Here is a 115,343-nt window from a genome sequence, read left to right as displayed (position 1 = left end):
CACTGCACAATGCAGAGATTTTTTCGAGAACATTACTTGATAAAAGCGCGGTTGGTTCTTGTTCGTACTCTTCGATAACGGCATCATGCAATAGCTTTTTAAGCTCTTCAAAGGTACTTAAACTGGTTTGAACTTCTTCATGTTTGCTTGATAAATTAAACATAAAAACTCACTTAGCTACATATACAGCTTCATTTTTAACGCCTTTAACCACTTCGATTGTGCGACTGGTTTGTAAGCGTGAAAAGTTTTGCAAACGACCTTGTTCAATGTCATAAGCGCTATGCACAATAATTGAAACTTTGTCAGCGTTATCTATACCCGCCAACGAATAAACATCTTTTGGAAGTACCGCGAGGACTAATGAAACACCGCCTGTAGCAGAATTAGACTCTTTAGCTAAATTATCCATTACGCCACTTTTAGCAGCTTGCGATTTAGGACCTTTTGAAACACCAATAAGCTGTACATCACGGGCAACGGTTCTTACTAAGCGATTAGTTTTAGCGACTATGTCGAGTCGGTCACCTTTGTGTATGCGCGAAAGCGGAATATCCAAGGTGTTTAGTTTTAAAGTATATAAAACACGCCCTGCCGGTATGGCTTCTGATAAATTTTGGCTTTTCGCTCTGATAAAATCTGTGTCAAATAATGGTTGTTCAACCATTTTATTAGTTGCTAATTTTTGACCAATTAATGCACGTGGGTTTTGAACGCTCAGTGCAATATTTGAATAGTTACTTGGATCTATACTCTTTTGCTCAACATCGTGAACGGTTACTGTTTGACCGGCCGACATATTTTTGTTTACTACCCAAGCTGTTACGCTATTTTCATCGTTTACCTGTCTAATACCCAAAGCCGAAGCTAACATGCCAGAGGTGATGAGTAATGTGAGAGCCGCTGTGGTTGCGCCTTTGTTACTTTTACTTTTCATAATATTCCTCCGGAGTAACTTTCACTGCCACAATTTTGTGGCAGTGAGCCTTAAGCTTGGTATTCAAACCTGGTTACCTTGCGTTAGTTACCTTGTGAACCGCCTGCTGCTGTACGTGTTGCAGCATCGCCGCTTGGTGTTGCATTAACAAGTGCGGCACTTTCACTAAAGTCTGATGCAACAAAAGTGAATGAACTACCATCGCCTGCGTACACGTCAACTGAATCTACAAACCCAGAGCCAGACACTTCAGCTGTGCCTTCGGCGTTAATCATCCCGTCAAATACATAGCTTTGGTCAAGTGAGCCAATTGCTTCAGCTACATCTTCAAGCTCGCTGGTTACCGAGTCACGTAATGTAGATAAACCAATTACAAGTGCTGCTACCATTGATGTAGAAAGAATGATTAGCTCTGACGTTAGTACAAAACCTTTTTGCTTTTTGCCATTTAAGTTATGTTTAATAGTTTTCATAATCGTAGCCTTTAAATTAAGAGAGCTTATGCTCACTTTATATATAGCGAGGACCATGCCAATTGAAAATAGCTTTTAAATACAAGTTGTTATAGTTTTTATGTGTGTGTTTTTTAGCTTTTTTTATTTTTGATTTGCAAAATGCAAATCAATATTAAAATGAGACTTGTGAGATTACGTATAAAACGTAGGATGAGCGAAAGCTTTACTCCTATTTTTAATAAATAATAAAGTGGTTTTGGCTCCTTAATAATGCCAAATTGTAGGCATAAAAAAGGCCCTGAGGCCTTAAGAGTAGCAATTACCTAAAACGGAGAGTTTTCCGCGCCTAGCAAGTGCTTTTTGATGCGTGGGTTCTGCACGTAAAACTTGCTCATAGTAGCCACAGGCCAATAAATTATTAGTATTCGCTTCTTCAATTAACCCTTTATGGTAAAAATAGGCGGTGCTATTTAAACCAAACTTAACCGAAAGCTCTAAATAGTTTGAAGCTATAACGTAACTACCCTGAGTATAATGTATAGAGGCCATTTGTAGGTATGGTGAAGCATGTGTACTAAAAACATCAACGCCGTATTGAGCAATGCTTTTTGCTTTAGCTAAATTACCTTGCTCTATTGCTAACGTAACCCCTAAAGTAATTGCGTTTAATGGCGGGTTAGCTTTATTAAGTAGAGTGTTTATAACTTGTTGAGACTGATTAGCACGGCCACTTTTATAAAGTACATAGGCCGATATCGACAGTATTGCTGTGTTATCGGGGTGTTCAAGCATGAGCTGATTCACCTCATGGACTAAGTTCAAACAGTTACTTGCATTAATACCTTCGCACTTTAATGGTTGGGCATTTAATTGGTATTTTTTTACTATGTCACCCAACGCACTGTAAGGATTTACTGTTGGCTTGTAATCAATATGAGCGCAACCCGATAAAGTAAGCAGTAAAATAATATAAAATATTTTCATAGCCCTTGCTCCTGTATATAGCTAAGTACCTGGGTGTCTATATTTGCGTGTTCCCACGAACGTAATGTGTTAATTGGTTCACGCACTAGGTTTGGAGTTACAACAATTATAAGCTCGCGGTTGTTTTCACTTTTACTGGTTGTTTCGCTTAACTTTCCAAGCATACTATTGCCGTTGCCATCAGGTACAAAGTCGTGGCTTGCATTGTTATCAGTGCTAATTAAGCCACCAATGATAAGAGGCTGCCCATCTTTTAAACGCGTTGACGTTTGCATGCTGCGTGTATTAAATGCACTACTGTTTAAACTGCTGCCTGTGCTTTGTGCAATTTCGGCGGTTAACGTGGTATCGGGTAGTGAAATTACTGGGTTTAGATCAAGTGTGATTCTGTCTTTGTCGTCAACCATAGCGCGTACATTTAATTCAACTCCGAATGATTTAAATTCTGTGCCGCTAAACACCGACCCACTACTACCTTGCTGCCCGCTTGTAATTCCTGAAGGGCTATAACTTGTAGGTACGGGTACTTCTCCACCGACCTTAAATACGGCACTTTCACCAGCTAAAACCGTGATTGTAGGGCGAGAAAGCGTTCGAGAAATACCTTCTTGTTCAAGTAATGAAAACAACATATCAATGGCAAACTGTGAGGTAGAAAGCTGTAAGTTATTAGTTAATTGACCGCCAATTAATTGCAGCGCATTTTCTATTGTTGCAGAGCCTGATTCGCGTTCAGTCATACCGTCACGACCAAACAATCCCGCTTCTTTTTCATACCCATTAGAGAGCACGCTAATATCTGGGCGCCATTGCTTTAATCTACGTTGATTTACTTCGTATAATTGCACCGACACACGCACTTGAGGTAAATCTTCAACTTCAATGCTCGACAAAACTTTACCGCCAGCCACTGAAAGAAGCGTTGCTCTGGCAATATTAGAACTTACATTACTTAAGTTTAACCCTGAGGTAGCATCATTTATTAAACCACCTGACTCGTTGGCAAGCACTTCAATACCTGAACTTTTATCTTGCGTTGCGCCGCCCATTAAATTATTAGGGTCAAGAGGAGAACCCTGATTTTGTAATGCTTGCTCTGGTTCGAATAATTTATTAATTGTATTTAATAAGCGCACTAGCTCTATCTGATTTTTTACAGAGCCCGAGAGTAAAAACACATCGTTGTCGTCATTTGACAATTCATCAACCGAGATGCGCTTAATAGTTACTTTATCTGCACCCATTGATTTAATTACTTCGCTAATACGCTCTTCTTTTGGCTTGGGTGCTTGAGTTACTTTTATTAAATTAATAATAGCGACTTTACTCGAGTTTTGAGAGCTGCCGCCGTTTGCGTTACCTAAGCCTTGCAAGCGTTGAGCAAGTGAATTAAACATACCTTGGTTAGGATTTGAGGTAATAACGGGTTGTGATGCTTGTGAGCTACTGGCATAAAGGTAGTTTTTTGCAGCTTCATAAGCGGCATGACGATAATTTATAGTCGGTACTTCACCACGTAATACAACAGCATGGCGATCAGGCGCTATGGTTAGCTGCACGTCAGGATGAATATCGTTGAGGGCATTTTCAAGCACGCTGTAATCTTCGGTTACGCCAAGTAAAAATGTTTCAGAGCTTTTATCGTCGTACCATACCATCATCGATGTACGGCCCAACTTTTTAGCTAAAATTAGTAGCTCACGGCCATTAACCACGTTCACATCAAGTGTTGTTTCGTGGCCTAGTGCAATGCGAGAAATATCACGGGTAAACACAAAGCGAGTATGCGTCCATTTAACCAAGTGCGATACTTTTTGTACCCGCTCACCATTTGCATTTTCTATATAATCTAAATGACTTTCGCTGCCCATGGCGGTAAAAGATATTAGTAATAGTATAAAAATAAACTTTAACATAAGCTTTTCCCTCAATTTGCTTATTGAATAGGTAGCAAGTATGAGACCAAGGGTTTTTATTTTTATTATCAGTAGATTGAAGTTTATAAATGTGGTTTTTATTATTTTGATTCGCAAATTGCAAATCAACAATTCATGAAGAGATTAGCAAAGGAGTAAGAGCAGAGAGGTATGGCGCAAAGCGAGTAAAATAAGCTCTGCGCTAGTTTTAATTAATGCAAAGCGGCTGTAAACGGGATGCTTTCACAGATTTTTGCTTCAGCTATAAGTAGCTCTTCTAGGCGAACATCAACTTCTTCTTTTTCAAAGTATTCGTAAGCGAGTTCTACAAATAGGTTTTTATGTTTTTCTTCTGATTTGGCAATAGCAACGTAAAAGTCTTTTTCTTTACCCTCAGGAAGTGCTTGTGCAACTAAAGAAAAACGCTCGTGACCACGTGCCTCAATTACACCGCCAACCAGTAATCGGTCCATTAAAAAACCATCACGACCATGTCTAAATAGTGCACGTATTTGTTTTATGTACGGGTCTTTTTTGTCGTCACCTAAGTTTACATCGCGCTCTAAAAGCAATTTAAGTACTTGTTTAAAGTGTATTAATTCTTCTAGCGCTAAATCGGTCATAGCTTTTACTAATTTACGTTTGTCTGGATAATGCGAAAGCATAGACATAGCCATACCCGATGCTTTTTTTTCAGCAGCGGCATGATCTTGTAAAAAAGTATTAAAGTCAGCAAGGACAACTTCGGTCCATTCAAATGGGGTGTGGTATTTTAATTCAAACATGTTCTGTACAACTTAAATAATAATGCGGGGATTTTAACGTATTTGATTTAAAAAATCTTGTAAGGCAGTAATTTATCTATGCGCCCTTTAGCCGTAGACTCAACTTTTAACGGGTGTTTAATATCGTTCCATGCGGTGACTTTTCCGCCCATATTCATTTTTTCAAAATCAGTTTTATCACTTTCTAATCTTAAAAAATTACACAACTTTTTGTAACTATCAGGCTTTGCTATATCAATGGATAAAAAATCGTCGTCACGGTTATTAAAGTACGTTTGAGCATCATTAAAATGTGTTTCATAACAGTCTGCTAAGTAACTATCGTCGCTAATATTATCAAGCGAAAGCTCACTAAACGTATTTAAATAACAGCGTTTTATATGAATATTAAAGCCCCCGTCTGCACGGGTTAAATTAGTGTGCATACGCGTTAAAAGCTGTTTTATTGAAGGTAGCCATGCACTCAGTTCGCGTTCTAAATAAATAAACTTAGAGTCTGGATAATGAATATCAAGTGCTTTAAAGTCATTAAATATGGGAGTGTCGGCAATCGCGTTAGCATTTTCAAAACAAGCATTAGTATACGCGGTATGCGCCGTTGTAATGCCGAGCTCTAAAAATGCGTGGCACACACTCGTTGTGCCGGTACGCGGTAAACCTATTATAAATATTTTGCTCATTAGCTTTTCTTTAATTAGCCACGTGTTACTAGCAATAAAAAGGCGCTAACAATAATCACCAAAAATGTAGCAATAGTACCAATTTGGCGATATTTCAGACTTTTTTCTACTATGCCTAAATTTTGAAATACACGCCCTATTAATAACGCACCACCTAATATATGGCAGTAATGGCTAGCAAGTCCTTGGTACTCTGCCAAAAAGAGTAAAATTAAAGCAATTGGCACGTATTCCATAAAGTTAGCGTGGGCACGTACAGCACGTTGCAGCGTTGCGTTACCGTTATCACCAAGTGATATCTGCTCCGCGCGGCGCACTTTTATTACGTTAAAGCTCAAATAAATGTAAAAGAATGCAAGTAATGCAGCATAAGTTGAAATGATCACGGCGTTTTCCTGTTATTTTTATCGCATAAGCATGCGCTTTATTATTGTGGGCGTGATAATAACATATAAATTTGAGCAGCATTATCAGAAGTTTAATAAATGCCTATGCTAAGCTAGGGTATTAAGTAAGTAGAAATTACATAAGGATTTTATGTTTGTACCTCGCAAAGTAGCCGACAGTTACCGTGAAATGATTAACAGTATTGGCTTTTACCCTTCGATGCTTTCAGTGGGCTTTTTAGCATTTGCCATTATTACTATGTCGGTTGAATATTTAGCGCCTATTGAGCAGCTAAAATCGTTTATATCGGTTGTACTTGTTGATAGCGCTGAAAACGCACGTACTATTTTAAGCACCTTAGCGGGGAGTATTATTTCGCTTACCGTGTTTAGTTTTTCAATGGTAATGGTCGTTTTAAATTCGGCCAGTGCGAGTTTATCGCCCCGCGTAGTGCCTGGGCTTATTACGCGTAAATCACATCAAATGGTTTTGGGCTTTTATTTAGGCAGCATAATTTACTCCATTATTATGCTTATAAATATTAATAAACTTGAAGGTGGCAGTACGGCTATTCCTTCAATAGGTGTGTTGTTTGCACTTGTTTTTGGATTGATTTCATTAGGTTTATTTGTATTTTTTATACATTCAATCTCTCGTGCCATTCAGGTTGATAACGTATTAAATGGCTTGTTTAGCCAAACTAAAAACGAAATTAAAACAATAATACAAAGACAACAAGAGAACCCAGTTGAAGACTTTCCAGACTTTAGTAAGTGGCATTCGGTTAGCAGTAAAACAGAGGGATATTACAAAGGCGTCCAAACCGATAAGCTCAGTGCCATTTTGGCAGAGCAAGATATAAAGGTGTATATCTCTGTTAACCAAGGCTATTTTACAGTTAAAGGCTATCCGTTTTTAAAATGTAATAAAGACATATCAAACGATGAAGAGCTGATAAATAAAATTCTCGACTGCTTTATTTTTTATATAGAAGAGTACATTAGCGATCATTACCGTTATGGGTTAACGCAAATATCAGAAATTGCAGTTAAGGCAATGAGCCCGGGCATAAACGATCCAGGTACTGCGGTTAAATCAATTGATATGCTGAGTATTTTACTTATTCAACGGCTTTCAATTAACGATATTAACTACTCGTTTAAGCACAGTGATAATGGACCATTACTATACCTTCATGAAACAAGCTTTGATGAGTTATTACATGACAATTTTACACCGCTGCGTAATTACGCCAAAGGCGATGCATACGTAATGACAAATGTGCTTGAGGCATTTAAAAACATTTTGTTTATTGCCCATAAAGATACCGATGCACGAAACAGTTTATTTAATTACTTAAATGCGATTGTTGATGACATAAATGAACATGTAACTAATGAATACGACAGACGCGAAGTGACTAATATGCTCAACTCAATAGCGCGCATTAGCCAAGAGCAAGGTGAGAAGTTGGTGGCACGTTTTGAGCACCACCAAAAATAAATTTAATCTATGTAGTACACGGCATAGCTTGAAGCCGTTACTTTAATCTCTCCAGCATGGTAGGCATCAGGTACATAGTTACTTGGTGCGCTATCAGCCATCATTACTTTTTCTGCGCGCATATAAGGCTGCGACTGAACATTGAGTGGACTCAGTGATGCGCTGTACAATCCTTTTAAATCAACGCCATAATCTTCACTAAATTCTTTTGCTGCATCCCGTGCATCTTTAATTGCTAACTTTTGCGCTTTTTTGTGCAGCTCGTTGTAGTTACTTGCTAAAAATTGCGTTTGATTAATTTCGTTAATACCGTTGTTAACTAAGCTTTGTAGTAATTCAGGGTATTTATTTATATCGCTAAGTTTTACAGTTAATGTACGAGAAACCTTAAAGCCTTTAAATTCTTGATTACCGGTAGTGCGGTTATATTGGCTATCACGGTTTATTGAGATTTGCCCGGCGTTTATATCTCCCTCTTTAACACCAATTTCTTTTACGAGCTTAATTGCTTTAGCGATGGTCAAGTCGGTTTTATTTTTAGCAGCAATTAAGTCTTTATCAACTTCGGTAATACCTACGCTAAGCTGCACGTAATCTGGCATTGTGGTAAGAGTCGCTTCGCCCTTAACATAAATATGAGGAGCATCGGGAGTTGCAGCCGCCAGTGCATCAAAACTAAGTACGTTAAAAGCCAGTGCACTACCTAAAACAAGAGTCAGTGTTTTCATTAAGTCGATCCTTTAATTATGTAAAAGCAAGTAAACACCGTACGTGGTTAATTAAATATGAACAAGCACAAAAAACAGGCAATTGCCTGTTTTTTGTTAAGCATTGTAACTGTGCCTACAACGTTATTTATTTTTAATTACTTATAAACCTAATTAAACACTACAACGTTTATAGTTACGGTATTTTGGTAACCAGTAATTTTTGTCGATTGCTGCCCATAATGCGTCATCCGTAATCTCAAGAGCAACGCCCTCTTCGATTGCCTTTTTAGCGATGGCAAATGCAATACGTTTACTTAGCGTTTCAATTTCAGTCAAGGCTGGTAATAAACTACCTTTACCTGTGTTTGCACGCGGCGACGACTCTGCAAGCATTTCGCTAGATACACTTAACATTGCATCTGTAATGCGTGTCGCTTTAGCGGCAATAACCCCTAAACCAATACCCGGGAAAATATAACTGTTGTTACATTGTGGGATTGGGAACGTCTCGCCATTGTACTCAACAGGATCAAATGGGCTACCTGTGGCAACAAGTGCTTTACCGTCAGTCCACTTAATCACATCAGCAGGATGCGCTTCTACTTGCTTAGATGGATTACTTAATGGGAAAATAATTGGCTGTTCACAACCGGCATGCATAGCGCGTATTACTTGTTCTGTAAATAAGCCAGGTTGACCAGAAACACCAATTAGAATGTCAGGTTCAGCACAGTGCATAACATCAAGCAGTGATGCGTACTCGCCGCTGTATGTCCAATCACTTAACGAGCCTGTAGGTTGTGCAAGTGCTTGTTGGAAATCGCGTAAGCCTTCCATACCCTCACTAAGCAAACCAAAACGGTCAACCATAAATACTTGGCTACGCGCTTGTGCTTCTGAAATACCTTCAAAAACCATTTGGCTAATAATTTGCTCAGCAATACCACAACCAGCAGAGCCTGCACCCACAAAAACTACTTTTTGCTGGCTTAGGGTTGAATTTTTAACACGACACGCAGCAAGTAAAGAACCGACCGTTACAGCCGCAGTACCTTGAATGTCATCGTTAAAGCTACAAATTTCATTGCGGTAGCGCTTAAGTAATGGCATTGCATTTGGCTGTGCAAAATCTTCAAACTGAAGTAATACATTTGGCCAGCGACGTTTAACCGCTTTAATGAATAAATCTAAAAACTCATCGTATTCGTCTTGAGCAATTCGCTTATGGCGTGCGCCCATGTACATAGGATCGTTTAAAAGCTTTTCGTTATTAGTACCCACATCAAGCATTACAGGCAATGTGTATGCTGGGCTTATACCACCACACGCTGTGTAAAGTGACAATTTACCAATTGGAATACCCATGCCACCAATACCCTGATCGCCTAGGCCTAAAATACGCTCGCCATCGGTTACAACAATAACTTTTACTTTACCTTTGGTAGCGTTGCGTAAAATGTCGTCAATTTGGTAACGATCTTCATACGAAATAAATAAACCACGTGCGCTGCGGTAAATGTCTGAGAATTTTTCACAAGCATCGCCCACTGTCGGTGTGTAAATGATTGGCATCATTTCTTCAAGGTGGTCACGCACTAAACGGTAGTAAAGTGTTTCGTTGTTATCTTGAATCGCACGTAAGTAAATATGCTTATTAAGGTTGTCGGTAAAGCTAGAATACTGCTGATAACAGCGCTCAACTTGCTCTTCTATTGTTTCAAAGCGAGGAGGAAGTAAACCAGCAAGATTGAAATTTTCGCGTTCTTTTTTACTAAAGGCACTGCCTTTATTTAATAGCGGTGTTTCAATTAGGCCAGGGCCAGAATGATGAATATATAAGTAGTTAGGATCAGTATTAGTTGTCATATTTCCAGGCTTTAACGGAGTCTTAAGTTATGATCTGTCATTATCAGTGTTAAAGGTTTAATTGCAACGACAATTAAGCTAGTCAGACCATTGAGAGAAAATACATGCAGGCTTCACTGCCCGCATGTATATTATACATAATTTAAAATTGTATAGTGGCGTTATTATCAGTTAAATCAGATAACGCAATACCTTCACGGCGTGGATCAGCTCCGCCGTAAAGTTTGTCATTTTTAACTTCAACTGCGTGTAAGCCCGAGTTTAAGTCAATAATACGTACATTGTGGCCGCGTTTAGTAAGTGCAGGCGCAATGGCTTCAATGGCTGTGCCTTTTTCAAGGCTGGTGTAATCGTTACGATTTGTTGTACGCGGTAAGTTAATAGCGTCTTGCGCTGATAAATTCCAGTCAATAACACCCACAACAACTTGTGCAACGTAATCTATGATACGACTACCGCCAGGTGAGCCTACAATTAAACGTAAGCTGCCATCTTTATTAAATACCATTACCGGTGACATAGAGCTACGCGGGCGTTTACCAGCCTCTACACGGTTTGCTACAAGCTTACCGTTTTTACGTGGCGATAACGAAAAGTCAGTTAGTTGATTATTTAAAATAAAGCCATTAACCATAACCGTAGAGCCAAACGCCATTTCAATTGAACTAGTCATCGAAACGGCATTACCTTTACTATCTACAATAGAGACATGAGAAGTAGAAGGTAACTCGTATGAATCATCCATTGCATAACTTAGGTACCCTACTGGATTACCGGCTACGGCTTTTTGGTCTGTTTCGGTAATTAATTTAGCGCGTGAGGCAATATAATCTTTGTTTAATAGCTCTTTTGTAGGTACTTGGGTGAAATCGGGATCGCCCATGTACATATCGCGATCGGCAAATGCAATACGCGAAGCTTGGCTAAAGTAATGAATCGCCTTTTCGCCATTTGGTTTAAGGGCGCTCATATCTTTATGCTCAAGTAGGCCAAGCATTTGTAGCACAGCTACACCGCCACTACTTGGTGGCGCCATAGAACACACGTTATAAGCACGGTATTGTATACATACCGCATCGCGTTCTTTACTTTTGTAATCTGCTAAATCTTGCACACTTAATTTACCAGGGGCTATTTTAGAGTGCTGTACAGCATTAACCATTTGTTTAGCGTTTTCGCCTTTGTAAAATGCATCAATGCCCTGCTTTGCAATGTCTTTGTATAAATCAGCAAGCGGTTGATTCTTTTTAACACTACCTACTTCAATTAACTTACCATTTGGGTAAAAGTATTCGTTAATAATCGGCATACTCAATACACCAGGGTTTAATTGGTGTGCTAATAAGCCATGTAAACGCGGCGAAATTACAAAGCCTTGCTCTGCAAGTTCAATAGCCGGTTTAAAAAGCGCTTCCCATGGCAATGTACCGTATTGTTTATGCGCGCTTGCAAATGCGTGTAAAATACCAGGCACACCAACAGAGCGTCCGCCTACTACAGCTTCAATCCATTTAACGGCTTTACCGTGCTTATCTAAAAACAGCGTTTCGTCTGCATTTGCAGGTGCTGTTTCGCGGCCATCAAAACTAGTCAATTTATTGTTTGCTTTGTTGTAGTACATCATAAATGTACCACCGCCAATACCTGAGGATTGCGGTTCAACTAAAGTAAGCACTAGTTGAGTAGCAATCGCAGCATCTACGGCACTGCCGCCTTGGGCTAAAATTTGTTGACCGGCTTTTGAGGCATATGGATTTGCCGCAGCTACCATGTATTTATCACCTTGCACTACTTTTTTATGGATTAATCCGGTAGCAGCTTCAGGTTCGCGAGTTTCAATTTGAGTTGCTTGCTGTGCAAATGAAGGCAGTGATACTGCGCACAGTCCAATGGCAAATAATGAGTTAAGTTTAAAATGCATAAAAATACTAAAAACACTTAATTACGTAGTTGTATTTGGCATCTTAAAGTTAAACGGGCACAATATGCAAAAATTTTGACTAAAAAAATATAATAAAATGCTTAATTTACCTATTCAACCTCGTTATATATTACCGCCTATTATTTTGCTGCTTTTTAGTACCATTTTTGCTGCATTTGATTTAAATAGTTTACTTGAATTTAACCGAAGCCTAATTGATGATGGCGAACTGTGGCGAATCTTTTCTAGCCAATTTGTTCATGCTAATTGGGCTCATTTGGGACTAAATGCCAGTGGTGTTTTACTAATATGGTTACTACATGGCGAATACACATCACCTACTCGTTACGCCGTTAATATAAGTGCGCTGGCACTGTGGTGTGGACTTGGCGTGTATTGGTTTTGCCCAAGCATACATATTTATACCGGATTAAGTGCTCTGCTGCATGGCGTAATTATTTGGGGGGCAGTTAAAGATATAACTGTAGGGCTTAAGTCGGGGTATTTATTATTTATAGGCGTATGGATTAAAATAGCGTTTGAGCAATTTAGCGGCCCTAATGCTGATATAGGAAAGCTTATTAACTCCACTGTGGCTATTGATGCACATTTAATTGGTGTAATTGGCGGGACTCTGCTTGCCATACCACTGGTTATAGAGCTCTTTAAAAAGAAAAAATAAAGTTAGATTTTGTTCAACCCAATAAAAACGCCGCATTAGTTAACTAAACCAATGCGGCGTTTTTGTTTTTATAATTAAAGCTTAAAGCGTTTCTTTAAATAATTTATGAATACGGCGGTATTCGTCTAACCAGCTTGAAGGCTGTACAAAGCCATGCGGTTCAACAGGGAATATAGCTGTTTCAAAGTTTTGTTTTTCAAGCTCTATTAAGCGCTGTACTAAACGCACTGAGTCTTGAAAAAACACGTTATCGTCAACCATTGGGGCATTAATTAATAAACGTTTGTTTAAGCCCTCAGCGTAATAAATTGGCGAGCTGCGCTCATACGCAATCGGGTCAACATCAGGATGGTTTAATATATTAGCTGTATAACCTGTATTGTAATGTGCCCAATCGGTAACAGGTCTAAGTGCCGCACCCGATTGAAACAACTCAGGCGCGGTAAACAATGCCATAAAGGTCATAAAGCCGCCGTAAGAGCCACCATAAGTGCCGACTGCTTTGGTATCAACGTTGGCATTTTGCGCCATCCATTTAACGCCATCGGCTAAATCTTGTGTTTCAGGCGTTCCCATTTGACGATAAATTGCGGTGCGCCAATCACGCCCGTAACCTTTAGATGCGCGGTAATCCATATCCATTACTATGTAACCTTCATCAGCGAGCAATGAATGAAACATAAATTCACGAAAATAAACCGAAAATCCCATATGTGAGTTTTGTAAGTAACCCGCGCCGTGGTTAAAAATAACTGCTTTGCGATTTTTACCTACTTCACCTTCAACGTAATCAGCTGGGTAGTACACTTTTGCGTATATTGGTTGTTCGGTATGGCTCGATGGCACAGCAACAATTTTAGGTGCAGTTAGCTTTTTAGCTAAAAACTCATCCGACACTGTATGAGTTAATCGCGTTGCTTTTGTATTGGCTTGTGCGTCAGCTACATAAAGCTCATTAGGCATCGTAATTGTAGAGTGCTTAAGGAGTAACTTAGTTTCATCTGGGCTCAACGTGTAATCGGTCATGCCGTTTAAGTCAGTAACTTGCTCACTCTTACCAGTTTGCGGGTTAACGCGGTAAATTTCGTACAGACCTGGGTGTTCAACATTCGCTTTATAATAAATTGCGCTGTCGTCACTTGTAAGCGTTAAGTTAGAAACCTCAAATTGGCCTTGTGTTAGCGCGGTTGCACTACCATTAACTGGTTTTTTATAAAGCTGGCTGTAACCCGACTCTTCCGATAGGTAATAAAGCGTGTTCGAGTTATGTAACCACCCAAAGTCGTTAAACGCATAAGCAATCCATGCGTCGTCATGCAGGCGATGTTGCGACACAAGTTTGTTGTTTTTAAAATCTACAGTAGCAAGCCAACGGTCTTTGTTGTCCCATGCTTCGAGCATGATAGCCACTTGCGAGCCGTCATCGTTCCATACTATAGGGCTTTGCTCAAAACCCCAGTCCATAATAAGGTTAATACCACGAGGTGCCTTTTTAGACTTATATGCTTTACCATCACGTGCATAATTTTCTTTTTTAACTGCGGCTAAAACATCTTCGTCAAAGCCCGGTAAGGTATTAAAGCTAAGTGATGTTTGCTCTTTGTTAGTTAAATTGATGTAGACAAGCTTTGAGGTTTCTTGTTTAGCGTCGGCTACACGGCGGCGTGCTTTTTTAGGTTCTATAGTGGCGTCATTTGTAATGTAGTTAGGCATAATATCGCCATCACCACGCCAGTCTGTTTGCTTTTGTACAACGACTAACAGCGCATCACCATTTGGCGAAAGCTGCGCTTCTGCAACGGTATTTCCTTCGCCTAAGTAATAAGCTGTGTTAGCAATTGAATCGTTTTGTTCATTAATTTGCTCACTGCGTGCTTGCTTATCTTTTTTATTTTTTTGTTGAAGCGCCACAAATTTAATCAATTTATGCTGCTCTTTAGCAATATACGTGCTTGGCTCTTCAATACCTTTTGGCTCATCAGCAAGTTTTAAGTTAGCAAGCTCGCTCGTTAAGCCTGTTTTTAAATCAACTTTAAAAAATACATTGCCTTGGCGGTAAACTAAATCGCCATTATTTAAAAATTGTGGCTTTGACTCGCCCGCTGATGTAGCTGTAATTTGTTTAAGTTCGCCGGTTTTTAGGTTTTTAACAAATACATTGCCTTTAAATGTGTAGGCCGCCATTGTTTTATTTTTAGAATAAACGGCTTTATTTGAACCCACAGTATGAAGTTTATTAAGAGCTACTTGCTCTGCTGTTTGGCTAGTAACCGATTGGCTAAATAAATCGCGTAGTGTATTACCCTGCTCTTTTTGAGCATAAATAATAGTAGACGAATCGCTAGCCCAGTAAGCACCCTCTGGCTGATTACCCATCCAATCGGGATCGGCCATTGCTTGTTCTAGCGTTATTTTTTGTGAGCCGATATCTGCTGGCGTGTTTACAACCGCAGCAATTTTAGTTGCTGGTAAAGCACTTTGCTGTGTTAAAGAGGTGTTAGCGGTAGCGCTACAACCTGCAAGCATAACACTTGAGGCAACAGCTAAGGCCACTAACGTTTTAGATGAAGAAAAATTAAAAATCATAGTGCTTCTATACGGTTATTATAATTAAGCCGTATTTAAGCAGAAGCACTTAAGTTATTGCAATTTTTTAAGATAAATAGCCATTAAACAGGGTAAAGCTCAGTTTACTAGCGCTTCTCTTGTTAACAGGCGTTATTCAATTACCAAATCAAGCCAAACCATGCGGTGATCGCTCGATGCGTTTCTATCTTTAATTAAGCGATACTCACTACTCATTTTAGTAGGCCAAAACACACCACCGTCCTTAATTTTTAAACCATAGTTTGATGGTAAAACGTAATCAACACGGGCTTGCCAATTAGCACTGTAATTTTGTGCATATGGCACATCATATTGCTCTTTAGCACCTTCGCTTTTTGGAACAAAGCTTGCGTTGATAAGTGGGTTTTTAAGTAATTGGTCGGTGGTATTTGTACGGGCTTTGTCCCCCTCAGGGGCTGCATTTAAATCGCCTAAAATAACAAAACGAGAGTGAACTTTTAAACCGCCCTTTTCGCCTTTATCGTCATAAATATACTTAGCATTTGAAACGTAATCGGCAATTAATCTTACTTCATCGTGGTTACGCTTGCCGTTTCTATCCTCTTCACCGTCAAATACAGGCGGTGTTGGGTGAGATGCAATAACATGAATTGTTTTATCATTTATGCTGATAGGTAAATCCCAAAACGATTTAGAACTGAGTCTAAGTGCTTGCCATTCTTGTGCGTTATACCAGTTTTCACCTGTTTTAGGCATCACAGGCATTTGTGCATTTGGCATGTCTTTATATTTAAAGGTTTGAAGGGTTCTTACTTTATCAAAATTAATTGGGTATTTTGACAAAATAGCCATACCATAATGCCCTTCAAAAAAGCCAAAGCCTTGTGCATCGCCCATCACGCCATTTTTATTGCCATCGTTATCTAAATCAAACTCGGTAGCTAGGCCTGTATTTACTGGTGCAATATAAGAGTAAGGGTAGTTAATAGCGGCTTGTTTTTGCTGACCTACATTTAAATAATGCTGATTAAAGTATTCAATGCCTTGCTCTTTTGGGATGTAATCAAATTCGTTAAGTAAAATAATATCAGGGCGAACACGCTGAATAATTTCCGCTATGTTCTTAATTTGCTGGTGGTTAGCTTTAAGTGCATTAACTAAAGCATCACTTTTAACTTGCTCACCTTTAGGCGTGTGATTAGTTGCATCCATACTTACATTAAAAGTTGCAACACGAAGAGATTCCGATGCAAATGTATTTAAGCTAAATAATGCAGTAATGGCTAGCACACCAGATATTGTTTTTAGTTTCATTGTTTTACTTCACAAATTTAAAATTAGACTTTAACAGTATTACTTATTCAAAGCCCATTTTTATGACAAAAAAATACCGGCTTAAGCCGGTATTTATATAAAGGTATGATAACTATTCACTGAGCACTAAATTGGCAGCTGCTTTTAAAATACCAGGATAATCTTGCTCTGGTAGGTACTCTGTAAGTTCACCAAGTTTGTCCGCAAGCTCACTCATATTAACAGCTGATACATTAATATGGCCCATTTTACGACCTGGTTTTGCAGTTTTACCGTACCAATGGCTCGTTACATCAACTGTTTTTAATACTTCACTTGGAATACTTGGTTGGCCTAATACGTTTATCATCGCGGTAATGTGTTTAAGCTCTGTATTACCAAGCGGTAAGCCTGCAACAGCACGCATGTGGTTTTCAAACTGCGAGCAATGGCAACCTTGTTGCGTCCAGTGGCCAGAGTTATGTACGCGCGGTGCAATTTCGTTAACGAGTAACGTGCCTCTTACATCAAAAAACTCAATTGCTAATACGCCAACGTAGTTAAGCTCGTTTGCTATTTTTGTAAATGCATCGTTTGCTTGAGCTTCAACACTTTGATTATTTTTACCGGCAATAGAAAGCGTTAATACACCATTTGTGTGCTCGTTTTCTGTTAGCGGATAAATAGCAACATTACCGTGTTTGTCGCGCGCACCAATAATAGATACTTCACGATCAAACGGAATCATTTTTTCAGCAATAATTGTATGTGGCGCAAGCTCGGTGCCCGATGCAATAAAATCAGCCATTTGTGACCAAATCTCGTCTATTTGATCATCCGATTTTAAACGCCATTGGCCTTTTCCGTCGTAACCCGCTTGGCATGTTTTAATTACAAGTGGTTTACCTAGAGTTTTAACGGCAAGTTCTAAATGCGCTTTTTCAGTAATTAATTGGTACGGCGCACAAGTTACGTTTGTTTTATCAAGCAATGCCTTTTCAAGCGAGCGATCGCCACCGGTTTTAATAGCGGCTTTACCTGGGTAAAACTTATTACTGTTACAGCAAAGGGTTAAAACATCATCAGGAATGTGCTCAAACTCGGCAGTAATGGCATCAGCGTTTGATATTGCTTGCTCAAGCGACGTGTTATAAACCTCACCGGTTAGCGGGTGCATAATTTGTTTACTGCCTACATCGTACGCAACAACGTTTAAATTAAGCGGCGCTCCTGCAAGGCTCATCATACGTGCAAGTTGCCCTGCACCTAATATTAAAATATTCATCATTACTCTGCAGGGTTTGGATTAGCTAATATAGTGTCGGTTTGAGCTTTACGAAACGCTTCAATTTTTGCAAAAATTTCTGGATTTTGACATCCTAAAATTTGTGCAGCTAATAAACCCGCGTTTGCTGCGCCCGGCTCACCAATTGCAAGCGTACCTACTGCAACGCCTTTAGGCATTTGGCAAATAGATAAAAGTGAATCAACACCATTTAATGCTTTTGATTTTACAGGTACGCCAAGTACAGGAAGCGACGTAAAAGCAGCCGCCATACCAGGTAAATGCGCTGCGCCGCCAGCACCAGCAATAATAACTTTAATACCACGTTCTGCGGCTGAACTTGCGTAATCAGCAAGTAATTGAGGAGTGCGGTGTGCAGACACGACTTTGGTTTCGTACTTAATGCCAAAATGCTCTAGCATAAGTGCTGCATGTTCCATGGTTGGCCAATCTGATTTTGAACCCATAATAATGCCAACAGTCATAAATACTCCTCAGTAATGTATTTTGAAAATAGCGGACTTATGTCCGGTTTTAGGCGGGTATTATACCCAAACCAAGTTTAATTGCGACTCACAAAAACAAAAAAAGCCATGTTTAAACATGGCTTTTTAGAGTTAACGGGTAAATAGCTAATTAAGCTTCTTTACTCGCTAAGTATTCGGCGTAGTTGCCTCTAAAGTCGATAACTTTACCGTCTTTAATTTCCCAAATACGGGTTGCAACCGATGATACAAACTGACGGTCGTGGGAAACAAACATCAATGTACCCTCGTAAGCTTCAAGGGCTAAGTTAAGCGCTTCAATTGATTCCATATCCATGTGGTTAGTTGGCTCATCCATTAACAATATGTTTGGCTTATGCATCATAATTTTACCAAACAACATGCGGCCTTGCTCACCACCTGAAATTACTTTAACTGATTTTTTAATATCGTTTTGAGAGAATAACATACGGCCTAAGAAGCTACGAACCACTTGCTCGTCGTCGCCTTCTTGTTGCCATTGCTCCATCCACTGAAACAAGTTCATGTCGGTTGCAAACTCATCAGCGTGATCTTGCGCGTAGTAACCAATATTCGCGTTTTCTGAGAACTTAAACTCACCAGCTTTAGGTGCTAGGCGCCCTGCTAATGTATTAAGTAATGTTGTTTTACCAACACCATTTTCACCAATAATAGCAATACGTTCGCCAACTTCTACTAAACCTTCAAGTTCAGAAAACAACGTATTGTCGTCAAAACCTTGTGTTAAGTTTGTCATTTCAAGTGCGTTTCTGAATAACTGCTTTTCTTGATCAAAACGGATAAACGGCGTTTGGCGTGAAGATGCTTTAACTTCGTCTAATTGGATTTTGTCGATACGTTTAGCACGCGATGTTGCTTGCTTAGCTTTAGATGCATTAGCAGAGAAACGAGATACAAACTGTTGAAGTTCAGCAATTTGGTTTTTCTTTTTCGCGTTTTCGTTAAGTAATTGCTCACGTGCTTGCGTTGCTGCAAACATGTATTCGTCATAATTACCTGGGTAAATACGAAGCTCGCCGTAGTCAATGTCGGCCATGTGTGTACACACAGAGTTTAAAAAGTGACGGTCATGCGAGATGATTATCATGGTACAGTCGCGCTGATTTAACACGTCTTCTAACCACTTGATGGTGTAAATATCCAAGTTATTAGTAGGCTCATCAAGTAGCATAATGTCTGGGTCTGAAAATAATACCTGTGCAAGTAGCACGCGCAGCTTAAAACCCGGTGCAATTTCTGACATTGGGCCAAAGTGTTGGTCAGTGCCAATACCTACACCTAATAAAAGCTCACCTGCTTTAGATTCTGCAGAGTAACCATCCATTTCAGCAAATTCAGTTTCAAGATCGGCTACTTTCATACCGTCTTCTTCACTCATTTCAGGTAAAGAGTAAATACGGTCTCGTTCTTGTTTAATTTCCCACAACTCTTTGTGGCCCATAATCACGGTATCGATTACTGAGTATTCTTCGTAGGCAAACTGATCTTGGTTAAGTTTAGCAACGCGTTCGTTAGGATCAGTACTTACATTACCTGCAGACGCTTCGAGCTCACCACTTAAAATTTTCATAAATGTTGATTTACCACAACCATTTGCACCGATTAAACCGTAACGGTTACCATCGCCAAATTTTGCTGAGATATTTTCAAATAATGGTTTAGCACCAAATTGCATGGTGACATTAGCTGTACTAATAATAGCGCTACCCTCCAAAGGAGTAATGATGTATTTAAATTGCGCGCAGTTTAAACCAAAATGGCCTGTTTTTCTATGAAAGTTTAAAAGCAAACCACTGCGTTTTAGCCATTTATTATGGCTATGTAGTTAGTAGTAAAAATAACGGATTAGATTTAATGGTTTCGTTAATTTTTATTCAGCTTATTCTAATTAAAATCCATAAAGTATGTTTTATAAACGGGCATAAGAGATTAGAAATTACGATACAAATTAGAGTAAAAACACTTTTAACGTATTTGTGTGTCTACTTAACTCATTTTTGTTCACCCTATAATAATAAAAAGTTATATTTATGAAAATAAAGTACTTTTAGAGCTTTTACACTAGTTACTACTTTTTAACCAAGATGAAATTAATTCAAATTACTATTTTTATACATCGCTAATTTCTCATCCTATTTACCTATCAAATCATTAAAAACATAAACTTTTGCAACACCTGAAAAACAAAATTAACCTTTAGTGAATATCCGTTAAGTTTAACGATTAATTTTATTGAGTATTTTTCACTTTTGAGCCGTTTATTGCTTTGTTAGTCTTCGAATCTGAATTTTTACCTACGTAAAAAATTGACCAATTTACACAGGGCAACACACAAGATGAGCAAAAAATTAGCGACGCTTATTAGCGCAAGTATTGTATTCGCACCCGCTGTTTCGGCAGTTGAATTATACAAAGATGACAAAAATACTGTTGAAGTTGGTGGATATCTTGATGTGCGTGTAATTAATACACAAAACGAAACCGAAGTTGTTAACGGTACCTCGCGCATTAACTTTGGATTTACCCGAAAGCTTAAGAAAGACTGGACCGCACTCGCACTCGTAGAATGGGGTGTAAACCCTGTTGGCAGCAGCGATATTATTTATAACAATCGTTTTGAGTCTATCCAGGATGAGTTTTTATACAACCGTTTAGGTTACGCAGGGCTTTCGCACGAAAAATATGGCCAACTTACCATTGGTAAACAATGGGGTGCATGGTACGACGTAGTTTACGGCACAAATAATAGCTTTGTATGGGATGGCAATGCGGCTGGTGTTTACACCTATAACAAAGACGATGGCGCTGTTAATGGCACTGGCCGTGGAGATAAATTAGTGCAGTACCGCAATAGCTATAACGATTTTAGTTTTGCAGTACAAGCGCAGCTTAAAAACAGCGAATTTTATACCTGTGACGTCACCGACATTTCAGAAGAAGAATGTGAAGCACTTTGGAACTCTGGCGATAGTGCAGCCCAAGAAGTTGAATTTAATTACACATTTGGTGCGTCTGTAACTTATACCCCAACTGACATGCTAACACTTACAGCAGGTGTTAACCGTGGTGAGTTTGATTTAACGTTTGGCGATGGTTCTACTCGCAATGTTGAAGATTTAATTTATGGTGCAGGTATTATGTGGGGCAACATTGATGAGCCCGGCCTATACGTTGCAGCCAACGTAAATAAAAACAAAAACCACGACACAGATAACATCGGTCGCTTAATTAAAGACGCAATCGGTGTAGAAACATTTGCATCTTACCGCTTTGATAACGATTTTCGCCCTTTTATTGCCTACAACGTGTTTGATGCCGGTGATGATTACGTAATTCAGCCAAACTTTAACGCCGACCCAGACGATGTATTTAAGCGTCAGTTTGCTGTTATTGGCCTTCATTACCTAATTGACGAAGCTACTATTGCCTACATAGAAGCGCGTAAGGACTTTAGTGACTTCGAAAGTGATAACGACGATCAACAAGCACAAATGGAGCAGTCGGAAGACGACGGTATAGCATTTGGTTTTAGATATAAGTTCTAAATATAAGCTCTAAATATAAGTTTAAAAACGACTACAACTTCCCTAAGCACAACCCTTTTAGCCCTTTTGACTTTTTTAATTGGGCTTTTTTATTCCGCCATACTTTTTTTAATACTTGGTTTTGCATTTAAGGCTATTTCAACAAATGCATTAACAGCCGCATTGGTATCTGCTTTTTTAAATTGTAATAGCACCGGAATTTGCGTAAATACATCGCTCAATTTTATAAAATGGCACCCTTTACTATACAATTTACGTACGCAATAAGGCGCAATTGCCACACCAAGGCCTGCAGCCACTTCGGTAACTAATGTTTGCATATGTCGAGGTTGGCTAATAATGTTCGGTGAAAAACGAGCTTGTTTGCATTGCAAAATGGTTTCATCAAAAAGACCAAGTGCTTCCTCTCTATTAAAAATGATAAATGGCTCATTTTTTAGTTTAACTAAATCAATGTTTTTATAATTTGCCAGCGCATGGTTTTGATTAACTATGGCCACTAATGAATCTACATAAATAGTATGACTTACAAATTCATCATTAATCGAATCAGGTAAAGGCCGTGAAAAACCCACATCAATTAAATCATTTTTAAACGCATGTATCTGCTCAGTTGCGGTCATTTCAAACAATGTAACGTGCACGCTTGGGTATTGCTGTTTGTATTCTCGAACCAGTGCTGCCATAAAGGCTAAACATGCCGAGCTTAAGTGCGCAATATTAAGTGTACCTACCTGCCCGTTGTGGGCACGTTTAACCTGAGTTTTAGCTTTGTCAGCTAGAGCCAAAATAGCGCGTGCATCTTTTAATAGCTGCTCACCCGCTTGAGTTATTGCAACATCGCGTGAATTTCTTATAAACAGCACAACATCAAGCTCGCTTTCGAGCTGTGCAATATGCCTACTTATTGCAGGTTGCACGGTGTGTAGCTCTTTGGCCGCTTCTGAAAAACTCTGATGCTTAGCCACGCTGACAAAACTTTTTAATGTTTTAATATCCATTACGCACCTTAAATACATTTTTTGTATAGATTCTATAAAATAATGTCATTTTTGTTATAGGTAAAGAACTCATACCATAGCGGCATGAGTTAACAACACTAGACAGCTATGACCAAACCCAAACAAAATCAGTCATTAAGTCGATTTATTTTATTACTAATGACCACTGCAATTGCCGCAACAGCAGCAAACTTATACTACAACCAGCCTATTTTACCGCTTATAGCGAACGAATTTAATTTAACTGATTCACAGCTTGGGAGTATTCCCGCGCTTACACAAATTGGTTACGCGTTTGCGTTATCATTTATTTCTCCTTTGGGTGACTCGATTGCTCGCAGGCGTTTAATTACTATTTTGTCGAGCTTATTAGTAGTGGCTTGTAGTGCAGCAATGCTTGCACCTAACTTACCTTTATTACTTATATCGGTATTTTTAATTGGTGTAAGCGCCAATATAACCCAGCAATTAATACCCTTTGCAGCATCGCTTGTATCGAGCGAGCAAAAAGGTGCCACGTTAGGCACATTAATGATGGGCTTAACTATCGGTATTTTACTTTCAAGAACGTTAAGTGGATTTGTAGGTGAGCAATTTGGTTGGCGAAGTGTATTTTTAATGTCGGCAGTACTCGCAGCATTATTTGGTATATTACTGCGCGTGTTTTTACCTAGCAATAAGCCACACACTAATTTGCGTTATTGGCCTCTCATTAAAAGTACGTTGGCGTTGTTTATTAAACATAAATCACTGCAGCATTTTACACTTTCGGGCGCATTTTGGTTTGCATCATTTAATGTGCTTTGGGCAACACTTGCAATTTATGTTAGTGATGAGCCATTTAACTACAACGCTCAACAAGCTGGTTTATTTGGTGTAATAGCATTGGCTGGCGTAATAGGCGCTAAGTCATCGGGTAAATGGGTCAGCAAACTAGGGTCTAAAGCTCTAATTATGATTGCACTTACGCTTGCGGCAATCGGCTTTGCTATTACAGGTTTGTTTAATGGCAGTTTAGCGTCGTTGGTTATTGGTATTATTTTAATCGACTTTGCCATATTTAGTGCGCAAGTGGCTAACCAAGTGCGTATTTTTAGTATAGATCCAAGCGCACAAAGCAGAATAAACGGCATTTATATGCTCGGTTATTACATAGGCGGAGCCGTTGGCTCTGCAGCAGGTGTAAAAGCATTTGATTTATACAAATGGGATGGCGTAATTGCCATAAGTATTATTTTTATAGTTATTAGCGGGATTTTTAATGCCCTTGCTAAAAAAGCTTAATTTTTACATTAATTGGAGAAACGATGAATTCACTCAAAGCGGCCGGTAGCTTTACGTTGTTATGTATAGCCAGCTTAACCATTATGGTTGGCACTCTTTTAGCGCCAGGCTTAGTTAGCATTTCAAACGGTTTAGGTATAACTAATAACACTGTACTTTTAATTACATTACCTTCTTTAGGTGCTGTTGTATTTGCGCCAATTGCCGGTCGGTTAATAGATAAATATGGCGCGTATAAACTTTTAATAATTGGATTATTTTTATATGGCTTTGTAGGTGCCAGCGGCTATTTTTTATATGGTCCAACACTTGTATTTATTAACCGATTTATTCTTGGTGGTGTAACGGCCATAGTGATGGCTGGCTGCACTGTATTAATTTCTATTTGGTACAAAGGTGAAGCTCGCTTAGGCATGATAGCCAAACAAGGCATGGCAATAGAACTTGGCGGAGTAATATTTTTATTTTTAGGTGGTTATTTAGCTTCACTGTTTTGGGGTTTACCGCTCGCGCTTTATTTAATTGCCTGGGTATTTTTAGCCATGCTTTTATTGTTTGTGCCAAGTAAAAACTCACTGGTTAGTAATAACGATGAAGCGCCAGAACATCTACACCAAAAAGCTAACAATGGCCTCTCGTTAAAAAGCGTTTATGTAATTTCAACACTTGCGATGATCATATTTTTTACATCAACCGTTTTACTGCCCATTACAATGAACCAGCAAAACTTTAACGAGTCACAAATAGGCCAACTACTCGCATTTATATCTTTAGTGGCTGTAGTTACTGCAGGCTTTATGCCTAAAATAACAAAGAAATTTGGTGAGCCTAAGGTGTTAGCATTAGCCTTTTTAGCCTTTGCTTTATCGTATATTTGTTTTACACAAGCAAGCACCCTACTTTTAGTTTTAGGCGCAATATTAATAGGTATAGGATTTGGTTTTAGTATTCCGCTTTTAAACCATATGACGGTAGAGCTCAGCGATGTGAAAGTACGCGGCCGTAACTTATCGTACTTTACGATGGCTGTATTCTCGGGTCAGTTTTTTACCTCATTTATGGAATATATACCTGGTGGTGAGAAAAACGTATTTATAATTTGTAGCGTTTCAGCATTTATAATTGCACTGGTATTGTTTTTTAAACCGACCAAAGCAAAGTAGTCGTAACTTACAAAAGAGCATTTTTATAAATGCTCTTTTTTTATCTAAACCTCCCGCTTTATTTGCACTACTTTCCTGATTACTTTTTTCTAATTTTACTCTATTGCTAAGTTTAGCATTATAATAACATTTAGTATGATGTGTTCTTTCTGTAAAGCCACCAGCTAACTTATATTAATTGCATTAAGAGTATATAAAGATGGTGAAACTATATTGAAATTGCAAAGTGCTTGCACTGATTATTGCTGATCACAAAGGCGTAAGGCTAATTAAAAGCAGTAACAAATAGGTGTGATATATGCTCATAGGTACTGCCTGTATTCTAACTCAACACCTACGCGCTGTATATAAACACAGTGCGCGTATTTACTGTGTAAAAATAAATTAAAACAACTCCCTTTGTAAGTCGTTAATAACATTAAACTAAGTAAAGTGCTATGAAGCTGATTCGTTATCATAAATAGTTAAAACACCGGTAGCTGTATATGCATACAGCTACCGATTAAACCTATCTAACCTACTTTTTAATAAACTTACTAAAACCAGCTAATGCCTTTGATACACTCAGTGTTGGATTATCTGAATGCTCAGCACCTTTGTTTATAGCACTTTGCCACACAAGGTTATTGTTAGGGTTGGCTGTTAAAACGGCCTCTAAATTACTAAACGATTTTAACATTAGCGGATGCTCTGCCCCGCCCACCGAAAGATATAAATAAGTAGACGACTTAACTTTGTTATCTTGAGCACTTAAAAACGCTTCTAAATTATTAACTACGGTCATATCGTCATACCAAGCCGCAGGGCTAAAAGCAAAATAGCCATTAAACAATTCAGGCTTTGTATGCAGCGTATACAGTACAAAGCTACCACCTGCCGAAAAACCACTTAAAACACGGTTATTACTAAGCTTATATTTTGCTGATAGATAAGGGAGTAACTCAGTTTCAATAAACGCTAAAAACTTGTCGGCTTCACCATTTGGTTCAATAAGTGTTTCATGCTCTGGACGCGCTTGTGTATTTACATCTTGGCGGGCATAAGGAGGTACTAAATCGCGATTACGTGTATCTGTAAAAAACAAATTAGGAATAGACACTAATATAGCCTTATCCCCTTTTTCGCTCTTAGCTTGTTTTGTAAGTGCTTTATCCCATGTATCTAAATTAAAGTTACCATCGGTTTTAATAATTAACGGATACGCTTTTTTAGGATTATAATTAGCGGGCAATCTTATAAACACTTTGCGCGACTCATTAAGCACGCTTGAGTTAATTGTTACATCTGTATAGGCCGATACATAATGGTTGTAATAGCGTATGGCTAAAATACCAATAGCAAAAATGACTACGGCTAAACTTAAATTAATAATATAGTGTTTTGTTATTTTTATTGCCATACGGCATTCCTTTCAATGTTTAGGAGTTATTTAATCGAGCTTAACCCATTGCTTTATTTCCAGCGCGGTCATAATAAGCTCAACCGAAAATGCGGCTAAAATCATGCCCATCACTCGCGTTAAAATAGACGCGCCGCCAGTACCAATTAGCTTAATAATTTTACCCGAAAGCAGCAACAGTATTAAGGTAATACCCAACACACCAAGTGTAACAAGCGCTGTGCCTATTTGAGTAGTAATTGGGTGTATGTGGTTATCGGTAAGTAGTATTACCGCCAAAATAGCGCCAGGAGTCGCCGTTGCAGGTATAGCAAGCGGAAACACGGCTATATCGTGAGCGGGGTCTTGTTTGGCTTTGTTAGAATCGTTTCCAAAAATCATTTGCAGGCCAAATAAAAACAATATAATTCCGCCCCCTAACTGAAACGACACCAACCTAATTCCCATCGCATTAAGTATTAGTTGCCCTATTAAAATAGAACCCAGTAATACGCCCCCGGCATAAAGTACCGTTTTAAATGCAGTTTTACGACGTTGTTGATCAGTTAAATGAGAAGTAAGCGCAGCAAACAGCGCCATTGTGCCTATAGGGTCAATGGTCGCCCAAATTACAAGCGCATCTTGAGAGAGTTTTTCTAGCATATAAAATCCTTGTTAAGCGTAAATGTTTAATAAAACACGGGTAACAAATTCATTTGCTTACGCTTAACTATAATAGAAAGCCGCTATTTTTTGTATTTTATTTACTGAGCTTTAAGGATTGAGGATTGAGGATTGAAAAAAGGTAAGCACTTATAATTGCCGTCTTGAGTTAAAGTGATTTATGCCAAATAGAATTTTCTCTTAAACTAAAGCCCAGTTTCATAAGTAAATTATGGGAACGTGCATTATGTGCACTCACCTCAGCAGACAAATGTTTAAGCGAAATATGCTTAACTAGAGTTTCAATAAAACCGGTCACCACTTCAAACATTACGCCCTTATCCCAAAAGTCAGGATGCAGCTCAAATCCTATAAACGCACTACTTTTACACGGGGTTAAATTATAAAGCCCACAAGTACCCATTAACTTTCCAGATATATTATGTTCAATTGCAACTCGAATTACTTCACCTTCGTAATATGCACTAATATCATCTTGTATTAATTGTTTGATTTGCGTTTTGCTAAGTGGTGTTTCGTAGTCGTTAAATTCTGACACGTGCGGGTGATTTAAAATATTAAATAAACACGCTGCGTGTTTGTGGGTAACTAAACGCAGCGTAACGCGCTCAAGCTTTGTGGTGTTAAACATTTTATTTAAGTGGTTAGTTAAATTAGCTCTTTATGGGCACGCATTATTAACTTACCATACCCTATTAACAAGCATTATCTTTAAAGCAAAAAGAGTAAGAGAACGTAATGAGTGACGATTTTAAAGTAATACAACCCACTACCACAGTATATTGCCCAAAGCGCGGCGAAGGCTGGACCTTAACAGGCATTACTAATATTAACGAGTTTACCTCAGTAATGTTTGACGGCACACGCTATACGCTTCCAGCACGCGAAATAGTAGAAGAACTTCTTCCTAACCAATTAGCGCGTGAGCAAAATAGCTAACCAAACACATACACAGTAAAAAGGCTGCAATTTTGCAGCCTACTATCTAATTAACGAGTTAAAATGCATCGTCTTCGCTGTAAACATTAACGTTTAGCTCGTCATCATTTTCAAATACCACAAACGAAATAGGCTTACAGCATACTTGGCAGTCTTCTATGTATTGCTCATCAATATCTGCTGCATCAAGTAATACTTCTATACTTTCTCCACAATAAGGGCAGCTTATTGATGTTTCTGTTAACTGGTTCATTTATCACCTGCTAATTTATATCACGAATGTTGTCACTTTAATGAACACGTAAGCATAATTCAACACCCCATTAAATAACGCATACTTGGCTAACCCAATTAAACCGTGCTACTAACTTAAATAGTGATCTTGTTACTCGCCTTATCCCTATAAAACTTGTCAAAGCACAATATTTTTCACCATAGATAAGTTGGCCAGCCCTCTACAATGAAATTGTATTAGCACTTAGCGGGTCTAACTTTATAAGTATTTATAAACTCACAGTACAGATGGATAATTTTATGAAAAAATCACTTACGCTTGCATTAACATCTGCCGTTATTTTGTTTAGTACATTTTCCCATGCAGCTAAAACCGAAAAAGCCGTTCTAGCTGGAGGTTGTTTTTGGTGTATGGAAAGTGACTTTGAAAAGCTAGAAGGCGTAACCGATGTAATATCGGGCTTTACTGGCGGTAAACTTAAAAACCCAACATACAATGGTAATCATAAAGGCCATTACGAGGCGGTAGAAATTACTTACGATCCGGCCATAGTAAGCTATCAAGGTATACTTGATCATTACTGGGTAAATATTGATCCCTTTGATGCCAAAGGCCAATTTTGTGATAAAGGCCCTAGTTACTTAAGCGCTATATTTGTACAAAACGACGAACAACGTAAATTAGCCGAAAAAACAAAAGCTGCAGTAGTTGCCGAGTTCCCTAATCAAACTGTGGTTACACCTATACTAAACGCAAGCACCTTTTACCCTATAAAAGGGAGGGAAAGCTTTCATCAAGATTATTACAAAAACAATCCAATCCGATACAACACTTATCGTTGGCGTTGTGGTCGTGACAGCCGCCTAGAAGAAATTTGGGGCGACAGAGCAACCCATTAATCGCGTTTAATCAGGTAATCCACTGTAAAATATTAAAAGGCTGATTTAATTATCAGCTTTTTAATATTTTAGTTATTGCGAGATTCTTTAATAAATCGATATCTAAATTCAGATAAGTAACCAACAATGCTAACAAGCAAAGCTGAATTAAAATCACCTCTCACAAGCTGTGTCCAAACATTTCCCTCTCCATTAAAGCTAATGTAAATAACCATAATAAAAGCAACAAACGCTGAAACTTGATACATCCAAGAATATTCACCAAAAAATTTCTGTGTCACACTTTTTTCTTTTAATTTATCTTCCACAATTAATCTCCATTTTATATTGCTATTAAATCCTAGCTATAACATAGGCAAAATAAGGAATTTATAATAAAGGTTTATTTATACACCGTCTATTTCATAAAGCCTTTGTTATTAAGCTAAATGCTTGAATAGCAAATAGGATACGTGGTACTTCGCTTTAAGTGGACAGTATTGCTTGACTAAAGATACTCAGTTTTAGGATTCATTATCAATAAATAGTATATTCTGTTTCCTAAAGCAGGCTGTTTATCTACTAAATCAAATACAATAAATTGCACTCCTAGATTGATATAAACAAAATTTAACAGCTGGAGTTACACAAAATGTTTGCCAACCAATTACAACTAGCGCGTGCTCTAGAGTTACCAACACGACAAGCCATGCTTTACCGTGAACCAGCAGTACAAAACTTTTGGATAAGCAACACTGACCTAATTGCAAACGCGTGGAGCGAATGGGAAGCAACATTAATAGATAGCTCAACGTTTACGCTAGACGACACACTACTTGATAAAAACATACGTGAAGCAGTAAAGCAAGCATGGGAAGATCCATCAAAAGAGCTAGCCGTAAAAGCGTTATTACACGAAGTAGCGCCTAATGTGTTTCAATTTCAATTTTTTGATCCTGAGCGCCTAGCAGTATTACGAGGATATTTAGAACAAGTATGGAATTCGCAAATTCCTATGCGCCCGCCATACGGCATAGTGTTAAATCGCCGTGGTGCCATGCTTGATAGCCGATCAGAAGGTTATTTAGCCGCGCCAAGCTTTCAGGCATTTTATAACGAAATACTAAACACTTATATGCGCCCTATTTCACGTATGCTGTTCCCGGAAGTTATGGGGTTTGATACACAAACATTTGGCTTTTCAATTTATTATGAGCCAAATACAGATTCGTCAATTCGCCCACATACCGACGCATCAGCTGTAACGCTTAACATTAACTTAAATTTACCAGGCGAAGAGTTTACAGGGTCACAAGTGGACTTTTATCACCCGTACACAGGTGACATTAAATCACTTACCTTTAAGCCTGGTACTGCCATGTTACATCGAGGCAATATTGCACACGCAGCCAAGCCTATTACCAGTGGCGAGCGAACTAACTTTGTATTGTGGTTGTATGGGGAGCGCGGTCGATTACCAGCACAAGGTGCTCCACGCATTCCTGTTGATGCTAAACAGCGCTGGACTAACCCAAACAAACCAAATGATGGCTATGCACCATTTTAAATAATCGCTTTTAAAGTTTTAAATACAAATGGCTGCCTAATTTAAGCAGCCTTATAAAAATAAAGCTCATCCAGTAACCAACACGTTTTAAGTTTAGTAATATTAAAAAAACCGCCCTATTCATAATCTATATTGTCGCCACTTATAACAATAGATAACACAAATTTTCCGCCTTGCTTTTCTTATGTCCCAGTACTTCGCTTAACAAAGTACAAAATTTAGGAGGATGTCATGTTTTTTTGTATTTAATTGATAAGCCACTGTAATGCTTAAGTTGGTAATTTAATAAATTGTGCTATCTTTTTACTATCTACATTATAAAAATACGAGCTAACATGTTGTTCCGAGGTACAATTGCCATAGCAATATTGGCAATTTCTGCTGCTAATAAAACCTATGCAAACGACATAGATGTACAATTTAGTGGTTTTGCATCCTTAACACTCAGCTACACGGACGATTCAGATATTGGCTTTGCATCGAGTTATTCAAATGTGAACGAATCTGGTTTTTCAGCAACGCGTGATTCAATTTTAGGTGGTCAGGCTAATATATCACTAGCCAAAAATTGGGACTCTGTAGTTCAACTAGTAATACAAGATCATGCCTTTAAAAGCTTTGATAATTTTTTAGAACTCGCCTTTGTACGCTATCGCCCATCACGTAACTGGGCCATCCGCGCAGGTAGGTTAAACAGCGACCTTTACTTACTGTCTGAGTACCCTTACGTTGGATACGCTTACTTATGGGTGCGCCCGCCTCATTCGTATTACTCATTTGCAAACATTGCAGGTAATTTTGATGGAATAGACGTTGAATACAGTAAAGCCATTAACGATGGCTTCTTACGCTTAAAACTCGCTTATGGTAGCTCCACAGCAAAGATACAAGCCTATAATGACGACTTTTTTATTGATTTTGATAACTTAACAACCCTTAGTGCAACCTACTCTTTAGATGCATGGACAATGCGTTTTTCGTTATCAAGGTCAAACTTTGGCGATTATAAACTAACCGCGTTGGACGAATTTATAACCGCACTCGATTTAGTACCACAAAGTGTATGGCCGCAAGCACAAAGTATATCTAACAAATTTAACACCAAAGGCAACAGCATAGAATACGCAGCCTTTGGCGTTACTTACGATAATAATAATTGGCTTATTCAATCTGAGTTAGGTATTTCAGAATCCGATTGGATAATAGCTCCATCTGTATTTAGCACTTATATTAGTGCGGGCTACAGAGTAGATGATGCAATATTTTACACAGGCTTTACGGCAGCTAAAAATCGCCATGATGTAGTTGAAGTAAACAGCCCTATTTTCCCACCAGGTACTCCTGAGCAGTTTTCAGTACCCATACAACAACTCGCGGTTGCCACTCAATCTTCAGTTCAAATTACAAATGTTCACCAGCACTCTATTAACGTAGGCGTAAAATGGCATTTTTCGGATCGTTTAGTATTTAAAGCGCAGTTAGACCGCTTTGATATAAAGCCTCAAGGCGCTGGCTTATGGAGTCTTAGCAACCCTTCAGATGTTGATGAGGGCCACAAAGTACATATACTTAGTCTAAATGCTAGTATGGTGTTTTAATGATGAGCCCTCGTAACTTTTTTATAACTGCATTGCTGCCCTTGTGCCTGCTTTTTATGAGCTTTTATGCTAAATCTACAGAGTTTGTTGTAGTGGTAAATAAAAGCAATGCGATTAACGCATTATCAAAACGAGAAATTATTGATATTTACATGGGTAGGTATTTAACTTTTCCTGATGGTGAAACGTCAAAGCCACTCGATTTGCCCGCTCAATCAGCATTAAAAAACGATTTTTACTTAAAACTGGTCAATAAAGACGAGCAAAAAATAAATGCGTATTGGGCCAGGTTGTTATTTTCTGGCCGTGCAAAGCCCCCTACACCTTCGGCATCCGTTGAAGATGCAATAAATAAAATTGCAGCATCACAATTTGCTATTGGCTACATTCCGCTATCGCAAGTTACAGATGCAGTAAAAGTGGTATACACATTTGATTAAAATTATTAGCCAAAAACTCTACATACGCGTTGCTATAGCAATTGCGTTAGTTGCTATTGTTGTATCTTTAGTATCGTCAATGCTGTCGTATTATTCAGGCTTTAAAGAAAAGAAAAACACCAACTACTTACTCGTACAACAGTTAGCGCAAACAATGGAAAAAACAGCCGCTATTGCCGCTTACTTAAATGACAAAGAATTAAGCCAAGAAATTATTAACGGCCTACTCAGTAACGACTTAGTGCAAGGTGCAAGCCTAGAAGGAGAAGTAAACCCTAAAGGAGAGATGGATTTATTTATTACAAGTGGCTCCACTAACAAAAAAAATGAAGCTGTTTTAATTAAATTAGTTCACCCTTTTATAGAAGACACTTTTATAGGTGTACTCGCCATATACCCAGACGATAATTTTATTGAACAACAAACACAGTCAGCGCTTATAAAAGAATTTATCTTAATGCTGATTCAATCCATTGTTATCGCATTTTTTGTATCGCTGGTAGTTCAGCGCTGGCTTACACAGCCAATTCAAAACCTAACCGACAGCTTTGCTAAAATAAATCCAAGCGAGCCAGAAACCCTTAAAATGCTAACCTTCAAGCAAGGCAAGCGGGACGAAATAAGCCGTTTAACCCAAGGTATAAATGCCTTAATGCACGAGCTACATTTAACTATTAGTAATGAGCAAACACTGCGTAAAAAAACTCAAGAGCTAGAAGCTAAATTTAGACTTATTTTTGAACAAGCCAGCGCAGGTATTTGTTTACTAGATGACAAAAACATTATCACCACCTTTAACCCTGCATTTAAGCATTACTTTACCGTACCTGGTGAAGAAGAATTACCAACCTTGCATTTTCCTGAGTTACTTAGCAATGTAGACGAATTACAAAGCCTACTGGCAGATATTCGCTCTGCTAAAAACCCACCACAAACCACCTTAGATGTAGAGTGTAAAGTTGGCTATAAAACGGTGTGGTTTCATTGCTTATTTGTAAGATTAACAGACCAAAGAGATACCAAACGAAACCCCAAACAAGAACAGCTAGTAGAAGTAATTTTACACGATGTAACCGAGCGCGCAGAACGCGAACAGCAAACCCGCTTTGAAGCCGATCACGACCCACTCACTGGCTTATTAAACCGACGCGCCGGTGAAAAACGCCTTAAAAAAGCACTACGTGAATGTATTAAACATAATGAACATTTAGTGCTTATGATGATTGATTTAGATAAGTTTAAACCCATTAACGACACCTACGGACACGAAGCCGGCGACAAAGTGCTAATTGAAATAGCGCACAGATTTAAAACACTTTTTCACGAAAAAAACGATATGTGTATCCGCCTAGGCGGTGACGAATTTATTGTTGCGCAGCAAATTAATACCTACGATAAAACGGCAACACAACAAAAAGCGAACGCCTTACTCAATGAGTTACAACAGCAGGTTAGTATTTCAAACACAAAAACATGCGCAGTAGGTGCAAGCATAGGAATTGCAATAGCCCCATATGATGGCAATGAACTACATCAATTAATGCACAACGGTGATAAAACTCTTTATCACGTAAAAGAAACAGGCCGAGGGAAAGTTGCCTTTTATGACGATATAAAAAATTAGATGGCGTGAATTAGTAACTACATAGTAAATGCTATAATGTTTTTATGGCTTTCAAATAGTCTTTATTATAAAAGTACGCTGCTAAACCAAAGTAAATAACAGGACCAAAATAAGCGATTGGGAAGTGAGCATAAATACTAAGATAGATAATCGATAAAATAAAAAACAGACTCATGCTAAAGCAAACCACTGCCAAAAGCCTGCCTAACCAACATATAGATTGGGCTGCAATATTTAAAACAAACAAGCTAATAGCACCAAGTATTACATACACTAAAGTGTTTAAATCTTCCCCATGCGCTAAACCATCTTCGGTATAGTACATCATGTAATGAGCAAGCGGAGTCAGTGCTAATAAAGCCCAGAAACCATAACTGCTCCAAGTTGATGAGACAAAATAGTTACTACCAATGTCAGGCGCAGGAAACGATGCTTTATATCTATTTTGGTTCATGTGGATTCCAGTTAAGCCGTTTTATATAAGTTGATAGCTAGGCTTTTATTTAAAACACAAAAGGCCAATAGACAATAAAAACTGTCCGTATTATTGATTTTTATAAAAAAATTACAACTTGATTGCTCTACTAACCACAAAACAGAATAACAATTGTACTATTAGCAATTAATCAAAGTAATAAAAAATCTAATTAAAAAGAATATTGAACAATAAACTTTTCAATTGATAGAATGCCCTACTTTTTCCCATAAAGAGATACAATGGCAAACTTCAATACTCATCTTAATACTGCCGTAATCATCACAGGCTTAGCCTCAGCCACCTTATTATCTGCAGGACATATTGAATTAAAGGGCGCGCTCTGGTTATGGTTTTTAGGCTCAATCGGCGGCTTATTACCCGACATAGATTCAGATAACTCAACATCACTCGATACTATTTTTAACTTATTCGCACTCAGCGCTGTATTACTGGTACTGCATTACATAACCACCGAGCTCATTATTGAAATTAGCTTTATCGAGTTAATCGTAGTGCCGTTATTGGTTTACGGATTTATGAAATACATTATTAGACCCATTTTTGAATGGATCACAGTACACAGAGGTAGTTGCCACTCTTTACTATTTATACTGTTATGCGCGCTATTAACAACTCAAGTAACATGGAAACTAAATGACCAATCAACCACACAAGCAGCCGTTTTTGCCTGGTTAACGGGTGGGTTTATTTTACTAGGCGGGTTAATTCATTTATTGCTGGATGAAATTTACAGTGTAGATTTAAGCAATGTCACCATTAAACGCTCTTTCGGAACAGCTTTAAAAATAGCCGACTTCGATAACAAATTAATTACGCTAGCATCAGTTATTGCCATTGCAGGTTTAATCTATGTTGCCCCTCCCACAGAACAAACTATTACAGCGTTAAGTGACTGGTCTCAATTTAGGCTTTTATCTTAATGAAGGCGATTTAAGCCCTTTTATAGACTTGCCCTACTAAAGTAAGTGACTTTTGCAAAGTCGCTTATCCCCATTGCTAGAATGAATGCAAAATACCCTCTTAGTAATTTAAAAGTTTATGCACAAAGAGGGTAAGAGGCGCTGCGCTTTTAGAGGTTTACCAGCTTAAATCAATGCGACTTTGCTCGTTTAAGTTTAATTAAAAGCGCAAGTTTTAGCCTTTTTGTAATTAATTATTATTTTTATTGGTTTTAGTGAAATTTTTAAATCGCTTTGCCTGTCTTATAGTTTCAATATTTATATAAAAGTTTCAACGGTTTGATGTGTGCAAAACTACTGCATCTTTTAAAAGCGTTAAATATAAAATTATAAGAGGTCCATAATGGAATTTACACATAAACGCACCACCCTAATTACAGCATCGTTATTGTTGGTATTGGCGATATCACAGGGTATTTATTCAGCCCTTTACAGTGCTGAAATTAGTTTTTCAAGGCAGGTTGCTTGGGGACTAGAAGCACTGGTATTTACTTTACTTGTTGCCTTTGCAGGCACGGCTATGGTGCAAGCAAAAAACGCTCAACTAGGCTGGTCGGCTATCGCGTTTAGTGCAGTACTTAACATAGTGCAGGTAAGCGTTGGACTTACTTTGTTTTCTACATTTGGTAAAGTTGCAGGCACAGTAGAAGGTGCACAACCTTTAATTGGTGGCGTGGTTTCTTTGTCATTCATGATTTACTACGCAGCTAAGTTATTATTAGGATTAGCAGCACTTGTTTTTGGCCTGTCTTTTCTAGCTAAAGGCGGCAAAGCAATTGGCGGACTTACAGCCTTAGCTGGCGGAGTTGCAATGCTTGCCAATGGTATTTTAATTACCTTTGGCCGTGATGGATTTCTTCCATCAGCAGTTGCTGGCGCTTCAGGCATGATTGCAACGTTACTTTTAGCAATATGTTTAATAAGCCTTTACCGTAAAGCAGACTAAGGCTTAATACCTTACGAGTAAGGAACTCATTTAAATAAATTATAAACATCGGCGTGTATTAGAGATGCTAATTCGCCGATGTTTTGCGTTTAATGTATACGCTTAGCGCATCCCTAGTTTGTTCCCTCTTAGTAATCTAAAGTTAATTCACAAAGAGGCTATGAGGCGCTTCGCTTTTAGAGGACGAAAATAGCTAATATCAAAAGCTTTTAACCAATTGATGTATGAAGTCAGGACTTTACCCCATTCATTTAAAGCTCTTGCTATGCGTTTCTAGACAGTGTTCAACATACTCTAAAGTTGCAAACTTATCGTAACGACCACCAGGGTTCCAATTTTCAAAAATATCAGCACCAGCTAATATATCTATATCATTAAATTTACTGATAAGCGGAGTACTATTTTCTCCGAAAATTGGTATTGTAAAACCATCAAATTGATCACAAGTTAAATCATAAGTTAACTTGTCAACTTGCACCCAATAATGTCGATCGTCATTTGGATGATCGTAGCCCTCAACAACAACTACTTTAGACTCGGGATACCGCTGGCTTACAATATGAGCAAAAAACCTAGAAGAACCTTCACAGCTTGCAGTTGGAAACTGAAATGAGCCCATAAATAAAGGAAGTTTCTCTTCAGTACCTTGCTCATATATCAAACGAAGTTTTCTTGCTAAATCATCAATTTCACTTTTCATTGAAACTCCATATTATCCAGAAATCATAAACGCATAAGGCGAGCAATTTTCCCACAAGACCAATCCACGACTAAACTAGACAGCCACTTTAATTGAACAAACAAAACTATGCTAAAAAACCATACCAAACCAGACAGCCACCTTAACTATACCAAACCATACCAAACCAGACAGCCACCTTAATTGAACAAGCAGAACTATGCCAAAAAATTCGCTCTTCAGGTTAAGAATTTATCTTTTATTGCTGGGTCACTTTTATTTCATCCGTTAAATAAGTCATTAGCCCTATTAAACCTAAATTACACACATGAAAATAACTGCATAATGCAGTTATGATTTATTACTGAATAGCTTTACTGAGTAGCTTAAGTTTTATGCGAGTAACTTTTCGCAATTACTAATATTTGATCGCCGTTTACGCTTTAAATGTTCACAGTAACTTGCTTGTGAATTGGGTCTTCCTACCGCACCATGAAATACGCGCGTAAATTGCGTAGTGAGTTTTAACCAGTTCTCTGGGGATATATTAAGCCTTTCTAACAAAGGAAGGTTCATATTATCAATATGCCCGCGTTTATCCTCTCGTATTATTCGCCCTGTTAGCTCAACAAGTTCAAGGTACGATTTAAGCTCAAACGGCAGCCCTTTTGGCATAATCTGACGTGGCATACCAGCAAAACGTAGTAACTGTTTTGGTTGTTTACCTTCTGCTGCGCATGTTAAACGCTTTTGTACACTGGTATGGTCTGACTCTTCTGGTGTGTTAGCCATTTTAGCTCTAATGGGATTTAAATCCACATAGGCCATACAAGCTGCAAGTGCTGCTTCATCTAATAATGCTTGAGACGTAAAGCGCCCTTCCCAAAACCTACCTGTGCAGTTGTCTTCTTCATTTGCTCTGCGGGCAATATCTTCATTTAATAGCCGCATAAACCAGCTGATACTTGATAAGCGTTCGCGGTATTGTTTAACCGTTTGGTTGAAAAACATGAGCTCAACTTTACTTAACTTTTTACCTCGTACATATTTCTGTGTTAACACTGTGCCTTTACAGAGTTTATGCCAGCGAATAACAATCGCTTTATCATTCAGCCTGTTTGCTTGATTATCATCAACATACAGGACTAAGTGAGTATGGTTACTCATAACAGCATAAGCACATACATCAATACAAAATACCTTAGCTAATTCAAGCAGTTTATCTTCAACCCAGCCTCTGCGGTGCTCGTAAGACTTGCCTGTAAAGTGGTCTTCGCCACATAAAAATGCACGACGCACGCAACGCGAAATACAGTGGTAGTATTTTGTATCAACCAAACTTATTTGACGCTTTCTTGCAATTGCCATAAGAAACCCTGATCGTTTTTTGCACTAACTAAAACGGAGTCCTAAATTTTGAAAAGAGCAAAATTTAGAATGGGTGTCACTGTTAATCTTTCTGCACCACTTCACTTATCTTGTTATTTTTTCTAATAACGAAGTTAAAGGTTTACTCCATTCACCTCTTTTAACAGAAGAAGAGTTTTTTAGAAAATTTCTGTGTCTTTCTAGCTGAGATTCTAGTGCAAAAAACCAACGTTTATCGTTAGGATATACTGCAAGTATTTCCTCAAAAGAAAATAACATACTTGAAACAAACCACTTATATTGTTCATACCTAACGTCAACGTTATCACTTTTTTCATTAATTCCTTTTGCATAATAAGGATTATCAAAACATAACTTTAGGTAGCCATTATAAGTAGTGTGAGCAGTAACCATTTTGTTATTTTTATTTGATGATTTTATTTGAAAGATAATAAAAAAAACAGCTATTAATGCGGTAATACTTGAAGAAATAGTAGCCACCTGTGACATAGCGTTTAAATCAATATTCATTTTTTTCCTTTATTACGTGAATAGCCGGCAGGTGCTGCCTTTATTTCCGGGTGTTTACTTATTTTTCTTGTAAATGCGGCTAAGTCAACATCAGCTGTACTTATTGCAATTTGGCTAACACCATGAGTATGTGAGATTAATTTTTTATGTTGCTCCTTATATGGGGCTTGAATACTAGAGCCACCAAATTGTCCAGTATTTGAAAGAACTATATGTTGAAACATATGCCATTGTAGTGAAGATGCCATATTATTAAATGTATTTACGTCCTTATTAAATGCCGAAATAATAAACATATCTGTTTTATTACGTAAATCAGAAGCTATATTAATATCTGTTGCATCAAAGCAAACTGATCCTGATATTGCAAAGGGTCCATCTTTATATCCATGTATTTCTATTATGTGTTGACATGGCCTGAAACTAATTATACCAGCCTCAATTTCAAACGGAGTTAAATTATGTTTGCCTTGATCTCTTATTTTCCAACTTAGGCGATCATCATTAAAGGTAGGTACAATCCAACGAGCTTTATTTACAAGTTTATCCTCTTCATTTAAAAAAACAAAACCGGCAAAAATTATTGAATTAGTTCTAAAAGCTAATGCTTTTAATATATCTTCATCATCTTTATGAACCGTGACTTCAGAGAATACAATTAAATCAGCTTGAGCTAAAACTTTACCTTGATTCTCTGTTTCAGACTTAGCTGAAAGTGTTTTTTCAATGATATTACAGATTGATAAGAGATGTTCCCTCATTTCAATTCTAATTTTTGGTCTTTCTAATAAAACATCTGTGATGTGAAAGTCTTCATACCTAGGAAGTAACTGTTGAACCGTAACAACTCGAAATTTTCCAGATCTAAGATTTGGTCTGTGTACTTTAGTTCTAACAGAAGGCATTTTTGAATTTCGACAAATATCTAGATTAAGTTCAATAATCCTATTTTCAATCACTTCCGATAAAATAGAAAAATCTTCTATTTGAAGGATTTTTTTATCATCAACATTAGTAGATGCAAAACCAGGCCATTGAAGCCCATGTCTGATAATTTCAGTAAACCAGTCACTTATAGTTGCATAAGTACCAACTATAGACTCTGGAGTATGGAGCATTCCCACCCTTCGCTTATGCCAATTTGATATAATACCGATATTCTTATTTTCTTTAAAATCAAAATCTTTTCTACACGTGTAATCTAAATTTGCTGATGCGGCTGAACGAATGATACTAAATAACCAATAAAACTTTTCTGATGATGAAATTGTATTTAACTCATTATTATCAGCTCTTAACCATTCAGGGCTTTTATATCGAGGATCAACTACACCATTAAAATCAAAATTACAGGTTAGTGCTTCTGTCCAGTACCATAAATCTTCCCACTTTCTTGATTTACTAATCGTAAGTTTTATTTCATGAGGGGATGGTAAACTATCAAATTTTCCAGCTTCGCAAGCTTTAATTAGCCCAAGCATTAGTCTTAATAAAGCTGTTTCATGTTTAAAGGGATTCTCTCTTAATCCATATAGTGATGACAAAAAATGTTCTTTATTATTTGTTTCTAATGCTACTGTCGGTATTGCCCACTTTAAATTACTAACAAATTCGTCATTAGATTTAAGAAGATTTTCCCATACATATTTCCAGAACTCCCCTCCCTCTAAGGCCACCTTTTCTAAAGAGTTAAGTTTATCCTTTTTTGAATACTTGTTTATATGTTCAACAAAAGAAACTGCGAAAATCTCATTTTTGTTACTAATTTGAGACGCTAGATAAAATAGGAAGTCTAACCGAGGATCATTGTTTGCTAATGTTCTTAACTGTAAAACTTGGTGTAAATAGCCATGTAAATTAGGAGCTAATTCAATCGAATCTAATTTTGCTGAATTACATACCGACGAGTTATAAATAGCTAACATATATGAAGCTGATTTAATTAAATAAGGCTGAATGTCTTCCCTATCTAACTCTAAAACCCTACGAGCGTATAAGGATAGCCTATCAAATAACTTTTCATAATGCGTGTCATTTTTATCTTTACTTTTCAAATCAGATAAACATCTAAAGATGTCAGATAATATAAACTGAGACACAAAAGAAACCTTTAGGGCAAGCTTTGGTTCTCCAGAAAGGTTTTGAATATTTAAATATATAGTGTCTATTATTGTTTGATTGAATTCTATATTCGGTGATATCTCAAATGCTTTTCTTAGTAGAACTAAACTTGACGGTTCTTTATACCAAGCTAAAAGAAGAGTTTTTGCGGAAAAATCAATATCATTATCTAATGTACTATTATCTGGTTCTATTAGTTTCTTATATTCTAAAGTACTCTTCAACCGGTAAGCTGAAAAACGCTTGATTGAGTCTGGCTTGATAAAGCTTTGTGTAACAAGCTGTTCAGGAAGTTCAGATAGGCTATCTTCTTGAATATTTATTAGCTCATGTAATGTAGGAATAAAGAGATCAATCGACTCCCTGTCAGGAATTGCTGAACAACCAATTTTAGATTCAACTTCAGTCATTCTGCTCTTAATATTCGATGAAGAATCTAATTGATTTAAGTTAAAAATTTTTGTTTTCTTTTCATTCAAGTTTAAAGTATTTTGAGATTGCTCTTTCAACAGTTCAAGAATAATACTGTGTATCTTAGCTTTTAAAATTTTTTTATCTATACTTGAAGACACTACAACACGAAGATCGTCCACATAACGGCAATAATCATGTATTTTCAAGTCGTCAAAAGTATTGTTTTTTATATTTTTAGAAACGCTTTCGTCAAAATCAATAAGGTATGCATTGGCAAACACTCCCGCAGAAGCCAAACCTTGAGGCAGACCCGTACCTTCAGTAATATCAAGCTGATTAATAATAGCTAATGACTTATCACTCCAATCCCATGATAATGATGCTCTTAATTTGCTCCAAAAACTCACATCACTTTTGTGCTGAGATTCTTCATCATATTTAATATTCAGAAGCTTTTGATGGGATAAAAAAATATTTTTTAATTTTGCAACTAAAATATCAGGGTCTATATCATTATAAAAATTTTCAATATCGAGAGAGATAATATAGACGTTATCCAAAGGGCTTACGTGGCTTTTGATTATCTTAGCAACCTCAACGGGTCTAGAGAGGAAGTTTTTATGGTCTACAAAATATTTTCTATAATATTCATTACTTCCCCAACGGAAGCGTCCAATTAAACCATTCCAATCACAAACTAATCTATTACCATAACTAAATATCTCTGATTCTCTTTGCTCTAAAACATTACGAGCTAGATCTGGGTCTTTTTGTCTTGTTTCAATACTGTCAGCTAAACACATCATATAAGATGTAAGAAGAGTTTGCTCTTTAATACTTATATCAGCAAGGCCACGTATATCAATGCTTGTTGTAGGTTTTAAATCACCTCCCCAACTCTTTGGGTTTGAGTTTGGTTTTGGGATAGGGATTATAGATAAGCTTTTATTACTATGTGAATGATTTTTCAATTCTGACGACCATGTACTAATCAATTCTTTAATGTTTGCGCATGTGTAGTCTAAAGATAAGAGATCTACATAAGAGTTTTTAGTTCTAACGTATTGTTGTGTTTTCTTCCATGCAAGAAGTAAAATATTTTCATCAGATACAAGAGAAAAATTAGGCTTTAGCGTATGATATTGATCTTTCAATAATCTCAAATTTACATCCAATATGTCGTTTAGGGTAAGAAACCATTCAAGGTAAATTAAACTATATTCGTTATTACATATCTTAACTTTTAGACTTAAAAGTTATATGACACATAACCTAAAACCTTGAATCTCTCTCACAAGGGTCACCATCTTTATCCCCATCCATTTTTGTATTAGGGCAGTTATTAATAAAAAATACGGCTTCGGCTCGCGAACTCATTTGAGTACAGTACTGCCTGCCATCACACGTAAAATTTTGCGTGCTTTTTGGAATAACGATTTTTGGAATAACTACTTTCGGATATTTTTCATCAAAAGTGGCTAAATCATCATTGGAGATAACGGGAGTTTGGCTGTTTGAACGAACACTGCTTAAATTATTTGTATTTGAGTGAGTGTTGTATTTATTAATCGCATAAAAACAAAGTGCACCAATAAGCGCTATTGAGGCAACTTTACCTAAAAAGCTACTGGCAAAATTAGATTTAGCAATGCGGTACGGCTGTTGTTTGTGTTTTTGGTAAGGTGCTTTAAGCTCTGCAACGCCTTCTATGCGGCAGTTGATTGCTTTGGTTTTACCGTCGGGCTGCGTAGCAACTTCAAAGTAAATGGTGTCGCCTACTTTGGGCTTGCGGCTCATATGTTTGAGCGCTGATATGTGTATAAACGTGTCGTGTTCTAGGGTGTCTGATTTAATAAAACCAAAACCCTTTTCGTCATTCCACGCTTTTAACAATCCTTTGTTCATGTATTTACCTGTGCTGATTAAGCTGCGATTACGCAAATTCCATTTAGTTAACACTTGTTATTATACGTTCCTAAATTAAAACCATGCAACCAATTATTCATATTGCGTTAATTTTCACGCTTTCGCTATTAAAGTTAGCTGAAAAATAAACGCGCTAAAAACAACTAAATCCAACCTGTTTTATTTATACTTTGCGGTCATATGTCCTTTAATTCACATGAATCATTGCGCACCCACTTATGAACTTAACAGCTTGTTTACACTGGTTTTTGTTATTAGTTATTTCTATCTGAATGATGCTTTTTTAGTATGATTTTTCATTCGTTATTTACTTAATTTATCTATACAATCCACACCTTATTTTTACGCACGAATTTCAAGTGATTATCTCATGCTATTAACGATTGTTTATATTATTGGTATTACCGCAGAAGCCATGACCGGCGCACTTAGCGCAGGACGAATGAAAATGGATTGGTTTGGCGTAGTGCTAGTAGCCAGCGCCACGGCAATTGGCGGTGGTAGCGTAAGAGATATATTACTAGGCAATTACCCGCTTACGTGGGTACAACACCCAGAGTATTTATTAATTACCTGTATTGCAGGTATTGTTACTACGTGGCTTGCTAAATGGGTAGTTAAATTTAAAGGCATTTTTATGCGCTTAGATGCGCTGGGTTTAGCTGCCTTTAGTATTATTGGCTGCCAAGTGGGGCTAAATATGGGGCTGCATTACGGTATTTGTGTAGTGGCTGCGGTTGTTACTGGCGTATTTGGTGGGTTACTGCGTGATTTAATATGCCGCCAAGCGCCGCTTGTATTACATAACGAGCTATACGCGAGTGTATCGTTACTTGTTGCCTGTTTATACTTAGCGCTACACCATTATAATATTGACGACAACATCAGCATTATTGCAAGCCTTGTTGCAGGCTACTTAATACGTATGGCATCAATACGCTTTAAATGGCGCTTACCTACCTTTAGTTTATTAGAGCAGCATGCTAAATAAAAATAAGCTTTAATACAAAGTAAGGCAGGTTATACCTGCCTTAGTTCATATAACTATTGGCGTATTAATTTAATGCCGCTTACATCGCTTAACGCGGTTTTTAACCCACTGTTATTTTGCTTAAGTACGCTAAAACTGCCATCGGTTTCTAGCACTACGGCAGCTACATCTTCTATGGCTAATATACTCGCACCACGAATAGCAGCGCGAATTTCTGACTTTGTTACGCGCTGTGATTTAAGGGCTGCCGTGCAATATTCACCATCACTCAGTAACAACGTGGGCTCTGCTTTTATGAGCGCTGCAAATTTTGACGAGCGCACACTAAGCCATGTAATAACATATTGCAGCCCTATTAATACGACAAAGGCAAGTATGCCCTCAGCTAACGGAACACTTTTTGAAATAATCACCGAGGCTAAAATAGAGCCCAGCGCAATGGTGACTATAAAGTCGAACACGTTCCATTTTGAAAGCGTACGTTTACCCGATACACGAAGCCAAAACACCAGCGCGATATAACCCAGTACACCTATTGTAAGTACACGTAATAATCCCTGCATATCATCAAAAAACATAGTCACTCCTTTATGTGCGTTATTTTTTATATAAGTAATTGCCCGCAGTAGTTATTTAAACTCTACATGGCACTTAGTTAAATAACGATGAATAAAGTGCCCTATTTTATTTTGTTAAATGTTTTACAAACTTAATTTTGCTTTGCTCTGTACTTTGATTACGTGGTTACCCATGTTTAAAAACGAACATACATCCTACAAATAAACATAAGGGCTAAACGCTATGGCGTTATAAGTTTACTTTTTTATAGGATAGTATGATTATCAATTTAGGTACAAGTTAGCAGTTTTCTTTGCTCAATAACGTTATAAAGGGATTTATCTTGAAATTAATTAAAAAAGCGATAGTTATCGGTGCATTAATACTGGCACAAGGATGTGTTTCTTACGATTTAGTGCACGTTAAAACATATACTTCAGGGCAAAAGCCAGTCAAAGGTACAGCCGTTAAACAAATTAAGTATGGGGATGGCTTTAAATGGGTGGGTGTTATAATTTCGCCAATTATTCCTATTCCTCTTATATTACCTTATGGTCGTGAACGCACCACTACTTGGTTATCTGATAATGGTGCTAGTGTTTACACAGAAATTCAAAAAACAGAAGCCAAAGGTTATGGGTGTCTGTTTATTAGCTCAGAAATAAATGGCTGTAGCGATAAAACAACTTGGGGCGCATTAATGATAAATGATATTAAGCTTCACTAACTATTTTGCACCACTCTTTTATGCTCAAGACAGTTTAAATTTAAACTACGGTTGATTATGATGGTTTAAGCATTATATCTCTATTTTCGCTTTTTAATTATTAGAAAGGATCACCATGTCTAACTATAACGAATCTCCAGAACAAGTTGAACAGGCCACTCAGGGCTTTGTTATGCAACAAACTATGTTACGTATTAAAGATCCAAAGCCGTCGCTCGAATTTTACCAAAATGTATTAGGTATGAAGCTGTTAGGTAAGTATGATTTTCCTAGTATGAAGTTTACGCTTTACTTTTTAGGCTACGAACAAGAATTACCGCAAGGTGATGATAGAACTAAAGCAGAATGGGTGTTTCGTCGCCCTGCGCTAATTGAGTTAACCCATAACTGGGGCACTGAAAGCGACGACAGCTTTGAGGGCTACCACAGCGGTAACCAAGAGCCCAAAGGCTTTGGCCATATTGGTATTAGCGTACCGGATGTTTACGAAGCCTGTGAGCGCTTTGCAAAATACGATGTTGAGTTTGTTAAAAAACCAGATGATGGCTCAATGAAAGGCTTAGCATTTATTAAAGACCCTGACGGCTACTGGATTGAAATACTATCTGCCGAAGGTATTACTGATATTATTCTTTCTCAGTAATAATAAGCTGCTGTAAAAAGATCTTAGTTGTTCTCCACCAGCAACTAATTACCAATTTAGAACCACTGGTTTTGTTACCTTGCTTTTAAGTGAGGTAACCCATTTAAAACGTTTTAGGTAATTAGTTACCCGCCCCGCTGTATTTTAAGCATAAAAGGAGATTTAAATGCTCATTGGCATCATAGAAGATCATCAATTAGTAAGAGACAGCTTTAAAAAGCTTTTAGAGTTACAACTAGATTGGAAAGTAATTATTGAAGCCTGCAGCGTAACAGAAGCCAAGCTGGCTGTAGAGCTTGAACAACCTGATATATTTATTGTTGATATATCGCTTAACGGCACTGAAACTGGCCTTTCTTTTTTATCGTACCTTGAAGAGTCTTTCCCGCATATTAAAAGTATTGTTGCCTCCATGCACGACCACGAACCTTATGTAAGCAATGCTTTGCGATTAGGCGCTTTGGGTTATGTGTCTAAGCGCTCTGCCTCTGATGAACTAATAGATGCAGTTAAAGCGGTCGCTTTAGGTAAAAGATACATTAGTGAAGACGTAAATTTTTCGATGAGTAGCGAAAATTTAGCATTAACTGTGCTTACTAACAGAGAGCTTGAAGCCCTTCCGTTATTTTCTAAGGGGTTAAACGCTAAACAAGTGGCGCAAATACTCGAAATAATGCCTAAAACAGCACATGTACACAAAGCAAACATATACAGCAAACTTAATGTTACTACCTCGTTTGAACTGCTCAAAATTGCAATTGATGCGGGAGTAATACAGTTAGATGAACTTACCTAACGTTTCTTCTTTATCTAATGTTAGTTTTACTACCGCATACAAAGAGGTAGCTAAACAGTTATTGGTGGGGCTAATTTACTTTATTGCTTCACTTGCCGCTTTTTGGGTTAGCCAAAACCTTGAAACAGTACCCGAGAGCAGCGCGATATTTATTCCCGCAGGCGTAAAAATTGCGTTTTACTTACTCACTCCAACACGCTATTGGCTCACCTTATGGGTTGTGTCGCGCGCCTTAGCTGCACAGCTTGGTTTAACACACAGTGGGGTTTGGGAGTTTGATTTATTTCATGGCTTTTGGCAGGAGCTTTGTTTTATAGCGCTTGTTTATGTGTTTAAAAATAGCCGTTGGCCGCCAAGCATTAACGACAGCCTAGGTATACTTTCGTTAATACTGCTTTGTGTTGCGAGTACATCTATAAAGTGGTTTTTGTTTGCCAGTGCGTTTGAATTTACAAATGTATTGGTTGCAAAAGAGCTACTACAGTATCAGTTAAACATGTGCTTAGGCGATATTACTGGCTCGTTGTTAATTGCCCCTTTTATTATGTTAATTTACGATTCTAAATACAGTTTTAACACAGTCAGGCTCACTAAGTTATTTGGCCTAGTAGCCACTTTAGTGTGTTTTATATTAATTATATTTTTTGTCTATGCGGTTCGCCCAGACACCTACCCGCTATTAAGGCTTGCATCGTTATTACCGATAATTTGGTTTTCGTATAAGTATGGCTCGTTAGGGGCTGTAAGCAGTGCAGCGCTTATTAACGCGTTAATAATTGTTGAAGCAAGCATTACGCACGAGCCTAGCAATACCTACATTAGCCAGTTATTTATTTTAGCAAACGCAATTACCAGTATGGTTTTAGGCGCTGCAATTACTGAGCTTAAACGTAAAAACAACGAGTTAAAGCAAACCAATAAAGAGCTTAAAGAGCAGCTAACTCAAAACACGGCGCTGGCTGCCAAAATGGTGTCGGTGCAAGAAAACGAGCGAAAGCACCTTTCGCAAGAGTTGCATGACGAATTAGGGCAAAACCTAACGGCATTAAAAACAGATTTAGCTATTTTGTCGCACCTTAGTAACGAAGATACCCAATCGTTTGTGACTACATTAAAAAACAATGCTAATTCGATGTATGACTCTGTTTATCAATTAATGCATTATCTTCGCCCGCGTGAGCTAGATGAACTCGGTTTAGAAAAGGCAATAACACAAGGGCGACTAAAAAGCTTACTGCACAAGGCAAATATTAGGTATCAGCCACAATTTAAGTTAGATAATAGCCTTTCAAAAGATCACGAAATAGCTATTTACCGAATTTGCCAAGAAGCAGTAACCAATTGTATGAAGCACAGCAATGCCAGCAAACTGATTATAAATATAATAAACAGCGACGAATTTATTGAGTTAACAATTAGCGATAACGGGACTTTAGTAACCCCAACAGATAACTCAGGTCACTACGGTTTAGCGTTTATAGAGGAGCGCACTACGGCATTAGGCGGCACTTTTAAGGTGTTTAAACAAAATGGCTTTACCATTAAAGTAAAGCTGCCTTTGAGTTTTGATAGCGCGATTAACTAGCAAACATGAACTTGTTTGGTATAAAATTTTTGCCTTAATTGGCCTTCGTCAAGGTGGTCGGGATTAACTTGGATCTCGGCTTGATTACCTAATAGCTGTAATAGCATTCCTTTTGATATTAGGTAGTTGCCTAAACTTGATTTTACAATGACTTCTTTGCCTATGGCTTCTTGTAAGCGTGGCGTAGGTAAGCTCGGATGGCTAATTGGTTTTAAGCCCTCAGCTGAGGTAAATAAGTTTATGCAATGCTCTTTAGCTGCAACAATACTTTCGTTTTTACTTTTAATTACATCTACATTATTTAAAAAATGAATTAGTGCTTGGTTAGCCCGATCAAACTCTGCTGATACGTCATCTATATTTCGGGCGGTTGCCCATTTTCGCACAACTATGTATTCGTTTTTTTTAACACGAATTAAGCTTATTGAGGCTCCGGTCATTCTGCTATTCCACTCAATGCGGTAGCAATCAGTTCCTAAGCTGTGAAGCAACACGCTCATGCTTCCAAAATCCTTTGTACTTTCATCAATCAAGCTCATTTTCGATCCCTCACTTGCAAGTTACAAGGAGTGTATAAACGATTACTTAAGTAATAAATCATCCATATTCTTAATCGCTCTAGGAAAATGGCTTATATAAATTTTGGATTTAGTGGCTTGCAAGTCAATAACTAATATTACATCTAAAAAAGCGAGTGGTTTAGCTAACTGCTAATAATTAATTTGTAAGTGATTTATAGCTTATTTATAAGCCTAGGCATCGGTTATTGTTACTTGGCAATTGTTATAACTGGCCGCTTGTTTTTGCGCAATATCTCTTACTCTAAAGTTTGTTGAGTCATTAGGAAGTATAATTAGGTCTTCGTCGGTTATTGATAGCGTATCGACTAGCGTGTTTTGATCTGTTAAAAAATCGACCTTAAACTTTATATTTTTAAAGGTGAAGTTTGATTCGTTTTTTACCTGCCCTATGCATGTAACATACAATGTATCGTTTTCATTTTTAGTGTTAATTTGGCTTACATTAGCGATTAAGTTTTTTTGTGCTAGCTTAAAAAAGTAACGATTTTATAATACAACACAATGCACTGTATATAAACACAGTGCATTAGATTTTAGCATTTTAACGTAAACATAAAAAAGCCAGCGGTTAAGCTGGCTTAGAATATTTACTAACTTACATAGTTACTTGCGTAGTGCGTCGATTCGCGCATCAAGCGGCGGGTGGGATGAAAACAGCTCAGCAACACCTTTGCCACTTGCAATACCAAAGGCCATCATTGAGCCTTCTAATTGCGAAGGATGGTTTTGCTTTAACCGCTCAAGTGCGGAACGCATTTTATCAGCACCAACTAGTTTTGCTGCGCCGCTGTCGGCTGCAAACTCACGTTTACGGCTGTAACTTGCAACCACTATGCTTGCTAGCACGCCAAATAATACTTGGAATAACATATCGAATAAGAAGTATGTCCAGCTACTACCGCCCTCTTCTTCATCGCTATTAATAAAATTATCTACAATGCCTGCCAGTACTTTTGCGGCAAATATTACAAAGGTGTTTACCACGCCTTGTATTAGCGTAAGCGTTACCATGTCGCCGTTAGCCACGTGCGATACTTCGTGGGCAAGTACGGCTTCGGCCTGATCTTTGGTCATGTTGTGCATTAAGCCTGTGCTTACTGCCACTAACGAGTTGTTTTTACTTGGGCCCGTTGCAAACGCGTTCATTTCTGGGCTGTCGTAAATAGCTACTTCTGGCATTTTAATACCTGCTTTTTGTGCTTGCGCAGATACCGTTTGTACAAGCCAATGTTCGGTTTCGTTTCGAGGCTGCGTAATCACATGCGCGCCTGTTGATTTTTTAGCGATCCATTTCGACATAAATAACGAAATAAACGATCCACCAAAACCAAATACTGTGGCTATAAGTAAAATTCCGCCAAGGCTACGATGGCTTAAACCCAGCGCACTCATTATTATTGAAAGCACTACACCTAATACCAACATAACCGCTAGGTTAGTTAATAAAAACAAAAATACACGTTTCATATTGTCCTCACAAAATTAATATTGATCACCGAACGCTTAAAATAAATTAGGTTAAAGCAATCACTACGTTATGACACACTATGTCATAACGTTAGCGCTATTCTGTGACAAACTATGTCATAACACAAGTGTTATTTATGTGTTTATTGATAATTTTTTTGAGAGGCGTTTTATAGCAAATTTAAGACTAAAGTTTCTTTATAAATCAGTTTATTACAAGCTGTTATTTAGCTCTGCCATATCAATTGGAAAACCACGCTCACCTGCTAATATGCGTGCAACTTCACCAATATTTTCGCAGCTATTGTGTTTAAGATACGACCATTGATGGCTACTGCGGTGATGGTTTACAGCAGGATCGCTGCTTATTATTCCTAATTTTATAAACTCAGACACTATTTGATCGGCAGCAATTAACGTTGACGATGCTTTGACATTTTCGGCCCGGGCATAACTAATAAGCGAATATAAACTTACATCGGCTACGCGCAAAGTGTCGTCATCACCTGGGATTTGTTGCCCGCCAAACAAGGCATTATTTTGAGTGTTAGCACTTTTAAACGCGGGTACAAATTCGGCTACATAATCTATTGCTGTTTGGTTACGTGTTTGCAATGCTGTTTTGTCCCACCCATCTTTAATATAGTCCAGGTATTTATCGGGGAGTTTAGGTTGAGCACTCATTGGTGTTGCATCAGCTAAGCCATCATTAAATAGCGTAATGTCGTTGGTCATGCCGTGTATTTGAAAATACCCGTTAGGGTAAGGCGTTAGCTGCGCCATGCCCTCTGGTGTGCCACGGTTACCGTAAATAATAATTTCGGGTATTTGCCCACCAGCACCTTGCCAATGAGTGATGTAAGAGGCTTTAAATTCAACCATGCGCTTTACATCTACCCCAACCAAGTCGTCAATAATACCGGTTTGAAAACCACACGCATTGATTAGGTAATCTACTTCAACGGTTTTACCTTCTAAACTTGGTTGTGTTTGGTATTCAATGTTCCACTTGGTTATTTGTTTATCAATCTTATTATTGGTAACAGGCGATACACTTTTAACGCATGTATTTGTTAAAACGTGAGCATGTTTATACTCGGCAAGCGCGAGTTGAGCACTGGCCGATAAACGAAATATATTCCAACCATATTCTTGTGCAACAATTAGCGGAAACTTTAGCTTATCTAAATCTAAATGCTTAGCCACGGGTATCATCCACTCATCTAACAACGTAGGCTTGGCTACTTGTTTTTGCTTAGCAAGCTTTAGCATTTGCTCGCGGCTATATAACTGATAATAATGCTCTGGCTCGCCTAATACTTTATTAGCGCAGTCTTGCTCAACAAGCTCGCTATAAGCTTTTACTAATTTATCTAAACGCGGAAATAAATCCTCCGGTGAGTCGTCGTCGCGCTTGGGTACAGCAAATACTGTAGGGCGAACATCGATGGTGTGAGGATAAAGGCGCGCTATATCTATACATTGCTTGAGTAAATCTATGCAGTCGTCGTCGGGTATTTCGCGATATAAGTTACCACCTGAATGCAAATGGCACATTGGCGGACCATCAATTAACGACTTTTTCTTTTCAAATACGTAAGTTTCTAACCCTAACGCAGCAAGCCTGATGGCTATTGTTGAGCCCGCTGTGCCCCCACCTATTATGCCTACGCGTTTTTTAGGTAAACCATTGTTTAGTGCTTTTGGCTCTGCACTTACGTGCGAATTTGGGGCGTAGCTTTCAATAAATGGGTGCGTCATATAGTCGTTATGTCCTTAGTAACATTGTTTTTGAGCAAGCTTTGTATTTATAAATGTTTATATGTGTACTAAGGCTGACTATTTCAATATTTACCTAAAAAAAGTAAATCTTTCTAAAACCGCTTAAGTGTTTATAGATAACGCACTAAGCAAGCTTTTGTATATTTGTAACTTAGGCGTTTGCTCGCTGTATGGGCTTATGGCAAGTATTGGAAACGGTAAACGTGCTTTGAGTGAATCTAGGTTTGCTTGGTACTCGTCCATATTTTTATCGACTTGGTTTGCAATCCAACCAACGCAGTTTATACCCATGCTTTGCATATGCGCAGCGGTTAGTAATGCATGATTTAAACAACCTAGCTTCATGCCAACAACAAGTATGACTGGTAGCTGCTCAGCCTTTACCCAATCGTATAAATAGTCGGTATTATTAATTGGTAGTGCCCATCCACCCGCACCTTCAGTAAGGATAATGTCAGCACCTTGTTGTTTTACGTTTTTATAAGCATCACTTAGTTTATCAACAGTAATACTCACCCCAACTTGATCAGCAGCTATGTGCGGTGCAATAGGTGGTGCAAACGCAAACGGATTAACTACATCGTATTTAGCGCTTACTGTTGCGCTTTCCATTAGTATTAGGGCATCAGCATTTACTAGCTGCTCAAACGCCATTTCGCAGCCAGCAGCAAGGGGTTTAAAGCCAATGGCTTGTTTTTTATGTTGGGCAAGTAACTTTAATAGCAAACTGGTAACGTGGGTTTTTCCGGCATCGGTGTCGGTGCCTGTTATAAAAAATTCTTTCATGCGTTGCCTTATGATCTGAATCTAAGTTTGGTTTAATTTTAAGTTTTAACTTAAGCAATTAATTGCTTAAGTTTTAACTTAAGCAATTAATCGCTTTTTTGTAATGGCTTTTTTCTAATGATAACAGCACCACATGATAAGACACACATGCTTTATTATTTATAAGCGGATACGCACTGCATACTTTTTGTAGCGCCGATTTGGTAAGTAACCCTTGGCGCGTATTGGTATGATTTTGCGTAGTTGCGCCAATAGCCTTAATTGAAGCAATAGCTTTTAAAGGTGTTGTGTATTTATCGGTGTAGATAAGTTTTTTAGCACTATTAATAGTAAAGCCTGCCTTTTGGACTGATTGGTTTATATGCTGTTCACTATTAAAAGTATTTATATGGCTGTTTGAATCAAGCGCGGCAAAGGCTGTTTTTATTTCGTTAAGTGATCCCTCTACCACAGTGCTTATGTACGCCCGCCCGCCTGGTTTTAATATACTGTAAAGCGATTGCATTAAAGCCGAAAAATTAGCAGACCACTGCACTGCAAAGTTACTGTAAATAACATCAACACTGTTTGCTTGTAGCGGTAAGTTATCCATATCGGCGCATATTTTGGGTGTGGTTAAATCACTACTTTGCAGCATGTTTAAGCTCAAATCCATGGCAATAACGCTTGCAAACATACTTTGTAAGGTATGCGTATTAACAAGCGGGCCTGCGCCTAAATCAACACAAAGCTTATTTTTATTAAAGCTTGGTTTTATGAGTGAAAATAGATCGCTCGCAGCATGTTTTTGTACATTTGCATGGGTGTTATAACTCGCCGCCGCTTTTGAAAACTTACTTTGTGTAGACTTTTTAAGCTCCTTGTTTAGCTCTCGATTTGGCTCCTTAATTAATTCTTTATTTGAATCGCTACTCACTAGGCACGGTTTTACAAGTTGTGTTTGCACTAGATCTGTTTTTAATACTGGCTGAGCAGTCATGCTATTGCACCTACTAAATGCTTAACTAAGTGCGTTATGTCTTGCTCGGTATGTGCGGCGGTTAAAGTAATGCGTAAACGTGAGGTGTTATGTGCAACCGTCGGCGGTCTAATTGCAGTGAGCCAAATACCCTGTTGTTTAAGTTTATCTGCCGCTTGTAACGTTTGCTCAGCACAACCTAATACAATGGGCTGTATGGCTGTATTTGATTCCATTACTGCAATATTATGGGTTTTAGTGAGTTGCTTAAATAATGCAATATTGGCATTTAGCTTATCGCGTTTATCATTGGCTGTTTTTATGTTTTTAATACGCGCAAGAGTGTGACTTGCCACAAGCGGCGACATAGCGGTTGAATACGTGTAATCGCGATTAAATTGCAGCATGTAATCAATAAACTGTTTACTGCCTAATACACACGCGCCACTACTAGCCACTGCTTTACCAAAGGTAATGACTAATATATCTGGCAGCGTTTGAGTAATAAACGCTTCGCAACTGCCCAAACCAGTTTTACCTAATGCACCAAAACCGTGTGCGTCATCAATCATTAGCCATGCGTTGTGCTGTTTTGCAAGTGCGAGTAATTCTTTAAGAGGCGCGGTATCGCCATCCATCGAAAATACGCCTTCGCTTATAATTAGCTTGTTTTGCGCTTTTGATTTTTCGAGCCGTGAACGTAAATGATTCATGTCGTTGTGATTAAAACGCACTAATGCCGCGTTTGAGTGCATAGCACCGTCAATCAAGCTTGCATGATTTAACTTATCTTGAAAAATAGCGCTGTTTTGCGCAGCGGCTTTATCTTGAAACAACGCTTTAATTACGCTGCTATTAGCGCTAAACCCTGAGTTAAATAGCATTCCTGCGCCATAACCAAATTGCTCACATAAGTATTGTTCAAGCGCTTTTTGCTGGGCCTGATAACCCGTAACCAATGCTGAGCTGTGACTCCCTAATGCGTGGGAGTCATTAAGATTAACAGCCACATCACCAAAGCCTAAGTAGTCGTTACTGGCAAAGTTAAGGTAGGTTTTATTATTAACTGTTATGGTGCGCGCTGTAGCGTGATGTACTACGTGGCGTTTACGAAGTAACGCACCTTGCTGGCGAGCCTGCAGATGCGTATTTATAAAATCAAAAGGCATTGATATAAGCCTACGCTTCGTAAAACAATTCAGAGGTTGCTTTGTCGGCTACTTGCGATGAAAGCGAGGCTTCAACTGCTTCGTCTGAATAGTCGTGACGTTTTTCTGGGTTCATGCCTAGTTTTTTAATTAGGTTCATATCGGCATCAGCGTCTGGGTTTTCGGTGGTAAGGAGTTTATCACCATAAAATATTGAGTTAGCGCCTGCAAAAAAGCACATCGATTGCATTTGCTCGTTCATGGCGTTACGCCCTGCCGATAAACGTACATAACTGTGTGGCATCATAATGCGCGCTGTTGCTATGGTACGTATAAATTCAAAGTGATCTAAATCGTCTACGTTTTCAAGCGGAGTGCCTTTAACTTTAACGAGCATATTAATAGGCACACTTTCTGGCTGTTGTGGCAAATTAGCTAGTTGCATAAGTAGTCCAAAACGGTCGCTTGCTTGCTCACCCATACCGACTATTCCGCCCGAGCATACTTTCATACCGGCATCGCGTACGTGGTCAATGGTATTTAATCTATCTTGAAAAGTACGGGTTGAAATAATTTGCTCGTAATACTCAGGTGACGTGTCAAGGTTATGGTTGTAGTAATCAAGCCCTGCGTCTCTAAGCTCATGGGCTTTTTCGTTTGTGAGTTTACCTAGCGTCATACAGGTTTCTAACCCTAGCTCTTTTACTTCTTTAACCATTTGCGAAATGTATGGCATGTCTCTGTCTTTTGGATCTGACCATGCAGCCCCCATACAAAAACGGGTAGCGCCTTTTTGTTTTGCAAGGCGTGCTTGCTCTACTACTTTTTCTACTTCTATTAAGCGTTCGCGTTCTAAATCTGTTCGGTAATGCCCCGACTGCGGACAGTACTTACAGTCTTCTGGGCAAGCACCTGTTTTAATTGATAACAACGTAGAAATTTGCACTTCATTTGGGTTGAAGTTAGCACGGTGAACCGATGCGGCTTTAAAAAGTAAATCGTTAAATGGCATTTCAAATAATGCTTTAACTTCAGCGTGGGTCCAATCGTGACGAACAGGTGCAAGTTCCATAATACTCTCTTATTTTTTTTCATAACGGTGATATTGGCTTAGTCTACGAGTTGAAGTACCATTGTCAACGAAGCCCACCAAGTTAAAGTTTACATATGATTAAAAAGAATACGATTGACCTTGATTTTGATCGTGAGCACATTTGGCACCCATATACATCGATGACTAAGCCAATTCCGGTATACCCTGTTACACATGCTAATCACAATATTATTCACCTCGAAACTGGCGAGCAATTAATCGATGGCATGGCCTCGTGGTGGAGCGCAATACATGGCTATAACCACCCTGTTATAAATAACGCCATGATTGAGCAAATTAATAATATGAGCCACATTATGTTTGGCGGTATTACGCATAACAGCGCGGTAGAGCTGTGCAAAAAAATAGTAAATATAACGCCGCCTAGTTTAACTAAAGTGTTTTTAGCCGACAGCGGATCGGTAAGTGTTGAAGTAGCAATAAAAATGGCGCTGCAATATTGGTTAAGCCAAGGCATTACAACAAAACAAAAATTAATGACGCCTTACAAGGGCTACCATGGCGACACCTTTGCAGCCATGAGCGTATGCGACCCCGTTAACTCAATGCATAGTTTATATTCAGGTTTTTTACCTGAACACGTTTTTGTGCCTGCACCGGTTAGTCAATTTGGGTTCGAGTTTAACCAAACTGAAGCCCAAGAGCTTGAAGAATACTTTAAAGCAAACCACAGCCAAGTAGCCGCCTTTATCATTGAGCCTATTGTACAAAACGCAGGTGGTATGAACTTTTATCACCCTGATTATTTAGCCTGCGTACGTAAATTGTGCACCCAATATAACGTACTGCTAATTTGCGACGAAATTGCCACAGGCTTTGGCCGTACAGGTAAATTATTTGCTGTAGAGCACGCCAATATAGAACCCGATATAATGTGTATTGGTAAAGCATTAACCGGCGGTTCAATGACGCTATCGGCCACTATCACTAGCGATAAAATAGCCATTGGCATAAGCGAAGGTGAAGCCGGTGTTTTAATGCACGGCCCTACGTTTATGGGTAATCCGCTTGCCTGTGCAGCGGCCTGCGCAAGTATTGATTTATTACTTGAACAAAACTGGCAACAACGAATAAAGCAAATAAACACACAGCTACAACAACTTAATAAATGCAGTGAACTAGATGCGGTTGCCAATGTGCGTACCTTAGGAGCAATAGGTGTTGTTGAACTGAACGAGGCTGCGGGCAATGTTGATGTTGCTAAAATTCAGGCTTATTTTGTAGTGCAAGGTGTATGGATACGCCCATTCGGTAAACTAATTTACCTTATGCCACCGTATATAAGTGACGACACAAGTATAAAAACATTGTGTGATGCCATTTACAATGCCATTAAAGGCAAGCATTACGCTTAATAGCTGGTAGTGAATACTGGTTATAGCGCTATTTGCTGTAACCTACCGCTACATTTAGTGTTTTTATCTATTAAGCGAGTTTGTAGTTATTGATCTCGTTAATCATTAGCTATATGATAATGTCTATCATTTACAATTACCTTTTTGGACTTCTTTGCTATGAAATTACTATTTAAACCAGCCAAAACTTTAGGTGCAAGCCTTTTACTAGCCTCGGCGTTTATGGCTCAACCAGTATTAGCTAACGGCCCTATTGGCGAGCATGTTAATCATCTACAAGCTAACCTCAAAAGTTACGCAGAAGAAGTAGAATGGATGGTAGGCAAAGTTGATACCATGGTAAGCGACTACGATACTAAAGGCGCAAAATCTGTAAAAACTGATGATTTAATTGAATATTGGGAATCAGTTAAGTTTCACAGCGCAATAGAAACTAACTTTGTACCAGTATACGCTTCTATTTGGCAGGGTCTTTATGGCGTAAAAATGGCCATTGATAATAAAGAGCCTGCTGATGAAGTTCGTAAACAGCAAAAAGCGATGAACATAGCCTTGTGGCAAGGCCTTGGGGCTGTTAAGCTTGCTGCAAAATTCCAGCAAAAAGGCTTGTTAGACACTGTAAAAGCAACCGCTACAACTCAAATGACACAAAGTGCCACAATTGATGAAATTAAGCACAAATTAGACCGTGTAGTAGCAAAATTTGCTGAGCGTTTACGAGACGAAGCAACTGAAATTGTTCACGATACTTATCTGCACCTGTTTGAAGGCGTTGAAGGTACACTTATTGAACAAGATGCAAAACTAGTTGAAGTGCTGGAAAAAGACTTTAACGTAACACTGCCACAAGCAATTAAAAACAGCAAAAGCGTAGATGAAGTACGCGATGTGATCAGTGACATGCAAACAAAATTAGACCGCGCTAAGGTTTTAATAGAAAAAGCCGAAAAAGCACGTAAGGATGTATTTTAAGTGAAGCGTAGGACCTTTATTCAAGGCCTAGCCGCGTTAGGGGTGGTTGGCTCATTGCCACTGCCTCTTTCTCGTGCGCTAGCCGCTGATATAGCAAACCCTGTTTCTGTTGACGATTTACCAAAGCTTAAAGGCGAGTTAACGCTTTATTTAGGCCGAGGCGAAGGTGGTTTGTATGAAAACGTATTACAAGCAATCCAGAAAAAAAATCCAGACTTTAAACTCGGTATACGCCGAGGTCCTACTGCTGCTTTAGCAAATACCATTGTTGCAGAAGCTAAAGCTGGCGTTCGCCGCGCTGATTTATTTTGGGCGGTTGATTCAGGCGCAATTGGTTTAGTAACCGATGCTGGCCTTGCACAACCCATCCCAAGTGATTTATCTGCTCAGTTACAACCACAATTTAGATATAAAGAGTGGGCACCAGTAACTGGTCGCATTCGTACATTGCCATATAACACGTCGCGTTTGACTAAAGAGCAAATTCCAACAAGTATTATGGAAATTGCCGACAGCGATTTAAGTATTGGTTGGGCACCCGCCTACGCTTCTTTTCAATCGTTTGTAACCGCAATGCGAATTTTAGAAGGCGACGACAAAACCGCTAAGTGGCTTAAAAAGATTCAAAAACGTGCTAAAACATACGCCGGCGAGCTAGGTGTTGTTATGGGCGTTGAGCGCGGTGAAGTTGATATTGGTTTTGCAAATCACTATTACACTTTGCGTTTAAAATCTGGTAAGCCTGATGCCAAGCTAGATTTAGCATTTACACAAAATGATGCGGGCTGTTTAGTTAATGCATCGGGTGTATTAGCGCTTAACGACGATCCGCTTGCAACTAACTTTATGCGTTACTTACTAAGTAAAGAAGTACAGGGTTACTTAGCCAGTGAAGCGTACGAAATTCCGTTAGTAAATGGTATTACCCAACCTGAGGGTTTACCGTCACTTGCTAATATTTCTCCACCTAAAGTAGATTTAACACAGCTAGCTGATTTACGCCCTACTATAGATTTGATGCGAAGCAGCGGCGTATTGTAATGAAAATACCTGCCTCTTATCCAATGGCGCTGCTTGCAGCGCTTGTTGCGCTTACCCCTGTTTATGTATTAATTGTGCTTGCAAGCGATGCAAGCTCAGTGTTTGACACCCACAATCTTCAAATTTTAGGTAACACGTTATCGTTAATGGGTTTAACGGTACTCGGATCTATTTTAATTGGTGTGCCACTGGCGTTTATTAGCGCGTATGTGCATTTACCATTTAAAAAGCTCTGGCTGGTTGTATTTGCAGCCCCACTGGCAATTCCCAGTTATATTGGCGCATTTACACTTTATGCTGCTTTTGGCCCCGGTGGCGAAATAAATACCTTAACAGGAATAGAAACACCATCAATGTATGGCCTAACAGGTGCCGCCATTGTAATGACGCTTTATACCTTCCCGTTTGTAATGATGACAACTCGCTCATCCCTACTGAGCCTTGACGCAAGCATGGTTAATGCCGCACGAACGCTGGGCATGTCGATGACGCAAAGTATATTTAAAGTTATATTACCGCGCGTAGTTAACGGTATTGCAGCAGGCTCATTGTTAGTCGCGCTTTATACGTTATCAGACTTTGGCACGCCGGCAATGATGCGCTTAGATACCTTTACCCGCGTAATTTACGTTGAATACAATGCCTTTGCGTTAGGACGCGCTGCAATGCTTTCACTTCAGCTGATGGTTATTGTCGGTTTTTTACTTTTAGTTGAATCACAAATAAAAACAGCACCTGAGCGCCATGGTCGTCCGTTAATTTTATTTCCAAGTAAATTACAGTTAAGTGCCATGTTTGTTACGTTTGCACCTGTTTTACTACTCGCTATTGGCTTGCCTTTGGCTATATTTTCACTTTGGTTAGCTCGCGATGGTTTTAGCTCATTTGATTTTAATATTGCATGGAACTCTACGTATGCATCGGGTATTGCGGCAATTGTAGCCGTTATCGTTGCGATCCCTGTTGCACATGCCGCACTGAATGGAAAAGCGGGTCGTATAATGGAGCGTGTTACTTACTTTGGTTTTGGTATTCCGGGTATAGTAATGGGCACAGCGCTTGTTTACGGTGGTTTGCAGTTGCCGTTTTTATATCAAACACTGGGATTGCTTATTATTGCTTACATGCTGCGATTTTTACCACTTGCTGTAGGCTCTGTTAGAACAAGCACCGAACACTTAGATCCAAGCTTAGTAAAATCTGCGCGCGTATTAGGGGCAAGCCCACGTGAAGTATTTACTCGCATAACACTACCTTTAACTATGCGCGGTATTATTGCCGGTGCAGCACTGGTGTTTTTAGAGTCAATGCGCGAACTAGAAGCCACGCTCCTACTTGGACCAACAGGGTTTGAAACCCTCTCTACTTATTTATGGCGTGTATACGAAGCGGGCTATTTTGGTCGCGCCGCTATTCCTGGATTATTGTTAGTAGTGATATCTGCCTGCGGGTTAGCTATTATGATGTCTGGCGAAAAACGCAACCAGTTTGAACATTAAGGATTTAAGAAACAATGCTATCTGTAAGTCAGTTGTCTATAGATTATGGCAGTAACCGCGTAGTAAGCGATTTAAACTTTTCGCTGGGTGAAAACGAAATCCTTATGCTTGTAGGGCCAACAGGTTGTGGTAAAAGTACAATTTTACAAGCCCTTGCTGGCCTTATACCTATTAGCGAAGGCGAAATAAACACGGGGAAATGGCGCGCTACTCCCAAATTAACACTACCTCCTGAAAAACGCAGTGTAGGTATGGTGTTTCAAGATTTTGCGTTATTTCCGCACTTAACCGTACAGCAAAACATTTGCTTTAGATTAAAAGATACAGCCCCTGCTGAGTATTGGATAAACCTACTTGGACTGAGCGATTTTAGAGATAAAAAACCAGCAACACTTTCTGGCGGACAAAAGCAGCGCGTTGCACTTGCGCGTACCCTTGCCCACCAACCTGACTTTGTATTACTTGATGAGCCGCTTTCAAACTTAGATGCTGCCCTTAAAGACATGCTTCGCTGGGATATTAGAAACGCACTTAAAGCCGCTGGCGTACCGGCGATTTGGGTAACACATGACCAAGAAGAAGCACTCTCAGTTGGCGATCGTGTTGGTGTGCTAAAAGGCGGCAAAATTCAGCAAATTGACACGCCAGAGCGCTGCTTTAGCACGCCAAATAATCGCTTTGTGGCACGCTTTTTAGGTGAAGCCAGCTTTATTAGCGGCCAATTTAGCCAAGTGCAAGCCACTACCTCAATTGGTAATGCGCCCGCTCATGGCGTTGACTGTGAAAGTGGCGACGTTGATGTACTACTTCGACCAGACGATGTGTTACTTGTACAAAGCAGTGTTGGCAATAACGGCGAAGTAATTTGGGTACGTTTTGAAGGTGGCAGCCGCTTGTGCGCTGTAAAACTTGCGTGCTCTACGGTTGTAACTAGCCGAGTAAGCCATGAAGTTGTGGTAAACCCAGGCGACGAAGTGCATGTATCACTAAGTACATCGCACCCACTAGCGGTTTATAAATCTATAGATTAATATCTATACCTAACTCAAAATTAAGAGGAAACCCCATGAACGGACCAAACCCCAATAATCCTTCACCAATGGAAGGTTTTCCTCAAGTAGGTTTTTTAAAAAACTATATTACTTCTATCAATATTGAAGTAGGCGATTATACATATTATGACGATCCTGATGGCCCTGAGAATTTTGAAAAAAATGTGCTTTACCATTTCGATTTTATTGGGGATCGTCTGATCATAGGTAAGTTTTGTGCGATAGCTAAAGACGTTACTTTTATAATGAATGGCGCTAACCATCAAACTTCTGGATTTTCTACTTATCCATTTTTTATATTTGGTAATGGCTGGGAAAAATTTGTACCAAAATCAAATGATTTACCCTTTAAAGGCAATACAGAAATTGGTCATGATGTTTGGATTGGTTATAACGCTACAATTATGCCCGGGGTAAAAATTGGCAGCGGCGCTATTATTGCCAGTAAATCAGTTGTTACCTGCGATGTACCTGCTTATAGCGTTGTAGGTGGAAATCCCGCTAAAGTGATAAAAACCAGATTTGACGATAAAACAATTAATACGCTGCTAGATATAGCTTGGTGGGATTGGAGCAATGAAAAAATCACTGCTCATTTAGATGCCATTACACAATGCGATATAAAAGCCTTATCTAATCTCTAAGTGATTACCACTCAAACATGTAGGCCATTTTACTTATAGTTTTTAGCGGCACATTATGTGAGTTTCGTTTAGCGTATAGGTGCTGCATAGCTTTGTCTTTTACTTCACCCACTATCACTTCTTTTACTTGATAACCTAAAGCAACGGCAGCTTGAGAGTAAGCTATAAATTCCCATTTTTTAATATTGGTGTTATCTACAATCACCAATGGAATGCCTTGAGCAAGTGCATTTATAAAGCGCGCCAAATTTAAATTATGAAATTGTGGTAACTTAAATTTATCAAAATGATATTCGCCCTGCTCATTATTAAAGTAATCATCAGTTGAGCAAATTAGATACTGACTTTCGTCGGCTCCACCTAATTCGTCAGCAAGGCTTTGCGCGTAGTAAGACTTACCACTTCCTGGTAGTCCTCGTAAAATAAAAACTTGTTTCATAGCATCGATTTTTTAAGGGTGAATAAATATTAATTTAGTTTGGATGTTAATAATGCCACAAAATCATTAAATTTCAGAGCAACAAATCATAATAGTGGCAATTAAACTCTAAAAACTGTTTAAAAATAAACCGCATGCATAAAAACTTTTAAAGAGTTGCCCACAATAGTTTTTTTATTTAACTTTACTAGGTAAGATACAGGGTTCAAGTGCAGCACCGTTTATGTGCAATTTATGCCCGAGTGTTGCGCACAGTTAAAATAAAATAGTTAGGCAACTTATATCATTGGAGTGAAGATGAGCCATTTAGCGATTTCAGAGCTATTAAAAGGCAATGTTGCGGTAGACAGCCAAGTAACAATTAAGGGCTGGATCCGTACTCGCCGCGATTCAAAAGCAGGAATTTCATTTTTAGCCGTTCATGACGGTTCGTGTTTTGATCCTATTCAAGCGGTAGTTCCTAATTCACTGAATAATTATGATGAAGTTACTAGCTTAACAGCCGGTTGTTCTGTGTCGGTTACTGGTGTTTTAGTTCAATCTGCTGGCCAAGGTCAATCTTACGAAATTCAAGCTAACTCAGTGACTGTATTAGGTTGGGTAGAGAACCCAGATTCATACCCAATGTCGGCAAAACGCCACAGCATTGAGTACTTACGTGAGCACGCTCACCTTCGCCCTCGTACAAATATGATTGGCGCGGTAACTCGTGTACGTAACTGTTTAGCACAAGCTATTCACCGTTTTTACCACGAGCAAGGCTTTTACTGGATCAGCACGCCAATCATTACGGCAAGTGACTGTGAAGGTGCTGGCGAAATGTTCCGTGTATCAACGCTTGATATGCAAAACTTACCACTTACAGACAAAGGCGAAGTTGATTACAGCGAAGATTTCTTCGGTAAAGAAGCATTCCTTACTGTATCTGGTCAGTTAAATGGCGAAACTTACGCGTCTGCAATGTCAAAAATTTATACATTTGGCCCTACATTCCGCGCAGAGAATTCAAATACATCTCGACACCTTGCAGAATTTTGGATGGTAGAACCTGAAGTAGCGTTTGCTGATTTAGAAGATATAGCAAAACTTGCTGAAAACATGCTTAAGTATGTGTTTAAAGCCGTACTTGAAGAGCGCCGTGATGACATGGAATTTTTTGCACAACGTGTAGAAAAAACCGCAATTACGCGTTTAGAAGAGTTTGTAGATAAAGACTTTGCACAAGTTGACTACACAGACGCTGTAGAAATCCTTAAAAACTGTGGCAAAAAGTTTGAGTACGCTGTTGAATGGGGTGTAGATTTACAATCTGAGCACGAGCGTTACTTAGCTGAAGAGCACTTTAAAGCACCGGTAGTTATTAAAAACTACCCTCGTGACATTAAAGCATTTTACATGCGCCAAAACGAAGACGGTAAAACCGTTGCCGCAATGGACGTTGTAGCACCTGGTATTGGTGAGATCATTGGCGGTTCACAACGTGAGGAACGCCTTGATGTACTTGATGCACGCTTAGAAGAAATGGGCTTAAACAAAGAAGATTACAGCTGGTACCGCGATTTACGTAAATACGGTAGCGTGCCGCACTCAGGCTTTGGTTTAGGCTTTGAACGCTTGGTTGCTTATGTAACAGGTATGGGCAACGTACGTGACGTTATTGCCTTCCCTCGTACTAAAGGCAGCGCAACTTACTAATACTAAGTTAGCCGTTTATAAATACTAAAAACCAGCCAATTGGCTGGTTTTTTTGTGTTTTTAATTTACCGTATAAAAAAGCCGCAGCACTCTAAGAGCACCACGGCTTTCAACCAGAATAAATTTTGCTTAATTAAGCGTTATAAAGCGCCTTCAAGCTGAGGTAGCACTTCAAATAAATCAGCGACTAGGCCGTAATCTGCTACTTGGAATATTGGCGCATCAGGATCTTTATTAATCGCAACGATTACTTTTGAGTCTTTCATGCCCGCTAAATGCTGAATAGCACCGCTGATACCTACTGCAATGTATAAATTAGGCGCTACAATTTTACCTGTTTGCCCTACTTGCATGTCGTTAGGTACAAAGCCTGCATCAACCGCTGCGCGCGACGCACCAATGGCTGCTCCCAATTTATCGGCAATACCATTAAGTAGTGCAAAGTTTTCACCGTTTTGCATACCGCGACCACCCGATATAACGACAGTGGCAGCCGTGAGCTCAGGGCGTTCTGATTCTGTTTGTTCAACACTTACAAAGCTGCTTAACTGCGAATCTGATACTGTATCTACATTTGTTATAGCAACAGCTGATTGCTCACCTTGTAAATCAAAGCTACTGGCACGTACGGTAATTACTTTTTTACTGTCGAGTGATTTAACCGTGGCGATTGCATTACCTGCATAAATAGGTCGTTTAAATGTATCTGTGTCCACTACTGCGATAATTTCAGAAATTTGCGCAACATCTAATAGCGCGGCAACGCGTGGCATAAAGTTTTTGCCTGTTGTCGTTGCACTTGCAACAATGTGGCTGTAGTCATCGCTAAGCGATAAAACTAAATCGGCCATGCTCTCAGCTAACTGGTGTTCATAAACGCTATTATCGGCAACTAAAACATTAGCTACGCCATCAATGCTGGCCACTTGTGAGCTCATTGCGCTTAGACTGTTCCCTGCAATAAGCACATCAATAGGAAAACCCATTTTTACTGCAGCGTTAATAGTTTTTGAGGTTTCTGGTTTTAAGGCACCGTTGTCGTGCTCTGCAATTACGAGTGTTTTCATTTAAATCACCTTTGCCTCTGTTTTTAATTTTTCTACAAGCTGTGCAACGTCTTCAACAATAATTCCTGCGGTACGTTTAGCTGGCTCTTCTACACTTATTAATTGAATACGCGGTGTTAAATCAACACCAAGCGAATCAGCTGCTATTACTTCAAGCGGCTTACGTTTGGCTTTCATAATATTTGGCAGTGATGCATAGCGAGGCTCGTTTAAGCGTAAATCGGTTGTAACAACCGCCGGTAAGTTAAGTGCTACCGTTTGCAGGCCGCCATCAACTTCGCGTGTTACGTTTACTTTGCCATTTTCAATAACTACTTTTGATGCAAATGTACCCTGCCCGCGATTAGTTAATGCAGCAAGCATTTGACCTGTTTGATTATTATCTGAGTCAATTGACTGCTTACCTAAAATGACAAGTTCAGGCGTTTCTTGCTCTACAATTTTAGCGAGTAGTTTTGCAATATGAAGTGACTCGAGCTTTTCATCGGTTTCGATGTGAATGGATTTGTCAGCGCCCAATGCTAATGCTGTGCGTAATTGTTCTTGTGATGCTTTTGGACCAATAGTTACGGCAACCACTTCAGTGGCGGTACCGGCTTCTTTAAGGCGAATTGCTTCTTCTATAGCAATCTCACAAAACGGGTTCATTGCCATTTTAACGTTGGTTAAATCAACGTCGCTGTTATCACTTTTAACGCGTGCTTTTACGTTGTAATCAATCACTCTTTTTATTGGTACGAGAACTTTCATAGGAACTCCATAATTATTTAAACCTACAAGGTAACGTGCACGTCAACCTATTTATTTTATGAAATTAGACTACTTCCTGTTGACGTAAACGTCAACCTAAAATAACCTTTAACTATTCACAGTCTGTAACGTTTAATTTGCAAGGTTATAAATAGGCTGTACACCTTATTTAAATGCGTAGTAAACATTCAAATAAGTCCGTCATAGATAAAGAGGTTATTATGGTCGAACGTGAAACCATGGAATTTGATGTAGTAATTGTTGGTGCAGGCCCTGCTGGGCTTTCAAGTGCAATTAAACTCGCGCAATTAGCACAAGAAAAACAACAAGAGTGCATGATTTGCGTAGTCGAAAAAGGTTCTGAAGTAGGAGCACATGTACTCTCTGGTGCTGTTTTTGAAACCAAAGCTTTGGATGAACTACTACCTAATTGGCAAGATCTTGGCGCACCGGTTACAACCAAAGTAACTAATGATGAAATTTATTGGTTTAATAACGAGCAAAAAGCGACATCAATTCCCCACTTTGCTACACCAAAAACATTTCATAATGATGGTAACTACATTGTATCTATGGGCAATGTATGTCGATGGCTTGCAGAGCAAGCTGAAAGCTTAGGCGTAGAGATATTTCCAGGATTTAGCGCACACTCTTTAATAATTGAAGATGAAGCAGTAAAAGGCATTATTACTGGTGATATGGGTGTAGACAAAGATGGTAATGAAAAAGACGGTTACATGCCAGGCATGGAGCTTCGTGCAAAATACACTATTTTTGCTGAAGGTTGCCGTGGTCATTTAGGTAAAGAACTAATCAATGAGTTTGCACTTGATGCAGATTCATCACCGCAGCATTATGGTTTAGGCTTTAAAGAAATCTGGCAAATAGATGAAAGTAAACATGAGCTTGGCAAGGTAGTTCATGGTACAGGTTGGCCACTTAGCGGCGATACTAATGGTGGTGCATTTATGTATCACAGTGAAAACAATCAAGTTGTTGTTGGTTTAATTGTTGATTTAAATTACTCAAACCCACATTTGAGCCCGTTTGATGAGTTTCAGCGAATGAAGCACCATCCTGTATTTAAAAACGTACTTGAAGGCGCTGAACGTATTGCTTACGGTGCGCGTGCTATTGCTAAAGGTGGCTTGCACTCATTACCAAAAATGCATTTTGCTGGTGGTTTACTTGTTGGGTGTGATGCAGGCACTCTTAATTTTGCAAAAATTAAAGGTAACCACACCGCAATGAAATCAGGAATGATTGCCGCTGAGGTTATTTTTGAAGCATTGCAAAATGAGTTAGCAAATACCGATTTAACTCATTATCAAACTGCGTTTGAGCAATCGTGGGCATATAAAGAGTTATATCAATCTCGTAACTTTGGCCCTGCTATGCACAAACTCGGTAAATTTTTAGGTGGTGCGTACAATACGCTTGATCAAAACATCTTTAATGGCGCTTTACCCTTTACGTTTAAAGATAATACGCCCGATCACTCTACCCTTGTTGATGCTAGCGCCGCTGACAAAATTGCATACCCAAAACCAGATGGACACCTTAGCTTTGATAAACTCTCAAGTGTGTTTTTATCAAATACTAACCACGAAGAATCACAGCCGTGTCATTTAAAGCTTAAAGATGCGTCAATTCCTATTAACGTAAATTTAGTTAAATTTGATGAACCCGCACAACGTTATTGCCCTGCAGGCGTTTACGAAGTACAAGAAATTGCAAGCAATAAAGAGTTTGTTATTAATGCCCAAAACTGTGTGCACTGTAAAACCTGCGATATTAAAGACCCAAGCCAAAACATTACATGGGTAACACCTGAAGGTGCGGGAGGGCCAAATTATCCTAATATGTAACTAAATTATGCGCTGTATAGCTATATAACTACGTTTTTTACATATAAATTATAAACATATCCTAAATTGCAGGGGCTTCGGCCCCTTTTTTACGTTATGCTAATAGTAGTTTTAATAATAAGAGTGTTATTTATGCCGTCGTCAAAAGTTATTTTTCGTTTTTTAGCAGAGCCTACTGATGTGAATTTTGGTGGTAAAGTTCATGGTGGGGCCGTCATGAAGTGGATTGACCAAGCAGGTTATGCGTGCGCTGCAGGTTGGAGTGGTCATTACTGCGTAACTGTTTCGGTTGCGGGTGTTAAATTTAGACGCCCTATTTTAGTGGGTCAAATAGTCGAAGTAGAAGCTAAAATTGCCCATACGGGTAGAAGTAGCATGCAAATATTTATTCAAGTTAGGTGTGGCGATCCAAAAACGCAAAATATGGTTGAAACAAACCATTGTGTTATCAGCTTTATTGCAATGGATGAAACGGGCTACCCAATAGAAGTGCCTTCGTTTAAAGCAGTGACCGATGAAGACATTAAATTAGAAAATTACGCTATAAAAATGAAAGAAATAGCAATTGAAACAGAAAACTTGCTTCATAAAGTCTAATTAGTAATTTAAATAGAGTAAGGCTATGTAAAAAACTCATTATACTTTGTAAAACATACAACCTATTTTAGAGTACACGATTACGCAAAAGTTCACTTTGATTATAAAACACGCTAAACAATGTAAAAACCAATACAAAAGAACCAATTATGGCGTGTTTTTAATCCATTTTAATATTGGCACGCTCGCTGCAAGTAGATAATTGAAGTTTGATTAATGAAATCAAGCATTTGATTATTTTTTGTAAAGGAGCTATTCAATGATTAAAACACTTTCTCTTTCAGCTATTGCACTAGCAACACTGGGTTTTAACTCTGCAGCACACGCTGACATTTCTGATTTCGATTCTCCACGTATTTATACTGGTATCGGTTACGGTCAATATTCTTTTGAATTTGAAGACAGTGACAACGACACTGACTTTGACGACGATGCACAAATGCTTAAAGGCTATATTGGTACTCAGTTTAACGAATACCTAAGCTTAGAACTTGCTTATCAAAACTTTGATGAAGTAAGTGATATAGACAGCAAAGCTGAAATTGATGGCGTATCGCTTGCCGCACGTTTGGGCTACCCAATAACAGAGAGCTTTTCTGTATATGCAAAAGGCGGTTGGCTTGAGTGGGATGCAGATTACACACAAGATTTACCAGTAGGTGGCGTAACAGCGTCTACAGATGGTGGTGATGCATTTTACGGTGCGGGTATTGAATACGCACTTACAACAAATGTACAGTTTCGTTTAGAGTACGAACGCTACAAACTTGATGACGATATTGATCCAGACATGGATGTAGCGTCTGTATCAGTTCAATACATGTTTTAATTAATCTTTAACATGTATCAGAGGGGTAAGCTTATGAGCTTGCCCTTTTTTGTTTTAGGTCCTTTTTAAATATATTAATACAAAATATAAACCACTCAGTCTAATAAGTGATTTTAAACCGCTTGGTCTATAAGCAATAAACTTACTTACACTAATGCCATAAATACTAAATGCAGGTAGAATAGCGCTCTATTTTATTTGTACCCGAGTACTATGAGCGATTATACCATTTCGGCTATTGGCCACATTGAATCTCCTTATAAACAAAAGTTTGCTATACCTAGGCAGCCTCGTTTAGTGCCACAAGCCAAGGCAAAACTTATTTTTGCACCTGATTTTAATCGCGAAGAGTTTGTACGTGGTTTAGATGAATTTACTCATATTTGGTTGTTATTTCGTTTTCATGAAACGGCCGATAAAGGTTATTCTGCTATGGTTCGCCCACCTCGTTTAGGTGGGAATGAGCGAAAAGGTGTATTTGCTACCCGCGCTACATTTAGACCAAACGCGATTGGTATGAGCGCAGTAAAACTTGAAGGTATTGAATATAAAAACGGACAACTTAGTTTATTACTCGCTGGCATTGATTTACTTGATGGCACCCCCATTATCGATATTAAACCGTACTTACCCTATTCAGATGCAATGCTTGACGCCAGTGCTGGCTTTGCAGATACACGCCCAGAAACACAAATGACGGTTGAATTTAGCCCTCAGGCAATTGAGTTTGTTAATGCGCAAACACAATACCCAGATTTACATGATTTTATAGCTAATGTTTTAAAACAAGATCCCCGCCCTGCCTATAAAAAACAAAAAGACGGCGAGCAAAGCTATGGTATGACTTTGTACAATTATAATATTCGCTGGCAAGTCAATGGCGAGCATAACGTAGTAACAATCATAGAAAAAAACTAAATAACTCACTTAGCGCTTTAGTGTAAAAGCATCCGCTGTTAAACTTAAGCTCTATTAAAAGAACATAATTACTCTATTTCGGAAAAAACATGCGTACAAGCCAATATATACTCGCAACACTTAAAGAAACGCCATCAGATGCTGAAATCGTATCGCATCAGTTAATGCTTAGAGCCGGTATGATCCGTCGCGTCGCTTCGGGTTTATACACTTGGTTACCCTCTGGTTTACGTGTGCTACGTAAAGTAGAAAACATTGTACGTGAAGAGATGGACAAAGCAGGTGCTATTGAAATGCTAATGCCTGTTATTCAGCCTGCTGATTTGTGGGAAGAGTCTGGCCGTTGGAATGAATTTGGTCCTGAGCTTATGCGCTTCACAGACCGTCATAACCGTACGTTTGCACTTGGTCCAACACACGAAGAAGTAATAACTGATTTCGTACGTAAAGAAATAAGCAGCTACAAGCAGTTACCTGTTACTTTATATCAAGTACAAACTAAAGTACGCGACGAACGTCGCCCTCGCTTTGGTGTTATGCGAGCTCGTGAATTTACAATGAAAGATGCCTACTCTTTTCACTTAAGTGAAGAGTGTTTAGATGCGACTTATCAAGCGATGCACAAAGCATACTGTAACATTTTTGAGCGTTTAGGCCTTGATTACCGCCCTGTACTTGCTGATACTGGGTCTATTGGTGGTAGCTTATCTCACGAGTTTCATGTACTTGCTGAGTCGGGCGAAGATGCCATTGCATTTAGTGATGGCAGTGATTACGCAGCTAATATTGAAAAAGCAGAAGCACTAGCGCCAAACGATCCACGCCCAGAAGCAAGTAAAGAGTTAAAAGCATTCCCTACTCCTGACGCTAAAACAATTAATGAGCTTAAAAAGCATTACGGTGTAAAACCTCATCGTGGTGTTAAAACCTTAATTGTTTACGGTGCACCTGATGAAAACGATGTACGTGGTTTAGTGGCGCTTGTACTTCGTGGCGATCATGATTTAAATGAATTAAAAGCTGAAAAGCACCCATTAGTAGACTCTCCGCTTGAAATGGCAACAGAGGCAGATATTGTTGCTGCTATTGGTGCAAAACCTGGTTCATTAGGCCCTGTGGGCTTATCTATGCCTATTATTGTTGATAGAGCCGCTAATATCCTTGCTGATTTTGTTGCCGGTGCTAATAAAGACGACGAGCATTACAGTGGTATTAACTGGGATCGTGACGTAACTGATTACGAAGTTGCTGATATTCGTAATATTGTTGAAGGCGATATGAGCCCATGTGGCCAAGGCGTTTTACAAATAAAACGCGGTATTGAAGTAGGTCATATATTCCAACTTGGCACTAAATACTCAGAAGCAATGAAAGCGGGAGTATTAAACGAAGGTGGTAAAAACCAAACCATGACCATGGGTTGTTACGGTATTGGTGTTTCACGTATTGTTGCAGCTGCTATTGAACAAAACAACGATCAATACGGGATCATTTGGCCAAAATCAATCGCGCCATTCGATTTAGCGATTGTTCCAATGAACATGCACAAATCGCATCGTATTCCTGATATTGCAAATAACCTTTACCAGGGTTTAAAAGATGCAGGTCTTGATGTGTTATTTGATGACCGTAAAGAACGCCCTGGTGTTATGTTTAATGACATGGAGCTAATTGGTGTACCTTACACGCTTGTAATTGGTGAGCGTAACCTTGACGAGAATAAAGTTGAGCTTAAAAACCGCCGCACCGGTGAAAAGCTAATGATTGATATTGATACAGCAATTGATGCAATTAAAGCGGCTGTTAAAGGTTAATAACACGCACGCTCAAAATAGACTAAAAGGCCGCATTTAAAATGCGGCCTTTTTTATGCGTAATAATAGCTGCTCAATGACTCACCTTTCCTAGCTTTATAGAAATCTTTTAATTACGTGCCTTGGTATAAATTGTCATGGAGGCTTCGCTAAAGTGTCTCATAAGTGTCATTAGATTTATCTACAGTGTTTAATTATTACACTATGGATGACGGGCATGACAAACAATCAACTGCGTAAAAAACAACATTATCCAGCCATTTGGATATCTGATGTTCATTTAGGTTACAAAGATTGTAAAGCTGATTACTTACTTGATTTTTTAAACTCGGTAGAATCTGACACACTTTATTTAGTGGGTGATATTATTGACTTATGGTCAATGAAGCGACAGTTTTATTGGCACCCTTCTCATTATGAGGTATTAAACTGCATACAAACAAAAACAGCTAGCGGTACACGTGTCATTTATATTCCCGGTAATCATGATGAAGCGTTTAGAAACTATATAAATCAAACATTATTTGGTGTTGAAATCCACCAGCAGTTTATTCACACCACTAAAGCTAATAAACGGTTTTTACTTATACACGGCGACGACTTTGATTCAGCGACTCGTTATAACAAACTTGTTAGTATTGCGGGGGATGCAGGATACGACTTTTTATTATTTTTAAATCGCTGGACAAATCGTATACGTAAAATATTTGGTGGTAACTACTACTCGCTTGCATCGTGGATAAAAGCTCGGGTACACAAAGCTCGAGAAGCGATTAGTGCCTTTGAAGATGCCGCAGTTCATGAAGCTAAAAAACAAAACGTAGACGGTATTATTTGTGGACACATTCACCATCCCAAAATTAAAGTGGATGACGGTATTATGTACTGTAACGATGGTGATTGGATTGAGAGCTGTACTGCGCTTGTAGAGCAGCAAGATGGAAAGATAGAATTACTACATTGGTCAGATACACAATTTATACTCGATAGCGCAGACATAGCTATTCTTAACACGCCTTTAAATACGGCAACAAGTACCAAACCAAAAAAATCAGCTGCTTAGCAGCTGATTTTCAAAACGATTAACTTAACCAAGTAATTAGCTTGTCTTTTAAAGTTTGTGGTTTAATTGGTTTAGTAATGTAGTCGTTCATTCCAGCAGCTAAACAACGCTCTCTATCACCTTCCATCGCACTCGCTGTCATAGCGATAATCGGTATGTGAGTATAATCTACCCCTGCCTTACTATTTCTAATTTCACTTGTGGTATCGTAGCCATTTAAATTGGGCATTTGGCAATCCATTAATATAACATCAAAAGCTTTCTCTTCGTTTTCTCTCAGTGCTTCTAAGGCTTCTATACCGTCTGACGCACAAGTGATTTTTACTTTAGTACGTTTTAATATTGCCTTAGCTACTTCAATGTTTATCATATTATCGTCAACTAATAATATATGATAAGCAGATAGGTCAGGCTCTACTTGTTCCTCTTCCAATCCTTTTGGTGGCGCTATAATACAGTCACTACTAGCACCAAATAAGCTGGCCAATTTATAGCTGAATTGATCTTGAGTGAGTGGTTTATTTAAAATATGGCTGCCTTCAGGTAATACCGTTTTGATTGGCTTATCTGTAACCATATCTCGTAAAATTAAAACATACTTTTTATTAAACTGTTTACAGTAATCAATTAACGCATCAATTTGAGGATGCTCATCATCAATTAATAATAAATCAGCTTCAAACTCTTTGTGCTCACTAAAATAGTCAAGTCGTACAATGTTTTCTGCTTTTACTTTGCAGGTTAATAACAATAAGTCGCACACGTTTTTGTAAACGTTATCGCGCGCTATTAATGCCGCTACGTTAATACTTGTAGCAAGCTCAATACCTGTGTTTAGTTTTTTCTCTTGTGCTACATGTAGCTCAACCGTTGCGGTAAAGGTACTACCCGCGCCCTTTTTACTTATAACCGTAATATTACCACCCATTAACTGAGCAAGTTTTTTACATATAGATAAACCTAAGCCTGTACCACCAAAATGGCGGGTCGTGCTTGAATCTTCTTGCGTAAATACTTCAAATAGGTTGTCTATGTTTTCAGGGGCTATACCAATTCCGGTGTCTTTTATTGTAAAGCTCATTAATAACTTTGAGTCAGTAATGTACTTAGAGCCAACAGTTAAACTTACTTCACCTCGGTGGGTAAATTTAAATGCATTATTAACTAAGTTAATTAAAATTTGTTTAAGTCGATGGCTGTCGCCAATAACCATTCTGTCTACTACATCTTTAGTATCTAAAAATACTTCAAGACCTTTGCGCTGGCCCTGTAACGCTAAAGAGCTAATCATATCGCTACATACTGTCACAACATCAAATGTATGATTATCAATATCAAGCTTACCTGCTTCTATTTTAGAAAAATCAAGAATATCGTTAATCAGATTCATCAGTGAGTTAGCACTGCTATTTGCTAGTTTTAAATAATGATATTGTTGTTCGGTTAAGCCATCTTCTTTGAGCATTTCAAGCATACCCAAAACGCCATTCATCGGTGTGCGTATTTCGTGAGAGATATTTGCTACAAAGTCACTTTTTGCATGGCTTGCTGCTAATGCTTGGTCAATTGCACGTTCTAGTTCAATGGTCCTTTGTGAAACCTTTAGCTCCAGAGTACTGTTTAACGCTTCGAGCTCTGATTGCGTATTTTTTAATGAGCTAATATTTCTTAAAATAGCCGCTACCTGATAACGGTTATTATATACATCAAAAATACTGCTAAGCGTAATTGAAAAGTATTGTTTGTTGCCATAACCATCTGTGTAGATAGCTTCAAACGGCATTTTTGAACCGTTTGTAATAGTCTCTTGTATACAATTAGTGTCTGCGTCGTTTAAATTAAACAGCGAGACAAAATCAGGATTAGTGCCTGATATTGAACTACCAAAAACCTCTTTAGCGGTATTATTAAAGTGAACAATTTCGCCGTTTTGCTCAATTGTAAAAATAGCATCCAAAGAATTTTCTATTACTTTATTGTTTTGCTCTTTTAGAGAATTAATTAACAGCTTACGGTTTATAAAGCGTTGGTATAAAAAAGCAATAACTAAAAATATGCTAAAAAATACCACTAACATTGCAATAAAGTTTTGACGTCTCTCATTCACCTTTGCAAACAATGTTTTTGTATCAACACTTACACCAAGCTCTAAAGGTAGCATGGCTATATCACCCTCAAACGAAATTCGTTTTTTTAAAGTGTAAGCCACTGGATAATTACTTATTGGTAAAGTGCCTTGCTCTGTCATGGTGGTTGCAGTAGAGAATTCTTCAGACCATGTTTTAGTTTTATTAAATTCAAAACGGAATCGAAGTTGAGGGTTTGGATGATATAAAAATTCACCTTCATTATTCATAAGGTAAATCTGCGTCCCTTGTGGAGATTCAACTGTTAAATCTTCAAGTAATTTATCCGCAAAGTAATTAGTAACTAATATTGCAAATATTTTATTATTTTCATCAAAAACAGGCTTAGCAACACGAAAAGTGCTTATATAAGGTTCTTGTATCTGTCCATTTTCACGGTTGTAGTTAATTGGAGAAATATAAACACTTTTCTTATCAAGCATGCTTGCTTTGATTATGTAATCGCGTTGACCTTTTTTTTGTAATTGCAGACCTTGCAGTCGATTAATCTCTCCAAGTTGATTTCGGTCAACTCTAACAATCTCTTGCCCACCATCTTCGAGCATAATATAGCGAGCTTGCAAAATACTGTCATCGGTCTGCATAAAACCAGTAAAAATGCTTGCTAAGCGCTCTTGCCAAACATCTATTGGCGTACCAAGAACGGGATCAATTAGTTTATTTTCTTTAGCGCGGGTAATGCCTTGTATTGGTGGTGTAGCATCTAAAAAGCGAATGGCGGTAACACTGTCTTTAAGATGTTTTTTTAATGAAAGGCTTTTTGTTTCAAGTTCACGCTTTAATTCTATTTGAGCTGAATTATAAACATCACTTCTTACTTTTTGATCGAACAAATACAGAGATGGTAAAGCTATAAGAACAAATATTATTGTTGCAACGAGCATTAATTTATTATTTTTTGTTACATTCAACAAAATATTTCTTTTTAGCATTTACCTTCACCATAAATTTTTATTGTTATTAGTATAGAGCATTAACGAAAGAATTGGACCATCTAACTAATCAGTTATCGCTATAATTTTTATAATAAAAAGACTAAATCATTAGTTTTATTTAGAGCACAACCCTTATGTGAATTTTAAATGAATGGGTGAAAAAATATTGGCTTACAAAATTAATAAATGGGCTATTTTAACTATTAATCGCTTCAAAGTATAAATGGTAGCAATTGCTACCTTTTATATATTCTTAAAACCTTTATGTACATTATCTAAATAGCACATCTTCTCTGTTAAACCACTTAACACAAAATGCCAATAGCCCAGCAGCAATGATTGCAGTGGCTAAAAATATTAAGCCTACAAATGTGTAATCAACAGTCCCTTTTACTATTTCTTTAATTGCTAATGCTACGTTTGTAACAGGAATGAATGCTGTTTTAGCAGTGAGTTCCATATTTGGCATTATTGAAATAATAATCGGGAAAAATACGCCCATACTAAGTGGTGCCATATAATTCTGCGCTTCTTTAAACGTGCGAGCATAGATAGATATAGCCAGAGCTAAGGCCGAAAATATAGCTGCAACAGGTAATAATAGTACAAATATCATTAGTAAATCGGTAACTGCTAATGTACTAAACGCGGCTTTAATAAAATCAAGATCGGCAAATGCGAGCGCCAATGCTATCCAACAGCCCATACTTAAGACGGTTATCGTTGTGGAGGCAATGGATGTAGTTAACAAGGTTATAAATTTACCAAGCACCAGCTCTGTACGCGTAATAGGTGTAAGTAGGAGTGTTTCTAGTGTGCCGCGTTCTTTTTCGCCAGCGCCTAAATCAATAGCGGGATAAGTTGCCCCCATCAATACTAATGGAATAAGTAGGTAAGGTAAAAAACCGCCAATTTTTTCGCCAAGGTTTTCACGTTTATCGGCGGTATCTACTTTTATGACTTCAATTGGATTAAGAATAGATTTTTGAACAGACTCTTCAATACCAAAACTGATTAGCTTTTGAGTTTGCAGCACGTCACTGTATTCTTTTGCGAGCTCTTTAACGCGTTCGAATAAAAAGTTGATAGATTTTGAATCGTTAAAAACAACCTGCCACTGGCTTTGTTTTCCATCGTTCAATGTTTGCACAGCATGACTTGGTAAATAAATACCCATATCAATATCGCCAGCGATTACACCTGCTTTAAGCTCATCTATATTGTTAAAGGTTTTATCCCCTTTATAAAGCTCAAAACTTTTGTGATAAAACACTTTATCTGTAAACTCTTGTGCGTAGTCACCGTTGATAATCGCGTAAGTGTTTACTTTTTGCTCAGCGTCCATTGCAGCTTGCGAGCTTATAAATGCCATTACGGCAAACAATAACGGAAATATAGCAACAGGGAGCGCGACTACAAATAATAGCGTTTTTTTATCGCGTAATAACTCTCTTAATTCCTTTTTAAATACCTCAAACATCATGTTTCTCCGTTAATATATTCATAAACGCTTGGTTAAGCTCATCACTATTACCTGCTTGTTTAAACTCTTCTACTGTTCCGTCAAAACAGCTAATACCTTCGTTAATTACAGCGACACGGTCACATAAAAGGGCTACTTCATCTAGATGATGGGTTGAGAAAATAACAGGCGTCCCTTGCGCCTTTAAACCTTTGATAAATTTAATAACGGTTTGTGTTGTCATTATATCAAGGCCCGTTGTTGGCTCATCAAGTACCACAACTGCTGGGCGATGAACAACTGCACGCGCTATATTTGCTTTTTGCTTCATCCCCGTTGAAAGGTTTTCTGCCCGTTTATCTACAAATTTATGCATATCTAGCAATGTAAATAGCTCATCACAACGCGATGCAATATCGCTTTTGTTCATGCCATGAAGCTTTGCAAAATACTCTATGTTTTCTTTTACAGTTAAGCGGCCATACAACCCCGTAGAGCCTGATAAAAATCCAATAGACTTACGGCCCAGTAGCGGTTTTTTTACAATATCGTTTCCAGCAATCGTTATTGAGCCTTCATCGGGCTTTAACGCGGTTGAAATCATTCTCAGTGTCGTCGTTTTACCCGCACCATTTGGGCCGAGCAATCCAAGTACCTCACCTTTAGCGCAACTAAAACTAACGTCTCGTACTGAGTGAAAGTAGTCTTTATCTTCACGAGGATCGATGTCGTCTATTTTATTTTTTTTGTGATCTTTAGTTAGCTTAAATTTCTTTTTAAGCCCAGCAACTTCTATCATGTTCGCATCCTTCGTTTCGCTCTAAAATAATCTGTATTGTTGTAAAAAGAGTCATCTTTGTTTTCGTCATGCCAGCCTGGCACACCTAATAAAGGCAGTGGTGAAAGCTTTTTGTTATCGGCTAAGCAGTTATCTGTATTAATCATCTCATAAAGGGCTTGGTCAAGGTACTGGTATTGAGTTACTAAATCTTTACAAAATATTTCATTCGGTACACAAACAAATAACGCTTTACCCGTTAAACCTATATAAGGCTTTGTTAGCATTTCATAATTAGCATGACCAAACATAAAAGGTTTTATTGTTTTACCCCACTCATGTTTGTGTTCAACGAATGCAGTTTTCCATTGGTGATCGCAAAGCCACTGCTGCCATTTACTCTCACTTATAGCTAATACAACACCACACTCATCAAAAAGCGTTAGTGCATTACGATGCTTAGTACGCTGTTGCAGTCCATGCTCAGCTATATCTTGCACATGTCTATGGTTTATTAACGCTTTGGTTTTTGGAAATAAACACCATATAAACCCACCAAATAAGTCATGCCAATTTTCACTACGTGTAGGTACAACACCCGTTTCAAAAATTACTTGCTCGTAATACCGCTCGCCAAAGTCTACCTTTGCATCATCTTCAAAAGTAATAGGAATATTATTCTCATTAATAGCAGTTAAAAATGGAGAAAACCACTGCGGCGCCGGCCAATCTGTTAGTTCGTTAACTTTAAATAGCTCACGTAAATGCGCAAATGCACCTGTTTCTAAACTACTGATTTGCCACTGCTCGGGGGGAGTAAAACGCTTCATTTAAACCTTTAACAATTTATGCCTATAATTTACGAGAAGTTTACCGCAAAAACTGGTTCTACTTAATAGAAGTTAATATACTAATCACAACTTAAAACAAAAAAAGAGCTGACATGAAACATTATTTCTCTCTCACACTCCTCGCTACTGCTGTTTTAGCAGGTTGCGCAACAACAAGTATTACACCTACTGATGTAACAAATGGTTATAACAGTATTCAAGCTGATGAATTGGCTAAACATGTAAAAGTACTCGCATCGGATGAGTTTGGTGGCCGTGCTCCTTCATCACCTGGCGAAAAGCTAACGCTTGATTATTTAACTGCGCAGTTTAAAGCCCTAGGTTTAGAGCCAGGTAATGGCGACAGCTACTTACAAGAAGTTCCACTTGTGTCGCTTGAGGCTGATGCAAACATGGTATTAAGTATTGGTGGTAAAGACTATCAATACAAAAAAGACATGGTTATGGGTAGCAGCCGCATAAGCGCACAAGAAGGCATAGAAAATTCTGAACTTGTATTTGTGGGCTACGGCGTTAACGCACCTGAATACAATTGGAATGATTACGAAGGATTAGACGTTAAAGGCAAAACGGTTGTAATGCTGGTTAACGATCCGGGCTTTGCAACAAAAGACCCTACTTTATTTACTGGCGACGCGATGACTTATTACGGTCGTTGGACATACAAATATGAAGAAGCAAGTCGACAAGGTGCAGCTGGCGCAATTATTATTCATGAAACAGCACCTGCGTCATACCCATGGTCAGTAGTTGAAAACTCGTGGAGCGGCGAGCAGTTTGGTTTTCAAAAAGAAAACAACAATATGGACCGCGTAGCCGTTGAAGGCTGGGTTACAACTGACGTAGCAAAAGAGCTTTTTACTAAAGCAGGATTAGATTTCGATACTGCGAAAGAAAACGCAGCTAAAGGTGCTTACCATGTTGATATGGGCGATTTAACTGCTTCTGTTAATGTTAAAAATACGATTAAAAAATCAGTGTCGTATAACTTTATCGCTACGTTACCAGGAAGCGAGCAACCAGATGAGCATGTTATTTACTCGGCGCATTGGGATCACTTAGGTACAGATAAAACACGTAAAGGCGATCAAATTTACAACGGTGCTCACGACAACGCAACGGGTACCGCTGGGCTTATTGAAGTAGCTGAAGCCTTTACTAAATTACCAAAGCACCCTAGCCGCTCAATGACATTTTTAGCAGTAACTGCTGAAGAGCAAGGCTTACTAGGTTCTAAATACTATGCAGCTAATCCAGTGATTGCAGCTAATAAAACAGTCGCTAACATAAACATGGATAGCTTAAATTTATTAGGCAAAGTAAAAGACATGAATGTAGTCGGTATTGGCAAGTCACAAATGGATGAGTTTTTAGCAACTGCAGCTAAAGAGCAAGGCAGAACAATATCAGGCGATCCTAAACCATCATCTGGTGGTTATTACCGCTCTGATCACTTTGCATTTGCTAATATGGGCATTCCAGCCATGTACGCAGGCAGTGGCACAGTCGCAGCTGACGAAGAAACGGCTAATTACCGTAAACGCATGAGTTTAGTACTTCGCGGTTGTTATCATCAACCATGTGATCGTTACCGTGACGAATGGGATTTATCGGGTGCTGTTCAAGACTTACAATTGTTTTATAAAGTAGGTTTTGATATTTCTGAGCAAGAGCAATGGCCAACGTGGAATGCAAGCTCAGAATTTCAACGTAAGTAGCATTGGTTTAACATCGAAAAACTCAAAGAGAGTAATCGATTTAAATAGATGCAAATGATATTGATTATCATTTAATTAAAATATACAGTGTTACTAAGTTTATTTAATTGGTAACACTGTATGATTTTACTCTCTCAAATAGGATTTATTACGCCCGCTTCTAAACGCTTTGTTAGCCAAAATAAACGTTTATTATTACCGCTTTTTTTGCTGGTATGCTTAGCTGTGCCATCACTTCGTGAAATTACAATAACAGCACTAAGCGATGCTTTTTTTCAAGTTAGCGTATTTGTTGCTGCTACATTATTAATTTATTACTACGCCATAGAGCATTTACCTCAATTAGAACTTAGTTATTTAAGTGCTAAATCGCCGGTATTAGAAATATTTTTTGCTGCCGTTTTAGGTGCCCTTCCTGGATGTGGTGGTGCAATAATAGTGGTTACCCAGTTTACAAAAGGCCAAGCAAGTTTTGGGGCTATTGTTGCTGTTTTAACAGCTACAATGGGAGATGCCGCATTTTTACTCCTTGCCACTCGCCCTACTGAAGGTTTAACCATAATGGCCATTGGCTTAGTAGTAGGCACGCTTTGTGGTGTTATAGTAAACGCCCTTCATGCAAAAGACTTTTTACGCCCAACAAAGCAAGAACAAAAACACCAAGTTAAAGTATTGCCAACTAGTATAATTAAAATAAGCAAACCCGTTTGGATGTTCGCTATTATTCCAAGCCTCATTATTGCTTTTTTAATTGCATTTAATGTCAACTTTGATCAATTTGGAAAATACACAGGCACAAGTATTAGTATTTTTGGTGCTGCAATGGCGTTATTTACTGTAACTATATGGGCGTATTCTTCTAAAGGTGAAAGCTATAAAGAAGTAACCTCAGAAGACGATGAATGTAATCCACCTTCTAAAATTATTAAAGTACTTCAAGACACACACTTTGTGACCGCATGGGTAGTGGCATCGTTTATGTTGTTTGAGATTTTAGTAAATATTGCAGGGCTTGATTTAAAAAACTGGTTTGCACATTATGCTTATTTAGCGCCACTTATTGCTGTAGTGATTGGTTTTTTACCAGGTTGTGGTCCGCAAATAATTGTTACTACGTTATATATTCAAGGCATTGTTCCCTTTAGTGCATTAACTGCTAATGCAATATCTAACGATGGTGATGCGTTATTTCCTGCAATTGCAATGGCACCTAAAGCGGCTGTAATTGCGACTATGTATACATCTATCCCTGCTTTGGCCGTTGGCTATGGCCTTTACTTTTTAAGTTAAAATTGCCATAAACAAAAAAGCTCAGCTATTGCTGAGCTTTTAGGATGTTAACTTATTTTATTTATACGGCTGCTGGCTCTGCAGCTAGTTCTTTTGGATTTGGGCCATAATCGTTCTCACCTTCATGTGAGTTTTGTGCAAGAAAAACAATTAAAACAATCCAACCAATTACTGGCACTAACCAAAGTAACTGCCACCAGCCTGAACGACCAGTATCATGAAGGCGACGTGCACCAGCACTTAAGCCAGGAATTAATAGCGCTAAGCTATAAATAGTGCCAATGAACATTGTACCTAGTACACCATCAATCGCATTACAAACTACCGAAAAAATGAAGTTAAATAATACAAACATCCAATATGCTTTACGACGATTACGGCCTGAAAAATCCGCGTAGCTGCGAAGCGCGTTCATATAATGTTCCATGAAATTTCCTTAGTGTTATTTTTTTATATTCCCTAACGGGGTTAACTTTATTACTTTTTAGTAACACATGTATCTTAAATAAAAACAGACTCATTTAAAACAAAAAACCAGCAAATTGCTGGTTTTTTTATTAGGGCGTGTTGACCTTTGCGGATTGTAATTTGTTCAATCTAGGGACGATTTAATCGCGGCGCGAGGTTTGTAACCTAGTGGGCTAAGTAAAAACCGAGCAACAAAGAGTTTATCGCCCCTAGGCAGAACCCGAAGGGCAGCGCATGTTTGGCATTTATGCTGCGTTATCGCCTACTTATGGGGAGTAACCACACTTCATAGGCTCTGCCTTGCCTAAAAACCAAACATACTGCTGCAAATTCAATCATCAAAGATCAACACGCCCTAGGTTTAAACAATTATATTATTAACTCATAGCCATCATCATTCCCGATGGGTTTTCTAAGTACGATTTCCATAGGTTATTAAAGCGTGCAATAGTGCCGCCATCAATAACGCGATGATCGCCAGACCAACTCACTTGCATAATAGCTTTACTCACAACTTGGCCACTTTCATCAAAACGCGGTAAGTGCTGCAGTTTACCCAATGCAACAATAGCCACTTCTGGTTTATTAATGATGGGGGTTGCGATAGTGCCGCCAATTGCACCAATATTAGAGATACTAATTGTCCCACCTTTTAAATCATCAGGTGCAACACGCCCTTCTCGCGCTGAGTGAGTTAAGCGGGTTAAATCATTAGCCACATCAACAATACTCTTACTCTGGCATGATTTAATATTAGGCACTAACAAGCCAATTTTTGAATCAACCGCTATACCAATATTATGATCGTTATAATAGGTAAGCTCTGAGCAATCATCATTCACTTTTGAATTAAGTACAGGGTACTCTTTCATTGCTAGCGAGAGTGCTTTTACAAAAAATGGCATCATGGTGAGCTTTACACCTTGTGCTTTGTACTGCTCTTTTAAGGAGCTGCGCAAAGCTATAAGCTGGGTTAAGTCGATTTCATCACTAAACGTAAAGTGCGGAATAGTTGAAACCGAAGCTACCATTTGCTTGGCCATGGCCGCTTTAATGCCTTTAATTTGCTCTACTCGTACGCCACCGCTTTGATTCTGTGTTTGGTTTTGTACTGCACTTTGAGAAGCATCGCTATTAAGCGGTGAAGTATCAATAGTATTTGGCACTTCGCCTTTTACAAACTCTTCAATATCTTGCTTGTAAATACGTCCATTTTTTCCACTACCTGGTACGCACGTTAAATCAACATCTAGCTCACGTGCTTTACGACGAACTGCAGGCGACGCCACCGCTTTTTGATTGATAACCTTTGCAGCTTGCTGCGTTTTAACAGAGGCAACTTTTTCAGCGACGGCATTAGTTTGAGCCTTTACGACCGCTTGGTTTATATCAACATTTGGCTTTACTGCACTGCCTGCAATTGTCATTTGAAACAACGGGCTATGTACTTTTGCTATTTCACCTTTTTGGTAATATAGTTTTTTTACTGTGCCTGTATATTTTGCCGGAATTTGTACTAATGCTTTGTCGGTCATTACGTCACAAACCGCTTGGTCTTCTTCTATTTCATCGCCTTCTGCGACTAACCAATCAACAATCTCACATTCGACAATACCTTCACCAATATCAGGGAGTATAAAGTCTTCAACTACATCAGATGCATTGTTATTAGTTTGATTTTCAGCTTGAACAGGCTCTTCTACTACTTCATTACTCTTACTATCACCAGTTACATCCATAGCAAATAAAGGAGCATGTACTTTAGCAATTTCACCTTTTTGATAATATAGCTTTGAAATAATGCCATCATGCACTGCTGGAATTTGTACTAATGCTTTGTCTGTCATCACATCACAAATTGGCTGGTCCTCAGATACGGTATCGCCTTCTTGAACTAGCCACTCAACAACTTCGCATTCAACAATGCCTTCACCAATATCGGGTAATATAAAATCTTTCGCCATGGTAACCCCTAAAAATCCATTGATTGTTTAATTGCAGCCAACACTTTTAGTGCGTCCGGTACGTATTCTTTTTCAAGTGCCAACGGGTATGGTGTATCTAGACCACATACACGTAAAATTGGCGACTCTAAATGCAAGAAACACTCTTGTTGTATTGTTGCTGCTATCTCGGCACCAAAGCCATTAGTTATAGGCGCTTCATGGCTCACGATTAAACGGCCGGTTTTAATAACCGATTTAGCAATCGTTTCAACATCCCATGGTAAAATACTACGAAGATCTATTACTTCACAGCTTATACCTTGCTCGCTTGCTTGCTGTGCTGCCTCTTCAATAATCTCCATTTGAGCACCCCACGCTAAAAGCGTAATATCGGTACCCTCTTGTACTACTTCAGCCGTGCCTAATTCAATACTATAATCTTCTTCTGGCACTTCGCCTGTTGATGCACGATATAAACGCTTAGGCTCAAAAAATATGACAGGGTTATCATCTTTAATAGAGGCACGTAATAAACCCTTAGCTTGATAAGGGTTACGCGGTACAACCACTTTTAAGCCCGGTGTATGTGCAAAATAAGCTTCGGGTGATTGCGAGTGATATAAGCCACCAGCAATACCACCGCCATAAGGCGTACGAATAGTTAAGTTACCTACATTAAATTCATTACCACTGCGATAACGAAATTTAGCGGCTTCATTTACTATTTGATCAAACGCTGGGAAAATATAATCAGCAAATTGAATTTCTGCCAATGCAGGCGCACCAAATGCCGCTAAACCATTAGCAAAGCCTAAAATACCTTGTTCGGTTAAAGGCGTATTAAAAACGCGATGCTTACCGTACTTTTCTTGCAAACCTGATGTTGCTCTAAATACACCACCGAAGTAACCAACATCTTCGCCAAAAATACAGGCTTGAGGGTGTTCGTTCATCGTAATATCGAGGGCAGAGTTAATTGCGTGGAGCATGTTCATTTTAGCCATTACTTAATTCTCCCTGCAGTTACTGGGTAAGCATCTGGATGCTGTTTTATATGTTCTTTTAATTGCTCGTACTGACGTTGCAATAATGGAATTGCTGTATCGTAAACGTCAGATACCAATTCTTCTAAAGCGGGCTTGTCAACAACTTCAGCACGCTTAAGCGCTGCTAAAATTTCTTCACGAATCGACTCTTTTGCTTTTATATCGTCTTCTTCGTTTAACCAATCTTGCTTGACCAACCATTTTCTAAATTTATCAATAGGACAGATTTGATTATTTGCCTCTTCATCTTTAGAGCGATAACCACTGGGATCGTCTGATGTAGAATGCGCGCCTAATCGATAAGCAATCGATTCAATAAGCACAGGCTCACCTTGTGTTGAGGCTATTTCGCGTGCTTTTTTGGTCGCTGCATACACAGCAAGTGCATCTGTGCCATCAACACGAATGGTTTTAATACCATAACCTACACCACGCGAAGCAATACCATCGCCTTTAAACTGTTCATCAGCAGGGGTAGATATGGCATAGCCGTTATTACGTGCAAAAAATATAACCGGCGCTTTGTGAACAGCCGCCATATTTAAGCCCGCATGAAAGTCACCTTCTGATGCAGCACCTTCACCAAAGTAACAAATAGTCACGTTATCAATTGTGCTTGCAAGCTCACCCGTATTAGCGTCGATATGCTTTATTTTTTGACCATATGCATAACCTGTTGCCTGTGGTATTTGCGTACCCAGTGGCGATGAAATCGTCATGTAGTTTAGCGCTTTAGAGCCATAATGGATTGGCATTTGGCGACCTTTACCTAAATCCAATTCATTTGAGAACATTTGGTTCATAAATTGATCGAGTGTAAAACCACGATAATGTAGTGCTGCTTGTTCACGATATTGAGCCATGATCATATCATCTTGATCAAGTGCAGCAGCAGAGGCTGTAACTGCGGCTTCTTCGCCTAGGCATTGCATATAAAAACTAACACGACCTTGGCGCTGCGCGCCTTGCATACGTTCATCTAACAAACGTATAAAACGCATTGTTTCATATAACTTAATAGCGGTATGTTTTGAAATATCAGGTGCGGTTGCACTAGGATGAATGTCGCCGTCCTCAGTTAAAATACTAAGGGTTGGAATATTAAGTGCTTGGCCATCAATAAATTCAAGCTCGTGGTTAATATTCAGCGATACGTTATTTGGATTACTCATAACCTACCTTCTTTTGTTGTCGGTAAAACAGTGCCCCTTTAAATTATTATTGTGGGTGATTGTTGCTGGTTAAACTTTGCAACATCTGCACTATCTTTAATTAAAGCTGCCAACACTTTACGTTAACGTAAAGTGTTATTCAACACATCTGGGACGAAACAAAAGCAAATACAAGTTAAATAAGTGGCAAGTTAACGATACGGTTACTTTAATTAATAGTAATCATATAGTTAACTTGAAGCTACCAGTGGTCTGATGAGTTTAATTAGACGAAATTGCTATCAATATCCATTGGAATAACAGTAAGCAGTGCTCTTTGACCTAATGCTACGCTCGAATTTGGAAATATAATAGCCTCACCTTCAACGTCAGCGTAAATCGCTGTATCACCGTCGGTTGCAAGTAGTTCACCTTTCGCAAAGCCAGTAAAGTTCTCAGCATCATCAGAAAAAGGGAAACTAAAATCATCCTGCGTTCTATTAATTGTGCGGTGCACTGCAAATAACTCAAACTCACTTGCATTAAAATCAGGGTATTTAACTTCATTTTGGCTAATTAATGCAGTTAATGTTTGCTTTGTTTTTTCAAAGCGGGTCATATCATTTTGGCCAAATGGCTTAACCTGACCCAGCTCTACCGTAAACGAGTCTGCACCATGAACAAACGACGAATAATAGCTAAACGTCGTTGCGGGTGATTTCATCATAAGTACGGTATTTACACCACAGCTCAATAAAAATTGTAACTGTGACTTTTTCCATGGCTTACCATGTAAAAATGGATACACAGCAAATTTTTCGTTTTTAGAGCCTCTAATTGCAGTGTGTAAGTCGTAATGACATCGGCTACTGCCTTGCTGGCCACGGGCATAAAAGTCACTTACGTATTGCTCAAGCTTTGCAGCGCGGTTTCGTTCATTATTCATTGGTACACCTTCAACTGTATGGTGACCATTAAATAATCTATTTAAGTTTTCTTCTACAAAACGCAGGCCAATATTAATTGATTGTGGATTACCATAAATAAATAAAACACGCTGTTTAAGGACTAGCTCACCTTTTATAATTTGTTTAATGAGCGCATCACAAATTTCAATTGGCGCAGTTTCGTTACCGTGTACAGCGCTTGAATAAATTACATCTTTGCTTGTTTTAACAGCAGGTTGAAACTCAATTACACCGGTATCGTGTATATTTACACAAGTTCCATTATCTAAAACAAATTCACCTGCATCTAAATGCCATTCGTTGTCACGACTAAGCGTTAAAAAATCGCCCGTTTGTTTTAATTCATTTAAGTAAGATGGATTGGCTGACATGTAATAAGCCCTTTAAAAATAATGTGAGAGTAAACTCTTATGCATATATTTTTATAAATACACAAGGTATAGAAACGAAAACGGCTGAATAAATCAGCCGTTTTAAAATTATTAGATTAAGTTAGCTTATAACTGAATCTACAAGCTTTTTAGCTTCTTTTTCAAGTAACGCTAAATGCTCTTCACCTTTAAATGATTCAAGGTATATTTTATAAATATCTTCAGTACCTGATGGACGCGCTGCAAACCAGCCATTTTCAGTGACCACTTTTAAACCACCAATTGCCGCATCGTTACCTGGTGCATGAGTCAGTTTTTGCAAAATAGGTTCGCCAGCAAGTGTATCTGCTTTAACATCAGAAGCACTTAATGCTTTTAAACGTGACTTTTGGCCGCTTGAGGCCGGTGCATCAAGGCGTTTATAAATTGGAGAACCAAACTCTTGTTCTAGTTCTTTATAAAGCGCTGATGGAGTTTTACCTGTTACTGCAAGTATTTCTGCAGCAAGTAGTCCCATAATAAAGCCGTCTTTATCTGTACACCATACAGAGCCATCAAAACGTAAGAATGCAGCACCTGCGCTTTCTTCGCCACCAAATGCAAGCTTGCCTTTGCTTAAGCCTTCAACAAACCATTTAAAGCCTACGGGTACTTCTTTTACTTTTCGATTATTGCGCGCTGCTACTTTATCGATCATAGAGCTAGAAACCAGTGTTTTACCAATCTCTACTGTTTCATTCCAATCACGGTGTTTAAGTAAGTAATCAATTGCCACTGCTAAAAAGTGGTTTGGATTCATTAAACCATCTGGCGTTACAATACCGTGGCGATCGTAGTCAGGGTCGTTACCAATAGACACATCAAAGTCATCTTTTAATGCAATAAGGTTTGCCATTGAATAAGGTGATGAACAATCCATACGAATTTTGCCATCTTTATCAAGTGGCATAAAAGCAAAACGTGGGTCAACAACATCATTAACGACGGTTAAATCTAAATTATATTTTTTAGCAATAACAGGCCAAAAATTAATACCTGAACCACCTAGTGGATCGATACCAATTTTGATACCTGCATCGCTAACGGCTTTTAAATTAACGATATTTGCTAAATCATCAATATAAGGAGTCATTAAATCTTCGTAGCGAATAAAGCCTGAACGTGAAGCTTTAGCGAATGGGAATAACTCAACTTCAACCAAGTCTTCTAATAAAAGTTGATTTGCTCTGTCTTCAATCCACTTAGTGACGTCGGTATCAGCAGGTCCGCCATTAGGTGGATTGTATTTAAAGCCACCATCTTCAGGAGGGTTATGTGAAGGCGTAACAACAATCCCGTCTGCAAGCTCATTTGGGTGCAGCTTGTTATGGCTAACTATGGCGTGGCTGATAACTGGCGTTGGTGTAAAGTCACCGTTTTCTTGCGTTATCACTTGCACTTCGTTAGCAACTAAAACTTCAATAGCTGAATTAAATGCAGCCTCACTCAGTGCGTGTGTGTCTTTACCTAAAAATAACGGACCAAAAATATCATTTTGTTTTCTATAATCACAAATAGCCTGAGTAATCGCTAAAATGTGTGACTCGTTAAATTTAACATCGTAAGAACAACCACGGTGGCCTGATGTACCAAAAGCAACACAATGCTCTGGATTTTGTTCAAGATCAGGTTCGTTTAAGTAATACGCAGATACTAATTTAGGTACGTTAACCAGTGCTGATTGTGGAGCAGTTTTGCCTGCGCCTGAGTGAATAGCCATTATATTTCCTTACAGGTAATCGCGAATTTTTTCAGCTTGCTCTGCACTATATCCAAGGCAAAGAGCAACTTCATGAAGCATCATTTTTTTACGCGTTGTATTAGAATTTGTCATAACCCAATATTCACTATCAGTTATGTTTTTAGGGTTCATACTACTACCGCTATTTACTAAGGCTTCTTTACTAGTAGCAAAGTAAACACGGTCACGCCCTTTAATATCTAGTACAGCCGAAAAATCAGTTTTATGTGTGCGGTAAAATGCACTTAAAATAAACAAAAAGCGCCCAACAACACCCTTTTGCATTGCCAGCTCTTCTTTATTTAATACATTAAAAACATTATCGCTTTTTTGCTTCACGGGTGCGTGAGCTACAGGCGTTTGTTTTTTTGAAGTCTCAGCAGCAGGTAGCTCTGAGCTTTTTAATGTGGCGGTAGACGTAGTCGCAGTTTGATTATTTTGAGTTAGTTCTACGTTTGCGGTTTGAATTTTTTCGCCGCTCAGATTTAATAAACGACGTAAAATAGTGGATGCACTTTCACCAATACTTTGCGTATTGCTTGCAATATACTGATATAACTCGTCGTCTATGTCGATTTGTTTCATGTTCTTCCTGTCATTACGGGTCACATTTTTTTCTCCCGTGTGATTATACCCAAACCAATCAGAAATGCGAGTTACAACAAGCACTCCCGTAAACATATTAATATTTACTAGATTGTTGTTGATTTAACAAACAAAAGCCCAATTTAATAAATAGTCGCTGTATTTTTTGCTTTTTAGAGCAATGCTCGGCAAACTATGGCGAAATTTTCAGGAGGTGTGTATGCAGTTAAATTACAAGCAACAAGGGCAAGGCCCTAATGTTATTTTGATCCACGGACTTTTTGGATCTTTAGAAAACCTAAATGTAATCGCAAAACCATTATGTGAACACTTTAATGTTATTAACGTTGATTTACGCAACCACGGGCTTTCTCCTCATAGTGATGAAATGAACTACCCTGCAATGGCTCAAGATATTGTCGAGTTATTAGCACATTTAAACATAGATAAAGCTCATTTACTTGGTCACTCTATGGGTGGGAAAGTCGCAATGGAATTAGCACTAACACACCCTGAACTGGTAAATAAATTGGTTGTACTTGATATCGCACCTGTTAGTTACCCTGCTCGCCACACAAAAATATTACAAGCATTAAAAGCAGTTTCAACGCAGTCAATAGACGATAGAAAGCAAGCTGATGCAATTATGCAGCCTTATATTGAAGAGCTGGGGGTTCGACAGTTTTTACTTAAAAGCCTCGCCAAAAATGAAGAAGGTCATTTTGCATGGCGATTTAACCTAAATGTGCTTGACGAAAAATATTCGACAATCACGTCCAATGTTAATGAAAACAATTCTTGTTTATGCGATACTCTTTTCATTAAAGGTAATGATTCTGACTATATATTGCCCGAGCATCGTACTGCAATTACAGCACGCTTTAAAAACACCAAGGCTAAAATTATTCATGGCGCAGGTCATTGGCTTCATGCTCAAAAGCCTCTTGCTGTTAATAAAGCGATAAATGACTTTTTAACTGCAGTTTAAAGCAATTTTAATCGCGTGTTTTTGATTCAGCGCACTAAATATATGAATATTTATATGCTATAGTACGCGCCGTTTAATTTAAAGGTTATACGTTGATGGTCAGTCAGTTAATTAACGAATTTGATACCCTAGGGTTGTATTTTGGCTTAGCCGGTATTTTCATATTCATCGGCATGGCAATTAAAGACGTACTAAAAAGTGGCAATGTGCCAAAGTTCGGACAATACATTGTTTGGGGCGTGCTCTTTTTAGGTTGTTCAGGCTTTATTGCTAAAGGGCTTATTCAAGTATTTTGGCAAGGCGCAGGTGTAGGTTAAGCATGGCGAAGTCAGAAACAGATAGAACTACACTCGATTTATTTGAATACGAAAAACGCCCAGGCAGACCTAAAACCAATCCCCTTTCTCGGGATATGCAGTTAAAGGTAAATAAACGTAATCAAATAAAAAGAGATAAAGCACGTGGTTTAAAGCGTGTTGAATTTAAAGTTTCATCGCAGTTATATCAAGCATTGAGTGATATGGCAGATGCACAAAATATTAGCCGTAGTGCGCTGATTGAAACGATTTTACAAGAAAGATTGGCTATTGATACATAAAAGGTTTTAAATCCATGGCAAGTGTAGGCATTTTTTTCGGAAGTGACACAGGTAACACAGAACACGTAGCAAAAATGATCCAAAAAGAATTGGGTAAAAAGCTAGTGGCTGTTCATGATATTGCAAAAAGCTCTAAAGAAGAGATTGCTGAATTTGATTTAATCTTATTCGGTATCCCTACTTGGTACTACGGTGAAGCTCAATGTGACTGGGATGACTTTTTTCCAGAACTTGAGGAAGTAGACTTTGAAGGTAAACTTGTTGCTATTTTTGGTTGTGGTGACCAAGAAGATTACGCTGAGTACTTTTTAGATGCAATGGGCATGATCAACGATATTGTTACTGAACGTGGCGCTATTGTTGTGGGCCATTGGCCAAGTGAAAGCTATGACTTTGAAGCGTCTAAAGGTATGGCCGATGATAAGCACTTTGTAGGTTTGGGTATCGACGAAGACCGTCAACCAGAGCTTACAGAACAACGTGTTAAAGCATGGTCTGCTCAAGTATATGAAGAAATGTGTTTAAGTGAATTAGCTGACTAATTTACTGCATATATCGCTAGCTGTTTAAATAATTATCAAACAGTTAGCGTTTTAAGCTTTAGTGGCAATATATATCAATTGTTCTTTGCACTTAACGCTTAGGCACGTTATCCTGTTTGTTGCTAATGTGTCGTGTACATCTTTGCAAGATGTCTAGTATAACCAAATAAAATTGAGACAGATTTAATGACTGATCATAACTTGGAACTTAAAAAAGCCGGTTTAAAAGTAACTTTACCGCGTATTAAAATATTAGAGATTTTACAATCTCCAGATAACCAACACATCAGTGCTGAAGATGTTTACAAAATTCTTTTGGATCTAGGTGAAGAAATTGGTCTTGCAACTGTATACCGCGTACTTAACCAATTTGATGATGCGGGTATTGTAAGCCGTCATCACTTTGAAGGCGGAAAATCAGTATTTGAACTTTCTGGAAGCACTCACCACGATCATTTAGTATGTTTGAAATGTGGCAAAGTAGTAGAGTTTGAAGATGACATGATTGAGCGTCGTCAACTAGAAATTGCTGAAGAAAATGGTATTACTCTTACAAACCATTCTTTGTATTTATACGGTGAGTGTAATGATAAAGCAGCGTGTAAAGAATTTAGCGACGCTAACAGCTAATATCGCTTTTAAAAGCAATAAAAAAACCTGCTAAGTGCAGGTTTTTTTTGTGCCTAAAAGACGATAATATTGAATATACCCAGTAAATCCTGGGTATATTTTAAGTATTACTTATTGAGTTTTAGACCATGAATCGCGAAGACCCACTGTTTGATTAAATACAACGTTCTCTGATTTAGAATCACGAGAGAAATAACCTGTACGCTCAAACTGAAAGCCCTGCTCTGCTTGTGAATTAGCAAGCGATGGTTCTAATTTAGCATTAGGTAAAACAACCAGTGACTCCGGGTTTAGCGTAGTTTCAAATTCCTCTGCAGCTGCTGGATTTGGTACGCTAAACAAGCGGTCGTATAAACGAACTTCTGCACTAATAGACTCTGGTGCTGAAACCCAATGAATAACACCTTTTACTTTACGACCATCACTTGGGTTTTTACCAAGTGTTTCGCTGTCGTAAGTACAAAAGATAGTTGTGATTTCACCATTTTCGTCTTTTTCAACACGCTGCGCTTTAATAACATAAGCACCACGTAAGCGTACTTCTTTATCAAGTACTAAACGTTTGAATTTGTTATTCGCTTCTTCTTTAAAGTCTTCTCGTTCAATATAGATTTCACGAGTAAATGGAACATCACGACGCCCCATTTCTTCTTTATTTGGGTGATTAGCCACTGATAAAGTTTCAACTTTATCTGCATCGTAGTTTTCAATAACGATTTTAACAGGATCGAGTACAGCCATTGCACGTGGTGCATTTTCGTTTAAGTCTTCACGGATACAGGCTTCAAGCATGCCCATTTCAACCATATTCTCTTGTTTTGTTACACCAATACGCAAACAAAATTCACGGATTGAACCTGGTGTATAACCACGACGACGTAAACCTGCAATAGTAGGCATACGAGGGTCATCCCACCCTTCTACATAGTTATTTACTACTAAATCATTTAGCTTACGCTTTGACATAATAGTGTATTCAAGATTTAAGCGCGAAAACTCAATTTGCTGTGGGTGACACTCTAAACTAATGTTATCAAGTACCCAGTCGTATAAACGACGGTTATCTTGAAACTCTAATGTACATAATGAATGTGTAATACCTTCAAGCGCATCAGAAATACAGTGAGTGAAGTCATACATTGGGTAAATGCACCACTTGTCAGCTGTTTGATGATGATGAGCAAAACGTACACGGTAAATAATTGGATCGCGAAGCACCATAAATGAGCTTGCCATATCAATTTTAGCACGCAGTACACATTCACCTTCTTTGAATTCGCCAGCGCGCATTTTTTCAAATAACGCTAGGTTTTCTTCAACTGAAGTATCTCTATAAGGACTGTTTTTACCTGGCTCTTTTAATGTACCGCGGTACTGTCGTGCTTCGTCTGCAGTTAAAAAACAAACGTACGCTAAGCCTTTTTCAATAAGCTCTACTGCATAACCATATAAAGTATCAAAATAGTTAGAAGAATACTTTATGTCGCCATCCCAATTAAAGCCTAACCACTGTACATCCTCTTTAATAGAGTTAACGTAGTTAATGTCTTCTTTTTCAGGGTTTGTATCGTCAAAACGTAGGTTACATAAACCGTTGTAGTCTTTTGCGATACCAAAATTCAAACAAATTGATTTGGCATGGCCAATATGTAAAAAACCATTTGGCTCAGGTGGAAAACGTGTATGCGTTGTCGCATGTTTGCCACTTGCTAAGTCTTCATCAATTCGGGTTCTAATAAAGTTACTTGGGCGATTCTCAATTTCCGCCATAGGAGTGTGATCCTCTAAATATTACGTAATAACAAAACTAATGCATTATTACAAAAACATACACTAACATACAGCAATAGATTAAGGTTTATTTTAGATATTGATTAACTTTAATCCACTTGTTCAATTGTTTATGAATAAAATTTGTTTTAACGCAACATTTAGGTCATCAAAGCCAATTATAGTAGCTAAATAACCTACTTTATAAGGATTCTAAGATGGCGACACTTAATCAACACCGTGTATATATTCCAACTAATGCACGCGCTAACCACTATTTATTGGCTGAAATAATACCCAACGAAGCATTTTATAATAGCTTTAGCACTATAAACTGTTGCTACGAGCGTATTGCGCGTCAATTATTTGCATGTTGTGATGAGTATGAACTGCATAATGTACATTTATTAGCAAACGATAAACTACCGGTTGTACGCTTTCATGATGAGTCATATCAACTAGAAACCGACAAGCAGATGTTGTTTTTTTATAACCCTCGTTATCACGAGGCACATAAAATTTATTACTCACCAGATATAAAAAGTAAGAAAATACGTTTCTTGTTTTTAGCCACGGGTGAAGACTTACGTGCAAACTCAGCTTTGTTTCACAATAGAGTGCAAAAAGTATTAAACTTACTCCAAGAACAGTTATTTATAAATCAGCCCCAATTTAAACTTCGCGATCACCAACATCTAACTTACGATTTATTTGCTAAAGATAAGGGAAATAAAGAGAGTTATGGATATAAACTCAGAAGCCTCTACCCTCGTTATCAATCAAGGCAATGTAATATTCCTAGTGACTATGCTGAAATGACTTACGCAACATTTACCATTGCGCTTTCTCGGGCCATCAAAACACAGTTTCAAACAATGGTGAACAATAACGATGTGGAAAAGTTTTATGATTACTTTGCAGATAGTTTTAAACGCGCATGTGAACAAAACAAACTAACACACGGTGCAATGGTAGCTAATGGCGCAATACCCATTGTCCGAAACAGTAAAATAGATAAAAATGAAGGTAATACAGAGTTACAAAAGTTGAGTTTTGATGTTGAATCAAATGAAAATCAAATTAAGTATTTTTATGAAACAACAAAATTAGTAGAAACACTACATTTTGTTATTGTCGCAACGCAGCAGGATAAACATGAAATTGGTTATGGCCGCTTTATGAACCAAGTAGAGAAAACAATTCATGCATTATGTAACGAGCTGGCCATAAATAAGCAACGACAAGATTTGTCTGTACGCTTTTTTCAGCATATTAGTTATCCGTTCTAAATTTACCTCAATAACAAAAAGGCCCGCATAAGCGGGCCTTTTCAGAGGAAACAAGCAATTACCAGCCTGTTTTCTCTTTAAGTGCTTTACCGATTTCAGCAAGTGAACGTACAGTTTTTACGCCCGCAGCTTCTAATGCAGCAAATTTCTCATCAGCAGTACCTTTACCGCCTGCGATGATTGCGCCAGCGTGACCCATACGCTTACCTTCTGGTGCAGTAACACCAGCAATGTAAGATACTACAGGTTTAGTTACGTTAGCTTTGATGTACTCTGCAGCTTCTTCTTCTGCAGTACCACCAATTTCACCAATCATTACGATTGCTTCAGTTTGTGGATCTTTTTCGAACATTTCTAGAACGTCGATAAAGTTAGTACCTGGGATTGGATCACCACCAATACCAACACACGTAGACTGACCAAAACCAGCATCAGTAGTTTGCTTAACCGCTTCGTACGTTAAAGTACCAGAGCGAGAAACAATACCTACTTTACCAGGTTTGTGGATGTGACCAGGCATGATACCAATCTTAGTCTCACCAGGAGTAATAACACCTGGACAGTTAGGACCGATCATACGAGTACCTGTTTGATCTAGTTTAACTTTAACGTCAACCATATCAAGCGTAGGGATACCTTCAGTGATACAAACAATCAGCTCGATGCCAGCATCGATAGCTTCTAAGATTGCATCTTTACAGAAAGGAGCTGGTACGTAGATAACTGAAGCAGTTGCGCCAGTTTCTTGAACAGCATCACGAACTGTGTTGAATACAGGAAGACCAAGGTGCGTTTGACCGCCTTTACCTGGGCTTACACCACCAACCATTTGTGTACCGTACTCAAGCGCTTGCTCTGAGTGGAAAGTACCTTGGCCACCAGTGAAACCTTGACAGATAACTTTTGTATCTTTATTGATTAATACAGACATTATTTGCCCTCCGCAGCAGCAACAACTTTCTCAGCAGCGTCTGTTAGTGATTCAGCAGCAATGATATCTAGACCTGAGTTCTTAAGAACTTCACGACCTAATTCAGCATTAGTACCTTCTAAACGTACAACTACAGGTACATTTACGCCAACTTCTTTAACTGCGCCAATGATACCTTCAGCAATCATGTCACAACGTACGATACCGCCAAAGATGTTTACTAAAACAGCTTTAACATTATCGTCAGAAAGGATGATTTTGAATGCTTCAGAAACACGTTCTTTAGTCGCGCCGCCGCCAACATCTAGGAAGTTAGCCGGTTTGCCGCCGTGTAGGTTTACGATGTCCATAGTACCCATTGCTAGGCCTGCACCGTTAACCATACAACCAACATTGCCATCTAGCGCAACGTAGTTAAGCTCGAAGCTTGCTGCGTGTGCTTCACGTGCATCTTCTTGAGATGGATCGTGGAACTCACGGATTTTAGGTTGACGGTAAAGTGCATTACCATCAATACCGATTTTTCCGTCAAGACAGTGAAGGTTACCTTCGTCTGTAATTACTAACGGGTTGATCTCAAGTAGTGCGAAATCAAAATCAGTAAACATGTTACCAAGACCCATAAAGATCTTAACAAACTGCTTCATTTGTACTGGGTTAAGACCCAATTTAAAGCCTAGTTCACGTGCTTGGTAAGCTTGAGGACCCACTAATGGATCAATTTCAGCTTTGTGGATAAGCTCTGGTGTTTCTTCTGCAACAGTTTCAATTTCAACGCCGCCTTCAGTAGACGCCATGAAAACTACTTTGCGAGATGCACGGTCAACTACTGCACCTAGGTACAATTCGTTAGCAATGTCAGTACAGCTTTCAACTAAAATTTTAGCTACTGGCTGACCTTTCTCGTCTGTTTGGTAAGTAACTAGGTTTTTACCCAACCAGTTAGCTGCAAACGCTTTTACTTCGTCGATAGTTTTTACTAGCTTTACACCGCCAGCTTTACCACGTCCACCTGCGTGAACCTGAGTTTTAACAACCCACATATCACCGCCGATTTTTTCAGCAGCTGCTGCAGCTTCTTCAGGTGTATCGCAAGCGAAACCCTGAGAAACTGGTAAACCATATTCGGCAAAAAGTTGTTTTGCCTGATACTCATGCAAATTCATGATGCTTTATCCAATTTTTTATACTAAAAGAGCTGAATATTTTTTCAAATAAACAACTATCCCAAATTGCGCACCTAGTATAGATCCCAAGGCTTAACATGAAAACCCCAGTAAGACCAAAGGCGCAAAAAAAAAGCTGTGAATGTTCATTCACAGCTTACATTTCATACAACTAGATTAAACATCTAGCAATAAGCGAGTTGGATCTTCAAGTAACTCTTTAATAGTCACTAAGAAACCAACTGATTCTTTACCATCAATGATACGGTGGTCATAAGAAAGAGCTAAATACATCATAGGAAGTATTTCTACTTTACCATTTACAGCCATCGGACGGTCTTGGATTTTATGCATACCCAAAATTGAAGACTGTGGCAAGTTAATGATAGGTGTAGATAGTAATGAACCAAATACGCCGCCATTAGTAATAGTGAAATTACCACCGGTCATATCTGCAAGCGTTAGCTTACCATCACGACCTTTAAGTGCTAATTCACGAATACCCTTTTCGATTTCAGCAACAGATAGTTTGTCACAATCTTTAAGTACTGGAGTAACTAGACCACGTGGAGTAGATACTGCAATGCTGATATCAAAATAGTTATGGTAAACAATATCGTCACCATCAATTGATGCATTAACATCTGGGAAGCGTTTAAGTGCTTCAGTTACCGCTTTCACGTAGAAAGACATGAAACCTAAACGAATACCATGACGCTTTTCAAATACTTCTTGGTACTGCTTACGAAGGCTCATGATTGGTTCCATGTTCACTTCGTTGAATGTTGTTAACATTGCAGTTGAATTTTTAGCTTCAAGAAGACGTGTAGCAATAGTTTTACGCAGGCGAGTCATAGGAACACGTTTTTGAGTACGATCGCCCATCGGTGCTGCAGGAGCAGAAGCTTCTGCTTTTTTAGCCGCTGGCGCTGGTGCTTTTAAGAACGTATCAACGTCTTCTTTAGTTACGCGGCCATTTTTACCCGTGCCGTTAATTTTAGAAGCGTCTAAGCCTTTCTCAGCAATTAAACGACGAACTGATGGTGTTAACACATCTGAACTTTCGCTAGAATCTGCTGCTGGCGTTTCGTCTGCTTTTGCAGCTGGAGCCGCTGGTGCACCGCCTGCTTTAACCGAACCAATTACTTGCTCGCCTAGTACAGTATCGCCTTCGTTGTGAATGATATCACCCATGATGCCATCTTCTTGAGCTACTACTTCAAGAACAACTTTATCTGTTTCAATATCTACCAAGTTTTGGTCGCGTGTTACTGCGTCACCTGGTTGTACATGCCATGTAGCAATTGTTGCGTCTGCAACTGATTCTGGAAGTACAGGTACTTTAATGTCCACTTCTTTACCTTCTGATGCTGGTGCTGATTGCGCCGCTGGCGCGTCTTCTGATTTAGCTGGTGCTGATTCTTCTTTAGATGAACCTTCACTTGCTGGCGCTGCATCAGCATCACCAAGTAAACCCATAACTTGATCGCCAAGTACGGTTGCACCTTCTTCTTGTGATATTTCTGTAATTACACCGTCATGCTGTGCAACAACTTCTAAAACCACTTTATCTGTTTCAATGTCTACTAAGTTTTGATCGCGAGTTACTTTGTCGCCAACACTTACATGCCATGTAGCAACGGTAGCATCTGCAACCGACTCAGGAAGAACAGGAACTTTAATTTCTGTGCTCATTGCTTATCCTTTATTTTCTATAGTAAGCGCGTCGGCAACGAGCGCTTGTTGTTCTTTAGTATGTACTGACATGTAACCACACGCTGGTGATGCAGACGCTTTACGTCCTGCATATTTTAATTTAGCACCTTGTGGGATTGCATCAATAAAGTGATGTTGTGAACAATACCATGCACCTTGGTTTTGTGGCTCTTCTTGACACCATACAAAATCAGTTACGTGTTGGTAACGCTCCATAATTGTTTGCATTTCGTCATGTGGGAACGGATATAACTGCTCAACACGAACAATAGCAATATTATCTTGCTCTAGCTTACGACGCTCTTGTAATAGTTCGTAATAAACTTTACCACTACAAAATACAACGCGTTCAACTTTCTCAGGGTTAATATCATCAACTTCGTCGATCATATTATGGAAAACACCATGCGATAGCTCTTCAAGCGATGAAGTTGCAAGAGGATGACGAAGCAACGACTTAGGCGTCATAACAATCAACGGACGACGTAGTGGTCGAACTGATTGACGACGAAGCATAGCGTAAACTTGTGCAGGAGTAGATGGAACACATACTTGCATGTTGTGATCAGCACATAGTTGTAGGAAACGCTCTAAACGAGCTGAACTATGTTCTGGACCTTGTCCTTCGTAGCCATGTGGTAACAAAATTGTAAGACCACATAAACGGCCCCATTTTTGCTCACCAGAACTTAGGAATTGGTCAAATACAACTTGTGCACCGTTGGCGAAATCACCAAACTGTGCTTCCCAAAGTACTAATGAAGTAGGCTCTGCAGTTGCATAACCGTATTCAAAAGCAACAACAGCTTCTTCAGATAAAACAGAGTCAAATACTTCAAAAGTACCTTGATCTTCGCTTAAGTGCTGTAGAGGTGTATAAGTAGCGCCGTCTGATTGACTGTGAACAACAGCATGACGATGGAAGAATGTACCACGCCCTGAATCCTGACCAGTTAAACGAATGTCAGTGCCTTCAGTTGCAATTGTTGCATAAGCAAGTGTTTCTGCCATTCCCCAATCTAGAGGTTTCTCACCAGAAGCCATTAATTTACGATCATCGTAAATCTTTTTAACGCGTGACTGTGCTTTATATTGCTCTGGGTAAGAAGCGATTTTCTCACCGAGTGCTTTGAGCTCTTCAACAGGTACGCTGGCATCGTAATCAACATCCCATTCATGGCCAACATACTTTGCCCAATCTGAAGAATGCGATGTCTCTGGTTGTATTTCTGAAACAACACAGTTGCCTTCGTCTAATGCATTACGGTACTCATCAGCAAGTGCTTTTATTTCTTGTTCAGAAAAAGAGCCTTCAGCTATAAGTTGATCTGCGTAAATTAAACGTGGAACTGGGTGCTTTTTAATTTTTTGGTACATAACAGGCTGAGTTGCATTAGGCTCATCAGCTTCATTGTGACCATGGCGACGGTAACATACTAAATCGATTACTACGTCACGTTTAAACTGGTTTCTGAAATCAAGTGCAATTTGAGTAACAAATGCAACTGCTTCAGGGTCATCAGAGTTAACATGGAAGATAGGTGACTGAACCATTTTAGCAATGTCAGTACAGTAATCTGTAGAGCGTACATCGTCTTGTTTTGATGTAGTAAAACCAACTTGGTTATTTACAACAATACGAATACTACCACCACAACTAAACGCGTTAGTTTGTGATAAGTTAAACGTTTCTTGTACAACACCTTGGCCTGTAACCGCAGAATCACCATGAATTGTAATTGGTAAAGCTTTAATACCAGAACTGTCACCTAAGCGATCAAGACGAGCACGTACTGAGCCCATAACAACTGGATTTACAATTTCAAGATGAGACGGGTTAAACGCAAGCGCCATATGAACATTGCCACCTTTAGTAGCAAAGTCAGATGAATAACCCATGTGGTATTTAACATCGCCAGAACTTAATGTTTCTTTATGTTTACCAGCAAACTCATCAAATAATTCTGATGGATTTTTACCAAGTACATTTACAAGAACATTTAAACGACCACGGTGAGCCATACCAATAACAGCTTCTTGTTGGCCGCTTTCACCTGCGCGGTGAATAAGCTCTTTTAACATTGGAACTAGCGCATCGCCACCTTCAAGTGAAAAACGCTTAGCGCCTGGGAACTTAGCCCCTAAATATTTTTCAAGTCCGTCAGCAGCAGTTAATCCTTTTAGGATACGCAGCTTTTCGTCTTTTTCGAATTTTGGCCTAGACTGGACAGATTCTAAACGCTGTTGTAACCAACGCTTTTCCTCTGTTGATGTGATGTGCATATACTCAGCGCCAATTGAACCACAATATGTAGTTTTTAGTGCTTGGTATAGTTCACCTAAAGGCATAGTATCGCGGCCTACGGCAAACGATCCTACGTTAAACTCGCGGTCAAAATCACTTGAAGATAAGTCGTGGTACTCTAGCTCTAAATCTCGTACACGCTCTCGTTGCCAAATACCTAATGGATCTAGGTTTGCATTTTGGTGTCCACGAAAACGGAAAGCATTAATAAGTTGTAGAACTTTAACCTGTTTAAGGTCACCGCCACTACCCTCTGCTACCACTACTTCTCTATGCTTGTTTTTTGCAAGCTGTGCAAACTGCGTTCGAACTTCTGAATGTTTTACTTCAACATCCACACCATCAACTTTAGGTAATTGTTCGAACACTTCTCGCCATTCATCTGGCACAGAAGTCGCATCGTCTAAATACGCTTCATAAAGCTCTTCTACATAAGCAACGTTGCCGCCGTTTAAATGTGAAGATTCTAGCCATGCCTTCATCACACCTTCGTGCATTTATAAGCCCTTTTCTTTAGCGCAGAAATTAATAGTTATCATAACAAGATGGCTAATAATCTGTATTAGCCATCTTACGTTTACTAAGTAATCAAACCGCTCGGTTTAATAACATAGATTTGATTTGCCCAATTGCTTTAGTCGGGTTAAGACCCTTAGGACAAACGCTAACACAGTTCATGATACTGTGGCAACGGAACACACTGAACGCATCGTCTAAATCCGCTAAACGTTCTTCAGTTGCTGTATCTCGGCTATCAGCTAAGAAACGGTAAGCGTGAAGAAGGCCTGCTGGACCAATGAACTTGTCTGGATTCCACCAGAACGAAGGACACGATGTCGAACAACATGCACACAAAATACACTCATATAGCCCATCTAATTTATCACGTTCTTCAATAGATTGAAGACGCTCGCCTGCTGCAGGCTGATCATTAATTAAATAAGGTTTAACTTTTTCGTACTGAGTGTAGAACTGACTCATGTCAATAACAAGGTCACGAACCACAGGTAAGCCTGGTAATGGACGTACTACAATTTTACCTTTGCCATTTTTTTGTAGCGTAGATAAAGGAGTAATACATGCTAAACCATTTTTACCATTCATGTTAACACCATCAGATCCACACACACCTTCACGGCATGAACGACGAAAAGATAGTGTAGGATCTTGTTCTTTTAAAAGAATAAGTGCATCTAACACCATCATGTCGTGACCTTCCTCTGTTTGCAAGGTGTATTCTTGCATACGAGGAGCGTTGTCAACATCTGGATTATAACGATAAACTGAAAATTGTACTTGTGCCATCGTCTATCTCCTAGTAAACACGTGCTTTAGGTGGGAAAGCTTCACGCGTTTTAGGCGCATAGTTTACATCACGCTTACTCATTTCATCCGTTACAGGATTGAATACTGAGTGACATAACCAGTTTTCGTCATCACGATCTGGGTAGTCAAAGCGAGAATGTGCACCACGGCTTTCTGTACGGAAGTTTGCAGCTACTGCAGTTGAGTAAGCTGTTTCCATTAAGTTATCTAGTTCAAGACATTCGATACGCTGCGTATTGAAGTCTGATGATTTATCATCAAGACGAGCATGTTGCAGACGTTCACGAATTTCTTTAAGTTCTTGAAGACCAGAAGCCATTGAATCGCCTTCACGGAATACCGAGAAGTTAAGCTGCATACATTGCTGTAGGTCTTTTTTGATTTGAACTGGATCTTCACCTTGGCCAGCCGTTGAATTTTCCCAACGGTTGTAACGTGCAAGAGACGCTTCTAAATCTGACTCTGAAGCCGCTTTTGATACTTCAACATCTTTAAGGTACTTACCTAAGAAGTTACCAGCAGCACGGCCAAATACAACTAAATCTAGTAATGAGTTACCACCTAGGCGGTTTGCACCGTGTACAGATACACATGCAATCTCACCAACAGCAAATAAACCTTCAACTACTTTTTCGTTGCCTTGAGCATCGATTTGTAGTGCTTGTCCATTTACGTTAGTAGGAACACCACCCATCATATAATGACAAGTAGGAATTACTGGAATTGGCTCTTTAGCTGGATCAACGTGAGCGAAAGTTTTAGCTAAGTCACATACGCCAGGAAGACGTAGGTTAAGCGTTTCTTCACCTAAATGGTCAAGTTTCAGCTTGATATGAGGACCCCAAGGACCATCACAACCACGACCTTCACGGATTTCAGTCATCATTGAACGCGCAACAACATCACGAGACGCTAAGTCTTTTGCATTTGGTGCGTAACGTTCCATGAAGCGCTCGCCATCTTTATTTAAAAGATAACCGCCTTCACCACGACAACCTTCAGTTACTAGCGTACCAGCACCTGCAATACCCGTTGGGTGGAACTGCCACATTTCCATGTCTTGCATAGAAATACCAGCGCGTGTTGCCATACCAACACCGTCACCGGTGTTAATGTGAGCATTTGTTGTTGATGCGAATATACGACCTGCACCACCAGTGGCTAATACAACTGCTTTAGATTTGAAGAAAGTGATTTCACCTGTTTCAATCTCAATTGCTGTACACCCTACTACATCGCCATTGTCGTTTTTAACTAAGTCAAGTGCATACCACTCAGAGAATACATTTGTTTTGTTTTTAACGTTTTGTTGATATAGAAGATGAAGTAAAGCATGACCAGTACGGTCAGCTGCAGCAGCAGTACGTGCGGCTTGTTCACCACCAAAGTTTTTCGATTGACCACCGAAAGGACGTTGGTAAACACGGCCATTTTCAAAACGAGAAAATGGTAGTCCCATGTTTTCTAATTCAGTAATAGCTTCTGGGCCAGTTTGACACATGTATTCAATAGCGTCTTGGTCACCGATAAAATCGGAACCCTTAACGGTATCGTACATATGCCATTCCCAGTTGTCTTCGTGTGAATTACCAAGCGCTACTGTAATACCACCTTGAGCAGATACAGTGTGTGAGCGCGTTGGAAATACTTTAGATATTAATGCACACGTTTTGCCAGATTCTGTAATTGCTAAAGCAGCGCGCATACCAGCACCACCTGCACCAATTACTACGGCGTCAAATTCACGAACAGAATATTTCACTTAAACACCCCATAATACGATTAGACCAATAGCTACGTAAGCAACGGCCATTAGGTTTAAAACAAAACCTAATACAGCACGCAACTTCGAACACTTAACATAGTCTGTAAGAACTTGCCAAAGGCCAATGCGGGTATGAACCATAATGCAAATAAGGGTAATTAAAGTAAACCCTTTCATTGCTAGGTTAGAGAAGAGGCCTGTCCAGGCTTCGAAAGTGACTTCTGGCGTCGCTAAAAAATAGCCGATAATAAAAATCGCGTACGCGCTGATTATTAATGCCGTGGTACGTAAAGATACGAAATCTTGTACACCATCACGTTTTAGAGTTGCTTGATTTAAAACCATATCCACACCCCTGCCAATACGGCAAACACAACACCAAGAGCCATTGATACTTTAGCGCTGAGGTTACCTGATTCAAGTTCTTCCCAATGTCCCATATCCATAATCATATGACGGATGCCACCAATAAGGTGATAACCTAATACAGAAACAGTGCCCCAAGCTATAAATTTGGCAATGAATCCGTTAAACAGACCCTTGACGAATTCAAAACCTTCAGCTGAAGAGAGAGACTCAGACCAAGCCCAAATGACAAACGTTAAAGCAAAAAACAATGCAACACCGGTGACGCGGTGAAAAATTGAAGCTTTAGCCGTTGCCGGCATAGATATAGTTGTTAGATCTAGATTTACAGGTCTTTGCTTTTTCACAGTTACTTGCCCATCTTTGCTCACAGTGGAGCTCATCTACTTGTTTTTCTAAAAACCCACCAAATATTACTGATGGAACTATCAGAATAAACGTATCAAAATAGTTAAAGTTCACAAAACAGTAAATTTTAAGCTGTTAAGAATATGTTTACCCAAATACAATACGGTTTAAAACCACCGTTAGTATATATACCCACAGGACTTTTTACAATTCTTGTTTATTTAGAGATGTTTGCGAATTAGCCAATAGTATTATATTTAATTAATACCGAATATTTATTATACATATATGCATAATGTTTATAAAAATTGACTTTAACCCCCTCTTTCACGTTAAAATGCGAAGATGTGCTTAAAACAGATTTCAGAACTTTAAAATCTAAAAATCAGAATAGATATCTTAATAGGAGATACATAGCGATGGCAGATAAAAAAGCCACAGTCCATATTGATGGACTAGATCCAATCGAACTTCCAATTTATCAAGGCACTGCTGGCCAAGATGTAATCGACGTACGTACGTTAGGTTCACATGGTCACTTTACTTATGACCCAGGTTTCATGTCGACTGGTTCTTGTGAATCTGCAATCACCTATATTGATGGTGGTAAAGGTGTACTACTTCACCGTGGTTACCCAATTGAGCAATTAGCTGAAGATTCTAACTATATTGAGCTTTGCTACTTACTTTTAAATGGTGAGTTACCTTCTAAAGAACAATACGAAGTTTTTAAGAATGAAATCACTACAAGCACTATGCTTGACGAGAAAATTGCTAACTTTTTCCAAGGTTTCCGCTTTGACGCTCACCCAATGGCAATGCTTTGTGGCGTAGTGGGTGCATTATCATCTTTTTATCATGAAGACCTTGATATTACTGATGCAGAACAACGTAAAACAAGTGCAGTTAAGCTAGTTGCTAAGTTACCAACTATTGCTGCAATGGCTTATAAAACAAACATCGGCCAACCGTTTGTATACCCACGTAACGATTTAAGCTATGCAGAAAACTTCTTACACATGATGTTCTCTGTGCCTGCTGAAGAATATAAAGTTAACCCTGTAACTGCTAAAGCTATGGATAAAATCTTTATGCTTCATGCAGATCATGAGCAAAATGCATCGACTTCAACAGTTCGTCTTGCTGGTTCATCAGGTGCTAACCCGTATGCATGTATTGCAGCTGGTATTGCTTCTTTATGGGGACCTGCTCACGGCGGCGCTAACGAAGCATGTTTAAACATGTTAGAAGAGATTGGCTCTGTGGATCGTATTGATGAATACGTTGCTAAAGCTAAAGACAAAGCTGACCCATTCCGCCTTATGGGCTTTGGTCACCGCGTTTACAAAAACTTCGACCCACGTGCTACAGTAATGCGTCAAACGTGTCATGAAGTTTTAGCTGAGCTAAATATCCAAGATCCACTTCTTGATATTGCTATGAAGCTTGAGCAAATTGCCCTTGAAGACCCGTACTTTGTAGAGAAGAAACTATACCCTAACGTAGATTTCTACTCTGGTATTATCTTAAAAGCGATTGGTATTCCAACAAGCATGTTCACTGTAATTTTTGCAATGGCACGTACTGTTGGTTGGATCACTCACTGGGATGAGATGCTATCTCAACCTGGTCATAAGATCAGCCGTCCTCGCCAAATGTATACTGGTTACACTCAACGTGACTACGTATCAACTGACAAGCGTTAATTAGCGCTGGTTAGTTTAAAAGGCCGCATTTTGCGGCCTTTTTTTATTAACAGCACTTGAGAATTATCATAAACCGATTACAATCCCTGCCTTAAAAACACTATGTAGATGAGCTATGCCTACTTTAAAGTTTGATATAAATAAAATTAGAAAAGACTTCCCGACATTAAATCAAACAATAAACGGCTGCCCGCTTGTTTATTTAGACTCAGCAGCAACCTCACAAAAGCCTCAATCAGTTATAGATACAATTACTGAGTTTTATACGTCTCAAAATGCAAATGTACACCGTGGACGCCATACACTTAGCGAACAGGCCACTTATTCTTATGAACAAGTCCGGGATAAAGCTGCAAGGTTTTTTAATGTCTTAAGTAAAGAGATTGTATGGACTAAAGGTGCTACAGAAGCCATAAATTTGGTCGCTAACGGCTTAAAAAAGCGTTTAGATGAAAGTCATACCATAATAATATCTCCGCTTGAGCATCACGCAAACATAGTGCCTTGGCAACTAGTAAGCCAACAGACGGGAGCTAAATTAGTCTCTCTGCCGCTAAATAATAATGGCACGCTAAACACCCAACAATGCTGTGAATTTATAAAAGAAACAAAACCTGCCTTATTAGCTATTACACAAGCATCGAACACACTGGGTAATATCACTGATTTAAAGCCACTAATTGTAGCTGCAAAAGAGGTGAATTCGCTTGTTTTAGTGGACGGAGCCCAAGGTGCACTGCATTTAAAACCCGATTTACGTGAATTAAACTGTGACTTTTATGTTTGCTCAAGCCATAAAATGCTCGGTCCAACAGGCTTAGGTGTACTTTATGGCCAATATGAAGAGCTAAATACGCTAGATATTTACCAATCCGGCGGTGAAATGATCGATAAAGTTTACTTAACTCATAGCACTTATCGCCCTGCGCCTGCAAAATTTGAAACTGGCACACCAAATATTTCTGGAGTTTTAGGCTTTGGTGCCGCATTAGACTATTTAAATGAATTAGATCACGTGCAAATACAGCAATATGAACAAGAATTGTTTAGTTACGCGGCACAAAAATTGGTAAAGGTGGATGGCATTACCATATTCAGCAACCTATCTGACAATATTGGTACACTCTGTTTTAATTTTAAAGATGAACATCCTTATGATTTGGCAACTTTACTTGACGGATATGGGGTTGCAGTCAGAAGTGGACACCATTGTACGCAACCATTAATGACACATTTAGGGCTTAATGGAACGTTAAGAGCGAGTTTTTCTTTTTATAATACCTACAAAGATGTAGATATATTCATTGATTCACTTAAAAAATGTATCGCTTTATTAGATTGAACGCCAGTTTAATAGAATTAATTAGGATAACTCATGACAAATACGTTTAAAAAAGTCACAGAATCTATAAAAAATGCGACCGCTTGGCAGCAAAAATATCGTGAGATAATGCTTTTAGGAAAAACGTTACCGGCTTTAGCTGATGTTTTGAAAACTGATGATGCACTTGTACCAGGCTGTGAAAGCAAAGTATGGATGTTCGTTGAATTTGACTTAACCGAAAATACACTTGTTGTAATAGGTGACTCTGATACTCGTATAGTAAAAGGATTATTAGCCATTATTTTAGCGCTTTACAACGGGCTTACACCAGAACAGGTAGTGAATAAAAATGCGTATGAAGAATTTGAAAAGCTCGGCCTTATAAGCCACTTAAGCGCATCACGTGGTAATGGTATTAAAGCCATGGTTGATAAGATACAAACCATGGCACAACACAAGCTTAGTTAACTAAAACTAAGCTTGTGAGCGTTGTTTTTTATTTAGATATTTACGCACCGCTTTTGCAGCAACAAAAAAACCAAAGCTTCCTGTGATCATAGTCACAGAGCCAAAACCATTATTACAGTCCATATTCATTGTGCCATCAGCACTTTGCTTAGCATGACATACGCTGCCATCGCTTCCTGGGTAAACCAATTGCTCTGTTGAGTAAACACAATCAATATTAAACTTACGTTTAGGATTATTACTAAAATTATATTGCTTGCGCAAAATATAGCGCACCTTTGCAAGTAATGGGTCTTGCGTAGTTTTAGCTACATCACCAAAAGTTATTTGGCTAGGATCTGTTTGCCCGCCAGCACCACCAGTTGTAATTATAGGTAGTTTATTACGTTTACAGTGAGCAATTAATGCTGCTTTTTCTTTAACTGCATCAATACAATCAATTACATAATCAAAACCTTGAATATGCTCTTGAATATTATCAAGCGTAATAAAGTCATCTATTACACTAATTTGGCATTCTGGGTTAATAAGCTCGCAGCGCGCTTTCATTGCATCGACTTTAGCTTGACCAATAGTGCCCGTTAACGCGTGAATTTGTCTATTGACGTTAGTCGCGCAAATATCATCCAAATCTATAAGTGTTATTTTACCAACACCAGTACGTGCAAGTGCTTCTGCTGTCCAGCTTCCTACACCACCAATACCTACTACACAAAAATGTGCTTCTTGAAGCCAATCAAACTGTTGATGACCATATAAACGTTTAATACCACCAAAACGTATATCTGTAACTTTTTCGCTCATTTACCAATCCAGTTGCCATGGCGATTGCCATGCTTGAAAATCTTGATGTTTAATTAACGCCAAATACTCATCACCACTATCGGGTAATAAAGTTAGCTGTATTTGTTCACCTTGCCATAAAAAGCTTAACGCATATGCATGTAAATAGGTACGATTAGAAGGCGTGCCTGAATACATTGCATCGCCTAAAATAGCTGCGCCCACACTTTTTAGTGCCACTCTTAGTTGATGTGTTTTGCCAGAGTAAGGTTTTAAAATATACCCTCTAAACCCTGGCTTATAACTCAGAGAATAGAATCGGGTAATTGCAGGGTTAAGTGTACTCGTTAGTAACTTAAACGAGCCACGGCGAGACTTAGCCATATCGCCTTTTATCCACCCCTGCTTCTTTTTTGGTTTAGCATCACTAATCGCTAAATAAAATTTATTAATCACATGCTCAGTAAACATAACAGTAAAGGCGGCTGCAGCGGCTTTGTTTCGCGCTAAAATAATCAGCCCTGATGTCACTTTATCTAAACGATGAACGGCATAAAGCTTTTGCAATAATTGTTGTTCGGCTAAAACAACAAAGCCGGGTCCCTCTTCAGAATGAAAATTAAGACCCGCTGGCTTTTCTAAAATATAAAAGTCGTTATGTGTATAAACAACTTTTAATATCTTACTTACTTGCTCACTCACACGTTTTTACTTTTAATATGCGCTATCACTTTAGCTAAGTCATCAGGCGTATCTACACCTGCATGAGGGGCTATTTGAGCTTGTTCTATTTTAATTTTATAACCGTGATACAAAACACGTAACTGCTCAAGTGATTCAAGTAATTCTAGTGGTGATACACTCAGCTCTATGTATTGTTTAATAAAACCCGCTCTGTACGCATAAATACCTACATGGCGTTGAAACGGGGCTAAATTAAGGGCAGTGCTATCACCCATCATCGTATTTCTATCAAACGGTATACTTGCACGAGAGAAATACAGGGCATTTTTATTTATATCGCTAACCACTTTAACGGCATTAGGATTAAATACTTCATCACGTTCTTCAATAGCAACACTTAACGTTGCCATTGGTGCTGTTGAATCACTTAATAGTGCAGCAACTTGAGATACGTTTTCTGGTGCAAGTAATGGCTCATCGCCTTGTACATTAACCACAATTGTATTGCTATCAAGTTTAAGCAAATCAACCACTTCAGCTAATCGTTCAGTACCCGACTGGTGATCTTCACGCGTCATTACTACATCATTAGTAAACATACTTACTGCATCAAATACTTTTTGATGATCGGTTGCTATAACTACTTTACTAGCACCTGATAAACATGCTTTTTCGTAAACGTGTTGAACCATTGGCTTGCCACAAATATCAGCAAGCGGTTTACCTGGTAGTCGGGTCGATGCAAAACGAGCAGGAATTACAACTACGAATTCCACTTTTCAACCTCTTCTAAAGATAACTCACGTGCTTCATTTTCAAGTAATACTGGAATATCATCTTGAACAGGATAAGCAAGCTTAGCTGCTGTGCTAATTAGTTCGTTGTTTTCTCTATCAAAGCGTAATTTTCCCTTACAAACAGGGCACGCAATTATCTCGAGTAATTTTGTATCAAAGGCCATTGAGTATTCCTTTTTCTTTTAATATTGAATTTAATGTGTTTATTACGCTATCGGTAGGTTGTGCATCTACTGGTAAATAATACCAATTAGGCTTTGCAAAGGACTTACATTTAACGGCATCTTTTTCGGTCATTATAATGCAATCATCACCAAATTGGGCAAAATCATCTACTGTATAAGCATAATGATCTCTAAAATGATGAGTCGATAATAACGTAATATCTTGTGCTTCTAATGAGTTTTCAAACCGTTTAGGGTTCCCAATTGCACTTATTGCATGTGCTTCACTTACGTTACTTTTTGCATAATCGCTTGAATTAACCAAGCGAAGATTACTTACTTGTAATGTGTAGCTATTATTAGCCTCACCACCATTTTCAATTACTATATCGACACTTTGCAAACGTTTAGTTGTTTCACGAAGTGGCCCTGCTGGCATAACAAAGCCATTACCAAAACGACGCTCACTATCAACAATACAACACTCAATGCTACGAGGCATTTTATAATGCTGCATTCCATCATCAGAAATAATAACGTCGAGTGTATAATTATTTTCTAATAAATCGATATTGTGTTGTCTATTAGGCCCAACCGCTATTGGGCACTTTAAACGATGGTATAAAAGTACGGGCTCATCTCCAGCCTGCTGAGCATCTACAAGCTCAGTAACTAAAAGCGGGTAATTTTTTGATTGCCCACCATATCCTCTACTAATAATTCCCACTGATAAACCTTGCTGTGTTAAATGACCATACAGCCACAAAACAAAAGGCGTTTTACCATTACCGCCAACACTTATATTGCCAACTACAATTACAGGCGTTTTGCACTCAAAAGGTTTAAGTATTTTAGCGCTGTATAAGTATTTTCGAAATGACGATACAACCCAAAACAAAGCACTTAATGGTAATAACAGTAAAGTAATTAGACCAAATGGTTTATACCAGCTTTGTTCTATTTTACTCACGCCTGATCACCAAACTGCATTTTGCAAAGGGCTGAATAAGTACCGTCATTTGCTAATAAACTATTGTGATCGCCACTTTCTATTACACGACCATTATCAATAACATAGATTCGGTCACTGTTTTCGATAGTAGATAAGCGATGCGCAATAACAATTGAGGTTTTATCTTTCATTAGCGTTTCTAATGCTTGCTG

108 protein-coding genes (2 of these 108 cut by a window edge) are annotated in these 115,343 nt (G+C 38.7%); 42 read left to right on the top strand and 66 right to left on the bottom strand.

Annotation, left to right across the window (positions count from 1 at the left end; genetic code table 11):
• The 8 genes from H5160_RS00785 to H5160_RS00750 form a co-directional block, all read right to left on the bottom strand.
• A protein-coding gene (locus H5160_RS00785) for a CpaF family protein (RefSeq protein ID WP_182736399.1) crosses the window boundary here: on the bottom strand, positions 1 to 163 show its 5' portion. The gene continues 1,136 nt to the left of window position 1, outside the view; the window shows 163 of its 1,299 coding nt (coding positions 1-163); its start codon is at positions 161 to 163; its stop codon lies beyond the left edge, outside the window.
• 6 nt (positions 164 to 169) lie between these two features.
• A complete protein-coding gene (locus tag H5160_RS00780; protein ID WP_182736397.1) occupies positions 170 to 937 on the bottom strand; it encodes a hypothetical protein in 768 nt (255 codons plus the stop codon).
• 83 nt (positions 938 to 1,020) lie between these two features.
• Positions 1,021 to 1,410 (bottom strand): hypothetical protein, encoded by a 390-nt coding sequence (locus H5160_RS00775; protein ID WP_076925982.1) that lies wholly within the window; start codon positions 1,408 to 1,410, stop codon positions 1,021 to 1,023.
• Positions 1,411 to 1,698: 288 nt separating this feature from the next.
• Entirely contained in the window at positions 1,699 to 2,376 is a 678-nt protein-coding gene (locus tag H5160_RS00770; RefSeq protein WP_182736396.1) for a lipopolysaccharide assembly protein LapB, read from the bottom strand.
• Positions 2,373 to 4,292, bottom strand: coding sequence for a pilus assembly protein N-terminal domain-containing protein (locus H5160_RS00765; protein ID WP_182736395.1), 1,920 nt, complete (start codon positions 4,290 to 4,292; stop codon positions 2,373 to 2,375). The genes H5160_RS00770 and H5160_RS00765 overlap by 4 nt, the downstream gene beginning before the upstream one ends.
• A gap of 212 nt (positions 4,293 to 4,504) precedes the next feature.
• Entirely contained in the window at positions 4,505 to 5,077 is a 573-nt protein-coding gene (locus H5160_RS00760; protein ID WP_007586685.1) for a tRNA-(ms[2]io[6]A)-hydroxylase, read from the bottom strand.
• Positions 5,078 to 5,124: 47 nt separating this feature from the next.
• Positions 5,125 to 5,757: a sulfotransferase gene (locus H5160_RS00755; RefSeq protein ID WP_182736394.1), complete on the bottom strand. Its 633-nt coding sequence runs from the start codon at positions 5,755 to 5,757 to the stop codon at positions 5,125 to 5,127.
• 14 nt (positions 5,758 to 5,771) lie between these two features.
• Positions 5,772 to 6,143, bottom strand: a complete 372-nt coding sequence (locus H5160_RS00750) for an MAPEG family protein (RefSeq protein WP_024604385.1) — start codon at positions 6,141 to 6,143, stop codon at positions 5,772 to 5,774.
• Positions 6,144 to 6,294: 151 nt separating this feature from the next.
• Here H5160_RS00750 and H5160_RS00745 point away from each other — a divergent pair, with 151 nt between their 5' ends.
• Positions 6,295 to 7,647 (top strand): DUF2254 domain-containing protein, encoded by a 1,353-nt coding sequence (locus tag H5160_RS00745; RefSeq protein WP_182736392.1) that lies wholly within the window; start codon positions 6,295 to 6,297, stop codon positions 7,645 to 7,647.
• A 2-nt stretch (positions 7,648 to 7,649) separates the two neighbouring features.
• On the opposite strand, the gene H5160_RS00740 is transcribed toward H5160_RS00745, so the two are convergent.
• The 3 genes from H5160_RS00740 to ggt form a co-directional block, all read right to left on the bottom strand.
• Positions 7,650 to 8,375 carry an SIMPL domain-containing protein gene (locus H5160_RS00740; RefSeq protein WP_024598391.1) on the bottom strand — a complete coding sequence of 242 codons (726 nt, stop codon included), beginning with the start codon at positions 8,373 to 8,375 and terminating at the stop codon, positions 7,650 to 7,652.
• Between the two features lie 153 nt (positions 8,376 to 8,528).
• Complete coding sequence (locus tag H5160_RS00735) at positions 8,529 to 10,223, bottom strand: NAD-dependent malic enzyme (RefSeq protein WP_002962527.1); 1,695 nt, start codon at positions 10,221 to 10,223, stop codon at positions 8,529 to 8,531.
• A gap of 142 nt (positions 10,224 to 10,365) precedes the next feature.
• Entirely contained in the window at positions 10,366 to 12,144 is a 1,779-nt protein-coding gene (gene ggt / locus H5160_RS00730) for a gamma-glutamyltransferase (RefSeq protein ID WP_182736391.1), read from the bottom strand.
• Positions 12,145 to 12,241: 97 nt separating this feature from the next.
• Here ggt and rrtA point away from each other — a divergent pair, with 97 nt between their 5' ends.
• A complete protein-coding gene (gene rrtA, locus H5160_RS00725) occupies positions 12,242 to 12,826 on the top strand; it encodes a rhombosortase (protein ID WP_182194594.1) in 585 nt (194 codons plus the stop codon).
• An 81-nt stretch (positions 12,827 to 12,907) separates the two neighbouring features.
• Here rrtA and H5160_RS00720 read toward each other — a convergent pair whose 3' ends face one another.
• The 5 genes from H5160_RS00720 to H5160_RS00700 all read right to left on the bottom strand — a co-directional run bounded on the left by H5160_RS00720 (position 12,908) and on the right by H5160_RS00700 (position 20,198).
• Entirely contained in the window at positions 12,908 to 15,412 is a 2,505-nt protein-coding gene (locus H5160_RS00720) for a prolyl oligopeptidase family serine peptidase (protein WP_182736390.1), read from the bottom strand.
• Between the two features lie 132 nt (positions 15,413 to 15,544).
• Positions 15,545 to 16,708: an endonuclease/exonuclease/phosphatase family protein gene (locus H5160_RS00715; RefSeq protein ID WP_182695939.1), complete on the bottom strand. Its 1,164-nt coding sequence runs from the start codon at positions 16,706 to 16,708 to the stop codon at positions 15,545 to 15,547.
• Positions 16,709 to 16,820: 112 nt separating this feature from the next.
• On the bottom strand, positions 16,821 to 17,972 hold the full coding sequence (locus tag H5160_RS00710) for a 5-(carboxyamino)imidazole ribonucleotide synthase (protein ID WP_182711244.1): 1,152 nt from the start codon (positions 17,970 to 17,972) through the stop codon (positions 16,821 to 16,823).
• Positions 17,973 to 17,974: 2 nt separating this feature from the next.
• On the bottom strand, positions 17,975 to 18,457 hold the full coding sequence (purE, locus tag H5160_RS00705; RefSeq protein ID WP_002962540.1) for a 5-(carboxyamino)imidazole ribonucleotide mutase: 483 nt from the start codon (positions 18,455 to 18,457) through the stop codon (positions 17,975 to 17,977).
• A 151-nt stretch (positions 18,458 to 18,608) separates the two neighbouring features.
• A complete protein-coding gene (locus tag H5160_RS00700; RefSeq protein ID WP_182736578.1) occupies positions 18,609 to 20,198 on the bottom strand; it encodes an ABC-F family ATPase in 1,590 nt (529 codons plus the stop codon).
• A gap of 637 nt (positions 20,199 to 20,835) precedes the next feature.
• On the opposite strand from H5160_RS00700, the gene H5160_RS00695 reads away from it, so the two are divergent.
• Complete coding sequence (locus tag H5160_RS00695) at positions 20,836 to 22,044, top strand: porin (RefSeq protein WP_182736389.1); 1,209 nt, start codon at positions 20,836 to 20,838, stop codon at positions 22,042 to 22,044.
• Positions 22,045 to 22,133: 89 nt separating this feature from the next.
• On the opposite strand, the gene H5160_RS00690 is transcribed toward H5160_RS00695, so the two are convergent.
• Positions 22,134 to 23,045: a LysR family transcriptional regulator gene (locus tag H5160_RS00690; RefSeq protein WP_182695936.1), complete on the bottom strand. Its 912-nt coding sequence runs from the start codon at positions 23,043 to 23,045 to the stop codon at positions 22,134 to 22,136.
• Positions 23,046 to 23,153: 108 nt separating this feature from the next.
• Here H5160_RS00690 and H5160_RS00685 point away from each other — a divergent pair, with 108 nt between their 5' ends.
• Positions 23,154 to 24,329, top strand: coding sequence for an MFS transporter (locus H5160_RS00685; RefSeq protein ID WP_182736388.1), 1,176 nt, complete (start codon positions 23,154 to 23,156; stop codon positions 24,327 to 24,329).
• A 23-nt stretch (positions 24,330 to 24,352) separates the two neighbouring features.
• A complete protein-coding gene (locus H5160_RS00680) occupies positions 24,353 to 25,492 on the top strand; it encodes an MFS transporter (RefSeq protein ID WP_182736387.1) in 1,140 nt (379 codons plus the stop codon).
• A 517-nt stretch (positions 25,493 to 26,009) separates the two neighbouring features.
• On the opposite strand, the gene H5160_RS00675 is transcribed toward H5160_RS00680, so the two are convergent.
• From H5160_RS00675 to H5160_RS00665, 3 genes are all read right to left on the bottom strand, one after another.
• Positions 26,010 to 26,891: an alpha/beta hydrolase gene (locus H5160_RS00675; RefSeq protein WP_182736386.1), complete on the bottom strand. Its 882-nt coding sequence runs from the start codon at positions 26,889 to 26,891 to the stop codon at positions 26,010 to 26,012.
• A 30-nt stretch (positions 26,892 to 26,921) separates the two neighbouring features.
• Positions 26,922 to 27,533: a MarC family protein gene (locus H5160_RS00670; protein ID WP_182736385.1), complete on the bottom strand. Its 612-nt coding sequence runs from the start codon at positions 27,531 to 27,533 to the stop codon at positions 26,922 to 26,924.
• Between the two features lie 169 nt (positions 27,534 to 27,702).
• Positions 27,703 to 28,185, bottom strand: coding sequence for a GNAT family N-acetyltransferase (locus H5160_RS00665; protein WP_182736384.1), 483 nt, complete (start codon positions 28,183 to 28,185; stop codon positions 27,703 to 27,705).
• Positions 28,186 to 28,292: 107 nt separating this feature from the next.
• On the opposite strand from H5160_RS00665, the gene H5160_RS00660 reads away from it, so the two are divergent.
• On the top strand, positions 28,293 to 28,493 hold the full coding sequence (locus H5160_RS00660; RefSeq protein WP_002962626.1) for a hypothetical protein: 201 nt from the start codon (positions 28,293 to 28,295) through the stop codon (positions 28,491 to 28,493).
• A 58-nt stretch (positions 28,494 to 28,551) separates the two neighbouring features.
• Here H5160_RS00660 and H5160_RS00655 read toward each other — a convergent pair whose 3' ends face one another.
• A complete protein-coding gene (locus H5160_RS00655; protein WP_002962627.1) occupies positions 28,552 to 28,746 on the bottom strand; it encodes a CPXCG motif-containing cysteine-rich protein in 195 nt (64 codons plus the stop codon).
• Between the two features lie 281 nt (positions 28,747 to 29,027).
• Between H5160_RS00655 and msrA the strand changes: the two genes are divergently transcribed.
• A complete protein-coding gene (msrA, locus tag H5160_RS00650; protein WP_039487894.1) occupies positions 29,028 to 29,627 on the top strand; it encodes a peptide-methionine (S)-S-oxide reductase MsrA in 600 nt (199 codons plus the stop codon).
• A gap of 68 nt (positions 29,628 to 29,695) precedes the next feature.
• Here msrA and H5160_RS00645 read toward each other — a convergent pair whose 3' ends face one another.
• Complete coding sequence (locus H5160_RS00645) at positions 29,696 to 29,935, bottom strand: hypothetical protein (RefSeq protein WP_002962631.1); 240 nt, start codon at positions 29,933 to 29,935, stop codon at positions 29,696 to 29,698.
• 323 nt (positions 29,936 to 30,258) lie between these two features.
• Between H5160_RS00645 and H5160_RS00640 the strand changes: the two genes are divergently transcribed.
• From H5160_RS00640 to H5160_RS00625, 4 genes are all read left to right on the top strand, one after another.
• Positions 30,259 to 31,173, top strand: a complete 915-nt coding sequence (locus tag H5160_RS00640) for a 2OG-Fe(II) oxygenase family protein (RefSeq protein WP_182736383.1) — start codon at positions 30,259 to 30,261, stop codon at positions 31,171 to 31,173.
• 335 nt (positions 31,174 to 31,508) lie between these two features.
• Positions 31,509 to 32,771 carry a hypothetical protein gene (locus tag H5160_RS00635; RefSeq protein ID WP_182736382.1) on the top strand — a complete coding sequence of 421 codons (1,263 nt, stop codon included), beginning with the start codon at positions 31,509 to 31,511 and terminating at the stop codon, positions 32,769 to 32,771.
• On the top strand, positions 32,771 to 33,211 hold the full coding sequence (locus H5160_RS00630; protein ID WP_182736381.1) for a hypothetical protein: 441 nt from the start codon (positions 32,771 to 32,773) through the stop codon (positions 33,209 to 33,211). The genes H5160_RS00635 and H5160_RS00630 overlap by 1 nt, the downstream gene beginning before the upstream one ends.
• Complete coding sequence (locus H5160_RS00625) at positions 33,204 to 34,835, top strand: diguanylate cyclase domain-containing protein (protein WP_182736379.1); 1,632 nt, start codon at positions 33,204 to 33,206, stop codon at positions 34,833 to 34,835. Before H5160_RS00630 ends, H5160_RS00625 begins: the two co-directional genes overlap by 8 nt.
• Before the next feature lie 31 nt (positions 34,836 to 34,866).
• On the opposite strand, the gene H5160_RS00620 is transcribed toward H5160_RS00625, so the two are convergent.
• The gene (locus H5160_RS00620) at positions 34,867 to 35,289 is read right to left on the bottom strand and encodes a hypothetical protein (RefSeq protein ID WP_182693800.1); all 423 of its coding nucleotides are present in this window, start codon (positions 35,287 to 35,289) and stop codon (positions 34,867 to 34,869) included.
• Positions 35,290 to 35,552: 263 nt separating this feature from the next.
• Between H5160_RS00620 and H5160_RS00615 the strand changes: the two genes are divergently transcribed.
• Positions 35,553 to 36,254 carry a metal-dependent hydrolase gene (locus H5160_RS00615; protein ID WP_182736378.1) on the top strand — a complete coding sequence of 234 codons (702 nt, stop codon included), beginning with the start codon at positions 35,553 to 35,555 and terminating at the stop codon, positions 36,252 to 36,254.
• A 382-nt stretch (positions 36,255 to 36,636) separates the two neighbouring features.
• Positions 36,637 to 37,239: a thiamine biosynthesis protein ThiC gene (locus H5160_RS00610; RefSeq protein WP_182736377.1), complete on the top strand. Its 603-nt coding sequence runs from the start codon at positions 36,637 to 36,639 to the stop codon at positions 37,237 to 37,239.
• A 247-nt stretch (positions 37,240 to 37,486) separates the two neighbouring features.
• Here H5160_RS00610 and H5160_RS00605 read toward each other — a convergent pair whose 3' ends face one another.
• The 5 genes from H5160_RS00605 to H5160_RS00585 all read right to left on the bottom strand — a co-directional run bounded on the left by H5160_RS00605 (position 37,487) and on the right by H5160_RS00585 (position 44,257).
• Positions 37,487 to 37,939, bottom strand: a complete 453-nt coding sequence (locus H5160_RS00605) for a hypothetical protein (RefSeq protein WP_182736375.1) — start codon at positions 37,937 to 37,939, stop codon at positions 37,487 to 37,489.
• A gap of 372 nt (positions 37,940 to 38,311) precedes the next feature.
• Positions 38,312 to 39,286 (bottom strand): transposase, encoded by a 975-nt coding sequence (locus tag H5160_RS00600; RefSeq protein ID WP_182736373.1) that lies wholly within the window; start codon positions 39,284 to 39,286, stop codon positions 38,312 to 38,314.
• Positions 39,287 to 39,391: 105 nt separating this feature from the next.
• Positions 39,392 to 39,817, bottom strand: a complete 426-nt coding sequence (locus tag H5160_RS00595) for a hypothetical protein (RefSeq protein ID WP_182736371.1) — start codon at positions 39,815 to 39,817, stop codon at positions 39,392 to 39,394.
• Entirely contained in the window at positions 39,814 to 43,506 is a 3,693-nt protein-coding gene (locus tag H5160_RS00590; protein ID WP_182736369.1) for an RNA-directed DNA polymerase, read from the bottom strand. Before H5160_RS00590 ends, H5160_RS00595 begins: the two co-directional genes overlap by 4 nt.
• Positions 43,507 to 43,624: 118 nt before the next feature.
• Entirely contained in the window at positions 43,625 to 44,257 is a 633-nt protein-coding gene (locus H5160_RS00585; RefSeq protein WP_182736367.1) for a cold shock domain-containing protein, read from the bottom strand.
• Between the two features lie 391 nt (positions 44,258 to 44,648).
• Here H5160_RS00585 and H5160_RS00580 point away from each other — a divergent pair, with 391 nt between their 5' ends.
• Positions 44,649 to 45,269, top strand: coding sequence for a trimeric intracellular cation channel family protein (locus H5160_RS00580; protein WP_182736365.1), 621 nt, complete (start codon positions 44,649 to 44,651; stop codon positions 45,267 to 45,269).
• Positions 45,270 to 45,322: 53 nt separating this feature from the next.
• On the opposite strand, the gene H5160_RS00575 is transcribed toward H5160_RS00580, so the two are convergent.
• A complete protein-coding gene (locus H5160_RS00575) occupies positions 45,323 to 45,847 on the bottom strand; it encodes a DUF421 domain-containing protein (RefSeq protein ID WP_182736364.1) in 525 nt (174 codons plus the stop codon).
• 323 nt (positions 45,848 to 46,170) lie between these two features.
• Between H5160_RS00575 and H5160_RS00570 the strand changes: the two genes are divergently transcribed.
• The 4 genes from H5160_RS00570 (at position 46,171) to H5160_RS00555 (ending at position 49,578) form a co-directional block, all read left to right on the top strand.
• Positions 46,171 to 46,554, top strand: coding sequence for a hypothetical protein (locus H5160_RS00570; RefSeq protein WP_182736363.1), 384 nt, complete (start codon positions 46,171 to 46,173; stop codon positions 46,552 to 46,554).
• Positions 46,555 to 46,669: 115 nt separating this feature from the next.
• Positions 46,670 to 47,197, top strand: coding sequence for a lactoylglutathione lyase (gene gloA, locus H5160_RS00565; RefSeq protein ID WP_182736362.1), 528 nt, complete (start codon positions 46,670 to 46,672; stop codon positions 47,195 to 47,197).
• Between the two features lie 166 nt (positions 47,198 to 47,363).
• Positions 47,364 to 47,993, top strand: a complete 630-nt coding sequence (locus H5160_RS00560; RefSeq protein ID WP_182736361.1) for a response regulator transcription factor — start codon at positions 47,364 to 47,366, stop codon at positions 47,991 to 47,993.
• Entirely contained in the window at positions 47,980 to 49,578 is a 1,599-nt protein-coding gene (locus tag H5160_RS00555) for an MASE1 domain-containing protein (RefSeq protein WP_182736360.1), read from the top strand. The genes H5160_RS00560 and H5160_RS00555 overlap by 14 nt, the downstream gene beginning before the upstream one ends.
• On the opposite strand, the gene H5160_RS00550 is transcribed toward H5160_RS00555, so the two are convergent.
• From H5160_RS00550 to bioB, 8 genes are all read right to left on the bottom strand, one after another.
• Positions 49,575 to 50,117: a hypothetical protein gene (locus H5160_RS00550; protein WP_024593597.1), complete on the bottom strand. Its 543-nt coding sequence runs from the start codon at positions 50,115 to 50,117 to the stop codon at positions 49,575 to 49,577. The two genes, H5160_RS00555 and H5160_RS00550, sit on opposite strands and share 4 nt — an antisense overlap.
• 213 nt (positions 50,118 to 50,330) lie before the next feature.
• On the bottom strand, positions 50,331 to 50,564 hold the full coding sequence (locus H5160_RS00545; protein ID WP_259395086.1) for a hypothetical protein: 234 nt from the start codon (positions 50,562 to 50,564) through the stop codon (positions 50,331 to 50,333).
• A gap of 198 nt (positions 50,565 to 50,762) precedes the next feature.
• A complete protein-coding gene (gene htpX / locus H5160_RS00540; RefSeq protein WP_182736359.1) occupies positions 50,763 to 51,626 on the bottom strand; it encodes a protease HtpX in 864 nt (287 codons plus the stop codon).
• Positions 51,627 to 51,839: 213 nt separating this feature from the next.
• Entirely contained in the window at positions 51,840 to 53,387 is a 1,548-nt protein-coding gene (locus tag H5160_RS00535; RefSeq protein ID WP_182736357.1) for an FAD-dependent oxidoreductase, read from the bottom strand.
• Between the two features lie 123 nt (positions 53,388 to 53,510).
• The gene (bioD, locus tag H5160_RS00530) at positions 53,511 to 54,194 is read right to left on the bottom strand and encodes a dethiobiotin synthase (RefSeq protein ID WP_182736355.1); all 684 of its coding nucleotides are present in this window, start codon (positions 54,192 to 54,194) and stop codon (positions 53,511 to 53,513) included.
• A 73-nt stretch (positions 54,195 to 54,267) separates the two neighbouring features.
• Positions 54,268 to 55,173 carry a methyltransferase domain-containing protein gene (locus H5160_RS00525; protein ID WP_182736353.1) on the bottom strand — a complete coding sequence of 302 codons (906 nt, stop codon included), beginning with the start codon at positions 55,171 to 55,173 and terminating at the stop codon, positions 54,268 to 54,270.
• Complete coding sequence (locus H5160_RS00520; RefSeq protein WP_182736351.1) at positions 55,170 to 56,321, bottom strand: 8-amino-7-oxononanoate synthase; 1,152 nt, start codon at positions 56,319 to 56,321, stop codon at positions 55,170 to 55,172. The genes H5160_RS00525 and H5160_RS00520 overlap by 4 nt, the downstream gene beginning before the upstream one ends.
• A 10-nt stretch (positions 56,322 to 56,331) precedes the next feature.
• Positions 56,332 to 57,372: a biotin synthase BioB gene (bioB, locus tag H5160_RS00515; protein WP_002961242.1), complete on the bottom strand. Its 1,041-nt coding sequence runs from the start codon at positions 57,370 to 57,372 to the stop codon at positions 56,332 to 56,334.
• A 95-nt stretch (positions 57,373 to 57,467) separates the two neighbouring features.
• Between bioB and bioA the strand changes: the two genes are divergently transcribed.
• The 6 genes from bioA (at position 57,468) to H5160_RS00485 (ending at position 63,977) form a co-directional block, all read left to right on the top strand.
• Positions 57,468 to 58,769, top strand: a complete 1,302-nt coding sequence (bioA, locus tag H5160_RS00510; RefSeq protein WP_182736350.1) for an adenosylmethionine--8-amino-7-oxononanoate transaminase — start codon at positions 57,468 to 57,470, stop codon at positions 58,767 to 58,769.
• Positions 58,770 to 58,928: 159 nt separating this feature from the next.
• Positions 58,929 to 59,741 carry a hypothetical protein gene (locus H5160_RS00505; protein WP_182736348.1) on the top strand — a complete coding sequence of 271 codons (813 nt, stop codon included), beginning with the start codon at positions 58,929 to 58,931 and terminating at the stop codon, positions 59,739 to 59,741.
• On the top strand, positions 59,742 to 60,782 hold the full coding sequence (locus H5160_RS00500; protein WP_182736346.1) for an extracellular solute-binding protein: 1,041 nt from the start codon (positions 59,742 to 59,744) through the stop codon (positions 60,780 to 60,782).
• Positions 60,782 to 62,281: an iron ABC transporter permease gene (locus H5160_RS00495; RefSeq protein WP_182736345.1), complete on the top strand. Its 1,500-nt coding sequence runs from the start codon at positions 60,782 to 60,784 to the stop codon at positions 62,279 to 62,281. Before H5160_RS00500 ends, H5160_RS00495 begins: the two co-directional genes overlap by 1 nt.
• A 14-nt stretch (positions 62,282 to 62,295) precedes the next feature.
• A complete protein-coding gene (locus H5160_RS00490) occupies positions 62,296 to 63,312 on the top strand; it encodes an ABC transporter ATP-binding protein (RefSeq protein ID WP_182736344.1) in 1,017 nt (338 codons plus the stop codon).
• 35 nt (positions 63,313 to 63,347) lie between these two features.
• Positions 63,348 to 63,977 (top strand): Vat family streptogramin A O-acetyltransferase, encoded by a 630-nt coding sequence (locus H5160_RS00485; protein WP_024604311.1) that lies wholly within the window; start codon positions 63,348 to 63,350, stop codon positions 63,975 to 63,977.
• Positions 63,978 to 63,981: 4 nt separating this feature from the next.
• Here the strand turns inward: H5160_RS00485 and H5160_RS00480 are convergent, their stop codons facing one another.
• Complete coding sequence (locus tag H5160_RS00480; protein WP_002961231.1) at positions 63,982 to 64,416, bottom strand: ATP-binding protein; 435 nt, start codon at positions 64,414 to 64,416, stop codon at positions 63,982 to 63,984.
• Positions 64,417 to 64,713: 297 nt separating this feature from the next.
• Here H5160_RS00480 and asnS point away from each other — a divergent pair, with 297 nt between their 5' ends.
• Positions 64,714 to 66,111 carry an asparagine--tRNA ligase gene (asnS, locus tag H5160_RS00475; RefSeq protein ID WP_024596826.1) on the top strand — a complete coding sequence of 466 codons (1,398 nt, stop codon included), beginning with the start codon at positions 64,714 to 64,716 and terminating at the stop codon, positions 66,109 to 66,111.
• Positions 66,112 to 66,251: 140 nt separating this feature from the next.
• Here asnS and H5160_RS00470 read toward each other — a convergent pair whose 3' ends face one another.
• Both H5160_RS00470 and H5160_RS00465 read right to left on the bottom strand, forming a co-directional pair.
• A complete protein-coding gene (locus tag H5160_RS00470) occupies positions 66,252 to 67,178 on the bottom strand; it encodes an electron transfer flavoprotein subunit alpha/FixB family protein (RefSeq protein ID WP_182736342.1) in 927 nt (308 codons plus the stop codon).
• Positions 67,179 to 67,928 carry an electron transfer flavoprotein subunit beta/FixA family protein gene (locus H5160_RS00465; RefSeq protein ID WP_182736341.1) on the bottom strand — a complete coding sequence of 250 codons (750 nt, stop codon included), beginning with the start codon at positions 67,926 to 67,928 and terminating at the stop codon, positions 67,179 to 67,181.
• Between the two features lie 221 nt (positions 67,929 to 68,149).
• Here H5160_RS00465 and H5160_RS00460 point away from each other — a divergent pair, with 221 nt between their 5' ends.
• The 6 genes from H5160_RS00460 to H5160_RS00435 all read left to right on the top strand — a co-directional run bounded on the left by H5160_RS00460 (position 68,150) and on the right by H5160_RS00435 (position 75,017).
• Positions 68,150 to 69,796, top strand: coding sequence for an electron transfer flavoprotein-ubiquinone oxidoreductase (locus H5160_RS00460; RefSeq protein ID WP_182736340.1), 1,647 nt, complete (start codon positions 68,150 to 68,152; stop codon positions 69,794 to 69,796).
• A 132-nt stretch (positions 69,797 to 69,928) separates the two neighbouring features.
• Complete coding sequence (locus H5160_RS00455) at positions 69,929 to 70,393, top strand: acyl-CoA thioesterase (RefSeq protein ID WP_024596822.1); 465 nt, start codon at positions 69,929 to 69,931, stop codon at positions 70,391 to 70,393.
• 259 nt (positions 70,394 to 70,652) lie between these two features.
• Positions 70,653 to 71,222 carry an outer membrane beta-barrel protein gene (locus H5160_RS00450; RefSeq protein ID WP_002961225.1) on the top strand — a complete coding sequence of 190 codons (570 nt, stop codon included), beginning with the start codon at positions 70,653 to 70,655 and terminating at the stop codon, positions 71,220 to 71,222.
• 213 nt (positions 71,223 to 71,435) lie between these two features.
• Positions 71,436 to 72,140, top strand: coding sequence for a tRNA (N6-threonylcarbamoyladenosine(37)-N6)-methyltransferase TrmO (tsaA, locus tag H5160_RS00445; RefSeq protein ID WP_024596821.1), 705 nt, complete (start codon positions 71,436 to 71,438; stop codon positions 72,138 to 72,140).
• An 89-nt stretch (positions 72,141 to 72,229) separates the two neighbouring features.
• A complete protein-coding gene (locus H5160_RS00440) occupies positions 72,230 to 73,954 on the top strand; it encodes a proline--tRNA ligase (protein WP_182715517.1) in 1,725 nt (574 codons plus the stop codon).
• A 217-nt stretch (positions 73,955 to 74,171) separates the two neighbouring features.
• Complete coding sequence (locus tag H5160_RS00435; RefSeq protein ID WP_182736339.1) at positions 74,172 to 75,017, top strand: UDP-2,3-diacylglucosamine diphosphatase; 846 nt, start codon at positions 74,172 to 74,174, stop codon at positions 75,015 to 75,017.
• A gap of 19 nt (positions 75,018 to 75,036) precedes the next feature.
• Here H5160_RS00435 and H5160_RS00430 read toward each other — a convergent pair whose 3' ends face one another.
• The 4 genes from H5160_RS00430 to H5160_RS00415 form a co-directional block, all read right to left on the bottom strand.
• Positions 75,037 to 78,096: an ATP-binding protein gene (locus tag H5160_RS00430; protein WP_182736338.1), complete on the bottom strand. Its 3,060-nt coding sequence runs from the start codon at positions 78,094 to 78,096 to the stop codon at positions 75,037 to 75,039.
• Positions 78,097 to 78,370: 274 nt separating this feature from the next.
• Complete coding sequence (locus H5160_RS00425) at positions 78,371 to 79,579, bottom strand: ABC transporter permease (protein WP_182736576.1); 1,209 nt, start codon at positions 79,577 to 79,579, stop codon at positions 78,371 to 78,373.
• Positions 79,572 to 80,360 (bottom strand): ABC transporter ATP-binding protein, encoded by a 789-nt coding sequence (locus H5160_RS00420; RefSeq protein ID WP_024596859.1) that lies wholly within the window; start codon positions 80,358 to 80,360, stop codon positions 79,572 to 79,574. The genes H5160_RS00425 and H5160_RS00420 overlap by 8 nt, the downstream gene beginning before the upstream one ends.
• On the bottom strand, positions 80,357 to 81,169 hold the full coding sequence (locus tag H5160_RS00415; protein WP_096793172.1) for a DUF3025 domain-containing protein: 813 nt from the start codon (positions 81,167 to 81,169) through the stop codon (positions 80,357 to 80,359). Before H5160_RS00415 ends, H5160_RS00420 begins: the two co-directional genes overlap by 4 nt.
• 113 nt (positions 81,170 to 81,282) lie before the next feature.
• On the opposite strand from H5160_RS00415, the gene H5160_RS00410 reads away from it, so the two are divergent.
• Positions 81,283 to 82,908: a M28 family metallopeptidase gene (locus H5160_RS00410; RefSeq protein WP_182736337.1), complete on the top strand. Its 1,626-nt coding sequence runs from the start codon at positions 81,283 to 81,285 to the stop codon at positions 82,906 to 82,908.
• 120 nt (positions 82,909 to 83,028) lie between these two features.
• Positions 83,029 to 84,198: a putative manganese transporter gene (locus H5160_RS00405; protein ID WP_182736336.1), complete on the top strand. Its 1,170-nt coding sequence runs from the start codon at positions 83,029 to 83,031 to the stop codon at positions 84,196 to 84,198.
• 61 nt (positions 84,199 to 84,259) lie between these two features.
• Here H5160_RS00405 and H5160_RS00400 read toward each other — a convergent pair whose 3' ends face one another.
• The 7 genes from H5160_RS00400 to seqA form a co-directional block, all read right to left on the bottom strand.
• On the bottom strand, positions 84,260 to 84,625 hold the full coding sequence (locus tag H5160_RS00400) for a DUF805 domain-containing protein (protein WP_182692748.1): 366 nt from the start codon (positions 84,623 to 84,625) through the stop codon (positions 84,260 to 84,262).
• A gap of 418 nt (positions 84,626 to 85,043) precedes the next feature.
• Positions 85,044 to 86,630, bottom strand: coding sequence for a dihydrolipoyllysine-residue acetyltransferase (locus tag H5160_RS00395; protein ID WP_182736335.1), 1,587 nt, complete (start codon positions 86,628 to 86,630; stop codon positions 85,044 to 85,046).
• A gap of 8 nt (positions 86,631 to 86,638) precedes the next feature.
• Positions 86,639 to 87,616: an alpha-ketoacid dehydrogenase subunit beta gene (locus H5160_RS00390; protein ID WP_165723475.1), complete on the bottom strand. Its 978-nt coding sequence runs from the start codon at positions 87,614 to 87,616 to the stop codon at positions 86,639 to 86,641.
• Positions 87,616 to 88,830, bottom strand: coding sequence for a thiamine pyrophosphate-dependent dehydrogenase E1 component subunit alpha (locus H5160_RS00385; protein ID WP_182719824.1), 1,215 nt, complete (start codon positions 88,828 to 88,830; stop codon positions 87,616 to 87,618). Before H5160_RS00385 ends, H5160_RS00390 begins: the two co-directional genes overlap by 1 nt.
• 265 nt (positions 88,831 to 89,095) lie before the next feature.
• Positions 89,096 to 90,148, bottom strand: a complete 1,053-nt coding sequence (astE, locus tag H5160_RS00380) for a succinylglutamate desuccinylase (protein WP_182736334.1) — start codon at positions 90,146 to 90,148, stop codon at positions 89,096 to 89,098.
• Between the two features lie 121 nt (positions 90,149 to 90,269).
• Positions 90,270 to 91,907, bottom strand: a complete 1,638-nt coding sequence (pgm, locus tag H5160_RS00375; RefSeq protein WP_182692743.1) for a phosphoglucomutase (alpha-D-glucose-1,6-bisphosphate-dependent) — start codon at positions 91,905 to 91,907, stop codon at positions 90,270 to 90,272.
• A gap of 9 nt (positions 91,908 to 91,916) precedes the next feature.
• Positions 91,917 to 92,513 carry a replication initiation negative regulator SeqA gene (seqA, locus tag H5160_RS00370; protein ID WP_002962932.1) on the bottom strand — a complete coding sequence of 199 codons (597 nt, stop codon included), beginning with the start codon at positions 92,511 to 92,513 and terminating at the stop codon, positions 91,917 to 91,919.
• A 220-nt stretch (positions 92,514 to 92,733) separates the two neighbouring features.
• Between seqA and H5160_RS00365 the strand changes: the two genes are divergently transcribed.
• From H5160_RS00365 to fur, 5 genes are all read left to right on the top strand, one after another.
• Entirely contained in the window at positions 92,734 to 93,501 is a 768-nt protein-coding gene (locus H5160_RS00365) for an alpha/beta fold hydrolase (RefSeq protein ID WP_182736333.1), read from the top strand.
• 95 nt (positions 93,502 to 93,596) lie between these two features.
• Complete coding sequence (locus tag H5160_RS00360) at positions 93,597 to 93,818, top strand: DUF2788 domain-containing protein (RefSeq protein WP_002962930.1); 222 nt, start codon at positions 93,597 to 93,599, stop codon at positions 93,816 to 93,818.
• 2 nt (positions 93,819 to 93,820) lie between these two features.
• Positions 93,821 to 94,099, top strand: a complete 279-nt coding sequence (ybfE, locus tag H5160_RS00355) for a LexA regulated protein (RefSeq protein ID WP_002962928.1) — start codon at positions 93,821 to 93,823, stop codon at positions 94,097 to 94,099.
• Positions 94,100 to 94,113: 14 nt separating this feature from the next.
• Positions 94,114 to 94,641 (top strand): flavodoxin FldA, encoded by a 528-nt coding sequence (gene fldA, locus H5160_RS00350; RefSeq protein ID WP_007586856.1) that lies wholly within the window; start codon positions 94,114 to 94,116, stop codon positions 94,639 to 94,641.
• A 186-nt stretch (positions 94,642 to 94,827) separates the two neighbouring features.
• Positions 94,828 to 95,271, top strand: a complete 444-nt coding sequence (fur, locus tag H5160_RS00345) for a ferric iron uptake transcriptional regulator (RefSeq protein ID WP_002962922.1) — start codon at positions 94,828 to 94,830, stop codon at positions 95,269 to 95,271.
• A 111-nt stretch (positions 95,272 to 95,382) separates the two neighbouring features.
• Here the strand turns inward: fur and glnS are convergent, their stop codons facing one another.
• Entirely contained in the window at positions 95,383 to 97,041 is a 1,659-nt protein-coding gene (gene glnS, locus H5160_RS00340) for a glutamine--tRNA ligase (protein ID WP_024596870.1), read from the bottom strand.
• A 218-nt stretch (positions 97,042 to 97,259) separates the two neighbouring features.
• Here glnS and H5160_RS00335 point away from each other — a divergent pair, with 218 nt between their 5' ends.
• Entirely contained in the window at positions 97,260 to 98,330 is a 1,071-nt protein-coding gene (locus H5160_RS00335) for a DUF3083 family protein (protein ID WP_182719822.1), read from the top strand.
• 58 nt (positions 98,331 to 98,388) lie between these two features.
• Here H5160_RS00335 and sucD read toward each other — a convergent pair whose 3' ends face one another.
• The 8 genes from sucD to sdhC all read right to left on the bottom strand — a co-directional run bounded on the left by sucD (position 98,389) and on the right by sdhC (position 108,252).
• Positions 98,389 to 99,261, bottom strand: a complete 873-nt coding sequence (sucD, locus tag H5160_RS00330; RefSeq protein WP_002961811.1) for a succinate--CoA ligase subunit alpha — start codon at positions 99,259 to 99,261, stop codon at positions 98,389 to 98,391.
• A complete protein-coding gene (sucC, locus tag H5160_RS00325) occupies positions 99,261 to 100,427 on the bottom strand; it encodes an ADP-forming succinate--CoA ligase subunit beta (RefSeq protein WP_002961809.1) in 1,167 nt (388 codons plus the stop codon). The genes sucD and sucC overlap by 1 nt, the downstream gene beginning before the upstream one ends.
• A gap of 177 nt (positions 100,428 to 100,604) precedes the next feature.
• Positions 100,605 to 102,122 (bottom strand): 2-oxoglutarate dehydrogenase complex dihydrolipoyllysine-residue succinyltransferase, encoded by a 1,518-nt coding sequence (odhB, locus tag H5160_RS00320; protein ID WP_039487977.1) that lies wholly within the window; start codon positions 102,120 to 102,122, stop codon positions 100,605 to 100,607.
• A 3-nt stretch (positions 102,123 to 102,125) separates the two neighbouring features.
• Positions 102,126 to 104,945: a 2-oxoglutarate dehydrogenase E1 component gene (sucA, locus tag H5160_RS00315; protein WP_033021680.1), complete on the bottom strand. Its 2,820-nt coding sequence runs from the start codon at positions 104,943 to 104,945 to the stop codon at positions 102,126 to 102,128.
• Positions 104,946 to 105,036: 91 nt separating this feature from the next.
• Positions 105,037 to 105,753 (bottom strand): succinate dehydrogenase iron-sulfur subunit, encoded by a 717-nt coding sequence (locus H5160_RS00310; RefSeq protein WP_002961804.1) that lies wholly within the window; start codon positions 105,751 to 105,753, stop codon positions 105,037 to 105,039.
• A gap of 10 nt (positions 105,754 to 105,763) precedes the next feature.
• Complete coding sequence (gene sdhA, locus H5160_RS00305) at positions 105,764 to 107,536, bottom strand: succinate dehydrogenase flavoprotein subunit (protein ID WP_002961801.1); 1,773 nt, start codon at positions 107,534 to 107,536, stop codon at positions 105,764 to 105,766.
• Positions 107,537 to 107,884, bottom strand: a complete 348-nt coding sequence (sdhD, locus tag H5160_RS00300) for a succinate dehydrogenase, hydrophobic membrane anchor protein (protein WP_002961798.1) — start codon at positions 107,882 to 107,884, stop codon at positions 107,537 to 107,539.
• The gene (gene sdhC, locus H5160_RS00295) at positions 107,875 to 108,252 is read right to left on the bottom strand and encodes a succinate dehydrogenase, cytochrome b556 subunit (RefSeq protein ID WP_122975019.1); all 378 of its coding nucleotides are present in this window, start codon (positions 108,250 to 108,252) and stop codon (positions 107,875 to 107,877) included. Before sdhC ends, sdhD begins: the two co-directional genes overlap by 10 nt.
• Positions 108,253 to 108,672: 420 nt before the next feature.
• Between sdhC and H5160_RS00290 the strand changes: the two genes are divergently transcribed.
• The 3 genes from H5160_RS00290 to H5160_RS00280 all read left to right on the top strand — a co-directional run bounded on the left by H5160_RS00290 (position 108,673) and on the right by H5160_RS00280 (position 111,751).
• Positions 108,673 to 109,959, top strand: coding sequence for a citrate synthase (locus H5160_RS00290; protein WP_002961796.1), 1,287 nt, complete (start codon positions 108,673 to 108,675; stop codon positions 109,957 to 109,959).
• Positions 109,960 to 110,074: 115 nt separating this feature from the next.
• The gene (locus H5160_RS00285) at positions 110,075 to 111,301 is read left to right on the top strand and encodes a SufS family cysteine desulfurase (RefSeq protein WP_182693765.1); all 1,227 of its coding nucleotides are present in this window, start codon (positions 110,075 to 110,077) and stop codon (positions 111,299 to 111,301) included.
• Positions 111,302 to 111,334: 33 nt separating this feature from the next.
• Positions 111,335 to 111,751: a SufE family protein gene (locus H5160_RS00280; protein ID WP_165723481.1), complete on the top strand. Its 417-nt coding sequence runs from the start codon at positions 111,335 to 111,337 to the stop codon at positions 111,749 to 111,751.
• Between the two features lie 6 nt (positions 111,752 to 111,757).
• On the opposite strand, the gene tcdA is transcribed toward H5160_RS00280, so the two are convergent.
• The 6 genes in view from tcdA to msbA are tightly spaced (each overlapping or abutting the next) and all read right to left on the bottom strand, a layout consistent with a single transcriptional unit that may run on beyond the window.
• Positions 111,758 to 112,555, bottom strand: a complete 798-nt coding sequence (gene tcdA / locus H5160_RS00275) for a tRNA cyclic N6-threonylcarbamoyladenosine(37) synthase TcdA (RefSeq protein ID WP_182736332.1) — start codon at positions 112,553 to 112,555, stop codon at positions 111,758 to 111,760.
• Entirely contained in the window at positions 112,556 to 113,236 is a 681-nt protein-coding gene (locus H5160_RS00270; protein ID WP_182719820.1) for a TIGR01621 family pseudouridine synthase, read from the bottom strand.
• Entirely contained in the window at positions 113,233 to 113,994 is a 762-nt protein-coding gene (gene kdsB / locus H5160_RS00265) for a 3-deoxy-manno-octulosonate cytidylyltransferase (RefSeq protein ID WP_002961791.1), read from the bottom strand. Before kdsB ends, H5160_RS00270 begins: the two co-directional genes overlap by 4 nt.
• Positions 113,982 to 114,179, bottom strand: coding sequence for a Trm112 family protein (locus H5160_RS00260; RefSeq protein WP_002961789.1), 198 nt, complete (start codon positions 114,177 to 114,179; stop codon positions 113,982 to 113,984). The genes kdsB and H5160_RS00260 overlap by 13 nt, the downstream gene beginning before the upstream one ends.
• Positions 114,169 to 115,149: a tetraacyldisaccharide 4'-kinase gene (lpxK, locus tag H5160_RS00255; protein WP_182736330.1), complete on the bottom strand. Its 981-nt coding sequence runs from the start codon at positions 115,147 to 115,149 to the stop codon at positions 114,169 to 114,171. The genes H5160_RS00260 and lpxK overlap by 11 nt, the downstream gene beginning before the upstream one ends.
• On the bottom strand, positions 115,146 to 115,343 hold the 3' portion of the coding sequence (gene msbA, locus H5160_RS00250; protein WP_149602576.1) for a lipid A export permease/ATP-binding protein MsbA. The gene runs 1,548 nt beyond the window's last position; the window shows 198 of its 1,746 coding nt (coding positions 1,549-1,746); the start codon falls outside the window, past its right edge — the gene reads right to left on this strand; it ends in the stop codon at positions 115,146 to 115,148. The genes lpxK and msbA overlap by 4 nt, the downstream gene beginning before the upstream one ends.

The organism is Pseudoalteromonas sp. SG43-4 (assembly GCF_014164325.1).
Classification (GTDB): Bacteria; Pseudomonadota; Gammaproteobacteria; order Enterobacterales; family Alteromonadaceae; genus Pseudoalteromonas; species Pseudoalteromonas distincta.
The sequence above is the reverse complement of the archived record's forward strand: the minus strand, read 5'-3'. Positions and strand labels throughout refer to the sequence as shown.

What these genes read in the sequence shown, in the direction of transcription:
- H5160_RS00780 (WP_182736397.1), bottom strand. Translation starts at nt 937, where the DNA reads ATGAAAAGTAAAAGTAACAAAGGCGCAACCACAGCGGCTCTCACATTA.
- H5160_RS00775 (WP_076925982.1), bottom strand. Translation starts at nt 1,410, where the DNA reads ATGAAAACTATTAAACATAACTTAAATGGCAAAAAGCAAAAAGGTTTT.
- H5160_RS00770 (WP_182736396.1), bottom strand. Translation starts at nt 2,376, where the DNA reads ATGAAAATATTTTATATTATTTTACTGCTTACTTTATCGGGTTGCGCT.
- H5160_RS00765 (WP_182736395.1), bottom strand. Translation starts at nt 4,292, where the DNA reads ATGTTAAAGTTTATTTTTATACTATTACTAATATCTTTTACCGCCATG.
- H5160_RS00760 (WP_007586685.1), bottom strand. Translation starts at nt 5,077, where the DNA reads ATGTTTGAATTAAAATACCACACCCCATTTGAATGGACCGAAGTTGTC.
- H5160_RS00755 (WP_182736394.1), bottom strand. Translation starts at nt 5,757, where the DNA reads ATGAGCAAAATATTTATAATAGGTTTACCGCGTACCGGCACAACGAGT.
- H5160_RS00745 (WP_182736392.1), top strand. Translation starts at nt 6,295, where the DNA reads ATGTTTGTACCTCGCAAAGTAGCCGACAGTTACCGTGAAATGATTAAC.
- H5160_RS00740 (WP_024598391.1), bottom strand. Translation starts at nt 8,375, where the DNA reads ATGAAAACACTGACTCTTGTTTTAGGTAGTGCACTGGCTTTTAACGTA.
- H5160_RS00735 (WP_002962527.1), bottom strand. Translation starts at nt 10,223, where the DNA reads ATGACAACTAATACTGATCCTAACTACTTATATATTCATCATTCTGGC.
- ggt (WP_182736391.1), bottom strand. Translation starts at nt 12,144, where the DNA reads ATGCATTTTAAACTTAACTCATTATTTGCCATTGGACTGTGCGCAGTA.
- rrtA (WP_182194594.1), top strand. Translation starts at nt 12,242, where the DNA reads ATGCTTAATTTACCTATTCAACCTCGTTATATATTACCGCCTATTATT.
- H5160_RS00720 (WP_182736390.1), bottom strand. Translation starts at nt 15,412, where the DNA reads ATGATTTTTAATTTTTCTTCATCTAAAACGTTAGTGGCCTTAGCTGTT.
- H5160_RS00715 (WP_182695939.1), bottom strand. Translation starts at nt 16,708, where the DNA reads ATGAAACTAAAAACAATATCTGGTGTGCTAGCCATTACTGCATTATTT.
- H5160_RS00710 (WP_182711244.1), bottom strand. Translation starts at nt 17,972, where the DNA reads ATGAATATTTTAATATTAGGTGCAGGGCAACTTGCACGTATGATGAGC.
- purE (WP_002962540.1), bottom strand. Translation starts at nt 18,457, where the DNA reads ATGACTGTTGGCATTATTATGGGTTCAAAATCAGATTGGCCAACCATG.
- H5160_RS00695 (WP_182736389.1), top strand. Translation starts at nt 20,836, where the DNA reads ATGAGCAAAAAATTAGCGACGCTTATTAGCGCAAGTATTGTATTCGCA.
- H5160_RS00690 (WP_182695936.1), bottom strand. Translation starts at nt 23,045, where the DNA reads ATGGATATTAAAACATTAAAAAGTTTTGTCAGCGTGGCTAAGCATCAG.
- H5160_RS00685 (WP_182736388.1), top strand. Translation starts at nt 23,154, where the DNA reads ATGACCAAACCCAAACAAAATCAGTCATTAAGTCGATTTATTTTATTA.
- H5160_RS00680 (WP_182736387.1), top strand. Translation starts at nt 24,353, where the DNA reads ATGAATTCACTCAAAGCGGCCGGTAGCTTTACGTTGTTATGTATAGCC.
- H5160_RS00675 (WP_182736386.1), bottom strand. Translation starts at nt 26,891, where the DNA reads ATGGCAATAAAAATAACAAAACACTATATTATTAATTTAAGTTTAGCC.
- H5160_RS00670 (WP_182736385.1), bottom strand. Translation starts at nt 27,533, where the DNA reads ATGCTAGAAAAACTCTCTCAAGATGCGCTTGTAATTTGGGCGACCATT.
- H5160_RS00665 (WP_182736384.1), bottom strand. Translation starts at nt 28,185, where the DNA reads ATGTTTAACACCACAAAGCTTGAGCGCGTTACGCTGCGTTTAGTTACC.
- H5160_RS00660 (WP_002962626.1), top strand. Translation starts at nt 28,293, where the DNA reads ATGAGTGACGATTTTAAAGTAATACAACCCACTACCACAGTATATTGC.
- H5160_RS00655 (WP_002962627.1), bottom strand. Translation starts at nt 28,746, where the DNA reads ATGAACCAGTTAACAGAAACATCAATAAGCTGCCCTTATTGTGGAGAA.
- msrA (WP_039487894.1), top strand. Translation starts at nt 29,028, where the DNA reads ATGAAAAAATCACTTACGCTTGCATTAACATCTGCCGTTATTTTGTTT.
- H5160_RS00640 (WP_182736383.1), top strand. Translation starts at nt 30,259, where the DNA reads ATGTTTGCCAACCAATTACAACTAGCGCGTGCTCTAGAGTTACCAACA.
- H5160_RS00635 (WP_182736382.1), top strand. Translation starts at nt 31,509, where the DNA reads ATGTTGTTCCGAGGTACAATTGCCATAGCAATATTGGCAATTTCTGCT.
- H5160_RS00630 (WP_182736381.1), top strand. Translation starts at nt 32,771, where the DNA reads ATGATGAGCCCTCGTAACTTTTTTATAACTGCATTGCTGCCCTTGTGC.
- H5160_RS00620 (WP_182693800.1), bottom strand. Translation starts at nt 35,289, where the DNA reads ATGAACCAAAATAGATATAAAGCATCGTTTCCTGCGCCTGACATTGGT.
- H5160_RS00615 (WP_182736378.1), top strand. Translation starts at nt 35,553, where the DNA reads ATGGCAAACTTCAATACTCATCTTAATACTGCCGTAATCATCACAGGC.
- H5160_RS00610 (WP_182736377.1), top strand. Translation starts at nt 36,637, where the DNA reads ATGGAATTTACACATAAACGCACCACCCTAATTACAGCATCGTTATTG.
- H5160_RS00605 (WP_182736375.1), bottom strand. Translation starts at nt 37,939, where the DNA reads ATGAAAAGTGAAATTGATGATTTAGCAAGAAAACTTCGTTTGATATAT.
- H5160_RS00600 (WP_182736373.1), bottom strand. Translation starts at nt 39,286, where the DNA reads ATGGCAATTGCAAGAAAGCGTCAAATAAGTTTGGTTGATACAAAATAC.
- H5160_RS00595 (WP_182736371.1), bottom strand. Translation starts at nt 39,817, where the DNA reads ATGAATATTGATTTAAACGCTATGTCACAGGTGGCTACTATTTCTTCA.
- H5160_RS00585 (WP_182736367.1), bottom strand. Translation starts at nt 44,257, where the DNA reads ATGAACAAAGGATTGTTAAAAGCGTGGAATGACGAAAAGGGTTTTGGT.
- H5160_RS00580 (WP_182736365.1), top strand. Translation starts at nt 44,649, where the DNA reads ATGCTATTAACGATTGTTTATATTATTGGTATTACCGCAGAAGCCATG.
- H5160_RS00575 (WP_182736364.1), bottom strand. Translation starts at nt 45,847, where the DNA reads ATGTTTTTTGATGATATGCAGGGATTATTACGTGTACTTACAATAGGT.
- gloA (WP_182736362.1), top strand. Translation starts at nt 46,670, where the DNA reads ATGTCTAACTATAACGAATCTCCAGAACAAGTTGAACAGGCCACTCAG.
- H5160_RS00560 (WP_182736361.1), top strand. Translation starts at nt 47,364, where the DNA reads ATGCTCATTGGCATCATAGAAGATCATCAATTAGTAAGAGACAGCTTT.
- H5160_RS00555 (WP_182736360.1), top strand. Translation starts at nt 47,980, where the DNA reads ATGAACTTACCTAACGTTTCTTCTTTATCTAATGTTAGTTTTACTACC.
- H5160_RS00550 (WP_024593597.1), bottom strand. Translation starts at nt 50,117, where the DNA reads ATGAGCTTGATTGATGAAAGTACAAAGGATTTTGGAAGCATGAGCGTG.
- htpX (WP_182736359.1), bottom strand. Translation starts at nt 51,626, where the DNA reads ATGAAACGTGTATTTTTGTTTTTATTAACTAACCTAGCGGTTATGTTG.
- H5160_RS00535 (WP_182736357.1), bottom strand. Translation starts at nt 53,387, where the DNA reads ATGACGCACCCATTTATTGAAAGCTACGCCCCAAATTCGCACGTAAGT.
- bioD (WP_182736355.1), bottom strand. Translation starts at nt 54,194, where the DNA reads ATGAAAGAATTTTTTATAACAGGCACCGACACCGATGCCGGAAAAACC.
- H5160_RS00525 (WP_182736353.1), bottom strand. Translation starts at nt 55,173, where the DNA reads ATGACTGCTCAGCCAGTATTAAAAACAGATCTAGTGCAAACACAACTT.
- H5160_RS00520 (WP_182736351.1), bottom strand. Translation starts at nt 56,321, where the DNA reads ATGCCTTTTGATTTTATAAATACGCATCTGCAGGCTCGCCAGCAAGGT.
- bioB (WP_002961242.1), bottom strand. Translation starts at nt 57,372, where the DNA reads ATGGAACTTGCACCTGTTCGTCACGATTGGACCCACGCTGAAGTTAAA.
- bioA (WP_182736350.1), top strand. Translation starts at nt 57,468, where the DNA reads ATGATTAAAAAGAATACGATTGACCTTGATTTTGATCGTGAGCACATT.
- H5160_RS00505 (WP_182736348.1), top strand. Translation starts at nt 58,929, where the DNA reads ATGAAATTACTATTTAAACCAGCCAAAACTTTAGGTGCAAGCCTTTTA.
- H5160_RS00495 (WP_182736345.1), top strand. Translation starts at nt 60,782, where the DNA reads ATGAAAATACCTGCCTCTTATCCAATGGCGCTGCTTGCAGCGCTTGTT.
- H5160_RS00490 (WP_182736344.1), top strand. Translation starts at nt 62,296, where the DNA reads ATGCTATCTGTAAGTCAGTTGTCTATAGATTATGGCAGTAACCGCGTA.
- H5160_RS00485 (WP_024604311.1), top strand. Translation starts at nt 63,348, where the DNA reads ATGAACGGACCAAACCCCAATAATCCTTCACCAATGGAAGGTTTTCCT.
- H5160_RS00480 (WP_002961231.1), bottom strand. Translation starts at nt 64,416, where the DNA reads ATGAAACAAGTTTTTATTTTACGAGGACTACCAGGAAGTGGTAAGTCT.
- asnS (WP_024596826.1), top strand. Translation starts at nt 64,714, where the DNA reads ATGAGCCATTTAGCGATTTCAGAGCTATTAAAAGGCAATGTTGCGGTA.
- H5160_RS00470 (WP_182736342.1), bottom strand. Translation starts at nt 67,178, where the DNA reads ATGAAAACACTCGTAATTGCAGAGCACGACAACGGTGCCTTAAAACCA.
- H5160_RS00465 (WP_182736341.1), bottom strand. Translation starts at nt 67,928, where the DNA reads ATGAAAGTTCTCGTACCAATAAAAAGAGTGATTGATTACAACGTAAAA.
- H5160_RS00460 (WP_182736340.1), top strand. Translation starts at nt 68,150, where the DNA reads ATGGTCGAACGTGAAACCATGGAATTTGATGTAGTAATTGTTGGTGCA.
- H5160_RS00455 (WP_024596822.1), top strand. Translation starts at nt 69,929, where the DNA reads ATGCCGTCGTCAAAAGTTATTTTTCGTTTTTTAGCAGAGCCTACTGAT.
- H5160_RS00450 (WP_002961225.1), top strand. Translation starts at nt 70,653, where the DNA reads ATGATTAAAACACTTTCTCTTTCAGCTATTGCACTAGCAACACTGGGT.
- tsaA (WP_024596821.1), top strand. Translation starts at nt 71,436, where the DNA reads ATGAGCGATTATACCATTTCGGCTATTGGCCACATTGAATCTCCTTAT.
- H5160_RS00440 (WP_182715517.1), top strand. Translation starts at nt 72,230, where the DNA reads ATGCGTACAAGCCAATATATACTCGCAACACTTAAAGAAACGCCATCA.
- H5160_RS00435 (WP_182736339.1), top strand. Translation starts at nt 74,172, where the DNA reads ATGACAAACAATCAACTGCGTAAAAAACAACATTATCCAGCCATTTGG.
- H5160_RS00430 (WP_182736338.1), bottom strand. Translation starts at nt 78,096, where the DNA reads ATGCTAAAAAGAAATATTTTGTTGAATGTAACAAAAAATAATAAATTA.
- H5160_RS00425 (WP_182736576.1), bottom strand. Translation starts at nt 79,579, where the DNA reads ATGTTTGAGGTATTTAAAAAGGAATTAAGAGAGTTATTACGCGATAAA.
- H5160_RS00420 (WP_024596859.1), bottom strand. Translation starts at nt 80,360, where the DNA reads ATGATAGAAGTTGCTGGGCTTAAAAAGAAATTTAAGCTAACTAAAGAT.
- H5160_RS00415 (WP_096793172.1), bottom strand. Translation starts at nt 81,169, where the DNA reads ATGAAGCGTTTTACTCCCCCCGAGCAGTGGCAAATCAGTAGTTTAGAA.
- H5160_RS00410 (WP_182736337.1), top strand. Translation starts at nt 81,283, where the DNA reads ATGAAACATTATTTCTCTCTCACACTCCTCGCTACTGCTGTTTTAGCA.
- H5160_RS00405 (WP_182736336.1), top strand. Translation starts at nt 83,029, where the DNA reads ATGATTTTACTCTCTCAAATAGGATTTATTACGCCCGCTTCTAAACGC.
- H5160_RS00400 (WP_182692748.1), bottom strand. Translation starts at nt 84,625, where the DNA reads ATGGAACATTATATGAACGCGCTTCGCAGCTACGCGGATTTTTCAGGC.
- H5160_RS00395 (WP_182736335.1), bottom strand. Translation starts at nt 86,630, where the DNA reads ATGGCGAAAGATTTTATATTACCCGATATTGGTGAAGGCATTGTTGAA.
- H5160_RS00390 (WP_165723475.1), bottom strand. Translation starts at nt 87,616, where the DNA reads ATGGCTAAAATGAACATGCTCCACGCAATTAACTCTGCCCTCGATATT.
- H5160_RS00385 (WP_182719824.1), bottom strand. Translation starts at nt 88,830, where the DNA reads ATGAGTAATCCAAATAACGTATCGCTGAATATTAACCACGAGCTTGAA.
- astE (WP_182736334.1), bottom strand. Translation starts at nt 90,148, where the DNA reads ATGTCAGCCAATCCATCTTACTTAAATGAATTAAAACAAACGGGCGAT.
- pgm (WP_182692743.1), bottom strand. Translation starts at nt 91,907, where the DNA reads ATGGCTATTCACTCAGGCGCAGGCAAAACTGCTCCACAATCAGCACTG.
- seqA (WP_002962932.1), bottom strand. Translation starts at nt 92,513, where the DNA reads ATGAAACAAATCGACATAGACGACGAGTTATATCAGTATATTGCAAGC.
- H5160_RS00365 (WP_182736333.1), top strand. Translation starts at nt 92,734, where the DNA reads ATGCAGTTAAATTACAAGCAACAAGGGCAAGGCCCTAATGTTATTTTG.
- H5160_RS00360 (WP_002962930.1), top strand. Translation starts at nt 93,597, where the DNA reads ATGGTCAGTCAGTTAATTAACGAATTTGATACCCTAGGGTTGTATTTT.
- ybfE (WP_002962928.1), top strand. Translation starts at nt 93,821, where the DNA reads ATGGCGAAGTCAGAAACAGATAGAACTACACTCGATTTATTTGAATAC.
- fldA (WP_007586856.1), top strand. Translation starts at nt 94,114, where the DNA reads ATGGCAAGTGTAGGCATTTTTTTCGGAAGTGACACAGGTAACACAGAA.
- fur (WP_002962922.1), top strand. Translation starts at nt 94,828, where the DNA reads ATGACTGATCATAACTTGGAACTTAAAAAAGCCGGTTTAAAAGTAACT.
- glnS (WP_024596870.1), bottom strand. Translation starts at nt 97,041, where the DNA reads ATGGCGGAAATTGAGAATCGCCCAAGTAACTTTATTAGAACCCGAATT.
- H5160_RS00335 (WP_182719822.1), top strand. Translation starts at nt 97,260, where the DNA reads ATGGCGACACTTAATCAACACCGTGTATATATTCCAACTAATGCACGC.
- sucD (WP_002961811.1), bottom strand. Translation starts at nt 99,261, where the DNA reads ATGTCTGTATTAATCAATAAAGATACAAAAGTTATCTGTCAAGGTTTC.
- sucC (WP_002961809.1), bottom strand. Translation starts at nt 100,427, where the DNA reads ATGAATTTGCATGAGTATCAGGCAAAACAACTTTTTGCCGAATATGGT.
- odhB (WP_039487977.1), bottom strand. Translation starts at nt 102,122, where the DNA reads ATGAGCACAGAAATTAAAGTTCCTGTTCTTCCTGAGTCGGTTGCAGAT.
- sucA (WP_033021680.1), bottom strand. Translation starts at nt 104,945, where the DNA reads ATGCACGAAGGTGTGATGAAGGCATGGCTAGAATCTTCACATTTAAAC.
- H5160_RS00310 (WP_002961804.1), bottom strand. Translation starts at nt 105,753, where the DNA reads ATGGCACAAGTACAATTTTCAGTTTATCGTTATAATCCAGATGTTGAC.
- sdhD (WP_002961798.1), bottom strand. Translation starts at nt 107,884, where the DNA reads ATGGTTTTAAATCAAGCAACTCTAAAACGTGATGGTGTACAAGATTTC.
- H5160_RS00290 (WP_002961796.1), top strand. Translation starts at nt 108,673, where the DNA reads ATGGCAGATAAAAAAGCCACAGTCCATATTGATGGACTAGATCCAATC.
- H5160_RS00285 (WP_182693765.1), top strand. Translation starts at nt 110,075, where the DNA reads ATGCCTACTTTAAAGTTTGATATAAATAAAATTAGAAAAGACTTCCCG.
- H5160_RS00280 (WP_165723481.1), top strand. Translation starts at nt 111,335, where the DNA reads ATGACAAATACGTTTAAAAAAGTCACAGAATCTATAAAAAATGCGACC.
- tcdA (WP_182736332.1), bottom strand. Translation starts at nt 112,555, where the DNA reads ATGAGCGAAAAAGTTACAGATATACGTTTTGGTGGTATTAAACGTTTA.
- H5160_RS00260 (WP_002961789.1), bottom strand. Translation starts at nt 114,179, where the DNA reads ATGGCCTTTGATACAAAATTACTCGAGATAATTGCGTGCCCTGTTTGT.